Raw genomic sequence first — 111181 nt, 5'->3', positions numbered from 1 at the left:
CGCACCACCATCAGCACCATGAGGAACGACAGCGCCTGGGCGGCGGGCAGCCACCTCTCGCCGTACAGGAAGGGCACGACCAGGGGCGCCAGCACGCCGAAGAGCACCGCGACGGGCAGCACCAGCGTGATCAGCATCGGCACGATCTGCTGGACGCGCGCGGAGAACGCCTCGGGGCGCTCCTCGGCGACCCGCGAGAAGCCGGGCAGCGTGACATGGCGCAGGGCCTCGCCGACCAGGCCCGGCACCCAGCTCGACACGTTCAGCGCGATCATGTAGAAGCCGAGCGTGGTGGCGCCCAGCAGCCGGCCGATGATGATCGCGTCGGCGTTGAGCACCAGCGCCTCGATGGCCAGGCTGACCGCCAGGGGCACGCCGAAGCCGAGCAGCTTGCGGGCGATGGCCCGGTCGAAGCCCAGCCGCAGGGGCATCCTGGCCCAGTAGAACACCAGGATGCCGCTCACCAGGGAGTTGGCCACCGCGCCGATGACGAAGCTGTAGACGCCCGCGCCCGTGGCCGCCAGCGTGATCGCCACCGGCACCTGGACGGCGATGCCGGCCATGTTCGCCTTGGCTATCTTGTCCTGCTGGAAGCCGCGGAGCATGACCGCGCTGCGTACGTTGACGAACCCGTCGATCACGATGATCACGGTGAGCAGCCGCACCACGGGCGTGGCGGAGACGTTGCCCGCCAGGCCGGTGAAGTAGGGCGCCGCCACCCAGAACACGGCGTAGATGGCCACGCTGAGGGTGAGGACCACGGTGGTCGCGGTGACCACCATGTCCTCCAGCTTGCCGCGCCACTGCACGACGGCCGCGACGATGCCGGCGTCGTTGACGTAGAAGAGGAACTGGTTGGCGGCCAGCGCGACCGCGTACAACCCGAAGTCGGCCGGGGCGAGCAGGCGGGCGAGCACGAGGCTCAGGGTGAAGGTGGCCAGTTTCGACCCGCCCCTGGCCAGCAGCCCCCACCGCAGTCCCCTGCTCGCCGACCCGGCCCGGTGATCGCTGGTGCCGGGTTCGCTCGCCGTGGGCTCACTCACCGTCCGCGACCCGTTCCAGCCAGATCTCGCGCCAGAAGGGGAAGAACTCCCGTGGGCAGTTCAGCGAGTGGACGCCCTCGCACACCACGCCCTCCAGCACGATGCAGGGCGTCTTCATCTCCAGCATCCGCCCGCTTGGCTCGTCGATGCAGCGGTCCACCCGGGCGCGCACCCGCGCGGTCCGGCCGCAGTGGCGGGCCAGTTCGGCGTCGAAGTTCATGCCGCGGTTGGACAGGTCCTCGTTGACGGTGTCCAGGATCTCCTGCCTGGACCGTACGCGGACCAGCTCGCCCGGCTGGAGGTTCAACGTCTGGACCGGCGTACGGCCCCTGACGCTGCCCTTCATCTGGCCCCACGGCCGGCCGTCCTTGATCCGTAACGCGCGGGGGATCTTCCTCCTGGCCAAGTGCTGGAACCGGTTGTACAGTCCGATCCCGGTGGCCTGCAGGGTTCTGAGCACGCCGACGTTACGCGTCCGCACATCTGCCACGAACTGCCCCAGATCCGCCATCGGCAGCGGCACGGGAGCCGCTCTCAGCAGCTCGGTCGCCTGGCAGGCGTAGCGTTCCGCGCCGTCCTCGGCCGGCGGTTTGCGGCTGTTGATCTCCAGCAGCGGCAGCAGCCGGGAGTCCGGCACGGCGTGCGAGGGCAGCTCGTCCGCCGCGACCCGCTTGATCCACGCCTGTTTCCAGTACATGGAGCAGGCCGTCTGGCACCCGCCGTGCGCCGAGCCGTCGCACCGCGCGCCGAGCAGGTGCACGGCGCTGTCCATGCGCCGCAGCCCGGTCTTGGTCAGCGTGTCGCACAGCTTGTGCGCCACCTTGTGCACCGTGAGGCGCTGGCCACAGAACTTCAGCATCTCCGGCATGAACGGCAGGCCGTCCAGTTCGCCGCGTTCGTCCAGCGTGGCCAGGATCTCGGCCTCGCTGCGGATCTCCACCAGGTCTCCGACCCGCAAGCTCATGGGTTCCATTCCCTCACCAATCCCGCGTCTTCCAGGCTCTGCGCGGCCTCGGCCACCGCCCGGAACGGAAGGCAGGCCCGTTCCGCGACGTCCAGCAGTGTGCGCGTGCCGTCCGAGAGGTTCAGCACCCAGAGCATGGCCAGCTGGGCCTGCTTGGTGTCGCTCCTGCCGCCCAGCGCCCCGTACAGGCCGCGCCGGCCCAGCTGCGGCTCGCCGTAGGGGCTGAGGTTGAGCACGCGCCGGTCCTCCTCCAGCACCCGCGTCACCTCCCAGCAGGTCTCCAGGGTGTCCTCCAGCGACTCGGGCAGCACGAAAGCCGGGTTGTCCCCCGACGTGTGGTACTCCGGGTAGCCCGCGTACGTCGATCTGGTCAGGCAGCCGACGGGCAGGTCGAACCCGGGCGAGCAGTACTGCCGCTCGTCGTAGCCGTACGGGGAGAAGTCGACCGTGCGGTGCGGGCGCCCGGAGGTGCGCAGCACGTGTCCCACCGCCCGGTCGATCTGCGTGTCGCCGCGCCTGCTCCGTTTGTACGTGAGCCCGCCGCCGTCCCCCGCGCACGCGAGCACCAGCCCGTGCCTGATCCGCTCGACCGTGTCCCTGTTGCGGGCCAGCCAGGTGATCGACCCGATCGTGCCGGGCGCGAACAGGAAGCGGTAGGTGTAGCGCGGCGACGTGGTCGCCAGCCGCCGGGCGAGCTGGGTGGCCACCGCGATGCCCGCCAGGTTGTCGTTGGCCAGGGACGGGTGGCAGGTGTGACAGGAGATCAGCACCTCCTCGCTCGTCCGGCCGGGCACCACGTGCTCGGCGTAGGTGAGGTGGCCGTCCGCCAGTGTGGAGTCCACCACCACCTCGTACTCGCCGTCCCGGAGGCTCTCCAGCGTCTCGTGGCGCAGGCAGAACCCCCAGTCCTCGGCGTAGTAACTCGTCCGGTACGGGATGAGCCCCGGCTGGTCGGGCAGCGTGTGCAGGTGGCCGCGGAGCTCCGCCAGCGGCATCCGGGCCGACACCGGCACGCTGTAGCCGACCACGTGCAGGTTGGACTCGGCGAAGTCGACGACCTTGGCGCCCGTGGGGTCCTTGACGTAGGCGTCGCGGATGTTCCACTCCTTGGGCACGTTCCAGTCGAGCACCTGCGTGCCGGTGGGCACCTCGTGCACGTCCAGCGGGACGAGCTCGCCGATGATCTCCAAGGTCCGCCGGACGCCGTCTCCCGTGATGCTCCGGCACAGCGGGTAGAGCCGCTCGACGAGCTCGTGCATCTGTTTTCCGAGGCTGGTCACGAGGGCATCAGCCGATCGTCGACGGTGCCCGCGGCCCGCCGGTCCGACAGCCGGGCCAAGCGGGTGAAACGGCGCTCGAAGTCCTGTCTGGTCAGCCCGTGGCGCCGGTAGGCGTCGATGAGTTCGAGCGCGCCCTCCTTCACCGAGCGGCGCGCCTCGTAGCCGGGCAGCGCGGCGCGGATCCGCGAGAAGTCGACCCGGTACGAGCGCGGATCGGCCCCCGTCTCCCCCGTGATGGCCAGCGTGGCGCCGGGCACCGCCTCCACCACGGTCGCCGCGATCCCGGCCACGGTGACGTTGTTCTGCTCGGTGCCCACGTTGAACGCCTCACCGTGCACGGCCTCGCGCGGCGCGGTCAGCACGGCGGCGAACGCCTCCGCGATGTCCAGCGCGTGCACCAGGGGCCGCCACGGGGTGCCGTCGGACAGGACGCGTACCTCGCCGGACAGGTGCGCGTGCCCCACCAGGTTGTTGAGCACGATGTCCGCGCGCAGCCGGGGCGAGAAGCCGAAGGCCGTGGCGTTGCGCAGGAAGACCGGCGAGAAGTCGGCGTCGGCCAGCTTCAGCACCTCGTCCTCCACCCGCACCTTGGACTCGGCGTAGGGAGTCACGGGACGCAGCGGCGCCTCCTCCGCGACCAGGTCGTCCCCGCCCGCTGCTCCGTAGACCGAGCAGGTGGAGGCGTACAGGAAGCGCCGCACGCCCGCGTCGCGGGCCAGCCGGGCCAGCCGTACGGACGCGTGGTAGTTGATGTCGTAGGTCAGCTCGGGCGCCAGCGAGCCGAGCGGGTCGTTGGAGAGGGCGGCCAGGTGTACGACCGCGTCGAACCCCGCCAGTGCCTCGGCCGGGACCTCGCGCAGGTCCACGGCGAGCCCCTGCGGGTCGTCCGGCGGGGGCCCCAGGACGCAGTCGGCGAACAGCCCCGAGTCGAGGCCGGTCACCTCGTGCCCCGCCCCGGCGAGTACGGGGGACATGACAGTGCCCAGGTAGCCCTGGTGTCCGGTCAGCAGTACACGCATATCCGGCTAGCCTCCTGCGAGGTCGAGAGTCAGTTTGCGGGTGTGGAAGGCTTCGGCGTACCTGTCGCCGCACTCGATGCCGCGGATGCGGGCGAGGCCGAGGAAGGCTTCGTCGTCGAACCAGGAACGCCGGCGTTGCGAGGGGTAGTGCCGCTTCAGCAGGGCGACCTTCTCCGCCGCCACCTCCGGCCGCAGCGGCTGGTAGGCGGCGGGGCGGCCGAGGTCGCCGTCCCACTTGACGATCTCGTAGCCGAGCGTCAGGTGGTCGCGGAAGGCCGTGGGCACGAGCTCGGCCAGGCCCCGGTGGTCCTGGTGGGCGTCTCCCGGGTGCGGGCCGAGGATCAGGTCGGGGTCGGTCCTGGCCCGGAGCAGCTCCAGCGCCTCCTTGGCCTGCTCCCAGTGCGCGGGCAGCCGGCCGTCGGGCAGCTTGAGCACGGTCAGCCGCAGGTCGGCGCCGGGGCAGAAGGCGGTGAGCGCCGCGTGCTCCTCGTCCTCCCGCTCGGTCCCCCCGCCCGACAGGACCAGCGCGTCGATCTGGAGTCCGGGACGGCCCGCGCACAGGGTGAGCAGCGTGCCGCCCGCCCCGATGGCGATGTCGTCGCAGTGCGCGCCCAGCGCGACGATCCGGTCCATCCGCGCGGCCGTCAGCCGGTTCATGCCTCCCACAGCGCCCAGGGCCTGTCGCCGCGCGAGTACGCCTCGTCCAGCTCGATCCGCTGGTTGACGGTGTCGGTCGGCCGCCAGTAACCGCGGTGCCGGTACGTCAGAAGCCGGCCGCGCTTGGTCAGCTCCATGCAGCCATCCCCCACCAGATCCCCATTTTCAGGAATGTGATCGAAAATTTCCTGACGGAGCACGAAATATCCGCCGTTGACCCACATGGGGAGCTCGGTGACCGGCGCGATGTTCCGTGCCAGCCCGTCGTCGTCGACGTCGACGCAGTGGAAGGTGCCGGGCGGCGGCACGACCATCATGGACGCGCCCACGTCGGCGGCGGTGAAGCGATCGATGATCTCCGGCAGCGGCGCGTCGGTGAGCACGTCCGCGTAGTTGGCCAGGAACATCTCATCCCCCTCCAGATGATCGCGGACCCGGCGTAACCGCTCGCCGATCGGCGACTGGATCCCGGTCTGCACGAAGGAGATCGACCAGTCGGAGATGTCCTGCGCCAGCAGCTCCACCTGGCTGCCGTGCAGCCGGAAGTCGTTGGAGACGGTCTCCTTGTAGTCGAGGAAGAACTCCGTGATGTGCTGCGCGCCATACCCCAGGCACAGGATGAACTCGGTGTGCCCGAAGTGCGCGTAGTAACGCATCACATGCCAGAGAAGCGGCCGGGGGCCGACGAGCTGCATGGGCTTGGGGACCTCGCCCGGAGCGCCGGTACGCATCCGTGTGCCGTACCCACCGCAGAAGAGCACGACCTTCATGGCACGATCTCCAGACTCGGGATGGGAAAGACCAGCTGCCCGCCCCACTCGCGGACGTAGGAGAGCTGTTCGGTGAGCTCCTCCCGCAGGTTCCACGGCAGCACCAGCACGTAGTCCGGCCGGTCCTCGGCGAGGCGCTCGGGCGGCAGGATGGGGATGCGGGTGCCCGGCGTGAACCTGCCGTGCTTGTACGGATTGCGGTCCACCGTGTACGCCAGCAGGTCCTCGCGGATGCCGCAGTGGTTGAGCAGCGTGTTGCCCTTCCCCGGAGCGCCGTAGCCGGCCACGGTCTTGCCCGCCTCGGCCGCGTCGATGAGGAAGCGGAGCAGGTCACGCCGGACCTTGGCCACCCGCGCCGCGAACTCCGCGTACCCGGCCAGCTCGTCGAGACCGGCCCCCTTCTCCCTGGCCAGCACGTCGGCCACCCGCTCCGTGGGCTCGCCGGCCGCCTCCTCGGGCCGGGCCCAGAGCCGGATCGAGCCGCCGTGCGTCGGCAGCAGCTCCACGTCGACCAGCGCCAGGCCGCCCGTGGCCAGCGCCCGCCGCGCGGAGGCGACCGTGTAGTACTGGAAGTGCTCGTGGTAGATCGTGTCGTACTGGTTCAGCTCCACGAGCGTGAGCAGGTGCTGCACCTCGATGGAGACCCAGCCGTCGTCGGCGACGAGCGCCCGCAGCCCCTGGGTGAAGCCGACGACGTCAGGGATGTGCGCGTACACGTTGTTGGCCACGACCAGATCGGCGGGACCGTGCTCGGCACGGACCGCCGCGCCCGTCTCCGGGTCGAGGAACGCGGTACGGGTGGCGATGCCCTTGTCCCTGGCCGCCTGGCCCACGTTGGCCGACGGCTCGATGCCCAGGCAGCGCACTCCCCGGCCGGCCACGTGCTGCAGCAGGTAGCCGTCGTTGCTGGCGACCTCGACCACGAAGCCGGGCGCGAACCGGTCCACGGCCGCGTCCACGAACTCCCGGGCGTGCTCCACCCAGGAGGTGGAGAAGGAGGAGAAGTACGCGTACTCCGTGAACGTCTCCTCCGGCTGGATGAGCGGCGGGATCTGGGCGAGCCAGCAGTTCGTGCAGACCCGCAGGTGCAGCGGGTAGGTGAGTTCGGGCTCGTCGAGCCGCTCCCGGGTGAGGAACAGCTCGCAGGGCGGCGTGGCGCCGAGGTCGACCACGCTCGCCAGTTCGGCCGAGCCGCAGAGCCGGCAACGGGTCACCGGCCTCTACCTCTTCCGCGCTCTTTCCGACGAGACATGATCCCCTCCCGATGAGTGAAACGACCTCTGATCAGTGCGAAATATCGGCTGTCGCGGCGTTGGCTCGCTCCAAATGAGCCCTGGCCTCCTTCTCGTACTCCGCCGACAGCTCCTCCGGCATGCGCTCCAGGTCCTTGGCGCGCATGAAGTCGCGCAGCGTGGTGCCCAGGCACGTCGCGTCCACGTTGGGCGCGCCCTTGCGCGACCTGACGTCGTCGATGTGGACGGTGCGGAAGTCGATGCTGAAGCGCGTCACGCCCGAGGTGTTGCGCACGGTCGAGTGCAGCTGGGCGCCCGAGAAGAGGAGCACCCCGCCCGGCTCCGTGACGATCCTGAGCTCGCCGGACAGGTCGAGGTCCTCTTCCGGCTTCGGCTGCTCGCGCGTGTCGCTGTAGATGTGCTGGGCCGCCGACGGGCGCTCGGTCCTGACCCACGACGCGTAGTCGTAGCGGCCGCTGCCGTTGCGCACGGCTCGGTCGAAGTACTCTGGGTGCAGGGCGAACACGTTCTCCGGCACCACGTCGTAGACGGGGATCCACCAGTTCACCTGGTTGAAGGGCGCCGCGTACCAGCAGTCGCGATGCGCGTGGTAGGCGTAGGAGATGCCCGAGTCGAGGTAGCCGTCGGAGGTCGAGGTCCGCAGGCGCGGCACGTCGAAGTACGTCTCGCCCGGCGCGAACCCCAGCTCGTCCAGCAGGACGGCGATGATCTCCTTGCACCTCGGATGGTGGATGAAGCGCGGCTTGACGTCGGCCAGCAGCGCGGCGAAGCGTTCGACCGGCAGGCTGTGCTGGGCGGTGGTGGGGTCCATGCCGCCGAACGTCTCGGCGACCAGTTCGCGGGCGAAGGACACGAGCTCGCGGGACGCGGGCGAGGCCGCGTAGACGAAGACGTCGCCTTGGAAGATCCTCTCGCGTCGTGCCTCGTCGTTCATCGTGCTGCCGGTGAATACCGTGGTCATCTGGTCTTGCCCCCTACACGTGCATGGTGCGAGTCGAACCGATCTCCCCTCGTAGGTCTTGCGAGGACGTGCGTGGGGCGGGATGGGTTGCTGGCTCCCGGAAACGTACTGATGGGGACGATGTCGACCCTGACCCCGCTCAGGATCACATGCCTCAATCAACTGGCATTTCGCGACTGCCATCTCACGCGTTACACACACTGGTAGGAACGTTCCTGCTATGTCAGGATCCGCTCCATGGATCCCCTCGGTTTCGACGGCGCCTGGCTGTTCAGCCCACGTATCCATACGGATCGGCGTGGGGCGTTCCTCGAATGGTTCAGGAACGACGAGCTCGACCGCCCGCTGGAACTCGCCCAGGCCAACTGCTCGGTCTCGACCAGGGGCGTGCTGCGCGGCCTGCACTACGCGGACGTGCCGCCCGGCCAGGCCAAGTACGTCACGTGCGTCTCCGGCAGCGTCCTCGACGTCGCGGTGGACCTCAGAACCGGCTCGCCCACCTTCGGCCGCTGGGCGGCGGCGCAACTGGACGACGTCTCGCGGCGGGCCGTCTACCTGGCCGAAGGGCTCGGCCACGCGTTCTTCACGCTCAGCGAGTCGGCCACCGTGGTCTATCTCTGCTCCACCTCGTACGCCCCCCAGCGTGAGCACGGCATCCACCCGCTGGACCCGGCACTCGGCATCGTCTGGCCGGAGGGCATCGAGCCGATCCTCGCGGACAAGGACGCCGCCGCGCCCACGCTGGCGGAAGCCGTCGAACACGGGCTACTCCCCTCCTACGCCGACTGCCTGGCTCACTACGCGAGCACTCCAGGAGGTCAGCAGGGCCGGCCAGGCCTCGTGTAGGGCGGTGGACCAGTCGCGCATCGGCGGCAGCCCGGCGGCCCGCCAGTTCCCGTGCGCCAACAGGCTGTTGGCGGGGCGGGGGGCGGGCCGGCACAAAGCCGTGCTCGGGATGGGCTCGACCCGGCCGGGATCGGCCCCGAGCAGGGTGAAGATCTCCCGCGCGTAGTCGTACCAGGTCGTCCGTCCCGCGCTCGTCCCGTGGTAGACGCCGGGCGGGGCGTCCGCCCGGCCTAGCTGGACGATCCGCTCGGCCAGGTCACCGGTCCAGGTGGGCTGGCCGAACTGGTCGTCGACCACGGAGACGGTCTGCCGGGAGCCTTCGAGGCCGACCATCGTGCGGGCGAAGCTGCGGCCGTGGGCGCCGTAGAGCCAGGCCGTACGCACCACGTGATGGCCGTGTTCGAGAGCCGCGCGCTCGCCCGCGAGCTTGGTCCGCCCGTAGGCGTTGATGGGGCCCGTCGGCGCGCTCTCCCGGTACGGGTCGCGCCCGGAGCCGTCGAAGACGTAGTCGGTGGAGAGCTGGATCAGCCGGGCGCCCAGCTCGGCGGCGACCCGGGCGAGGACGGACACGGCCGTCCCGTTGATCGCCAGCGCCTCCTGCTCGCGGTTCTCGGCCTCGTCGACGTTCGTCCACGCGCCGCAGTTGACCACCACGTCGGGCCGGGCCGCGCGGACCGCCCAGGCCACCGCGTCGGCGTCGCGCAGGTCCAGCTCGGAGCGGGCGAACGGGACGACCCACATCCCGGGCGTCACCCGGAGCAGCTCCGTCAGGTCGGTGCCGAGCAGGCCGCCGGCACCGGTGATCATCCACCTCATGCGGCCCGCCTCAGCACCAGGTCCGTGACCGTGGCGCGATGGTCGGTACGCGGGAGGGCGAGCGTCTCGAACGCGCGCACGGCCACCCCCTCGGAGGCCAGCACGTGGTCGATGGCCACTTTGGGGACGAGGGCGGAGCGCCCGTTGTACGGCCAGGTCATGGCGAGCCCCTTTCCGGTGACGGACGCGGCGTCCTGATAGCCGGTGGCGATCAGCTCCCGCAGTACCGCGTGGTCGAGCGTGGAGTTGAAGTCACCGGCCAGCACGCGCGGCCGCTTCGCCGCCTTCGGCATCGCGGGTGGCAGGACCTGGATGCTCTGCGCCCAGCACCCCGCCAGCCAGCCGGCGGCGGGCGCGCAGGCGTGCACGCCGACGACGTCCACCTCCGAACCGTCCGGCAGCGTGAGCACACCGCCGACGTGCTGCCACTGGTCGGTGTCGAAGCCGATTCCCGGACGCAGCGGGAAGCGCGAGTAGATGGCCGTGCCGAGCTGTTCCAGGTGGTAGGGCAGCAGGGTGCCGAGGCCGGCCTCCGCCAGCCGCGCCGTCAGGAAAGGACTGAGCTCCTGCACGGTGAGCACGTCGGGACGGTTCCGCTCGACCGCGCTGATCAGGGCTTCGGCGGGCACCGAGCTCCGGAGCACGTTCGCGGTCATCACACGGAGCGGCTGCCCGTCCGTCTCGGGGACGCCCCGCGGCACCGCGCGGGGCAGCACGACCGAGGCCAGCATCCCGCCCACCACCAGCGCGGCCAGCGTGGCGGGCCGGTTGCGCGCCGCCAGAGCGAACGCCAGCGGCACCAGCGAGCCCGCGGCGGCGTACGGGGTGAACGACACGAGCTGGGACCACCTGAACTTGGGCTCCCAGCCGGTCACCCGGAGCACGGCCCAGCCGGCGAACGGCGACAGCAACGCCCAGAGCGCGGGGGTCACCCAGGTGTTCTGCTTCAACTACCGGCTCGCCCCCCACCACGCCGTGTTGCTCGCGTACCAGCTGACGGTGTCCTTCAGCCCCTGCTCGAACGCGATCTCCGGCCGGTAGCCCAGCCCGCGCAGCTTGCCGTCGTCGAGCGAGTAGCGGCGGTCATGGCCCTTGCGGTCCGCGACGGGCTCGACCATGCTCCAGTCCCGGCCGCACGCCTCCAGCAGCCGGGCGGTCAGCTCCTTGTTGGTCAGCTCGGCGGTGCCCGCGATGTGGTAGACCTCGCCCGGCCCGCCCTTCTCGGCCACCAGGCGGATGCCCGCGCAGTGGTCCTGGACGTGGATCCAGTCGCGGACGTTCCCGCCGTCGCCGTAGAGCGGCACCCGCTTGCCGCGCAGCAGGTTCGTGACGAACAACGGGATGACCTTCTCCGGGTACTGCCTGGGCCCGTAGTTGTTGCCGCACCGGGTGATCGACACGTCGAGGCCGTACGTGATCGCGTACGCGCGGGCGACCAGGTCACCGCCCGCCTTGGCCGCGGCGTACGGCGAGCGCGGCTGGATCGGCGCGGACTCGTCCCACGAGCCGTGGTCGATGGACCCGTAGACCTCGTCGGTCGAGACGTGCACCACCTTCGGGACACCGGCGTCCAGGCACGCCTGCATGAGCGTCTGGGTGCCGAGCACGTTGGTGCGCACGAACTCGGCCGGGCCCTCGATCGACCGGTCGACGTGCGACTCCGCAGCGAAGTTGACCACCAGGTCGTGGCCGGGCACCACCTCGCCGAGCAGCCCGGCGTCGCAGATGTCGCCGTGGACGAACGTGTGCGGCGCCCCTTCGAGGTTGGCCCGGTTGCCCGCGTACGTGAGCTTGTCGAGCACGGTCACGTCCGCGTCGGGCAACCCGTGGACGAAGTGCGAGCCGATGAAGCCCGCCCCGCCTGTCACCAGGATCCTTCTCATGAACTGATCTGCACCTTGCTGTGATCGCCCAGCACGAGACGGTGGGCTTTGGGGGTGTCCGGGGCAGGGGTGACCTCGACGTCGTGGCCGATCAGCGACGACTCGATCCGGCCGACTCCCTGGATGGAGGCTCTGGGCAGCACGATCGAGTACTCGATCTCGCTGCGGACGACCGCGCAGTCGGCGCCGATCGAGGTGAACGGGCCCACGTAGCTGTCCTGGACCCGCGCGCCGGGGCCGATGATCACCGGGCCGACGACGCGCGAGCGCTCGACCACGGCCCCCGGCTCCACCACGACCCGGCCGATCAGCTCGCTGGCCTGGTCCACCAGGCCGCTCACCCGCCGGTCGAGCGACTCCAGCACGAGCCGGTTCACCTCGAGCATGTCGGTGACGTTGCCGGTGTCCTTCCAGTAACCGGAGATCACCGACGACTCGACGCGGAGATTCGCCTCGATCAGCCACTGGATCGCGTCGGTGATCTCCAGCTCGCCCCGCCACGACGGCTTGAGCTCGGCCACGGCGGCGTGAATGGCCTGGCTGAAGAGATAGACGCCGACCAGCGCGAGGTCGCTCTTGGGCCGGACGGGCTTCTCCTCCAGGCCGACCACCCGGCCGGCCGCGTCGAGCTCGGCGACGCCGAACTGGCGCGGATCGCCGACCTTGGTGAGCATGATCTGGGCGGCGGGCCGCTCCCTGACGAACCTGTCCACCAGACCGCTGATGCCGCCCACGATGAAGTTGTCGCCCAGGTACATGACGAAGTCGTCGTCACCCAGGAAGTCGCGGGCGATCAGCACGCCGTGGGCCAGGCCGAGCGGCGCCTCCTGGCGCAGGTAGGTCACCTGCAGGCCGAACGCGGAGCCGTCGCCGACGGCCGCCTCGATCTCGGCGTGCGTGTCGCCGACGACCAGGCCGAGCTCCCTGATCCCCGCCTCGGCGATCGCCTCCAGGCCGTAGAACAGCACCGGTTTGTTGGCGACGGGGACGAGTTGCTTGGCCGAGGTGTGTGTGATGGGCCGTAGCCGGGTGCCCGACCCTCCGGCGAGCACGAGTGCTTTCACCGCTAGTAAGCCCCTTCTCCACGGGTGACGACGGACCAGGTCTTCCAGAGGATCTGCAGGTCGAGGATGAGGGACCAGTTCTCCACGTACCGCAGGTCGAGGCGTACGGACTCTTCCCAGGTCAGGTTCGAGCGGCCGCTGACCTGCCAGAGTCCGGTCATGCCCGGCTTGACGACCAGGCGGCGGCGTACGTCGCTGCCGTACTTGGCGACCTCTTCCGGCAGCGGCGGCCGGGGGCCGACCAGCGACATGTCACCGCGCATGACGTTGAACAGCTGAGGGAGCTCGTCCAGCGAGTATTTGCGGAGGAAAGCGCCTACCGGAGTGATCCTTGGATCGTTCCTAATCTTGAAGAGCACCCCGTCGAGTTCGTTGGCATCGAGGAGGCTGCCTTTGAGCTTCTCGGCGTCCTTCACCATCGTCCGAAATTTCAGGACACGGAATTCTCTGCCGCGTTTGCCGACCCGGGTCTGGGTGAACAGCGCGGGACCCGGGCTGGTCAGGCGGATCAGCAGCACGATCGCCAGCAGCGGCACGGCCATGAGCAGCAACGCGGCCCCCGCTACGAGCCGGTCGAAGACGCTCTTGACGAGCTGCTTGTTGCCGTCGAACTCGGGGTGACCCACGTGCAGCAGCGGCATCCCCGCCACCGGCCTGATGCTGATCCGCGGGCCCGCGACCTCCATGAGCGCGGGCGCGACGAACAGGTCGGTGCGCGCGGTCTCCAGCCTCCAGGCCAGCCGCCGCAGCGCCGACCCGTCGAACTCCGGGCAGGCGGTGACGGCGACCGCGTCGGCTCGCGTCCGCTCCACCACCTCGGCGACGTCGCCGAACGAGCCGAGCACGGGGACGCCGTCGAGGTCGGCGTCCATCCGGTCCGGCGGCAGGCAGGCGCCGACGACCATCATCCCGTGGTACGGCTGGCGGCGGAACTGCATGATCAGGTCAAGGATGGATTCGCGATGGCCGACGGCGATGACCTGGCGCATGTACTCGCCGACGACTCTCCGGCTGTGCAGCCGTTTTCGCATCTTGTAGCGGAAGTACAACGTGGACAGGAGCGCCAGCGGCAGCATCGCCATCACGAAGCTGCGCGCGACGACGGTCTGCGTGGCGTAGGCGCCGATCGCGACGGCGGCCATCAATCCGACGCCGCCGTTGAAGACCGCCCTGAACTCGTCAGTGCCCTCGCCGTGCGCGCGCTGACGGTACGCGCCTCCCATCATCAGCGCGAGGGGCCAGCCGGCGATCAGGCTGACTCCCAGAAGAAACTCGACCAGCGGAACGTACGCGCCGGACAAGAGACGGATACTCAGCACGCAGACGCACGCGATCAGCGCGCACGCCGTGTCGCCTCCTAAAAGAAGCCGTAAGTACGCTCGCGTCCAGATGCTCGACGCATGACGTGATACGGCTTCGAGGAGCACGACGTCGGACTCCCCGGTCCCCACCCTCATAGCACCACCCTGAAGACTCTGTGCACCGCAGTAACATGACGTTCCTTGAACCTCATGGGTTGACAAGTCCCCCATGCACCTTCAAGGGCGGCGGCCCCCACTAAAGAGTAAAGATCCACTCCAGCCTGGGAAATACCGTCAAATGTCCACAATCGGACGGATCCGGGGATGGCCGAGGGGTTGACGGAACGATCCAAAAGTGCCAACCGGCGAGTCGGCAAACGTGAAGTTTATGGCTGTATTTCAGCCGGCTTCCGGAATATGAACGGGCTAGTCATATTCCAGATCCGGCAGAGCGGACGGCGGGTCGGGGCTCCGCCAGACGACCACGACCCCGTCGTGCGCCGACTCGGCGGCGAGATTCAGCCGGTCAAGATCGAAATCAGGTAGGTAGCGGAGGCGGGCGAGAAACGTGGCGTCGGTGGCCGACCTGGGCACTACGCAGCCCTCGCCGTCGCGGTCGAGCAGGATGTAGAGGACATCCTCTCCCGACTCGGTCACCACACGGACCTCGACCACGTCCTCCCACGCAAGGGCTTCGACGCTCCCGTCCGCATAGTGACGGGTTACGCCCTCTTCCGTGACATACACGTAGGAGTCCGGCATCGCGTTGCCGTGCATGGCCGCGATTCTTGCGACATCTGGGGTTCCCCCGCAAGGGTTCGCGATTATGGGTGCGGATCTCCCTCGCGAAAGCGGCTCAGCAGGAGGTCAGGACGGGCCAGGAAGCGGGCTCGGGTGCGGCCTTCAAGAGGGGTGTCGTGTGTCGTCGCCCCACGAGTGGCCCAGGTGGGCGGCCACCGCGGCCTGGGCCGTCTCGGCGGGGCCGGCGGCGATCGCGTCGAGCAGCGCCCGGTGTTCGTTCACGAGCATCTCCCGGTCCTCGTAGACCTCGCGCAGGCGGACCAGGCCGAGCCGGGTCTCGGCGGCGAGCGTGCTGTAGAGCCGTTCTAGCCGCGGGCTGCCCACGGCCTCGATCAGTGCCTGGTGCAGCGCCATGTGCTCGGCCACCGACTCCGACCACGGCGCGTCGGCGGGCAGCGCGCCCATGCGGGCCAGCGCCGCCTCCGCCTCCGGCACCCGCCGTCCCGCCACCGCCGTGGCCATCAGGCCCTCCAGCGGCCTGCGTACGTACATGAGATCGTCGAGGTCCGCGATCGTCACCTCGGGGACATAGGCACTGCGATTGCGCTCGCGCCTGAGCAGCCCTTCGTGCACCAGCACGGCCAGCGCCTCGCGGACCGTGGGCCTGGCCACGCCGTAGGTGGCGGCGAGCTCCTGCTCGGGCAGCGCCGTGCCCGGCCCGATCTCGCCGGAGAGCACCCTGCGGCGCAGCGCGTCGGCGAGCGCGCCGACCGCGGACACGGGTCTGAACGGCAACGTCACGGCTGCGACTCTAACGCCTCCTCGGGGCACACCCTCTCGGACACCGAGCGTTCCCGTCTTTCTGGTACGGCCACCGCGACCAGGCTGATCGCCAGCAGGACGAGACCGGCGACCGACACCGGAGCCAGCCGCTCATCGAGGACCAGCAGCCCGAGCAGCGCGGCGACGGCCGGCTCGGTCAGGGCGAGCGTGGCGGCCGTGGCCACCGGAGTGGTGCGCAGGCCCCGGCCGTACAGGAAGTAGGACAGAGCGGTGGCCCCGAGGCCGAGGTAGAGGGCGGCGAGCAGCCCGCGCGGCTCGGCCAGCCACTCGGTGCCCCGCCAGAGCAGGAACGGCAGCATGATGACGGCGGCACCGCCGAACAGCACCCCCATGACCGCGTTCGACGGCGTGCCCGCGCTGATCGCCCGAGCGGCGGTGACGGCGTAGAACGCGTAGAGCAACCCGCCGAGCAGCGCGAACGCCACCCCGGACACCACCTGCCCACCCGCCTGCGCCCCGCCACCGACGATCAGCGCGGCGCACCCGCCGACCGCGGCGGCGGTGGCCGCGGCCCACCGCCTGCTCGGCCGCTCACCATGCAGCAGCCAGGAGAGCAGCCCGGTGAAGACGGGCCCGCTGCCGATCGCGACGACCGTGCCGATGGCCACACCGGTACGGGCGACCGCGGCGAAGAAGCACAGTTGGTACGCCGCCACGGCGACGGCGGCCAGCAGCAACCCGGGCGTGATCAGCGGGCCGCGCCTCGCCCCCGTCCAGGCGAACAGGGCCAGCGCCGCGCCGCCGATGACCAGCCGGGCGGCGGCCAAGGCGATGGAGTCGGCCGAGACGAGCAGTCCCGCCGTGCCGGCCGTCCCCCAGAGCACGGAGGCACCGACGACGGCGAAGGGTCCGTTCTTCATGCCCACCATTGTCAGACAACTAGACAATTTCGTCCAATTGCTGGTCGATGAACCGCCCGGCCGGGGCGGCCAGCTCGGCCGCGTAGTCGTCGAACACGGCGAGCCCGTCGTGGATGCTGGACGTGGTCTTACGCGGCAGCGCCAGCAGCACGTCGCCCTCGACGCAGACCGCCCCGTCGACGTGGAACGCGCCGTCGACGGCGGCGATGGAGACGGTGAAGCTGAGCTCACGGCCGTCGGGGAGGGTGAACGCGGTCCCGGTCCGGACACCGGCGGGCGGGAAGAAATAGGAGAAGGGCTCGTTCCTGACGAACGGATGGTGTAACTCGGCGAGGATCTCCGCCGCCCGGCTCAGCGCCGCCAGCAGGCCGGCCGCGGCCAGACTCTCGCCGTCCACCCCACGAGCCTAGATCAGCCCGCCCACCCATGACCAGGCGCAAAGCGCTTGGGGGTGCAGGTGGACATCCCAGCTGCCGTCGCACCACTGGCCGGTCGGTCGCGGCCGGTGGTCAGTCGGTGGCGAGGCGGGCGTGGCGTTCGACGTCGTAGCGGCGGCCGTCATAGCGGAGCTTCTGGCGTTCGATGCCCTCCGGGCGGAAGCCCGCCTTCGTGGCCACCCGGCATGAGGCCGGGTTGTTCGTACGGTGTCCCAGCTCCAGCCGGTAAAGGTCGCGTTCGCGGAAGGCCCAGCGGGTCAGCTCGATCATGGCCACCACCGCGACCCCCCTGCCCCTGGCCTCGGGCACCGTCCAGTAGGAGACCCAGCCGTTGCCGTGGCCGTCGATGCCCGTCACCGCGACGTTGCCCACGACCCGCCCGGAGAGCGTGACGGCGAAGGCGTGCCCGACGCCGGCCCAGCTCGCGATCCACCCCGTCGCGTCCTTGAGCGACACAATCGGCCAGGACGCCTGGCTGGCCATGTCGGGTGCCTGGAACGCGCGCAGCACCACAGGAGCGTCGTCCGCGCACCACTCGCGCAACTCGATGTCCGAACCTGTCACACTGCCCGAGACTAACGCCTCTTCCGCCACTTTTACGCCCTATTGCCCGATTTTGTGGGCAGCCTCGAAGGGGGCGACCAGCTCCTTGGGCGCCGTCAAGCACCACGCCTCGGCGACCAGCTCGAACAGCTCGTCGGCGTCGATCCGCTTGAGATGCACCACGACCCACCCGAACCGGCCGGCCGTGAACTGGACCTCGAACACCTCGGGCCGCTCGGTGACCAGCGCGATCTGCTCCTCGATCGTCGCCTTGAGCCCGACGGTCTCGGTCTCCTCCCACAGATAACCGAAGCCCTTGTCGCGCACCTTGAGGCTGACCCAGGTGCCACCGTGATCGCCCAGGCGCGCCTCGGGCAACTCGTCCAGCAGCTTGAGGAACTCGTCGACGCTCACACCCATGGTGTCTTGTGTAGCAAACCGCCCCGACACTTTCCTCCCGGCTGCGGCGACCGGGTCTCACTCGTAATAGCGGGCCTCGATCACGTTCCCGTCGAGGTCGGGGAAGTAGATCACGTCCGGTGCGATGCCCCTGGCGCCGAACGAGTTCGAGCCGGTGCCGGTGACCTCGACACCGTGCCTGGCCAGCCTGGCTTCGAGCGCGTCGAAGTCCGCGCGGCCGAACGCCAGGCAGAAGTGGTTCACCGGGTGACCGGCGCTGCCGCTGACACCGGTGCCCTCGTCGACGCGGTTCGCCGCGTTCTCAGGCATCAGATCGATGATCGTGTCACCGGAGACCCGCACACTGGGGAACGGCGCCTTGCCGTCCCTGAACTCCTCTGCACGTACCCCGGGCAGGCCGATGACCTGCTCGTAGAAGTCGAGCGCGCGAAGCTGGTCCGAGACCCAGCAGACGAGATGATCCAGACGCACGTCCATACAGACCTCCGGTAGCAGGGTGCCGGCCTCGTCCAATATCTGCTGCCCGACTTATCCCTGTCCACTTGTCGGTTTGTGAAGGGGCCGTCCGTCGGTGGGGTAGAAGCGACGAGAAAGAGGAAGTGATCCTGGTGAAGTACCTCCTACTGATCTGTGCAGACCCGTCCGTCGAAGTGAGCGCGGACGAGAGGTGCGCGGAAGCGTGGGTCGAGGAGATGGACCGGCGCCAGGTCCGCCTGGAGGGGTCCGCCCTGCGGCCCGCTTCGGAGGCGCGGGCCGTACGCGTGCGCGATGGGCGGGTGCTGGTCGGCGACGGGCCGTTCGTGGAGACGAAGGAGCAGGTCGGCGGCTTCGACATCGTCGAGTGCGGGAGCCTGGAGGAGGCCGTGGAGGTGGCGGCCAGGCATCCGGTGGCCAGGTTCGGGACCGTGGAGGTGCGGGCGTTCGTGGCTGACCACGCCGTGACCGGGGCCACCACGGAGGTCCTGATCCGGGTCGGCAACTCACCCGAGGAGGTGTGGGAGCTGGTCACGGACGTACTCAAGAACCCCGGTGACGCGACCGCCATCGTCGAGGGCCGGCTGGCCGACCTGCAGGCGAACATGACCAAGACCATCAGGGCGATGACCAAAACCGAGGCCGTTTAGCATCCAGAAAGCCTTCAGCCTGGCCCTATACTCTCGACGGCATGGGACGACCGCCTCGCCACGACGTTGACCGATTGCTTGACGCGGCCGCCGAACTGGTGGCCGCGAGCGGCCCGAGCACCGTCACCGTGGCGGCGGTCGCCCGCGCGGCCCGCGCGCCGAGCGGCTCGATCTACCACCGCTTCCCCAGCCGCTCCTCGATGCTCGCCACTCTGTGGCTGCGTACCGTCGACCGTTTCCAGGACGGCTTCCTGTCCGCGCTCAACACCGAACCCGCCGCACGTGCCGCCCCCGCCGCCGCGCGCCACGTCGTCGCCTGGAGCAGGGCACACCCACACGAAGCCCACATCCTGCTGTACGGCCCGGCCGACTTCGACGAACCCAACTGGCCCCAGGAGGCCCGCGACCGCCTGGAACGCAGCGACCGCCGGGTCCGCAACGCGGTTCGCGCCCTGGCCGAACGGCTGGACCGGCGCGAGCCACGGGAGGTCGAGCAGTTGTTCCTGGCCACGGTCGACCTGCCGTACGCCACGGTCCGCCGCCACCAGAGCCTGGGCCGGCCGATCCCCGCCTACGCGGAGGACCTCGTCACCAGCTGCGCCGCCACACTCATGAGGTCCTAGTGCGCCACGATCTTGCCGAACTGGGTGTTGGACTCCACGCCCTCACCCCGCGACGGGAGCGGTGAGCGTCAGAGCCCGCGGTAGCGCAGGCCGTCCATCAGCAGGTTGAGCATGCGGTCGGTCCTGTCCCGCTGCTCGTGCTCGGCGGCGACCAGCGCCACGCCGCCCAGGCTCGCCAGCACGTCCTCCGGCTCGACGTCCGCCCGCGTCGTCCCCGCGGCGGCACCGGCCGCCAGCAGTGACCCGATGGCGCCGACCAGCCGGTCGCGGCTCTCCGCGAACGGGTCGCCGCCGGAAGCGATGACCGCGCGCAGCGCGTCGGCCATGCCGCGCTTGGTCGTCATGTAGTCGACGAAACGGTCCATCCAGGCGCGGGTGGCCTGGTCGGGCGGCATCGTGCGCAGGAGGCTCGCCGCGGCCTCGCACAGCCTGGTGAGCTCGTTGCGGTACGCGGCCTCGACGAGCGCCTCGCGGGTGGGGAAATGACGATAAAGCGTACCGATGCCGACGCCCGCGTCTTTGGCGATCGCGTCGAGCGTCACCTCGGGGCCGTCGTGGGAGAAGGCGCGCACGGCGGCGTCGAGCAGCCGATCGCGGTTGCGGCGCGCGTCGGCACGCAGCGGTCGGGACCCGGCCTGCACGGCGTCTCCTGTCGAGTTCGGGGGGACAGTTGCTAAACGGAGGAGACTCCGAATACAGTGAAGCTTAGTGGAGGCTCCTCCGCTTCACATCGTACCGTCCGGAGCTCTCCCACCGCATCCCTGACAAGGACTGGGAAATCATGACTGCGAACACCCGCATCACCACCCCGTTCACCGCCCGATCCACCGCGGCCGAGGTGCTGGCCGGCGTCGATCTCACCGGCCGGCGGGCCATCGTCACCGGTGGGGCGTCCGGCATCGGCGTCGAGACCGCCCGCGCGCTCGCCGGGGCGGGCGCGGAGGTGACGCTCGCCGTCCGCAACCTCGACGCGGGCGCGGCGACCGCCGAGGACATCATCGCGACCACCGGCAACAAGCAGATCCACGTGGCCCCGCTGGACCTCGCCGACCGGAGCACGGTCACGTCGTTCGTGGCCGCCTGGGAAGGCCCGCTGCACATGCTGGTCAACAACGCCGGCGTGATGGCCTGCCCCGAGGCGCACACGCCCGACGGCTGGGAGCTCCAGTTCGCCACGAACCATCTGGGCCACTTCGCGCTGGCCACCGGCCTGCACGCCGCACTCGCGGCGGCCGGCGGCGCCCGCGTGGTGTCGGTCAGCTCCAGCGCGCACCTGCGTTCCCCGGTCGTCTTCGAGGACATCAACTTCCGGGACCGCACCTATGAGCCGTGGTCCTCGTACGGGCAGTCCAAGACGGCGAACGTGCTGTTCGCGGTGGAGGCGGCGCGGCGATGGGCGGACGACGGAATCACGGTCAACGCGCTGATGCCGGGCGGCATCCGCACGAACCTCCAGCGTCACATCAGCCAGGAGGAACTCGACCGGCTCATCGCCGCCGCCGTATCCTCCGGCTCCGGCGAGGACATGACGTGGAAGACCACCGAGCAGGGGGCGGCCACGTCGGTGCTCGCCGCCGCGTCACCGCTGCTCAACGGCGTCACCGGCCGTTACTTCGAGGACTGCGACGAGGCTCTGCCGAGCGACACGCCTCAGAGCCGCCGCGGCGTCGCCGCCTACGCGCTCGACCCGGCGTCGGCCGCGCGTCTGTGGGAGCTGTCGGTCAACGCCTGAGTTTTCATTACGGCAGGCATGGGGCACCCCCACCCGCCGTCCATGGCCGGCGTCTGTCCAGGGGAACGCTCCTCCGGTGGGCGGGGCCGGGCGCCGTTACGTGCGCCTGCTTGGCCGGTTCCCGCCTGTTAAGATGACCATTGGATCAGTCGATCCCAGCCGCCGGTGAGCCTCCCCGCGTGCTTCACTCTTCCCCATCGTTTCTGGTAATCCGCTGCAGAGTCTCCTTTATGGATACAAAAGGATTTCCAGCTCAGTTCGCCCGTACCCAGCGGTTCTCGCTCGGAGTGCCCCGTGCCTTCACCCTGTCGCCCGATGGGGGTCGGGTGGTCTTTCTCCGGACTCGTGGGGGTGAGGAGCGGGACAGCGGTCTGTGGGTCGCCGATGAGATGGGCGAGCGGCTGGTCGTGGCGCCGGGGGCGACCGGGGCCGTGCCGGAGGCGGAGCGGGTTCGTAGGGAGCGGGCTCGGGAGCGGGCGACCGGTGTGGTGGCCTATGCGGCCGATGCCGCGGTACGTACCGTCGCCTTCGCCGTCGACGGGCGGCTGTGGGCGGTGCACCTCGACGGTGGTGAGGCGCGGCCCGTCCCCACCGCCGGGCCGGTGGTGGATCCCCGGCCCGATCCCACCGGGAGCCGGGTCGCCTACGTGACCGGCGGCGCCCTGCACGTCGTCGAACTGGCCGATGGGCATGACCGGCGGCTGGCCGTACCCGATGACCCTGAGGTCGTCTGGGGGCTGGCCGAGCATGTGGCGGCGGAGTCCATGGACCGGACGCGCGGCCACTGGTGGTCGCCGGACGGCACCCGGGTGCTGGCCGCCAGGGTGGACAACCGTCGCGTGCGGCGCTGGTGGATCGCCGATCCCGCCGACCCGTCCCGGCCGCCGCGCGAGATCGCCTATCCGGCGGCCGGGACGGACAATGCCGAGGTCACGCTGCACGTGTTCGACCTCGACGGCGGCTGCGTGGAGTTGCGGTGGGACCGGGCCGCGTACGAGTACGTGACCGCCGTGAGCTGGGACGCGCATGGTCCGCTGATCAGCGTGCAGAGCCGGGACCAGCGCACGCTGCGGGTGCTGGCCGCCGATCCGGACACCGGTGAGACGGAGCTCCTGCACGAGCAGCGCGATCCCGCCTGGGTGCAGCTCGTCGCGGGCACGCCCGCGCGGACCGCGTCCGGCGCGCTGGTGCACACCGGCGACCTGGACGGCACCCGGCGGCTGCTCGTGGACGGCCGTCCGGTCACTCCCGAAGGGCTGCAGATCCGCTCGGTCGAGGACGTCTCCGGCGAATCCCTGCTCTTCACCGCGAGTGACGAGCCCACGGAGCAGCACCTGTGGACATACGACGCGGAACGCGGTCCCGTACGGCTGAGCGAGGGGCCCGGGGTGCACACCGGCCGGCGGGCGGGTGGCGCGCTGCTGCTCGCCTCGCACACCAAGGCCGGTCACTCGTTCCGTGTGGTCCGTGACGGACGGCCCGACGCGGAGATCGCCTCGCTCCAGGCGGAGCCGGTGCTCGTCCCGCGGGTCACGTGGCTGCGCGCGGGCGAGCGGGAGATCCGTACCGCGTTGCTGCTGCCGTCCTGGCACGAGCAGGGCTCCGGGCCGCTGCCGGTGCTGATGGCCCCGTACGCGGGACCGGCGATGCAGTTGGTGACCCGGGCCCGGCACTGGTGGCTGGCCGAGGCGCAGTGGTTCGCCGAGCACGGGTTCGCGGTGGTGACGGCGGACGGCCGCGGCACCCCGGGACGCGGCCCCGCCTGGGAGAAGACCGTCCATGGAGACACGCTCACCGCGCCGCTGGAAGACCAGGTCGTGGCGCTGCGGGCGGCCGCCGAGCACTGCCCCGACCTGGACCTGGGCCGGGTGGGCATCCGTGGCTGGAGCTACGGCGGCACGCTCGCGGCGGCGGCGGTGCTGCGCATGCCGGAGGTGTTCCATGCCGCCATCTCCGGGGCGGCGCCGAGCGACCAGCGGTTGTACGACACCCACTGGCGGGAGCGCTTCCTCGGCCACCCGGACGAGCAGCCGGAGAACTACGATCGCTCCTCGCCCATCGGCGACGCGGCCCGGCTGCGCCGCCCGTTGCTGCTGGTGCACGGTCTGGCGGACGACAACGTGGTGGCCGCCCACACCCTGCGGATGTCGGCCGCGCTGCTGGCGGCGGGCCGGCCGCACCAGGTGCTGCCGCTGTCGGGGGCCACGCACATGCCGACCGCCGAGGCGGCCGTGGAGGGGCTGCTGCGGCACCAGCTGGACTTCCTGCGTACGGCGTTGAACGTCACTTCCCGCTGACCCCACCGCCTTGGCCGGTCTCCGCACCCGGAGATCGGCCTCGGCCGGTCCAACAGCGGCTTGACAGGGCGATGGCAGCGGCCTGCCAGCGGGCCGCGCCATCGTGAGCGGACAACCTCCGAAGGGAAAGCTCATGACCTCGACAGACGGCATCCGGTTGGGCGTGGTCCGCGGCCTCCAGTACGGTCTGGTCGCCAAGCCCGGCACCTTCGCCCCACAGGCCCGCGACCTGGGCGCCGGACTGCTGCGGATGTTCTTCTACTGGTCCCAGCTCGAACCCGAGCCGGGCCGCTACGACTGGACCGCGGTGGACGCGGTCCTGGACCAGGTCGACGACGACACCGAGCTGTGGTTCACCCTCAGCGCGGCCTCGACGTGGGGCTCGACCAGGTCGACCGACTTTCTTCCCGGATCACCGCCCGTCGACCCGGCGGCGTACGAGGCGATGCTGCGGGCCCTGGTGACGCACTGCGCGGGCCGCGTGCGCTACTGGCAGTGCGAGAACGAACCGTCCATCCCGCTGTTCTGGGGCGGCACCGCCACCGAGTACCTCGACCTGCTGACCCTCTTCCACCGGGCGGTCAAGGGCGCCGACCCGCGGGCCGACGTCGTGCTCGGCGGCTGCCCGCCCGGCGTCTTCTCCAACCCCGAGACCCCCGACGAGGAGCGGGACTTCTTCCTGCAACTCATCGCCGATGGGGCCTATGACGTGTTCGACATCCATTTGTACGGCGACCCGTACCGGATTCCGGCCACCATCGACGGCATCCGCACCGCGATGCGCTCGCACGGGCACGAGAAGCCCATCATGGCGGGCGAGTACAACGGCCCACTCCTCCTCGACTACCCGGAGGTGCTGGAACACCTGTCCGACGTCTTCAGCTCCGGCGGCATGACCCCCTGGCACACGCTCACGACCGAGGACTTCAGAAAGGGCGGGCTGTCCCCCGCAACCGCCCGGGAGGCCATGAAGCGGCTGTACGCGCGGATGAGCGAGCTGCCGCCCAACCTGCAGATGTTCATGACGGGCTGCCCGCCGGAGCTGGAGGACAGGCGGCACCGGATCAACGCCCGCGAGCTCGTGGTGCGCAATCTGCTGGCGCTGTCCTGCGGCCTGCGGCGTACGGTCTGCTGGCAGCTCGGCCCGGAAACCCCGGAGCCCCCGCTGCCCGAAGACCATCTCGAACTGCTGCAGTTGATGTTCTCGAAGTTCGTGCTGATGGCGTACGACGGCGAGACGCTCGGCATCCGCCACCCGAGCGCGGACGCCTTCGCCGACCTGGCCGCGCGCCTCGACGGCGCCGAGAGCGTCCGCCGGGTCGAACTGCCCGACCACCCGGACACCTACCTGTTCGAGGTGATCCGCCCGGGTCGGCCGCCGCTCCACGTGAGCTGGGTACGCGGTGCGGAACAGGACATCGAGTGGAGCTCTCAAGGAAGCAGCAGCCCCCAGTAGAGGGCCCATGGGACGAACACCGCCCCACCGGCGAGCAGCAGACCGAGCCGTACCCTCTCCCCTCCCGGCACGGACGCGCGGCGCCGGCGCCAGGCCAGCGCCGTGCGGACGGTGGCGAGGACACAGGCCACCGCGAGGAGCTGCAACGCCACCCAGATCACCGGGTGACCCGCCACCATGGGCCCGGGAGCGGCCAGCTTGCCACCGGTCATGACCACGTAGAACAGGTAGCCGAACGCCCCGAGCACCACCCCGAACCCGCCCGCGCTCACCAGCCGGGCGGCCCTGGACACCGGTGCCAGGGAAGCGCGGCGAAGCCGCCGTACCAACGCGACCACCGGATACGCCCCGAACCCGACCAGGAACACCAGCAACGCCACCACCTGCGCCAACGCCGACTCCCACCAGGCCGGAGGATCCATCGGCACGGTGAACGACGCCTGCACGGGAGCCGGTCCGTTCGTCTGAGCCGTGCGCAGCTTGCCGTCCGTCACGTCTTTCACCCAGGACCCGACCAGGTCGGCGTAGCCGGGGGCGAGCGTCTTCAGCCGGGTGACGCCACCGTCAGGGGTCTGGTGGGCGGCGTGGTCGGCGCCCGGGAAGAACTGGAAGGTGTAGTGCCGATTCCCGCCCGCTTCGAGGGCCTTGGCGAACAACGGAGGGGTCTCCTTGGGCGGGGTCAGCAGGTCGTGCACGCCCCAGATGCCGAGAACGGGCTGGCGTACCGCGGCGATGGTCGGCGCGGGATCGTAGTAGGGCTCGGGGAACATCCCGCCGTCGGCGATCGCCGTGTACAGCCTGGGCTCGGCCCGTTCGACGAGCGACCCCGACACCCCCGCCTTACGCAGTCCGGCCGCCACGGCCCAGGTCTGCTGCCGCAGCGGCGCCAGCGCGTTGGCCCCCACGAGCACGATGAACGCGACCTCCGTCGAGCGGGACGCCGCGATCGGCACCACCCAGCCGCCCTCACTGAGTCCCCACAGCCCGACCTTCGCCGGATCTATGCCCGGCTGCGTCCGCAGTTTGGCCACGGCACCGAGCGCGTCGTCGGCCAGCTGCGAGTAGGACCGGTTGAACAGCGAGTACCCCTCGGATCGCTTGTCGTAGATCAGCACGGACAGCCCCCGGCGGGCGAACTCCACCGCCTCACCGAGCAACTGCGTACGAGGCGTTCCGGTACCCGCGCCGTGCACCAGAACGATCCCCGGCCGACCGGCCTTCGCCCCGGGCTGGGCCAGGACCGTGCCATGCATGGCGAGCCCGCCGCTACCCCGGAAGCTCACCTCGGTCGCCTTCAGATCAGCCGGCACGGCGAGCGGGGATGGGTCAGCGGCCGCAGCCGGCGTAAGGAGCGTCAGACACAGGGCAACAGCCACTGCCGCTCCGGAAAGAATCCGTCTCATATGCCGAACCTACTCTGCAGAGACATCTCGGCAAATAACTCTCTGCAGATATCGTTCTGCAGGAGGACTAAGCTGCTCCTCATGAAGGATGACGAGGCGTTCGTACTCGACGACCCGGAGCGGCTCAAAGCCCTCGCCCACCCCATGCGACGACTCATGCTGCGCCACCTCAACGTGCACGGCCCCGCCACCTCGACCACCCTCGGCGAACTGCTGGACGCCAAGACCGGCACGACCAGCTACCACCTGCGCCAGCTCGAGAAGTACGGCTTCATCGAGGAGATCCCCGAACGCTCGACCGGCCGCGAACGCTGGTGGCGCCGCGCCGACGTCCCAAGAGACATCCGCCTCCCCACCCCGGACCAGCTCGCCTCCGAGGACCGCCCCGTGCTCGCCGAATTCCACCGCATCGGCATGGACGAGGACCGCGAACTGTTCGAACGCTTCCCCGCGGCCTACCGCCGCGACCCTGACTGGGCCAAGGGATCGCGCGGCATGGGCCGGATGACCAAGGAGGAGTTCGCTCGGTTCTATGAGGAGTACATAGCGCTGCTGCTGAAATACAGCCACCGCGCCGAGGACGCACCCCCGGACGCCCGCCCCCTGTACATCCGCCTCTTCGCCCTCCCGGCGGACGAGGATTTCGCTTGAGGCCCCGCGCTAGCCCTGCGGCTGAGCCACGGGCGCCGTGGGGCGGATCGGGGTCGAGCGGATCTTCGCCAGCGCCCGGGTGAGGTCCCGGGAGGACAGATAGAGCTTGAACATGATCGCGGCCTCGAAGACCAGCAGGAGAGCGGCCGCGCCGACGGTCACCGGCACGATCCACCCGGTGAGCGGGCCGACGATGAACACCGCCATCTGGAACTCGATGCCGCTGATCAGATGGGTTCGGACGCGGTGGTCGCGCAGCCAGTCGCGGATGCGGATGTACCAGGCGAAGTGCGCACGGAAGTTCTGCTGCAGGTCCACCGAGTCGGCGGAGCGGATCTCGCCTGATTCGAGACCCGCCTCTTCCAGGTCCGGCCTCTCCAAGGAAACGGCCGGGACGCCGGTGACCTCCTCGATCGCCTCGTCCAGTCTGCGGCGCATCTGGCGGCGCACCTTCGCGACCTGGAGCGCGTCAACGTACCGGAGCATGTCGAGGAAGACGACGAGAATGCCGAGGACGAGGTAGAACTCCTCACCGGTGCTCTCGAAGCGCCCCCACATGAGCGCCAGCGCGCAGGTGAGCACCCGGATGCGGTCGAAGACGTAGTCGAGCCAGCCGCCCAGCACGGTGCCGGTGCCCTTGAGCCGGGCGATCTTGCCGTCCACGCAGTCCAGTACGAAGCTCAGGTGATACAGGACGGCGCCGGCGACCAGCCAGGCCCAACCGTCGGCCATCAGGAAGCAGCCCGCCGAGCCGAACCCGAGCAAGAAGGCGCCCCAGGTGATCTGGTTCGGCGTGATGGCGGTACGGTTCGCCAGTCCGACCACCAGACGACCGGCGAGCGGATCGACCAGGAACACCGTCCACCAGGCGTCCCGCGCCTTGTAGGTCAGCGTGCGCACGTCGTCCAAAGTGAATGTTGTCACTGTGCAGGCCCTTCGTCCGTCCATCCGATTTGCTGATATGCGATGAAAGAGCCAATTTCGACGACCCGCCCGTCAGCCCGGCTGACGCTCCTCGTCTCCGTGGCCAGCGGCAGCCCGCTCTCCGCGTCGATGACGAGCCGCTCATCGGTGAGCCGCCCGTCCCTCATCACCTGGTAGCTCAGGGCCTGGCCGGCCCGGCCGAGCGGGTCGGTGACCGCGCCCTCCGGCTTCATGCCGGGCATCGAGGCCAGGATCTGGTACGCCGAGGCGCGCACCTCGGGCGAGACCGGCAGCCCGGTGATGATCTCCAGGCAGCTCTCGCGCAGCTCGGCCTCCATCTTGCGGCCGACATATGCGCCGTTCTCCCGGGCGATGTGGGTCACCAGGAAGGCGCGTAGCGCCGTGGGATCGCTCGGGATCGTACTCAGGGCCCTCCAGCTGACCAGCTGCTTGGTCAGGATGCCGTCCGCGTTCCGCCACCCGACGCGGTGTGGTCCGCCCTGCGGTGGACCGGGCGCCGACTCCACCAGCGCCTCCGGGGAGACGCGGCCCAAGCCGGTCACGTCCGCCGGGTACTGCCAGTAGCGCGGCGACCCGGCGGTTCGCCACGCGGCCTCGTCCTGGGGTGTCGCCGGTTGCGCGCCGAGGTACCGGCCGGTCCAACGATCCCGCTGACTGTCCTTCCTGGTGAGCCACACCTCACGGACGGACTGGCGCTTGATGACGTACTGGCGGTCGGGAGAGAGGATCAACTGCCCGGTCACGACGCGGGTGCGCCAGTAAGCGCCGTCGGACGGCGCCGTGGCCATCGCGACCGCCGCGGCGAGCAGGATCTGCCTGGCGGTCGGCGGGGCGGAGGCTGACACGCTGGGATCAGGCGAGAGGTCGATCAGCGAGTTCGAGGGCACGGCCACGGCGAGCGCCAGTGCGGCCGCCGACACCGCCCCGATCAACCCGTTGCGGACCGGCGCCCACCACCGCGACCGCTCCCTTCGCGACCGCTCCCTTCTCGACCGCTCCCTTCGAACTGCTCGAACCGGTGCGCGTTGAGGGGCCTCCGGTACGCGTTGAGGGGCTTCCGGTGCGCGTTGAGGGGCTTGAGGTGGCGCGGCCAGCGCCGCCAGCAGCCTGGCCCGGCCGGAGTCGACGGCCTCGGAGGAGGGACCGGGCATCGAGAGGAGACCGCGTACGGCGGCCAGCTCGTCCGGGCGATCGTTCAGCTCATCCATCGAACCCTCCGATCATCGGATTGACGCCGCCCAGGGCTCTGCGAAGCTTCTTACGCACCCGGTTGAGCCGAGAGCCGACGGTCCCGAACGGAATGTCGAGTGTCTGCGCGACCTCCTCATAGGTGAGGTCGGCGAGCGCGACGAGGAGGAGCACGTCGCGATCGCCGGCGGAGAGACGTCCAAGCGCTGTCGCGAGCCGCCCCTGTGCGTTCGCGGCGGCGACTCTCGCCGTCACCCTGTCCTCGTGCCCGTCATCTGCCACTTCGCCGGCAGGTGCCCGCTGAAAAGCCTCCAGCCTGCGCGTTTCGCTCCTTCGATGCTGAGCGAGCAGGTTGGTGGCGATCCCGTACAGCCAAGGCCGTACAGCACCACGGGCGGAGTCGAACGTCTGCCGTTTCCTGAACGCCACCAGGAACGTCTCGGCGGCCAGATCATCCGCGATCTGCATGCCGAGCCGTCCGGAGACGTACCGGTGTATCTCTTCGAAGTAGCGGTCGTAGAGCACGGCGAACGCTTCCGGGTGGTGCCATGACCGTTCGATGAGCGCGGCGTCATCGTCAGTCATTGGCACGTCCGGGGGAGCGGCCATTCGCATGGTGTCCCTTCTGTGGGGTACACCTCTATTCCGCCGAAGCCCCGACTCCCCTTCACACTTCTTTCCACATCAGCATGAAGTTTCCCGAAATATCCCTGATCGTCCCCTTAAATGCCCGTATGGCGGGCGCCCCGCTTCGCAGCTCGGACAGAAGCTACTTTTACCCGCACTTGCCGATCGAGCAGTAGGCCGGGCGACATCGCGGTCCTATGGTCGCGTCCATGGCCTCTCCAGAAGACAGCGAGCGGGAGTTGATCCTGCAGGTGGCGACCAAACTGTTTCTCAGTTGAAGATGGAGACGCGGGTGCGGTGGTGCCGTGGTGTGTCGATTTCGTCGATGACCGCCACCGCGAGGTCCGCATAGGACAGATGCGCCGATGTCGACTGCGGCACGGTCTCCCCGCCGACCCGATAGCGGCCGGTCCTGAGACCTCCCTGTTCCAGCAGCGCGGGCGGGGTCAGCATGAGCCAGTCGATCGCCGTGTCCGCCGACGCCCGCAGCCTGTCCAGCCCAGCCGTGTGCGCAACGGCGAACGGCCGGATCTCGGCTGGGAAGACCGAGGGATCGTCCATCACCAGCCGCCCGTGAGCGTCTTTGAGGTTCGCGAACAGACCGACCAGAACGAGCCTGGATACGCGCGCTTCCGCCAGACCATGAAGCAGAGCGTCGGCCGCCTTGACGTAGAACTCCGGGTCGAGATCGGCGAACCCCTGCTCCGGCCCGGAGAACGGGCTCACCGCGTGAACCGCGGCATCATGACCGGACGCGATCGACGCGATCGCCTGTACGTCGGTGACATCGCCCCGCACCAGCCGGACGCCATCCATCTCGATGTCCCGATATTTGCCTGGATCCCGAACCACGGCCGTGACCTCGTGCCCGCGCTCCCGCGCCTCAGCCGTAACCGCTCGTCCTGCCCGGCCACCCGCCCCAAATATGACGATGCTGCTCATTTAGCTCCGATCTGGCCATGTCCCGCCACTGCCAGAAGGGACGGTATCTACGAGATACCGATTACCGCAAAGGTACTGGGATAGCCTCCTGCGCATGACCGAGCCCTTGGACCCGCACATGTTCGACCCCGTCTGCCCGTCCAGCGCCATGCCGATTCAGATCGGTGACAAGTGGACCGCCATGGTCGTGCTCTGTCTCGAAGGCGGCCGGCGGCGGTTCAACGAGCTCCGGGCGCCACTGCGCGGCATCACCCCGAAAGTGCTGACCCAGACCCTGCGGGCGATGCAGCGCGACGGCCTGGTCACACGCACCGCGTACGACGAGAACCCGCCCCGGGTCGAGTACGAACTGACCTCCTTGGGCCGGAGCCTGCTGACCCTGATCGCGGCCGCACGCGCCTGGAGCAAGGACCACCTCCCCGCCCTGCTCGAAGCCCGCAACGCACACGACTCGGTCACACCTCACGAAACCGGTGGGAACACGCAGTGAGCACAACGGCGGAGCAGCGGATCGAGACGGCCATCACGTCAGGCAGCAGCCAGCTTGACCTCTCCAGGCTCGGACTGCGCGAACTTCCGGACTCCCTGGGCAACCTCACCGATGTCACCAAGCTTCAGCTGCAGGACAACGAACTTTCGGCGTTACCGGACTTCCTGGGTGACCTCACGAACCTCGGCCAGCTTTTCCTCGGGGGCAACAGAATCACCGAACTGCCTCACTCACTGGGCAATCTCCGCAATCTCGCGGCGCTGTATCTGGACCGCAATCCGCTCACCGCTGTTCCGGATTCCCTGGGCAATCTCACTGTTCTGGCTCAGCTCGGCATGAGTGGCTGCGGGCTCACAGAGCTACCCGCCGTCCTCGGCGACCTTACGGCTCTCACGCACCTCGATCTTTCGGGCAACCAGCTCACAGCGCTTCCGGAGTCACTGGGCCACCTGACCGCCCTCATCAGGCTCGAACTTCACGGCAACCGGCTCATCAGGCTGCCGGACACCCTTGGGGACCTTGCCAACCTGACCTGGCTGAACCTGCACGACAACCAGCTCGTGGAGCTGCCGTACTCCGTGGGCGAGCTACGCAACCTCCACGAACTCCGATTGGGCGACAACCGGCTCGCCGCGCTACCAGAATCGCTGGGCAACCTCGCCGCCCTCAAGAATCTGAATCTCGGCGGCAACGAACTCGCAGACCTGCCGGGCTCACTGGGCAACCTCACCAACCTCACCCGCCTCAGCCTCGGCGGGAACCGGCTGAAGGTGCTACCCGACGCCTTGGGCAACCTCACCAACCTCACTGAGCTCGACCTGGATCGCAACGAGCTGGAGACGCTGACCGACGCTCTGGGCAACCTCGCGAACCTTGAGGAGCTCGGCCTGCACCGAAACCGTCTCACCGCCCTGCCTGAGACTCTGGGGAACCTCAGCTCGCTCACCTTGCTCTACCTGCACGGCAACCGGCTGACCACACTGCCGGAATCCCTGGGCAACCTCGCCGCACTCGAGGAGCTCAACGTGGCCGACAACCACCTCACCGCGCTGCCGGAAACCCTGGGCAGCCTCACCAACCTGACAATCGTCGGGGGACCGCCGCCAACCGAATAGGGAACGGTCTCGGCCCACCAGATTCGTCCCTGACCGGACCGGGGTGCTTCTCGTACCATGAGTTCGTGCACCCCCTCATCCGCTCGGTGTGGGACGAGCCCCGTCCCCTCAACCCGCCGCCGCGGGTGTGGCGGGACTGGGCACTCGTCGGAGTGCTGGTGCCGCTCGCGTTGCTCGAAGGAGTGCTGCGGCCGGATCTTCCGTGGCGGGCCGTCTCGGTGATCTTCACTGCCGTGCTGGTGCCCACGTTGTTGTGGCGCCGGAGCAGGCCGCTGCTGATGGTCGCGATCGCCTTCGGCACGCTGTCCCTGGCCCCCTTGCTGACGGGCGGCCATTCTCCAGAGACCTACACCATGGTCTATCTGCTGTTCCTGGCGTACTCGTTGTTCCGGTGGGGGTCCGGACGCGAGGCTGTGCTCGGCTTGGCGATCATTCTGGTCAAGGCCGGCTTCTCAGTGGCCACCGACTACCCCGGCCCGGCCGATGCCATCGGCGGATTCGCCGTGGTGTTCCTGGTCGTCGTCCTGGGCCTGGCGTTCCGCTATCGGGCCAAAGCGCGGACACGCGAGCTCGATCAGGTCAAGCTGCGCGAACGCGAGCAGCTGGCCCGCGACCTGCACGACACCGTCGCCCATCATGTCTCGGCGATGGCGATCCGCGCGCAGGCGGGCCTGGCCGTCTCAGCGTCGCGACCGGACGCCGCCACCGACGCGCTGCGGGTGATCGAGGCCGAGGCCGCGCACGCCCTGACCGAGATGAGCGCCATGGTGCGCATCCTGCGCCATGACCAGCCAGCGGACCTCGCGCCCGGCCGGCGCATCGCCGACCTCCGGCAACTCGCCGGCGAAGGCCGCACCGGCCCGGCCGTCAGCCTGGAGATCTCGGGCGGCGTCGACGACTTGTCCCCATCGGTCGAGGCCGCGATCTACCGCCTCGCCCAGGAGTCGGTCACCAACGCCCGACGACATGCCCGTCACGCCACCCGCATCGAGATCCGCGTCACCGCCGACGACACCTCGGTGCACCTGCGCGTCAGCGACGACGGCGACGGCAGCCTCAAACGGCCGGCCAAGTCGCAGGGGTACGGGCTCATCGGCATGATCGAACGCGCCGACCTGCTCGGCGGCACCTGCGTAGCCGGCCCCGACCCCGATCGGGGCTGGACCGTGACCGCCACCCTGCCCCGCACCGGATCGGCCACATGAGCATCAGAGTGATCGTCGCCGATGACCAGGAGATCGTCCGTACCGGGCTCACGATGATCCTCGACGCCCAGCCGGACATCGAGGTCATCGGAGAGGCCGCCGACGGGCGGCGGGCCGTCGAGCTCGCGCGGCGCCTACGCCCCGACGTGTGCTTGTTCGACATCCGCATGCCCGGCCTCGACGGCATCGAAGCCACCCGCTCCCTCGCCGGCCCGGCCGTCGACGACCCCCTCGCCGTCGTCGTCATCACCACGTTCGACCTCGACGAGTACGTCTACGCAGCCCTGAGAGCCGGCGCCCGCGGCTTTCTGCTCAAGAACGCCGGCGCCGGCCTGCTCTCCCAAGCCGTCCACGCCGCCGCCAACGGCGACGCGCTCATCGCCCCGAGCATCACCGCCCGCCTGCTCGGGACCTTCGCCCGCACCGGACCCGCCGCACCGCCGGTGCAACCCATCGAGGCGCTGACGGACCGAGAAGAACAGATCCTGGCCACCGTCGCCCGTGGACGGACCAACAGCGAGATCGCCGACGAGCTGCACATCTCTGTCAGCACCGTCAAGTCCCACCTCACCAGCCTGATGGCCAAGCTGGGCGCCCGCAACCGCGTCGAGATCGCCATGTGGGCGTACGAGACCAACCGCGTCAAGAACTGAGCCTGGCCGGCTGCTTACGGATGAACCATTCGGCCACGGCGAGGTTGATCACCCACGCGGCGGCCATGAGCAGCGCCCTGGGGAACTCACCAGGCATGCCGACGAGCAGAATCCACGGCAGCTGGGTCAACGCCTGCGTTCCCGCCCCCAGCCCGATCGCATAACCGCGCATCATCCACGCCCGATGCCGGGCGATGTCCCGCCGCCGGATCGCCGCCAGGCCGAGGACGATCGACACGAACATTCCCGTACCGAACACCACCCGGATCCCGGCCAGGAGATCCCCGTCCCCCACCGGACGGGGATAGAACAGGGTCATCCACAGACCCGTCAGCGCCACGACAAGCCCACACAAGACCAGCAACCGCCCGGCGACGCGATGCCAGCCCAGCCTCCGGCGACGGAACCCGGAGGCGAACTGGAAGGCCCCCAGGATGCTGTACACGGTGACGCAGATGATGTGCAGCACCACGGGCAGCGGCATCGCGAAGAACCGCGCGTTGTCCGGGGTGATCGCCGCGCCGCCGGTCAGCTCGGTCATACGAACGGCACCGGCGATCACGGGAATGGCGCTGAGTGCGATCAGGCCGGCGGGCACGCGCCACCCTCCCCTCTTGGGGGAGACAGCGGCGAGAGGGACTGGGGGGCGTTCTGTCGTGCTCTCGTGGGTCATGACCTGAGTGTGCTGGCTGAGGCGATGCCGGCTCATCGAGAGAAAGGTCTGTTCTGAACTGGCCGATCGTCCGGCAATCGGGCGTACTTTCGGCCAGATCCGCTGCTGTGAACACCCGCCGGGGTGCGGCGCGTGTCCGCGCCGCACCCCCAATGCCAGCCTGAACAGGCTAGGCGCGGCCCCCGTCGGTAATGGACACGATCGAAGCGGTCTGGAACCTCTTGTGGCCCTTCCCATCGGACTTGACCACCGCCGTGTACTTCTTGGTGGTCCAGCCGAGGCTGTACTTGATGTTCAGCTTGCGCTGGTTGTGGCACCGGTTGTGCCAGTACACCGTCACTGAGCTGTTGCCGTCTCCCCACGACCAGGCGAAGCAGCCGCTCACCCCGCGGTGAACGTCCGCCGACGCCGGAGCCGCGCCAAGGCCCACGCCGAGACCGGCGACGGTAACGGATGCGGCGGCAACGACTGCGACTCGGGTACGCAGGCTCGTCAGAGGAGAGCTGGTGGACATGAATATCTCCTTCGCTCTGGAGTGACGGAACGTGAGTCCGAGGCCATGGGCATCGCGCCCAGGCCGGCGGCGAGGTGTTCGCCGGGGACGTCCACCACGTTGCCAGCGGCCGGGCGGAGACGCCTAGCGATGTTTGTCCAAGTCCGCTCCACGGGGGCAGAGCTGGACATTGGACAAATCATGACCTGCGGTGATCTGAACTGATCCCTGATTTGCGCCGTCAGATAATTTGTGAGGAGCGTGGCCTGGTGCCGGCAGGGTCGCGAGTGAACGGAGGGACGTGGGGTCGAGGTGCAGGCTCAGGATCCGGTGAAGCGTCGAGGACGACAGCCGATACGGCCTGATCCCGATTCGGGGGCGGTGGGCGCCTTCGCCGACCGCCTCCTGCGGCTGAAAGAGGAGGCGGGCGATCCCTCGTACGCGGAGATGTCCTCTCGGCTTGGGGCGGCGGCCTCGAAGTCGTCACTGGCGAGCGCCGCCCAGGGCCGGAAGCTGCCGAGCTGGGAGACCACGTGGGAGTTCGTCCGGGTGCTGGCAGTTCATCGGCTGGGGCATGATCCCGAGGAGACCGAACACGAGTGGCGGCAACTCTGGGAGCGCACGAAGGAGGCCTCTTCTCCTGACGACACCAGCCCTGTCGAACCACCGAATGTCGAGAAAACGCCGGCAGCTCCCGCGCGGCGGCGGAACCACCACCGCACCCTCGTCATGGTCCTGGCCGCGATCATCGTGACCGGCCTGACGGTCTTCTACCTGACGACGAACGCGAACCAGGACGATCCCCCGGCAGCGCCGACAGCCAAGGACAACTCTGCATTCGTGGGTGACGTCACGTACCCGGATGGCTCGGTAGTGCGGCCGGGCGAGTCATTCAGGAAAGTGTGGAGGATCCGCAACACCGGGACGACATTCTGGGAAGGCAGACGTCTGGCTCGCATCAACACCGGGCCCTGCCGATCACCCAAATCGGTGAGCATCCCACCGACGGCGCCCGGCCGAACCGCCGACATCGCGGTAGAGGTCCAGGCCCCGAACAAACCCGGCAACTGCCGCATCTACTGGAAGATGACCGACGCGCAGGGCCGCGAACCGTTCCCGCTCAAGCGCCCGGTGTTTCTGGATGTCCGGGTAGGCGGGCCCTGACCTGTGGGTTTGTTGTCACGGAAGACACAGATCACACTCGGGGAGCACACCCAACGCGGAACACGGTTACGAGGCCGCCGCCTCGTGGTGGCGGGCTGACGGGAGGAGCAGTATGCCGAGCCGCCACGTTCACCTCGTCGGAAGCTATCCGGCAGCCGACTCACGCGAGGCCATGACGATCGTGGCAGGCGTGGCCGGCCCGTACCTCAAGGCACTGGCGGACGGAGAGGTCGGCCCCCGCCGCCGCTGGATCACGCACATCATCGATGGCCTCCGCGAGCATCCGGACGTCGAGCTGCGGACGGACGGAGACTGGTCCGGCTACGACGACCGCCCGGTCTTCAAAGTGCGGCACGGACACCGGCTCGCCCCCAGCTCCCTGAACCTCGGCCACGCGTCCGCCGCCCGGGAAAGCTACGAGGTGTTCAAGGAGATCCGCCAGGAACACCGTCTGGACGGCGTGTCGTTCCAGGTCGGCATCCCCGGCGACCTGGATCTCGCACTCTTCGCCTTCGGACCGGCAAGAGCGTTCAGCCGCCGCGAACCCTTCCGGGACGCGCTCGCCCATGAGATCGAGGAGATCGCCGGGTGGGGCGGCCAGGACGTGCTGTTCCAGCTTGAGGTGCCCGTCGAGCTGGTCATGGTGGCCCGCGCCCCCAGGCCCCTGCGGACGGCGGCGGCGCGCCTGCTGGTCCACGGCATGGTCAAGCAGGTCGCCACAGCGCCGCCGGGCACTCGCTTCGGCGTCCACCTGTGCGTCGGCGACCTCAACAACAAGGCGTTGCGGCGATTACGCACCGTCGCCCCTGTGGTGTCCATGGTCAACGCACTGCTGCGGGCCTGGCCGCAAGGGCGTTCGCTGGAGTACGTGCACGTTCCGCTGGCGGCGGGCGACCAGCCGCCACCCCTGGAACCCGGTTTCTACCGAGCTCTGGCCTCCCTCACCGCGTTACCCCGGGACACCAGGTTCGCCGCCGGCCTGGTCCACGAGGCTCAGGAACCGGGCGACCAGCGGAAGATCCTCCGCACCGTGGAGAGTCTCCTCTCTCGTACGGTGGACGTCTCCCCCGCCTGCGGCCTCGGCAGGCGTTCGCCGCAGGACGCCCGGCATGCCGTGGAAAGAGCGGTCACACTGGCCGAATCATGATCCCTCCTGCGGGATCTCCAGACGAACCAGATCTGTGATCGCGGGTGGCGTTCCGGGAAAGGCGCCGGTGAGCAGAGCGGCGACCGTGTAAAGGTTCCAGGCCAATGCGGGCTGCTTCACGACAGGTTCGGCGAAGAAAGCCCTCAACGCGTCGGCTCGTACGAGGCAAGCCAGGGCGTCGGCCCGCTCGAGCACGAACGCTCCGAGCAGAGCGGACAGACGGGGCCCTGGGCTGGTACGCCAATTCCAGTTGTGGTGGCCACGCTTCGGAGCAGGTGGCGCGGAAATCCTCATGGGCGGCTTCCGCTGCCACCATCTACGCTGTGGTCTCGCCGCATCGGCCTGGAAGCGCCAGGGCTTGCCCTCAAGTTCGATCTCCTGCAGGCCGGGAGCCAGTCGGCTGATCAGCGCGTAGACGACTTCTTCCGAATGCCGCCACCGCTGATCGAGGGACAGCGCCTCGATCACCACGCGATTGTCGAGGAACGGCTGAATCGGATCCCCACGCCGAAGAGACCCCGTTCTCGCCGCGGCGTGCCAACGTCCCACGCGGTACGTGACGTACAGGTGGTCGAGCACTTCCCACGGGTTCTCACCGACTCGTCGCAGCCATGGCTCCGCGAGCCCGCGCGCGTGCTCGTTGGCCTCGTCGGTGAACAGCGGTTCGTTCTTGAGGAAGAAGTCATCGACCCTGCGGCGCATCGCCTTGTCGGTGGTCTGCCCTTGGCTGTAGAGGAAACCGCCCCTGAGGATCTCACCGCTCTGCCCGGACATGGTGGGCATGGTGGAGTACGGCCGGTAGTCAACGATGCTCTCGTACGCCGAGGTCATGCCTTCGCAGGCGCGGATGACCTCAAAGGTGCGCACGCTCGGATGCGGGATGAGCACAGCGTCCTTCGCCTCCGTCCGCACAGGCGAGATGACCGTGTGGTGCGTGCGCAGCCGGGCGGCGACGGCCCCGGCGATGATCACGTCTGGATGGGTGTCGAGACCGTTGGTCGTCACGCGAAAAGGGACACGGGCCGCATGCAGCAGCGCCGCCATCAACCGGCTGTCGCGTCCACCCGTCAGCGCCAGGTTCACCGGTTCAGAGACGGCTCGCAATGGCTCTACGGCGGCGACGAGGGCGTCACTCAACTGCCTGATCGACTGACGTTTTTCTCTGGCCGAGGTCGGCGCCGGTCGGGCCGACGGCAGCGGACGCGTGACGATCCTTCTGCGACCATCCTTGACCGTGATCACGGAGGACGGCCCAAGCGCCAGCACACCTCGGTAAGGGGTCTCATCGGAGAGGAAGTATCCCTGGCGGATCATGCTCTGCAGGGCGACCTCGTTCCAGGAGATCTTCCCTCCATTGGCCACGAGGTGCACGTGCAGGGCACGGGTGCCCACCAGGTGGAGGTCCTCGTCCTCGGCGTAGAAGACGGAAAGAGCCCTGGTGCTTGCGGTAGCGGCCTGAAGTTCTCCCTCCGCCACGCGGACGGCGGAAAGGCAACCAGAAAGGTCAGCCATCACATCACTCAGATCGGACGCTTGGGTGAGGAGCCGCACGTCCCGCTGTGAGGCGAGCGTGCCGCTGATGCCCAGGCCGCCATAGCCCTCCCGCACGATCAGCGGCGGTCGCCCATCGGCCCCTTCCTCATTGGACCAGGCGAGCAACGCAGTATCCCGGCCGGCCCACTCAGCGGAATCGACGGTCTCCCCTGGCACCGGAAACACGTCACTGAGCAGCGAACGGGCCAAGGAGAGAGCTGGACCGATGTCCACTCTCGGATGCTTCGCGGCCATGCCTAAGAACACGCGCATTACGGTTGATCGACGAGACGTGCGACCAGGCCCCTGTCTGAGCTCATGCGTACCTCTCCATCGTCTGGATCTTCATAACTGATTGACGCCAAGCAGCCTTGGAGTTCACTCAGTGGCGGCGTGCGAAGGATGTCCGTGACGAACTCCGCCGCGTCCCCGCACCGGTACTTGGTTGGAAGCGGCCAAAGTGGTACGTGAGGGCAGGGGATATCGCGTCGCACCGGGTGCGGTGGCCGGGATCTTCACCCGGCTTGACCTGCGGAACCGCGGACAAGCGTCCGTCCTCGCCCACCACATGACGGAGCACGGCCCACAATGAGCGATGGATCAAGTACGTTCAGTAGACGATTCGATAATCACGAAGATATATTCGGAACATGCGAAGTGTCAGGCCACCCACGCTTCCCATCTTCCGTACCGAGACTCAAGCACGACTTCTCGCAACCCTGTACCTTCGCCCCGATCGTGGCTGGACACTGGCCGAAATCGCCCGCGAGCTGGGCGTCGGGGCGTCGACCCTGCACCCGGAAGTCCGCCGCCTGGAAGAAGCCGGGCTTCTCACCGCTACGGCAATCGGCCGATCACGAGTGCTGAGCATCGATCAGAGTCACCCTGTCGCGAGACCATTGACGGAAATCCTGAGCTACCTCTACGGCCCACACGTGGTCATTGCTGAAGAATTCGGTTCCATCCCGAAGACCGAACTGTTGCTCATCTTCGGCTCCTGGGCAGCCCGCCACCACGGGCAGACAGGGCCTCCACCACATGACATTGACGTACTGGTGGTCGGTGACGCGGATCGAGCCGAGATCTATGCCGCAGCGGACCGAGCCCAAGAGCGCATCGGCATGCCGGTCAACCCGGTTCTGGCGTCCACCCGACGCTGGGAGGCGGCATCCGACGCATTGATCCGCCAAATCAAGACGAGTCCCTCCATTGACCTCACCCCGTCCAGGGCAGATCGAGAGAAGCCTGATCAATGATGCGGTGGACACGCGGCGAAGCAGATATCGAGCGCATGCTCACCGCCAAGGAACTTCAGCGCATCCAAGGCGACGCCGCACGATTCGCCTGTGCGGGGCTTCTCGCCCAGCAGGGGCTACGGTCCACCACGACCGGCGGCCACTACGCGATCCAGCAGGCAATGGTGCGCCAGTTCGGCTCCGCCTTCGAATCGTTCGGCAGTATGCGCCGCCGTAGAAACGAACTCGAGTACCCCATCTTTCCCGACGAGTCAGTGGACCGGGCGGAGGCAGACCAGGCCGTGACCGCCGCCGAATCCATCATCGAAGCGGCCCACAGGATGATCGGCCATCTGGGCCTCTTCTGAGGTCTACGCCTCGCCCGGATATCGAAAGCCTCGTTCGGCGTCATCGCATTGACGACAACCCGGAAATCTTACTCTGCGCCTCTCGCACGGCACGCACGTTTCCAGCACGCAACGAGACGCTGACCTTGGTAGCAAATGGCGCCGTACTGCGAGATCAGCGTGGCGAACGTTCCTCAGCCGTACGGCCCGCCGGGATGCGGGACGGAACCCGGCCTCGGGGTTCGGAGCGGAAGCCCCGATAAGCGCAGTTAACTCGCCGGCAGGGGGCGATGCCTGGCCTGTTCAGTTGTGGAGGCGGGTGCGACGATGGCCGGATGGACATGGCGTTACGCGCCCTTGAAGTGACGGCGGTCCTGTTCGCCGGGTTCGTGATGCCAAGACTTATGCGCCGCCAGGCCGTCGGCACCAGAGCGAAGGTGGAGGCCGCGCTGGCCATCGGTGCCGAGGTCGGCCCGCTCAGGCTCGTCGTCGCTGTGGCCGTACGGGAGGGGGCCTTGTGGCAGACGGGCACCTTCCGGCACGTTGAGGGCCGCATCACCTGGCGCGGCCCCTACGAGGAGATCGACCTGACCGGCGCGTCCGTCCGATCCTGGCGGGAGCTCGAGAAGTCGGAACGGAAAGAGGTGCGCCCGTACCCGATGTACGTGGCGCTCCTCTGCGTCCATCCCGAGCTCGATGACTTCGAGCTGACGGCGGCGCCGGATGACCTGTACGTCGTGGCCGAACTGCTCGGCCCCGAGAAATGACCGTTCCATCATCCGAGTCGGCGGCCGGCCCGCTGCCTATTTCCGGGTCTCGGTGATCAGTTGGTCGGCGCCCTGGTGGAGCAGGTCGGCGGCGACGCGGGAGCCGAGGGTGGCCGGGTCGCCCGGATCGCCCCACAGGTGGGCGCGGACGAACTGGGAGCCGTCGCCGTTGAACACCATCCCGTACAGCGACAGCTGCCCGTCCGGCGTGGTCGAGGCATGTCCGGCGATGGGGCTGTTGCAGTGGCCGCGCAGCAGGTGCAGCATCGTGCGCTCGGCCAGGATGTGCGCGGCCGTGGCGGGGTGGTTGAGCTCGTCGAGCAGCCGCATGACGGAGTCGTCGGCGGTGCGGGCCTGGATGCCGATCACGCCGGCGCCGACGGCGGGCACCATGGAGACGATCCCGCTGTCCGCCGGGTGGAACTCCAGCGGCAGAACCTCGTAGTGCCGGTCCAGGGCGTCGATCCGGCCGAGGCCGGCGCGGGCGAGGATGAGCGCGGCGTACTTGGTGTCCTCGTCCAGCTTGGCCAGGCGGCTGTTGACGTTGCCTCGGATGGGTTCGGTCCGCAGGTCGGGCCGGTACATGTGGAGTTGGGCATGACGGCGGACGGAACTCGTGCCGATGATGGCGCCCTCGGGAAGTTCCGCGAGGGGTGTGCCGTCGCGGGTAACGACGACGTCGTGGACGTCCTCGCGTTCGAGGTAGGCGCCGAACGCGGTCCCTTGAGGCAGGGGCACGTCGCCGGGGACGTCCTTCATGCAGTGCACGGCGATGTCGATCTGAGCCGACGTCAGGGAGCGGTCGATCTCCTTGGTGAAGTTGCCCTTCCCTCCCAGTTCGGCCAGACTGCCGGGCCACCGGTCGGCGCTGGTGGTCATCGGCACCAGCTCGACGTCCAGGCCCGGCACCCGCTTGTGGATCCGGTCCCGTACGTCATTAGCCTGGTACAGAGCCATGGGTGAGCTGCGTGTGCCGATCCGCAACGGCCGGTCGGAGAACGCGTCACGCAGCAGGTTGATCAAGGCGTCGGTCATGGTGGTCTTCCGGTCGGTCGGGGTAGATGGCGAGCCTACGGCCTTGGGAGAGGGGAAGGGCGGCGAACGGGGAGCCGCCTCAGAGCCTGTGTCCGGACGCCATTGTTGTCGTCAGGCGAGGAACAATGGGAGCCGTTTTCGGAGCGTCGCGTACTGCCCGCCGCATGGCGCTGCTGGCACCGTGCGCCGCCCTGCTGATCGCGAGCTGTACCTTGCCCACAGCGGCATCCCTCTCCGACGCGTCGGCGGCGAGCGCCTCCTCCCCCACTCCGTCGGCACTGAAGCCCATCGATCCGGCCGCGTTCCAGTCCACCGTCGAACGTACGGCGAAGAAACTCATGGTTCCCGGCGCACTGGTCCTGCTCCGCACCCCGCAGGGAACCTTCCGGGCGACCGTCGGCACAACCGAGCTGGGAACGGCCAAACCGCCCACCACAGGTGACCACTTCCGGATCGCCTCCAACACCAAGACCATGACCTCGGCGCTGATCCTGCTCCTCGCCCAGGACGGCGAACTCCGGCTGAGCGACCCCGTGTCCACCTACGTTCCCGGAGTCCCCAACGGCGACCACATCACCCTCGCCGAGCTGCTGAAAATGCGCAGCGGACTCTACAACTACACCGACGCCCCTGAACTCGCAGCGACCATGGACGCCGACCCGGGCAAGGCCGTGACGCCGCAGGCAATGCTGGACATCGCGTTCCGGCGCCCGCCGAACTTCGCGCCCGACAGGTCCTACGAGTACAACAACACCAACTACGCGCTGCTGGGCCTCGTCGCCGAGAAGGCGGGCGGCCACCCGCTGGCCCAGCAGTTCCGGGACCGGCTGTTCGCCCCGCTCGGACTGGCCGGGACCTCACTGCCCGCCACCGACGACCTGTCCCTCCCTGCCCCCTATTCGCACGGCTACATGTACGGCGGATCGGCCTACGCGCTGGTCGACCGGCCCTACCCCGCCGACGTACAGGCGGCGGCCCGGTCCGGAAGGCTCCGGCCGACGGACTACACCCACCAGAACCCCTCCTACGCCACCGCCGCCGGAGGCGTCATCTCCACCGCGGACGACCTGGCCACCTGGATCCGGGCCCTGGTGACGGGCAAGGTCCTCAACCCCGCGTACCAGCAGCAGTGGCTCAGCAGCCCGCAAGCCGAGGACCCGTCCGCGCCGCCCGACGGGAAGAAGTACGGGTACGGCATCGCGTACCAGCGCTTCGGTCCGAACGCCTCGATGTACTACCACGGCGGCGAACTGCCCGGCTTCAACTCCTTCATCGGCCACGACCCGGACAACGAGGTCACGCTCATCATCTGGACGAACCTGACCCTGTCACCCGACGGCAAACCCACGGCCCAAGCCCTGCTGCTCACCGCCCTCAACCAGATCTACGCTGGCCTCTCCCTCCCCACGGTGACCGACTAGACCGGGTCAAATGTGACATCGCCCAGATCAAGCCCATACAGTCGGGCGGTGTTGTACGGCAGAGTCGGCGAAAGCGCCGCCATCGACGACCTCATCGAAGCCGTCGGAGCGGGAGAGGGCCGCGCATTGGTGTTGCGCGGCGCGGCAGGGGTGGGCAAGTCCGCCCTTCTCGACCTGGCCGCGGCCAAATCCACGTCTCCCGTACTGCGGGCGAGCGGCATCGAGGCAGAGACCGGGCTCGCCTACGCCGCGCTGCACGAGTTGCTGCGTCCGGTGACCGGCCTGCTCGACACCCTGCCAGGCCCGCAGCGTGACGCTCTGCGCGGCGCACTCGGCCTGGCGCGGGGCAGCGCGGACCGCTTCCTCGTGTCGGCCGGTGTGTTGTCGCTCCTGGCGGAGGCCGCGGCCGGCGAGGGGCTGCTGGTGCTGGTCGACGACTTCCAGTGGATCGATCAGGCGTCTGCTGACGCGCTCCTGTTCGCGGCCAGGCGGTTGCGCAACGACGGGGTCGGCCTGCTGCTGGCCATACGCGGCGAGATGAGCGTACGCGGCCTGCGGGAGCTGCCCGTCAACGGCCTGGACGCCGACAGCGCCCGCCTCCTGCTGCGGGGTGCGGCGCCGCAGGTCCAGTCCGCGCTCATCGAGCAGACGGGCGGTAACCCGCTGGCGCTCGGCGAGATCGCCAGGCTGCTCACCCCGGAGCAGCTCGCTGGTCGATCTCCCCTGCCCGATCCGCTGCCCGGCGGGGCACTGCTCTTCGGCGAGCAGGTGGCCGCGCTCAGCGACAACGCCAGGCTCGTCGCGTTGATCGCCGCCGTCGAGGGCAGCGGCGATCTCGATGTGATCGTGCGTGCGGCGCGGATCCTGGACGTCGATCCTGCCGCGCTCGTGGAGGCGGAGGCCGCTGGGCTGGTGGTCGGCGAGGGCTCGACGATCACGTTCAGACATCCGCTGGTGCGCTCGGCCGTCCACGACAGCGCGGGTTCGGTACGGCTGCGCGGTGTGCATGCCGCGCTGGCCGAGACGCTCGAGGGCGATCGCCGGGCCTGGCATCTGGCCGCCGCGACCGTTGGCGCGGACGAGCGCGTGGCGTACGAGCTGGCCACCACCGCGCGCAGGTCACGCGAGCGCGGTGGTTACGCCGACGCGGCGACGGCCTTGGTCAGGGCGGCGCAGCTCACGCCGGACACGGACAGGCGGGCCGAGCGGCTCAAGGACGCCGCCACCTCCGCCTGGCTCGGCGGCCGTCCCGGGCTGGCGGAGAGCTGCCTGGCTCAGGCGCGAGAACTGCGGCCCGATCCCCAGCTCGACCAGCTCAGAGGCCGGTTCGAGCTGCACACCGGCGATGCCGGCGAAGCGCTGCGGATCTTCATGGCCGGCAGCAGCCTGGAGGTGCTCGCCGACGCGGCCGAGGCGGCGTCCAATGTCGGCGACACCGAGGCGATCGTCGAGGTCGGGCGCCGAGCCCAGGAGTTTCCCGAGTCGTTCATGCGCGAGGTGCTTGTCGGCATCGGCACGACGCTCAACGGCGACAGGCGGGGCGGAGCCATGGCGCTGCGCTGGGCGCTGCGGCGCACGGACACGCTGACCGACGCCGCCGGCTACATGTGGGCGTCGGCCGCCGCGGCGTACCTGGGCGAGGCGGACGCTGCCACCGCCTACACCATCAGGGCGGGCAGGCTGGCCAGGATGTCCGGCATGGTGGGCCAGCTGCCGATCGTGCTGGAGTTCGTCGCCACGGCGGAGCGGCTCGCCGGCAACCTCGCCGTCAGCGAGGCCATCGCGGAAGAGGGACTCGGCCTGGCCACGGAGGCCGGATACACCAACTCCGTCGCCGCCCACCTGGCCAATCTGGCGGCCGTGGCCGCCTGGCGGGGCGACGAGGCGGCCTGCAGGACGTACGCCGACCGGGCCCTCGCGATCGCGATTCCGCACCGGCTCGGGCTGCGCGTCGGTGTTGCGCAGTACGCGCTGGCCATGCTTGACCTGGGGCTCGGCCGCTTCGACGCGGCGCACGCCAGATTGTCGTCGGTCGCGCAGAAGGGACCGGGCGAAGGGCATCCGACCGTGACCTGGCGTTCGACCCCCGACCGCATCGAGGCGGCGGTGGGCGCGGGTGACCGGGAGGCCGCCAGGCAGGCGCTGGCCGGGCTGGAGCGGTGGGCGGCCAACGCGCACTCGCCCGAGTCGCAGGCGCTGCTGGCCCGTTGCCGGGCGCTGGTCGACGACGGCGGCTTCGATGAGGCGCTGGAGCTGCACACCGAGGCGTTCGAGCGGGCCAGGACGGCGTTGCTGCACGGCGAACGCCTGCGCCGTACACACAGGCCAGGCGAGGCCAGGCCACACCTGCGGGCGGCGATGGAGACCTTCGAACGCGCGGGAGCCGAGCCGTGGGCCAAGCGCGCGCACGAAGAACTACGGGCGGCCGGCGAAAGCACGACCAGGGCCGAGCCCGACGGCCTCGCGATGCTCACCCCGCAGGAACTGCGTATCGCCAGGCTGGTCGCGCAGGGTGCGTCCAGCAAGGAGGTGGCAGCCAAGCTGTTCCTCAGCCCCAGGACGATCGAGTACCACCTCTACAAGATCTATCCCAAGGTCGGCGTCACCTCACGTACTGAGCTCGCGCGGCTAGTAGTTCTACGGATGGCACCAGTAGCCGGAGACGACAAGCTCTGACCATGCAAAACATTGAGCTGTGGAGCGAAGAGTTCGGCAACACGACCGACGAGCCGATCCTGCTGATCATGGGGTCCATGTCGCAGGGCATCCTGTGGCCCGATGAGTTCGTCGGCAGGCTGGCTGCCGGAGGCCGGCGGGTCATCCGCTACGACCACCGCGACACCGGGCGCTCGGCCAACATCGACTTCGAGGCGTCGCCGTACACCTGGAGGGACATCAAGAACGACGTCCTCCGGATCATGGACGCCCACGGGCTGGAGAGCGCTCACCTGGTCGGCCACTCGGCCGGCGGGCTGCTGGCTCAGTGGGTCGCTGTCGAGCACCCCGAGCGGGTCAGGACGCTGACGGTGATCGGCGCATCGCCGCTCGGCGGGTTCGAGGGCGAAGTGGTCATGCGGGCCCTCATGGGACAGCCCCAGCCGGAGGGCAGCCTGCCGCCGCCCACCAAGGAGTTCATCGCCTTCTTCCAGCAGGCCATCGCGGCGCAACCGGCCAAGGACCGCAACGAGCAGATGGATCGGCTCATCGCGGAAGCCAGGCTCTTGCACGGCCAGGGAATGCCGTTCGACGAGGACGCCGAGCGGCGCCTGCAAGAACGGATCTACGAGCGCGCCACGAACCTGGCGTCAGCCGCCAACCACCGGCTCGCGCACGGCGCCGAGCCGAGATTCGAGCCGGTGGACAGCCTCCATCTGGTGAAGGCGCCCACCCTGGTTGTCGAGGGCACTCATGAGCCGGCCAAGCCGGGTCACGGTGCGCTCATCGCCGAGCGGATCCCTGGGGCCGAGCTGCTGATGATCGAGGGAATGGGGCACATGCTGCCTCCCCCGGTGCACGAGCGGCTCGCCACGGTGATCCTCGCTCACACGGCCGGCTAGCGTGCTCCGGCTCCGGCTCCGGCTCCGGCACCTGCGCCGTCGCCGCCGCTCTCCGCCGTGACGCGAATCACCATCACCGCCGCCTCATGGGCGTCACACTCCCGGGCCCTATTCCGTCATATGAGTAGGCAAGGTTAGGGGGCCCGAATGCGTTCGCTATTGGCCAAGAACCGCTCGTTTCAGTTCTCGCACTGGTCGTTCATGTTCGCGGAAATCGCCGTCTGGTCGTTCGTCGTTCTGGCGGCGACCGGGGCGGTGCTGATGGTGTTCTACGACCCCAGCATGTCCCAGGTGACCTATGACGGCTCGTACGGCCCGCTGCGCGGACTCTTCGTCAGCAAGGCCTTCGACTCGACCATGCGTCTGAGCCTGGAGGTGCGCGGCGGCCTGTTCATCCGCCAGGTCCACCACTGGGCGGCGCTCGTCTTCGTGGCGGCCGTCGTGGTGCAGCTGCTGCGCATGTTCCTCACCGGCGCGTTCCGTCGCCCGCGCACCGGGCAGTGGCTGATCTGGGTGACGCTGCTGGCGCTGGGCATGGCCGCGGGCGAGACCGGCAACGCCCTGCCTGACGACATGCTGTCGGGTGGCAGCCTGTGGCTGATCACGTCGGTGGTGCAGTCCATCCCCGTGGTGGGGACCTGGGCGCTGTCGCTGCTGTTCGGCCCGGGCTTTCCCGGTGACAGGGTCATTCCGGTCATGTACGGGGGACACCTGCTGGTCGCGGTCGTCATGGCCGCGCTGCTGATCGCCCGCACCCTGCTGGTGCGGCGGCACGGCCACTCCCGATTCATCGCCTCGCTGCCGGCGCGGCGGAGCGCACGCCCGATGATGGCGCTCGCGACGATCGGCATGCTGATCATTCTCGGGTTCGGCTTCCAGATCGCCCCTATATGGCTGTACGGCCCTGCCAAGCCGACGCAGATCTCGGCGGGCTCGGTTCCCGACTGGTACATGGGGTTCCTCGACGGCGCCCTCCGGATCATGCCCGGGTGGGAGCTCACCGTCGGGGACTACACGCTCAGCCTCGCGGTCCTCGTCCCCACGCTGGTGATACCCGGGGCCTTCTTCACCGCCCTGGCCGCCTACCCGATGGCCGAGCGCTTCCTCGTCTCGCGACACGGCCGCCGTGACGCGCTGGGCCGGCCCAAGACCACGAGCCGCATGGCCCGCGAGACATTCGCGCATGACCTGCTCGATCGCCCACGTGAGACGCCGGTGAAGACGGCCATCGCGGTCGCCGGCGTCACGTTCTACGGCCTGCTGTGGGCAGCCGCGGCCAACGACCAGATCGCCCACCAGTTCCAGATGAACGTCGAGGCTGTGACGATCTTCTTCAGGTTCGCCGTGGTCATCGGCCCCGTCATCGCCTTCGTCATCACCCGGTGGATCTGCCTCGCACTTCAGCAGACGGATCACCACGTGGCCGAGCACGGTGTGGAGACCGGGATCATCACGCGGTCCCCCGACGGCGGATTCCACGAACAGCTGGCGCCCGCGCAGCAGGAGCGCCGGGAGCCGGCGATCACCTCAGGGAGATGACAGCGACACCGAACAGGTCACAGGTCGTGATCGGCGGGTATGTGGTGGCTTCTACCGCCAAGCTGTTCCTAGTCTCGCCGGGCTCCCACGGGCCAGATCACCCGGACGGGCACCTCTCGCCGCCGGGCCTCGGCCACCACGTCGGCAGTGCCGCCATAGCCTCGGGCAGGGTGTCCGTCCCAGACGGCGAACAGAACATCGGCGTCGGCAAGCATGCGTGCGCTGGCCGTCATGTGCGACTCCGAAGTTGACTCCACGAAGTCCAGCCTGAGCGTCCGGGAAGCCCGGCCCAACAACTCGTCGTAAGCCGCATGGCAATCGCTCGGCAGTCCGTCTCGGTATTCCTTGGCCGGAATCACGGCCTCCAGCACTCCACCAAGGTCGAGCACTCCGCGGGCGAAGATCTGATCGGCTCCATCCGCCAGACAGGACAACCCGCTGATTGCGGGGAGGTACTCAGCGAGCGCCTCACGTATTGCCCGATCGATCAGAACGGCAGTCTCTTCCGGCAGACCCCGATGGCCAGAGACGGCGATGCGGACCATGATCCCCCTAGAGCAGAGTTGCGTGAAGCCGTTCGTCGAACGATCGCAGGGCCTTGGACGGCGGGCCGCCATACGTTCGGCGGAAGGTCTTGACCCGGTGCAGGACACGCTCGGAGCCACACGTCGTCCCCACCGTGAGGGCGTTCGACGCCAGATACAGCGCCTCGTCATAGTGCCCCGACATGGCCTCGGCGGCCGCTACCTCGGTCATGAGCACGCCCCGCTGCTTCGGACCGGGTTGGGCCGACAAGAGCGACTCGTTGAAGGCGGCGACGGCTTCGCCCGGCCGCTTGAGCCGTACCATCACCAGGGCGCGATAACCCGCCAGTTTCGCATGATCGAAAGGGAACACCCATGGCCAGGGCGGCGCGGCGGCCCGCTCACTGGCCCGTACCGCCGAATCGGCCATCCTCAACGCCTGAAGCGCTGCAGTCTCGTCTCGTACGGTCGCCTGGCCGAGCGCTTCGATGCTCAACAGCCACGCATGAGCAGTGGCCGGGGGCCGCTCACCGATCTCCCGCCGCGCCCTCGCCAGAAGGTTCAGTCCAGTCAGCGGATCGTCAGCATCGATCTGGAACGCGGCCAGACTGCCGATCATGTACGCCGCCAGCAGCGCATTGTCGGCCTGCCGTGCGCTGTCGATCGCACGACGGTAGTAGAAGCGCGCCGAACCGGTGTCCTGCATGTCGGCGTGTACCCAGGCCGCGAAGCCTGCCGCCTCACTCAGACCAGCCCTGATCTCATCAGCGTGCGGAGATCGCGATGCGCGGCCGAGGACGCGGTTCGCGAAATCGACCTGGGCCACGGCTGGCCGAGCGAGTTCGCGTGCAGGCGTGATGGCCTCCAAGCGGCGCTGGGCACCGGTGATGCTGGTATGCGTGGCGGCCGTGGTCTCGTCCACGTCCGGGCGTTTGGGCATGGCCACGCCCGCGAGAGCGGTCAGCGCCACCGCCTTGCCGAAATCTCTGCGCTTCGTCGGATCGTCATCCCCTCGGGCTCCGAACCGGAGCAAGTGAAGCGGCACTCCGATCCGGATGGATATCTCCCGAACCTGATCCACGGTGAGTGGCTGACGGCCACGAAGCACCTTGGACACCCAGCTCTGGGAGTAGCCGACCGCCTCAGCAAGCTGGGCCTGCGTCCATCCGTGTGCCTGCCGTACCCCTTCGAGGATGGTTGGTAGATCGCACTCGGCGAGAGCGGCGGCAACGACTGGCCCGGACCAGAACTGCGGCGGTATCTGGGTCACAACGCTAGGTTAGGTCGCCAACCCCGACCGTACCGATATTCGCGACGAGAATAGGCGTACCACCAGCAGCACTATGCCGTTCACCTGCAGTTTCGTTGCAGTGACGCTCTGTACATGAGCGCACTTCCATCTCAAGCCGTCGCCGACGCACAACGGCTGGCCGCTGCTCTAGCAGCTCATGGAATCACTACCGATGTCCATCACGACTACGGCATGCCCATGGTGTCGGTCTGGATCGGCCTGATCGTGTGGTGTGAGGAGGGGATGTACTGGTGGCGCACAGGCTGGAACCCCCACAGACAGCGGGCGATCTACGCATGGCACTCCTCCACCGAGCCGGCCCGCACCGCGCACCGGGTTGCTCTTCGCTACGCACACCTACGCATGGCGCATCCACTCTCGTCGCTGATCACCAACGCGCAGCTGCGCCCGTGACCTTGCAGCAGGTGCTCAGCAGTTTCCCTGGCTGGCACATCATCGACATGGCTGGTGGCTGGGTCGCCATCCGAGCCAACTTCGTACCCAAGAACAGCGGTCTCTCCAACATGCGTTGCGGAGAGACCTTGGAGGAACTGGCCGGGAATCTACACGCCGAGATCAGACTCCAGAAGTCGCAGAGAGCTACAGCCGGTGGATAGTTGCGTCATCGCGCGGATAGCCAGATCGATAGACAACCGATCAGCCGTTTGTCGCTCTGATTACCGACCGTGCCCATCCTCTGGTGATGCGCTGCCGAGTAGCAGGTCGGCCATGCGGAGCAGGCGATCGACGTAGGCGCGTCCTTCGACGGTGCGAATCCGCCGCCTGATCGCGCGGACATCGTGAACACTGCTGCTGAGCCGGCTTCGCCGATGCGGGCTGATAGGGCCACCTTGCTGCTTGACATAAGAGTCCACGATCCCTGCGATGCCCATGTCCGCCACCACAAGGTCTCCGAACAGGTCCCCATCCTGGAGACTGGGGAACGGAACCTTTCGGTGCTCAGCCCACAGGATCTCGACCTCGCCAAAGGCTCCGTTCATTCGCCCTCCCGCTCGGTCCTCAAGCAGTCTCAGACAGGGACCACCTGCACTGCCTTCCCGCACAGTTTGCTCATGTCATCCTCATCGGATGTCAGAACGATGGCAGGGCGCACCGAGCGCAGTGCGGTGGCCGCGACCACAGCGTCGATGGCGTACTTGTGACCGTGCAGGCGGGCATCTCGAAGAAGCTCGATCGCCCGCGACGAGATGTCCTCGGTCACAGGCTCGATCTTCAGCCGGGACAGATACCATCTGAGACGATCGCTTTTGACGCGAACGTCTTGTGCCTCGATCGGTGTCATCGCGCTGACCACAACCCGAAAGTCGTTGTCCTGCGCCTCCCGTACGAACGCTGTCACCCGCTGATCGGCCTCGCACCACTTCACGAACCCCTCGCAATCGAGAACGACGGTGCCCGCGCTCAACCGGCTTCGTGCGCGCGCCATCCATCCTCCTCCTGGAGTTCGGGCGCGGACTTGACGCGGCGGAACAACCCCGCCGCCTCATCACGCAAAGACTGCGGGATCGGCCCAGAAGCCGCCTCGTTCGCCTGCAGGGCCTCCTCCAAGAGATCCCGCTCGATCTGGCGCTCCACAGCGGCATCAACGTAGGCGGAAAACCCGCGGGCCCCGACTCGCTCTCGGACAGCGCGAATGTTGCCCGTTCTCAGAGACACACTGACCTTGGCGGCCGGGCCGTCTCCCGGGGCGAAGTCTCGCTCTGGCATGCTCACAGTCTCAGTTTACTACTCGAAGTAGCAAAATGCTGGTCCTCGCTCCGCGCAAGGACCAGCCGCTGCGCATGCCTAGGCGTCGCCAACCTATTGAGGCTCGGATCGGTAATCAAGAGCATCAACGACCGCATGCTGCCTGCGCAGATCCCGCCAGCCCAGGACCCCATACCAGATCATGACGGGCATGTGGAGCGCATACCCGAGCTGCTCCAGTGCCCCGGTAGGGCCGTCGGTCCCGGTCGTCCACGGAAGCACGACCGCGGCCAGGCCCATAAGTGCGGCGATCATGCCGGTGACGCGAAGCCCGGTGGGCATCGGGATGCCCACTGCGCCGGCGGCGGTGGCGGCGACCCACAGCAGCCCGGCCAGATTGACCGCCCATTTGGCGGTGAGCAGGACGGCCAAGACCACTGTGGCGGCCTCCGGGGCGAGCGGACGGGCGGCCAACTGGGTCAGTGCCAGGTTTCCGGCGTCATGGAGCAGGCCGGCCAGCCCGGCGCATGCCAGCAGGCCACCGGCCAGCGTCACCAGATACGGTCTTGACGTCTCGGCCGGGCGAGCAGCCATCACGAGCCCGGCCGCGGTCAGCGCCAGCCAGCCCAGCACGTCGAAGGCCAACTCGGTCAAGTGCAGCCCGACCTGCTCGCTCACTGCGTCCAGCGCGGCGCGGGGATCGGACGGACTCAGGGTCAACCCCGATGGCACCACGATGGCCGTACCGGCGATCATGGCTACCAGCGAGGTCAACAGCAGTACACCGGTGAGCCGGCGCCAAGGGTTCATGGACCGTGACGGTAGAACCCTGACGCAGGGACAAAGTCAACATGCCTGAGGGGGCACCATGTGGCGGATCGGGCAACTGGCGCGCATGGTCGGCGTATCCCAACGGACCCTGCGCCACTACGACAAGATCGGGCTGCTGGTTCCCGCCGCGGTCGACCGCACCACCGGCTACCGCTGGTACGGCGTGGCCGAGCTGGCCCGGCTCGAACGCATCCGCGGACTGCAGCGCCTCGGTCTGCCGTTGCGCCACATCGCCGATCTGCTGGACGCTCCCTAGACACAACTGCGGCAGGCGCTGACCGAGATCGTGGCGAACATCAGGCGTGACATCGCCACGCTGGCCGCGACCGCAGCTCACGCCGAGGACCACCTCGCCGTGCCGATGTCGATCCTGCCGCAGCAGACCGCGGTGGACTCGCGTCGACTACGCGTCCGCCGCATGCGCCTCAATCATCCCGCCGAACTGGCCGCCGTCTGCCCGGCGCCACCGGCGGCCCTGCTGACCTGGCTTCGCGGGCAACCGACGGGCGCCTTCGCCGCCGCAGTGACCACCGACGGCGTCGGCGAGCAGCTTTTCCTGCCTGCCCGCACCGTCGTACGAGCCGTCGTTCCACCCTCAGCAGAGGTAGTCCGCGCCGGGCAGGACCTGTTCGGCTGGCTGCACCGCCACCGCTTGGCTGTCACTGGTCCCACCGTGGAAGAACACCTCATCGACGCCGACGGCGCTCACGCCATCGTCCTTGAGGTACCCGTGAACCCGCGCGGGAGCTGAGGCGCGGGCGCCCACGGCCCATGTCGTATATGGCGGTTACGTCGCAGGCAAGCTCCGCGGCGCCGTACACCTCGACCGAGCCTGCTCATCATCGGTGTCCGGCAGCGCACTCTCCATGGCCTGCCAGTCGAGGTCATCGAATCCGTACCGGACGAGCGACGCGAGGATCTCGCAGAAGATCCTCGCGTTCTCCTCCCTGATCCACCCAGCGTGGATCAAGCCAGGCCGATCACGCCTCACCGGACGTCAGCCCGACCCCGTAAGATCGTTAAGTGACGAGAAGGGCTCTCGAAAAACTCGCGGATCTGATAAAACGCGCCGACGCTTTCGCCAACCTGGCCAAAGAGGTCCAGAACGAAGCCAGAAACGGGCGAGAAGACCTGCTCCGTCAACTCGCCGACGCGTACGGCACATGGTATGCGGAAGCTTTGGCCGCCACCCCACCCGACCATATCGAGGCCTTCCGCAAGGAGTATGAGGGGGGTTTTTCCGAACTACAAGATCAAGCACTTCCTGCAAGCCGGGCTGGAGCTCAATACGATGTTCGCCGAGCTAGCCGCCCAAGGGACGATATCCAAGTGGCTGTATCCGGCCAACAGCGCTTTCCTCGCGCCGCTGTCCGAGCAGAAGCAGATCTTGCGAAACATAGCGGCCGACTCAGGAGGGCGTCCTGGGGTCCTGGCCGCTCTCGTTACCCTCGAAGACATCTTTCGCAGGCTTCCGGTCGCGTTGGCCGTGCTACGCCAGGACGTGCGCGGACGTCCGGGAACCGCAGTCAACGACGAGTACGATTTGCAGCGCATCGTCCACGCTGTTCTGTGTCTGCACTCTCTCGATGTCCGCCCGGAAGAGTATGGCCCGAGCAGGGCAGGCGCCCATCCCCGCCTGGACTTCCTCCTCAAGGATGAGCGGATAGCCGTAGAAACCAAAATGACGCGAAGCAATCTAGGACCACGGCGACTTGGGGATGAGCTGGCGCAGGATATCCTTCGCTACCGAGCACACGACCACGTAGATGCATACTTGGCTCTTGTTCACGATCCGGGAAAGTACATCCTCAACGCGTCCGGCTTCGAGCGAGACTTCCCTGTAGACGCCACTTTCCCGGTCCGGGTAGTGATCATCCAGTAGAGACCCAGACAGCACTACAAGATCTTCCGTCGGTTTCATACGTCGCGGTCTCTTGCCGACGAGTTCACTGGCCGGCAGGCGCGATGCCCACCGGACAGGAGACCCCGGCGCCGCAGAGCCGTTTGAAACCTTGAATGCGCCGGCCCAGAGTCGGACAGACGCAAAAAAGGAAAAGGGACATACAAAACGCGAAATCCGCCCAGTCACAACGCATTCGATATTGCCGCCATACGATGTCGACATGAAATCACTACTAGCGGCCTTAACCGTCGGCACGGTGAGTGCGTTATCCACTACGGTCGCCGCTTCAGCCGACTCCATCGCATTCACCACATCACTGAACGTGGTGGCGATGGGCGATTCCTACGGATCCGGCACCGGCGCCGGTGACTACGAACCGGGCACCGCAGGAGGCTGCTTTCGCAGTGCCAACTCCTACTCCTCGGTCATCGTCGACAAACTTCGCCAGCGCGGCAAGCGAGTAAAATTCACGAACGTCACCTGCAGCGGCTCGGCCATCAGAACCCTACGGGAATCGTTCAAGGGCGAGCCCCCTCAGTTCGACGCGCTGAAGCGTGACACCAAAGTGGTGCTGCTGAGCATCGGCACCGGCGATATCGACTTCGCCGGATTCGGCGGACTGTGCATCCAGGCTGACTGCTCGGGCGCGCCCGCCACGGCGATCAAAGGACTGCTACCAGCCATGGGCGAGAACCTGAAGACCCTCCTGATCGACATCAAGGCTCGCAGCCCCCGCGCCAAGATCGTGCTCACCGGCTACGGCCAGCAGGTCACCCCGAACGAGAACGCCGAGGGCGTGCCACTGGACCCGATCTGCGACAGCCAGGTGTTCAGCGCACAGGAACGGGTGGAAGGCAACCAGGTCGCGAGAGAACTCGACGCAACCCTGCGGAATGCCGCGAAGACCGCCAGGGCACGCGGAGTTGACGTCCTGTTCGCCAGCCCGTATGTGAACTCGGTGGATCTCCGGCCCGAGTTCGAGGGCCATTCCCTGTGCCAGTCCGAGCCGCCCTTCTACCGAGGATTCGACGCGCTCGCTCCGGGCCAGGAGGGCATCGACGCGGTCCTGCACCTCAACCAGCAGGGGCAGGCCGCCATGGCCGACCTCATCCAACGTAAGATCCCTGTCCTCGCCACCCTGGCAAGCCTCTGAAGGTGCCAAGTCCGCCGTCTCTCAGAACCGTAGACCTGCGTTGGCCCCGGAGCTCCAAGCGCTCCGGGGCCTTCACGTGGAGATCCTGTTCGGGCCCAGACGGTACTTCGCAGGCCTATGCCTCGCCGGACGTCAGTCCAACCGGGCGGTAGCACTTCGCTTCAGGCAACAGATGTGCCTTGATCGGCTGAGCGGCGCCACCTGAACCAGTGCCGATGGTTCCGGACGAAGGTCACCACGAAGAGCGCCTGAATGGCACCCTCGATGAGGAGCAGTAGCCCGGAGTCCAGCGCCCGCAGTACCGATCCGCCGTTGAAGCCGTCGACGATGGCACCGACCACCCGGAACAGCGCGGCGATCGCGATCGGAGCGGCGAACAGCGCGAACGCGCTGAGCGAGACTGTGGCGCCGCCGACCAGGAAGACAGAATAGACACGGGTAGCCCGCCGCTCATGAGGTGCGAGCTCACTGGTCGGGTCCTCGATCGGGCAAGGACGTCGGCGCAGGCGGGCGACGGTCCTCGCGCGTAGATAGCGGGCGAAGGCGAGTCCGTCGTCGAAGAGATTGCGCGTACGCAGCAGGTCGCGAAGGACGTAGTACAGGTCCGTACGCATGTAAACCTGGAGCTGGAAGGGGATGGTCATGAGCACTGCCACGACCAGCGCCTGGAACAGGGCCTTCGTCAGTGGCGGCAGGGCCACGTGAGCGACCAGCAAGGTCAGCGACGCCATGAGGAAGAGGTCCCATGCCATCCCCGCCAGGTAGACGCGGTAGCGGGATCGCCTGGGCACGCCCCACACTCCCGTGACGTCGGTCTGCACGACGAGGTTGTGCAGCCGGGTGCCGAACCCGATGCGGCCCGGCACGCCGAGCGACCGGGCCGCCATCAGATGCATCATCTCGTGCGTGCTGAGCGTCAACGACACCATCACGGTGTTGACCAGCACCGTGAGCCCGACGTACTCGCCCCAGAAGAAGTCCGCGTAGTGCGGCAGCAGATCAGGCCTGACCACCAGCGTGGCCAGCGCCGCTCCTACGACCAGCAGCCAGCCCAGCTTCATCGGCCGGCTGAAGATCCAGCTAACGTGCCGGTCGGTCAGCCACTGGAAGTGGCTGCGCGGGACGTCCGCGCCGGGATCCGGCAGCTGGTCCTGGTCAACCGAGTCGACGAAGCCCAGCTCCGTCAGCGCCTCGACGAGCTCAGTGACGTCGATCTCCACGTCCTGCTCGGCCGCCAGCCGCTCCTCCACGGCGCTGACCGGCAGCCCTTCGCGCAGGAGCCGGATCGCCTCGCCGTACACAGCGGGCAGCTCGATGAACTCACCGATCTCCGCCCTGCCCACCACCACGACATCCGGATCGTCGTCGTCCGGGCGGACGATCAGCCGGTGGAAGCCGATGAGACTCTCGGCGGTGATCAGCGCGGCTGTCACGACGGTCCGGTTCCGCAGGCCGGGCAGTCGTCGTAATGCGGGATGTCGATGTAGTAGGAGTGGTCCCACATGCCGTAGTTCCAGTGGAAGACGCGGCCGCGGGCCTGTGTGGGCAGGCCGCCGAGGTGATACATCACCTCGAGGGCGCACAGGTGCCCGCTGATGTTGGCGCTGGCCGCGATCACGGCGTTGGGCCGTTCTTCGGTGAGCGAGCGACCGTGGGCCTTGAACTCGCGCTGGTCCTCCTGGCGCCGCAGGCACATCCAACATCCGGTCTGGCGCGGGAACAGGGATCCGACGACGGCCATCGGCCCGGTGTAGAAGCTGACGAACCACGGCGTACCTGTCTGCAGCGCCGCGTCGTTGGTCCAGAACATAATGTCCGGGTGAGGTTCGTCCGCGCACAGGATGAATACGTCACACTCGTCCATCAGCCGGGCGATATCGTCAGATCCGCCAGCCTTCACGGTACTTCCCGTGACCTTGACCAGGCTGTTCATCTGCTGCAAGCGCGCGACAGCGGTGTCGATCTTTGCGCGGCCGATGTCCGCCTCGGTGTAGAGGAGCTGGCGCGTGAGGTTGGCTTCCTCGATGGTGTCGAAGTCGGCCAGGTGGAGGGCGCCGATACCGCTGGAGACCAGCCCCGCCGCCACCGCCGAGCCCGTGCCGCCGACGCCGAGCAGACAGACCCTGGCATCCTTGATCTTGGACTGGATCTCGTACGGCGAACTCCGCGGAACCGGGTCGATCCAGGCGAAGTAGTTCCTGGCCGGCTCGTAGCGGCTGGCTTCGCGTTCGGTGAGATTCGCCGGCAGCGGCGCGCCGGCCTCCTCGACGAACCCGTTGTCGATCAGCCCTTGGACGACCTCACGTACATCGTGCTCATCGACGTCGGGATGGGTTTCGGCGAAGGCTACGCAAACCTCGTCGACCGTACGAGTGCCGTCCATGAGGACGATCAGCCGGGCTATCGAGCCGTCCTCGTCATCCTGGATCTCGGAGGATATGCCCTGCTGCATGAGGCCGATCATGATGCGATCACCAGGCAGTGCCATGGGCTGATGGACGCGCTTGATACGGGGGACGCGCACGAGAACCTTCCAGGTCACAAGACATAGGAAGCCGGTCAGGTGTGCCCTGACCGGCCGGTGAATCTGTTAGAGATCAGCCACCCTCACGCAGCCCGGTGGTCTCGACCTTCTCAAGCCGCTTGATCTCAAGCTTGATCTTCTTGGTTGCCTTGTTGTCGTCGGTTACCTGATCACGCTTTTCCATGCTGCCTCCCATAAGGGTCGGAGGTCGGCTGTTGGTCGGTGATCTTACCTGCAAGACGATCAAGGCGTAAGGTCATATTTGACATATTTCGAACGCGTTCTGTCACTCGATCTGTGGTCGGCCAGCCCAGCACGTCGAAGGCCGGCTCGGTCAGATGCGGGCCGACCTGCTCGCCTACCGCGGCGAGCGTGGCGGCGGGATCGGACGGATTCAGGGTCAACCCCGATGGCCGCATCCCTTCGGCACTTTGTACAGAACACAGCTGTGGAGCAAGCGCACCTACCTCTCCCACGCCGGTGTCAGGCAGGCCCTGCAGGCACCCATCGGCGTGAATCTCAGCAGGATGCTGGTGACGGCCGGCCTGTTCGGGGACGTCGAGAACACCCCGATGGCCGTGTTGGGGAAGGTGCACCAGCCGTTGCTGGCCGTGTTCGCCGAGCACGACAGGTCGACGCCTCCTGGCGAGAGCATGCGTCTGTTCCGCGAGGCACTCGACCGAGGCGGCAGCACCGCTTACACGCTTCGGGTCATTCGAGGATTCGCGCTCGGTTACCCGGACGCTGTCAGTCGCTGGATCGCCGGACTCGCCGACGGCCCGCCCACTGCCAGTTCCGACCCGCCGCCTGTCCAGACACTGACGAGCGAGCCCGTACGCCCGCCGGCGTGGTACGAGTCGGTCGGCCTGCAGCTCACACTGCTGACGGTGATGCTGCTGGCGTTCGCCGGTTTCCTGATACGCGGGCTCTTTCGCGGGCTTCGCCGCGGTCCGAAGTCGCTCCGTCGTCTGACCGGGCTGATGGCCCTTGGGGGGCTGGTGACCGTACTCGGCACTCTGACGTATCTGTTCTGGATCATCGCCACCGGAGCCACCAGCGTGGGCTCCACCGTGCTCGGCCGGCCATCGCTCTGGCTGCTCCTGCAGGTGGGCGCGGTCGGGGTGATCGCCGCAGGAGCGGTAATCGCCGTCCGCCGGCGCGAGTCAGGCGGCGGCCTCCGGCTCGGTCTGCTCGCGGCAGGCGGAATGGTCTTCGTTCCCTGGGCAGCCTATTGGGGCCTTCTCACCCCGTAGACCTCGGACGCTCCACCGAGCCTTCCCTGGGACCGCATACATGGAAGAGCCCGGCCTGCATGTCAGGCCGGGCTGCTTCGCACGCGAGACACCCTCGGCACTTGGCCCACTTAATGCTCGCCGCTGCCAGTGGATCTCTATGCTCATCGCATGGACGCGGCGGAGACCGTCCCCGATACCTGGCGGCCTGGGCGGGCGGTGGCGATCGTGCCGACGGTCGTCGCGGCCCTGGCGACCGTATGGGCGACGAGCGTTCCAGGTTGGTACCAGATGTGGCTAGCGTTGATCGCCAATGTCTGGGTCTTCATCGGTCTCATATGGCTGCTCACGTTGGGCCGCATGCTGTTCAGGCGTGAACCTTTAGCGCGGTTGCGTCGCGAATGGCCGGTGTGGTCACTGCCGCCCCTGATCGTGCTGCTGGTTTGCGGCCTGCTATACGTGAGTGCGCCGCTGGAGGCGCGCTTCGCCCTGTCACGCCCCGCCCTGGACAGTCGCGCCCGGGCCATCTCACACGGCACACCGCTGCCCGCAGACGACGAATGGATAGGGCTGTTCCCAGTCGAACGGGCCGAGAGGATCCCCGGCGGAGTACGTTTCGCCATCGACGGCACCGGGTTTTTCGGTACCGCCGGATTCGCCTGGAGCCCTGAGGGGGAGCCGCCTGAGCCCGAGGGCGAAGATCTCTACGAACACTGGCACGGCCCCTGGTACCTCTGGAGCGAGTCCGACTAGGGAGCCTTCTATCCCGGGTGGCGATCGCCCTGATCATCTGGCTCCGCACCTGATCCCGGAAACAGTCCTAGTCGGTGTCCTTCGGGTGTCGAGGCGATGGGTAGACCACCCAGACAGTGCGAGAGACGTCATCTATGACATAGCGGACACGTCCGCCGCTGGTGACCTCGAATTCCCACTGCTCCAGGTCCTTGCCATTGTGACGATGAGTCGCGAGATCGCCGCGTAGGCGATGCTGGCGGTCATGGCTCGAGGGTGAACGGGGATCCGCACGCAGGACCTCGAAGCATCGGCGCGTATTGGCCAAGGCATGACGGCACAGTTCTTCCCATCCCCTGACCGCGTCGCTGGTACCGAACCGCACGTCCCACTCGCCATCCGGCGGTGGCACCGTAACGCGATCGCCGCGTTTCGGGCTCACGCTGAAACCTCCACCGGCCCGAAGTCACCTACGGTCGGCTTCCGGGCCTCGGCATGGCGTTCAGGGTCAGCCTTGATCCGAGCGGTTGCCCGCCACCCTGCGATGACCTCTTGAGTGGTGACATCAACGTCCAACTCCGCGGCATCGGAGAGCGCCTCAACCAGTTCCAAAGTAAAGGCGCGAAGCTCTTCCGGAGAAAGGTGACGCACCCAGGGGAAGACCTCAGGCATGGCGAGGACCAAAGCGCGCGCGGTGGGATCGTGTTTGATCAAGGCAAGAAAGAGCCGGGACGCCGTGGCCAGCGTCTGGTCCCGCTCCTCCTCACGGTCTACTGCCGTGAGGTAGAAGTCGGGGGCGTCCCGATGCGTGACTCGGACACGTCCCAGGCGCGCCGCACGCTCGGCAACGGCCCGGGGGTTTCTCGACAGGTCGGAGAACGTGACGGCGTCGGCATGGCTGGTACTCACTCATCCAGGGTAAGTCAGAACACGATCTGAACACAGGCCATCAGGGAACGCCGATGAGTCACGGTGCAGCGCCAGGACTCCATATGCCCCCCTGGACATGCTTGTGGATCTGGAACGCCCCACCGCGAAACCGTGAGACACGGTCAAGGCCGGGGTGTGGGGCCGGAAGGCCCCACCTGGGGGTCTTGGGGGGGCTCGGCCCCCCAATCAGGGGAGCCCCGCGCGAAGCGCGGGACCTTGCCTTTAGGTCAGGCCGACCGGGCAGGAGACCCCGGTACCGCCGATCCCGCAGTATCCGTTCGGAACTTTAAACAAATACTGCTGGTGATACTCCTCCGCGAAGAAGAACGGACCCGCCGGAGCCACCTCCGTGGTGATCTCGCCGTAGCCCGCCGCCTTCAGGACCTCCTGGTACGCGTCCCGCGACGTCTCCGCCGCCTTCTGCTGCTCCGGGGAGTGCCAGTAGATCGCCGAGCGGTACTGGGTGCCGGCGTCGTTGCCCTGCCGCATGCCCTGCGTCGGGTCGTGGGCCTCCCAGAAGACGCGCAGCAGCTCCTCGTACGACACCTTCGTCGGGTCGTAGACCACCCGGACCGCCTCGGTGTGTCCGGTGAGGCCGCTGCAGACCTCCTCGTACGTCGGGTTGGGCGTGTAGCCGCCCTGGTAGCCGACCGCGGTCGAGACGACCCCTGGGGTCTGCCAGAACTTGCGCTCGGCGCCCCAGAAGCAGCCCATGCCGAAGTCGGCGATCTCCGTGCCCGGGGGGTACGGCGGAGCCAGGGGCGCGTCCAGGACCGCGTGTCGCGCCGGGACCGGCATCTCCGCGGAACGCCCGGTCAGAGCGTCCTCGGGACGGACCATCGATGTCTTGTTGCCGCCGAACAGCCAACCCATGGTGGCACCTCCTACGAGCTACGATACAAAACCCGCAACGTTTAGAGGTCCTACATAATTCCGTACAGCAACTCGCATTTGTGTTTAAAGGTGGTAATGCCCGAAAATGGGCTACATGCCTGACTTGAGGCGCGGTGTGCTGTTCGGGGCTGCCGCCTACACGATGTGGGGATTGTTCCCCCTGTACTGGCCGCTGCTCAAGCCGTCAGGAGCCGTCGAGATCCTCGCGCACCGCATGGCCTGGTCGCTGGTCGCCGTCCTCGCGGTGCTGGCCGTGCGGCGCCACTGGTCCTGGGTGAGAGGGCTGCTCAAGGAGCCCAGGAAGCTCGGGCTGCTGACGCTGGCGGCCGTCATCGTCACCGTCAACTGGGGCGTGTACATCTACGCCGTCAACACCGATCACGTGGTCGAGAGTTCCCTGGGGTACTTCATCAACCCGCTGATCAGCGTGCTGTTCGGGGTGGTGCTGCTCAAGGAGCGGTTGCGGCCGCTGCAGTGGGTGGCGGTGGGCTTCGGGACAGTGGCCGTGCTGGTGCTGACCATCGACTACGGCCGGCCGCCGTGGATCGCGATGGCGCTGGCCGTCAGCTTCGGGGTGTACGGACTGGTGAAAAAGCAGGCGAACGTGGGCGCGGCCGAGAGCCTCACCGTCGAGACCCTGGTGCTGCTCGCCCCCGCGCTGGCCTACATCCTCTTTCTCGGGCAGACCGGGCAGTCCACGTTCGGGAGCGAGGGCCTCGGGCATGCGCTGCTCTTGGCTGGAGGAGGAGTGATCACGGCGGTGCCGCTGCTGTGCTTCACCGCCGCCGCGATCAGGGTGCCGCTCAGCACGATCGGCCTGCTGCAGTACATCGCGCCGGTCCTGCAGTTCCTGTGCGGGGTGCTGGTCGCGAAGGAGACCATGCCGGCCAGCCGCTGGATCGGGTTCTCGATCGTGTGGCTGGCCTTGGCCATCTTCACCTACGACAGCATCCGTACGGCTCACGCCGCCCGGATCAGGAAATCACCCAGAACGCTGAGCGACGTAGTCGCATAGCGCCAAAAATGCGCTCTTGGCGGGGATGTCTGGGAGGCTGGAAATGTCGGTACGAGCCCGGTCCACCCAGGCATCCAGCTCCGCCCGTGCCTGGCTCATCGCCGGGTGCGCCCGCAGCAGCGTCAGAGCCTCGTCCAGGTCCGACTCCGCCACCGGCCCGGACAGCAGCTCGGCCAGCCGCGACGACGGCGCCGAGGCCAGCGCGTAGAGCACCGGCAACGTACGGATGCCCTCCCGCAGATCGGTCCCCGGCGTCTTGCCCGACTCCGTCGAGGTGGAGGCCACGTCGAGCAGATCGTCCCCGAGCTGCCAAGCCACCCCGATCGCCTCACAGGCCCGGCTGAGCCGCTCCTCGACATCGCCGGGCGCCCCGGACAGCAGCGCCCCGAACCGGCCGGAGGCCGCGATCAGGGAGCCGGTCTTGTCCGCCAGCACGCTGATGTAGTGCGCCACCGGGTCCTCGTCGCCGCGCGGCCCGACGGTCTCACGGATCTGACCCTGTACGAGGCGGGAGAAGGTCTGGGCCTGGATGCGGATGAGCTCCGGCCCGAGGTCCGCCAGCAGGTCGGACGCCTGGGCGAACAGGTAGTCGCCGGTGAGGATGGCCACGGTGTTGTCCCACCGGGCGTTGGCCGACGGGGAGCCCCGGCGTACCGGAGCCTCGTCCATGACGTCGTCGTGGTAGAGCGACCCGAGATGGGTCAGCTCGATCACCACGGCGCCGGGCACGACGCCCGGCGCCGACGGATCCCCGAACTGGGCCGCGAGCAGCAGCATCAGCGTGCGGAAGCGCTTGCCGCCCGCCTCGATGAGGTGCTTGGACGCCTCCGTGACGAAGGCGTCCTCACTCTCCACCGACGAGCGCAGCAGCTTCTCGACTGCGGCCAGTCCGTTGGCCACGTCCTGCGCCAACCGTTCGTCCTCAATGGGAAGGTCAACCACGGGAGGCGCGGACATACAGATCCCCTATCTGATGAACAGGCCGGATGCAGCCTGGTTGGCGAGGTCGAGCATGGGCTGCGGGAAGAGCCCCACTCCTACCGTAACCAGCAGCGAGATCGCGATGACGGCCACGGTCCCCATACTGGGCACCGCGATGGAGGGGCCGTCGGCCGCCGGTTCGCTGAAGAACATCAGGACGATGACGCGCACGTAGAAGAACGCGGCGATCGCGGAGGCGATGACGCCCACCACGACCAGCCCGGTCATCCAGCCCCCGAGCGAGTCACCGGCCTCGGACCCGCTGGCCAGCGCGGCGGCGAAGACGGCGTACTTGCCGAAGAAGCCGCTGGTCAGCGGGATGCCGGCGAAGGCCAGCAGGAAGAACGCGAAGATGCCGGCCAGGATCGGCGAGCGCTTGCCCAGCCCGGCCCAGCGGGACAGGTGGCCCGCCTCGCCTCCGGGGTCGCGCACCATCGTGACCACCGCGAACGCGCCGACCGTGGTGATGCTGTAGACGAGCAGGTAGAACAGGATCGCCGAGAGCGACTTGGAGTTCTGCAGGCTCTTGTCGAACGTGGCCATGACGCCGATCAGCAGGAAGCCCGCGTGCGCGATCGAGGAGTAGGCCAGCATGCGCTTGATGTCGGTCTGCGTGATCGCCAGGATCGCGCCGACCACCATCGTCAGGGCCGCGACGGCCCACATGACCGGCCGCCAGTCCCAGTCCATGTTGCCCAGCGCCACCCAGAACACCCGCAGCACGGCGCCCACGGCCGCGACCAGCGTGCCGGAGGCCATGAGCGCGGTGATGGGCGTCGGAGCTCCCTGGTAGACGTCCGGCTTCCAGGCCTGGAACGGCGCCGCGCCGATCTTGAACAGCAGGCCGACACCGAGCAGCGAGAGCCCGAGCAGCAGGATCGGGTCGAGCAGCGAGCCGGTGGCCAGAGCCTTGCTGATGCCGGTGAACGACACCGTCCCGGCGTAGCCGTAGATCATGGCCGTGCCGTACAGGAAGAACGCCGAGGAGAACGCGCCCAGCAGGAAGTACTTCATCGACGCCTCCTGCGACAGCAGGCGGCGACGGCGGGCCAGGCCGCACAGCAGGTACAGCGGCAGCGACATGACCTCGAGGCCGACGAACATGGTCAGCAGGTCATGGGAGGCGGGGAACATCAGCATGCCGCCGACCGCGAACAGCACCAGCGGGTAGACCTCGGTGTGCGAGCCACCGGCGGCCTCGGCCTCCTCCTCGTCGGCGCTGCCGGGCACGGCCGCGGCCGAGGCGACGAAGTGACCCTCGTCGTTGATCATCAGCACGCAGACGAACGACAGGACGAGGATGATGCCCCAGATGAACAGCGAGGGCCCGTCGACCGCGATCGCACCCATGGCGACCGGCGCCGTCGGCACGGCGCCCTTGACCACCTGCACGATGACCAGCGCGAACGCACCGGCCAGCGACAGCAGGGTCAGAGGCACGTGGATCGACTTACGCATGTAGCGCGGCGCGAACGCCTCTACGAGCACGCCGACGACGGCCGCGCCGAAGACCAGCAGCATCGGCGCCAGCGTGCCGTATTCGATGGTCGGCGCCACGACAGCGTCGTTCACTGGCCGGCCCCCTTCTCAGCGATAGCCGGGTTGTCCACTTTCACGTTGACCAGCGTCTGGGTGACCGTGGGGTTGATCACGTCGAGCAGCGGCTTGGGGAAGAAGCCGAAGCCGATGATCAGCGCGATGAGCGGCGCGAGCACGACGATCTCGCGCACGTTCAGGTCCTTGAACGCCTTGACCGACTCGGCGGTCGGCCCGTTCATCGCCCGCTGCACCATCCACAGGATGTAGACGGCGGCCAGGATCACGGCGAGCGCGGAGACGATCGCCGCGACCGCGAGCGCACCGGAGCCGAAGGCGCTGCTGGAGTAGGTGCCGATCATCACCATGAACTCGCTGACGAACGACGACAGCCCCGGCAGCGACAGCCCGGCCAGACCGGCGATCAGGAAGAAACCGGCCAGCAGCGGGGTGACCTTCTGCACGCCTCCGTAGTCGGCGATGTGCGGCGAGCCGCGCCGGGCGATGAGGAACCCGGCGGCCAGGAACAGCGCGCCGGTGGCGAAGCCGTGGTTGACCATGTAGAGCGCGGCGCCGGACTGCGACACCTGCGACATGGCGAACACGCCCATCACGATGAAGCCGAAGTGCGAGATCGACGTGTAGGCGATGAGCCGCTTCATGTCGGTCTGCCCGATGGCCACGATCGCGCCGTAGATGATGCTGATGACCGCGAGCACCACGATCGGCATCGTGAACGCCTTGGCCGCGTCGGGGAACAGCTCCAGACAGAACCGGAGCATGCCGAACGTACCCACCTTGTCGAGCACGCCCACGAGCAGGACGGCGGCACCCGCCGGAGCCTGCGCGGCCGCGTCGGGCAGCCAGGTGTGCACCGGCCAGAGCGGCGCCTTGATCGCGAAGGCGATGAAGAACCCGCCGAACAGCCACTTCTGCGTCGTGGGGTCCTGGATGGCGCCGACGAGCTCGGGGAACATGAAGGTGTTCTTGCCCGCGACCACGTACAGCGCGATGACCGCGACCAGCATGAGCAGGCCGCCGAACAGCGAGTACAGCAGGAACTTGACGGCCGCGTACGACCGCTGCGCACCGCCGTACGACCCGATCATGAAGTACATCGGGATCAGCATGGCTTCGAAGAACACGTAGAACAGGAAGATGTCGGTCGCCGCGAAGACGCCGATCATCATCGCTTCGAGCACCAGCAGCAGCGAGAAGTACGTCTTGACCGACCGCTTCGGGGTGATCAGCGTGCCGTCGGCGCTCTGCGTGCCGTCGGCGTCGTGCCAGGAGGCGAGCACCACGATCGGCACCAGCACCGCCGACAGCGCGATCAGGACGAGCGCGATGCCGTCGACACCGACCCCGAACTTCACGCCGAAGCTCGGGATCCAGTCGTAGACCGCCTGGAACTGGAACCTGGGGCCACCGGTCTTGAACTGGACCGCCACCACGAGTGTCAGCGCCAGCACGACCAGGGACACCAGCAGCGTGACCTGCTTGGCCAGCTTGTCACTGCCCTTGGGAAGCAGGGCCACCACGATGGCGCCCAGGACGGGCACCGCCATGAGTATCGGGAGCCAGGGTGACATCAGATGTTCCCAACGAGGAGCAGGGCGCCTGCCAGGAGGGCAGCACCGAACAGGATGGACAGCGCGTAGGTTCTGGCGAAGCCCGTCTGGATCCGCCTGAGACGCCCCGAGGTCCCGCCGATGCCCGCCGCCAGGCCGTTGACCAGCCCGTCGATGCCGCGGTTGTCGAAGTACACCGCGAAGCGGGTCAGCCACTGGCCGGGACGCATGAACAGGGACTCGTTGAGCGCGTCGCCGTACAGGTCGCGGCGGGCGAACGTGGTGAGGAACGAGCCGCGCGGCGCCACAGCGGGCACCTCGGCTCGACCGTACCTGACCCAGGCGAAGCCCGCCCCGACGGCGACCAGCGCCAGCGTGGCGAGACCAGGGACGCTGGCGAAGTGGAACGTCGGCAGCTCCTCGGGCAGACCAACGGCCGGACCCAGGAACTTCATCAGCGTGTTGCTGAGGATCAGGTAGCCGCCCAGGAAGATCGAGCCGATCGAGAGGATGATCAGCGGCCAGGTCATGACGGCCGGCGACTCGTGCGGGTGCGCGTCCTTCGCCCAGCGCTTCTCCCCGAAGAAGGTCATGAAGACCATCCGCGACATGTAGAAGCCCGTGATGCCCGCCCCGAGCACGGCCAGCCAGCCGAGCACCTGGTTGTGCTCCACTGCGGTCTCGATGATGCCGTCCTTCGTGAAATATCCGGACAGCAGGGGGAACCCGATGATCGCCAGGTAACCGATGAAGAACGTCACGAAGGTAACCGGCATGACCTTACGCAGCGCACCATACTTCCGCATGTCCACTTCGTCGTTCATGCCATGCATGACCGAACCGGCACCAAGGAACATGTCGGCCTTGAAGAAGCCGTGCGTGATCAGGTGCCCGATCGCGAAGGCGTACCCCGCCGGCCCAAGGCCCGCGCCGAGCATCATGTACCCGATCTGTGACATCGTCGAGCCCGCCAGGCCCTTCTTGATGTCGTCCTTCGCGCAACCGATGATGGCACCGGCCAGCAGCGTGGCCGCACCGACGATCGAAACGGCGAGCGCCTGAGCCGAGTCCGGAGGGAAGAAGAACGCCCCGGAGCGGACCACCAGGTAGACACCGGCGGTGACCATGGTCGCCGCGTGGATGAGGGCCGAGACCGGAGTCGGGCCCTCCATCGCGTCCAGCAACCACGACTGCAGCGGGAGCTGCGCCGACTTGCCGCAGGCGCCGAGGAGGAGCAGCAGACCGATCGCGGTGACCGCACCGCCGGACGGCGGGCTCTTGGCGATCTGCGCGCCCAGCTCACTGAAGGTCAGCGTGTGGAAGGTGACCAGGATGACGAACATCCCGACCAGCAGCCCGAAGTCACCGACCCGGTTGACGATGAACGCCTTCTTGGCCGCGACCGCCGCCGAGGGCTTGAACTGCCAGAACCCGATGAGCAGGTACGAGGCCAGACCCACGCCCTCCCAGCCGATGAACAGCCCGACGTAGTTGTCGGCCAGCACCAGCAGGAGCATCGCGGCGACGAAGAGGTTCAGGTAGGAGAAGAACCGGCGCCGCTCGGCGTCGTGCGCCATGTAGCCGATCGAGTAGATGTGGATCAGCGACCCGACACCCGTGATCAGCAGCGCGAAGCTGATCGACAGCGGGTCGATCAGCAACCCCATGTCGACCATGCCGGGAATGAACTCATAAAGATGTACGGCCTGGCGGCGCTGATCAGCCGGCAGACCGATGAGCTCCAGGAAGGTCAGCACCGCCACGACGAACGAGGCGAGGGACATGGCCACGCCCAGCAGATGGCCCCACCGGTTCGTCATGCGTCCGAGGATCAGCAGGATCGCCGCACCCAGCAACGGGAAGGCGATCATCAGCCAAGAGGCCCCGATCATGCCGCCGGCGGTGTGCTGGACGATCTCAACAGGAGATTCCACCAGTCACCTCTTAGTACTTCAGCAGGTTGGCGTCGTCTACCGACGCGGACCTGCGGGTTCGGAAGATCGTCACGATGATGGCCAGGCCGACCACAACCTCGGCCGCGGCCACCACCATCACGAAGAACGCGATGATCTGACCTTCGAGGTTGCCGTTCTGCCGGGCGAAGGCGACGAAGGCGAGGTTGCAGGCGTTGAGCATGAGCTCGACGCACATGAACACCACGATCGCGTTGCGCCGGATCAGCACGCCCATCGCGCCGATGGCGAACAGCAGGCCCGACAGGACGAGGTAATGGGTGGTCACTTGGACTCCTCCTCAACCGACTCAACCGACGCGGCCGACGCGGCCGAATCAGCCGACTCGACGGCGGCCCTGTGCTTGATGGCCTCGGCGAGCTTCGGGTCGGCCGGAAGGTGACCCTCCTCGACGTCGTACCGCGCGATGTAGCGGTTGACCGAGCTCTCCGCGACCGAGCCGTCGGGCAGCAGGGCCGGCATGTCGATGGCGTTGTTCCTGGCGTAGGTGCCGGGTCCGGGCAGCGGCGACGGGCGGTCGCCGAGGAACCGGGCGCGGGCCAGGTCCTTCTGCGTGGGCCGTACTGTCAGCCGCTCGCGGTGTGCCAGCACCATCGCGCCCAGCGCGGCGGTGATCAGCAGCGCCGAGGTGATCTCGAAGGCGAAGACGTACTTCGTGAACAGCAGCAGCGCCAGCGCCCGGATGTAGCCGGCCTGCCCGATGGCCGAGGCCAGCCCCGCCTGGTTGGCGAAGACCGCGTTGCCGATGGCCAGGATGACCAGCGCGGCGAACCCGACGGCGGCGAGCGCGGCCCAGACGCGCTGGCCCTTCAGCGTCTCCACCAGCGAGTCGGACGAGTCGACGCCGACCAGCATGAGCACGAACAGGAAGAGCATCATGACGGCGCCGGTGTAGACGATGATCTGCACCGCGGCCAGGAAGGGCGCGTCCTGAACGGCGTAGAGGACCGCCAGGCAGAGCATCACGGTGCCGAGCATCAGCGCCGAGTAGACGGCCTTCCGGTTGAACACCATGCCGAGCGCCGCGCCGACGGATACGACGGCGAGCACCCAGAAGGTAATGGTCTCACCCATTGGTCCGTCCCAGCCGGTAGTAGTCCTCTTCGGTCTCCCCGAGCCGCATGGGGTGCGGAGGCTGCTCCATCCCCTGGGTCAGAGGCGCGAGGAGCATCTCCTTGGTGAAGATGAGGCTCTCGCGGTTGGTGTCGGCCAGCTCGTACTCGTTGGTCATCGTGAGCGCCCTGGTCGGGCACGCCTCGATGCACAAGCCGCAGAGAATGCACCGCAGATAGTTGATCTGGTAGGTGCGGCCGTACCGCTCACCCGGCGAGAAGCGCTCCGCGTCGGTGTTGTCGGCGCCTTCCACGTAGATGGCGTCGGCCGGGCACGCCCATGCGCACAGCTCGCAGCCGACGCACTTCTCCAGCCCGTCCGGCCAGCGGTTGAGCTGGTGCCGCCCGTGGAAGCGAGGCGCTGTCGGCCTCTTCTCCTCCGGGTAGTTGACCGTGACAGGCTTCTTGAACATCGTGTGGAAGGTGACCCCGAAGCCTTTGACGGGGTTCAGCCAATCAGTTAGTCCCACTGGGAATCTCCTTGTGCTGCACCCCGTGGTAGTGCGGCAGGTCGAGCGGCGGCACAGGGAAGCCACCGGCCGTTGGCTCGTCGGACAGCTCCTCGAACTCCGCCTCGACCTCCGCCTTCCGTGCTTCCTTGCGGCGCTGGTTCACGGTGTCGAACCGGGCCCAGATGCCGAGAGCACCGACGATGACGATCACCGCGACCACCATGACGGGTGCCAGGCTGCCCTGGAAACCGGCTTCGCCGTTCTTGACGTACATGACGGTCCGGATCGTGGCGACCAGCATGATCCACGCCAGGTTGACCGGGATGAGAACCTTCCACCCCAGCGACATGAGCTGGTCGTAGCGGACGCGCGGCAGCGAGGCCCGCACCCACACCACGAAGCAGAAGACCAGCACGAACTTGACGAAGAACCAGAGCAGCGGCCACCAGCCCTCGTTCGCCCCGGCCCAGAAGGCCGTGATCGGGAACGGCGCCCGCCACCCACCGAGGAACAGCGTGATGGCCATCGCCGAGGCGACGAAGGTGTGCAGGTATTCGCCCATCATGATCAGCGCGAACTTCAGCGACGAGGAGTACTCGGTCTGGAAGCCACCGACCAGCTCGCCCTCGCCCTCGGGCAGGTCGAACGGGATACGGGCGGCCTCACCGAAAGCGCAGAACACGTAGATCAGGAACGACGGCAGCAGCAGGACGACGTACCAGGAGGGCATCGACAGGCCCCCCAGCATGCCGCCGGACGCCTGCGACTTGACGATCTCCGACGTCGACAGCGTCCCCGCGAACAGGAACACGCCGACGAACGACAGACCCATCGCGATCTCGTACGAGACCACCTGCGCCGCCGACCTCAGCCCGCCCAGCAGCGCGTACGGCGACCGCGACGACCAACCGGCCAGCACCACGCCGTAGACCGAGATGGCACCCATGGCCAGCATGAACAGCACGGCCACCGGCAGGTCGACCAGTTGCAACGGCGTCCGCACGCCGAACAGGTTGACCATCGGCCCGAACGGGGTGATCGAGAAGGCCAGGAAGGCCGGGATCACCATGATGACCGGGGCCATCAGGTAGAGCACCTTGTCGACGGTCCGCGGGAAGAGGTCTTCCTTCAGGCCCATCTTGATGCCGTCGGCCACCGACTGGAGCAGGCCGAACTTGCCCGCCCGGTTGGGGCCGAAGCGGTTCTGCATCCTGGAGATCAGCTTCCGTTCGAACCAGACGCCGAACAGGATGCAGAGCATCAGGAAAGCGAACAGCATCACGGCCTTGATGATCGTGATCCAGAGCGGATCCTTGCCGAAGTCGGCAAGGGTCGGATCAGTCGCGAGAACAGGGATCATGAGGCGCTCCCGATCGTGACGATGTCGCCGGTCGACGCGCCGAGATCGCGCGTGACCGAACAGCCGCCGGAGTTCGCCGGCACCCAGACCACCCGGTCCGGCAGGTCGGCGACGCGTACCGGCAGCGTGACAGCGTTGGGTCCTTGGCCGCCGACGACCAGCTTGTCGCCGTCGACGACGCCGATCTCCGCCGCCGTGCTCTCCGAGACCAGCGCCTCCGCGGCGCGGGCGGTGCCCGCGAGGTACGGCTCGCCGTCCTGCAGGCGGCCTTCGTCGAGCAGCAGGTGCCAGGTCGCCAGCACCGCCTCGCCGGTCCGCGGCGCGGCCTGCGAGCGGGTGGCGGTGTTGGGCGCGGCCACGCGGGTGCCGCGGTAGGCGCCGATCGAGCTCAGCTCGCGCCGTGCGGCCGCGGCGTCGGGCAGGCCCAGGTGGACGTCCATCCGGTCGGCCAGGCTGCCGATCACGGCCAGGTCGCTGCGCAGGCCGGGCACCCGGAGCGGGGCCTCGAACGAGCGGCCCCTGCCCTCCCAGTTGACGAACGTGCCGTCCTTCTCCTGCACGGCGGCGACCGGCAGGACCACGTCGGCCCGGTCGGTGACCGCGCTGGCGCGGATCTCCAGGCTGACGATGAACGGGGTGTGCTCCAGCGCGGCCAGCGCGGCGCCCGGGTCGGCCAGGTCGTAGGGGTCGACGCCCGCCACGACCAGCGCGTCCAGCTGCCCCTCCAGGGCCGCGAGAAGCATGCCCGTGGTGTCGCGACCCGGCGTGTCGGGCAGTGTGGCCACGTTCCACACCCGGGCGATGTCCGCCCTGGCGCTCTCGTCGCCGACCGGGCGGCCGATGGGCAGCAGGTTGGGCAGCGCACCGGCCTCGACCGCGCCCCGCTCGCCGGCCCTGCGCGGGACCCAGGCGAGCTTGGCGCCCGAGGCGGCGCTGAGGCGTACCAGCGCGGACAGAGCGCCGGAGACCGCGGCGAGCCGCTCGCCGGCGAGCACGATCGTGCCCTCGGCGAGCGAGCCGACCAGGTCGCCGATCGCGTCGGCCTCCGCGCCCGGCGCGGTGCGGATGAGCGTGCCGCCCATCTTGGCCAGGCCGTTGGTGGCGAACGGCGCGATCGCCGTGACCTTGAGCCCCTTCTTCATCCACGCCTTGCGCAGGCGCAGGAAGACGATCGGCGACTCGTCCTCGGGCTCGAACCCGACCAGCAGCACGGCCGGGGCGCTCTCAAGGTCGCTGTAGGAGACCTCGATGCCCTTGCCGGCCACCGCGTGCGCCAGGAACTGCGCCTCCTCGACGGAGTGCGGCCTGGCGCGGAAGTCGATGTCGTTGCCGCCGAGGGCGAGCCGGGCGAACTTGGCGTAGGCGTAGGCGTCCTCGACCGTCACCCGGCCGCCGACCAGCACACCGGCCTTGCCGCGCGCGGCGGCCAGGCCCTTGGCGGCGACGCTGAGCGCCTCCGGCCACGAGGTGGGCTCGAGCACGCCCTCCTCGTTGCGGACCAGCGGCATCTTGAGGCGATCGGGCTCTGTGGCGTAGGAGAACGCCCACCGGCCCTTGTCGCAGTTCCACTCCTCGTTGACCTGCGGGTCGTTGCCCGCCAGGCGGCGGGTGACCCGGCCGCGCCGGTGGTCGGTGCGCAGGCTGCACCCGGAGGCGCAGTGCTCGCACGCGCTCGGCGTGGAGACCAGGTCGAACGGCCTGGCCCGGAACCGGTAGGCGGCGCCGGTCAGCGCGCCGACCGGGCAGATCTGCACCGTGTTGCCGGAGAAGTAGGAGTCGAACGGCTTGCCGTCGGCGACGCCCACCTGCTCCTTGGCCCCGCGCTCGAAGAAGTCGATGAACGGGTCGCCGGCGATCTGGTCGGAGAAGCGGATGCAGCGCGCGCACTGGACGCAGCGCTCACGGTCGAGCAGCACCTGGGTGGACAGCGGCAGCGGCTTGGGGAAGGTCCGCTTCTGCTCCTGGAACCTGGACTCGCCCTGTCCGTTGGACATCGCCTGGTTCTGCAGGGGGCACTCGCCGCCCTTGTCGCAGACCGGGCAGTCGAGCGGGTGGTTCATGAGCAGCAGCTCCATGGCCCCGCGCTGCGCCTTCTCGGCGACCGGCGAGGTGAGCTGGGTCTGCACCACCATGCCCTCGGCGACGTCGATCGCGCAGGACGGCTGCGGCTTGGGGAAGCCGCGGCCGTTGCCGGCGTCGGGGATGTCGACCAGGCACTGGCGGCAGTTGGCCGCCGGGTCGAGCAGCGGGTGGTCGCAGAAGCGCGGGATCTGGATGCCCAGCAGCTCTGCCGCCCTGATGATCAGGGTGCCCTTCGGGACGCTGACCTGGAACCCGTCGATGGTGAGGGTCACCAGGTTCGTCTCTACGGCGGTTGTTGTCACTGGTCACCCCAGAGAGTGGACTTCTTCGCGTCGAACGGGCAGCCGCCGACCTCGAAGTGCTTGAGGTACTCGTCGCGGAAGTACTTCACCGAGGAGTGGATCGGGCTCGTCGCGCCGTCACCGAGCGCGCAGAACGAGCGGCCCAGGATGTTGTCCGCGATGTCGGTGATCGTGGACAGGTCCTCCTCGGTGCCCTGGCCCTTCTCCAGGCGCTTGAGCACCTGCTTGAGCCAGTAGGTGCCCTCGCGGCACGGCGTGCACTTGCCGCACGACTCGTGGGCGTAGAACTCCGTCCAGCGCAGCACCGTACGGACCACGCAGGTCGTCTCGTCGAAGATCTGCAGCGCCCGGGTGCCGAGCATGGAGCCCTTGGCGCCGACGGACTCGAAGTCCAGCGGCACGTCCAGGTGCTCGTCGGTGAAGATCGGCGTGGACGAGCCGCCCGGGGTCCAGAACTTGATCTCGTGCCCCTCGCGGATCCCGCCCGCCATGTCGAGCAGCTCGCGCAGCGTGATGCCGAGCGGCGCCTCGTACTGGCCGGGCCGGGTGACGTGGCCGCTCAGCGAGAAGATGCCGAAGCCCTTGGACTTCTCGGTGCCCATCCCGGCGAACCAGTCGGCACCGTTGGTCACGATTGAGGGAACACTGGCCACAGACTCCACGTTGTTCACAACAGTAGGCGAGGCATAAAGGCCCGCCACGGCCGGGAACGGGGGCTTGAGCCGCGGTTGACCTCTGAAGCCTTCGAGCGAGTCGAGCAGTGCCGTCTCCTCGCCGCAGATGTACGCCCCCGCGCCGCTGTGCACGACGAGTTCGAGGTCGTAGCCGGAGCCGAGGATGTCGGTGCCGAGATAGCCCTTCTCGTACGCCTCGCGCACGGCCGCGTGCAGCCGGCGGATGACGTGCAGCACCTCGCCCCGCACGTAGATGAAGGCGTGGTTGGCCCGGATCGCGTACGCGGTGATGATGACGCCCTCGACCAGCGAGTGCGGGTTGGCCATCATCAGCGGGATGTCCTTGCAGGTGCCCGGCTCCGACTCGTCGGCGTTGACGACGAGATAGTGCGGCTTGCCGTCACCCTGCGGGATGAAGCCCCACTTCATGCCGGTCGGGAAGCCCGCGCCGCCGCGGCCGCGCAGGCCCGAGTCCTTGACGGCCTGGATGACCGCGTCGGGGTCCATCCCCAGCGCCTTCTTGGCCGCCTCATACTCGCCGTAGCCGGCGAGGGTGAAGGAGTTGGCCTGGTCCCAGTTCGCGGTCAGGACCGGGGTGAGAGTCGTGCTCATGCCTCTGGGGCCTTCCATCCGTTGGCCTTGGCGACCTTGAGGCCCTCCAGCGAGGGGCCCGCCGCCGACGGGCCGTCGCCCGCCAGGTCGTCGGGCAGGCCCGCGAGCACTCGCGACGCCTCCTTGAAGGTACAGAGCTTCTTCGGCCCCCTGGTCGGGCGTACGTCCTTGCCGTCACGCAGGTCGTCGACGAGCTGCTTGGCCGACTCGGGCGTCTGGTTGTCGAAGAACTCCCAGTTGACCATCATGACCGGGGCGAAGTCGCAGGCCGCGTTGCACTCGAGGCGTTCGAGCGAGACCTTGCCGTCGGCGGTCGTCTCCTCGTGGCCGACGCCGGTGTGCTCCGACAGCTCTTCCCAGATCTGGTCGCCGCCCATGACGGCGCAGAGCGCGTTGATGCAGACGCCGACGTGGTAGTCGCCGGCCGGCTTGCGCTTGTACATGGTGTAGAACGTCGCGACGCCGACGACCTCGGCCTTGCTGATGCCCAGCAGCTCCGCGCAGAACTCCTGCCCGTCGTCGGAGACGTGACCGTCTTCGGACTGCACGAGATGGAGCAGCGGCAGCAGTGCCGACCGCGTCTTCGGGTAGCGCCCGATGATCTCCTTGGCGTCTCGTTCGAGACGCTCTCGGACTTCCGGTGAGTAAGTCACCGGTCCACACCTCCCATGACGGGGTCGATAGATGCCACCGCGGCGATCACGTCGGCGACCTGGCCGCCCTCCGCCATCGCGGGGAAGCCCTGCAGGTTGCAGAAGGACGGTTCGCGGAAGTGGACGCGGTAGGGGCGGGTGCCGCCGTCGCTCACCACGTGCGCGCCGAGCTCGCCCTTGGGCGACTCGATCGACGCGTACGCCTGTCCGGCCGGCACCCGGAATCCCTCGGTCACCAGCTTGAAGTGGTGAATGAGGGCCTCCATGGAGCTGCCCATGATGTGCGCGATGTGGTCGGGCGAGTTGCCGAAACCGTCGGGGCCCAGCGCGAGCTGCGCGGGCCAGCCGATCTTCTTGTCCTCGATCATCACGGGGTCGCCCTTGAGCGGCCCGGCGATGCGGTCGAGGGCCTGCTCGACGATCTTGAGCGACTCCTCCATCTCCCGCATCCGGACCAGGTAGCGGGAGAACACGTCGCAGCCGCGCTCGGTCGCCACCTCGAACTCGTAGGTCTCGTACCCGCAGTAGGGCTGCGACTTGCGCAGGTCCCACGGCAGGCCGGCGGACCGCAGGATCGGCCCGGTGATGCCCAGGGCCATGCAGCCGGTCAGGTCGAGGTAGCCCACGTCCTTGGTGCGGCGCAGGTAGACGGGGTTCTCGTCGAGCAGCTTGCGGATGTCCTTGATCCGCTGCGGCATGATCTTGAGGAACTCGCCGATCTTGTCGACCGCGCCCGCCGGCAGGTCCACGCTCACGCCACCGGGGCGGACATAGGCGTGGTTCATGCGCAGACCGGTGATGTACTCGAACAGGTCCATGATCAGCTCGCGGTCGCGGTAGCCGAACAGGAACGGCGTGGTCGCGCCCAGCTCCATGCCGAACGTGCCCATCGCCACCAGGTGCGAGGAGATCCGGTTGAGCTCCATCATCATCACGCGGATGGCCTGCGCCCGGTCCGGGATGCGGTCCTCGATGCCGAGCAGCTTCTCGACGCCCAGGCAGTAGGCGGTCTCGTTGAAGATCGGCGAGAGGTAGTCCATGCGGGTGACGAACGTGGTGCCCTGGGTCCAGGTGCGGTATTCCAGGTTCTTCTCGATGCCGGTGTGCAGGTAGCCGATGACGCTGCGCGCCTCGGTGACCGTCTCACCGTCGAGGGTCAGCACCAGCCGCAGCACGCCGTGCGTGGACGGGTGCTGCGGGCCCATGTTGACGACCAGCCGCTCGTCCTCGGAGTCGCGGACACCGCTGACGACCTCGTCCCAGTCGGCGCCGGTGACCGAGTAGACCTTGCCCTCGGTCGCCTCGTCATATCCGGTGGTCACGAGTGAACCTCACTTCGTCTGTCAACGCTCAGCTCGATGCTCACGCGTACGACCTCCTCTGGTCGGGCGCGGGGATCGTGGCGCCGCGGTATTCGACCGGGATGCCGCCGAGCGGATAGTCCTTGCGCTGCGGGTGACCGTCCCAGTCGTCCGGCATCATGATGCGGGTCAGGCCGGGGTGGCCGTCGTAGATGATCCCGAAGAAGTCCCACGCTTCGCGCTCGTGCCAGTCGTGGCCCGGGTAGACGCCGACGGTCGAGGGAATGTGCGGGTCCTCGTCGGGGGCGCTCGCCTCGACGCGGACGCGCCGGTTGTGGGTGATCGAGCAGAGGTGGATGACCGAGTGCAGCTCCTCGCCCTTCAGATGCGGGTAGTGCACACCGGAGACGCCGAGCGAGAGCTCGAAGCGCAGGGCGGGCTCGTCGCGGAGCTTCTGGCAGACCTCGACGAGCCGCTCCCGCTTCACGTGCAGGGTCAGCTCGCCCCGGTCGACGACCACTCGCTCGACGGCGTCGTCCATGGCCAGCGTGTCGACCAGCTCGTCGAAGTAGCCGCCGTAGGGGCGGGGTGTGGAGAGCTGGGGTGCGCGCCGTACGACGAGGCCGCCGTAACCGGAGGTGTCACCCGTGCCGGTCGCGCCGAACATGCCGTGCCGGGCCACGGGCGGCTCGGGAACCGCCGGCACCTCGGCGTTGGCAGGGACCTCGGGGAGGTTGTCGGGCGAGGTCACTTCGCGGCCCCCTGGTCGATCAGCGGCAGCGTACGCAGCGCCTGCAGTTCGAGCTCGTCGATCTGCTTGGCGCGGTGGGCGCCGAACTTCATGTTCTGGATCTTGTCGTGCAGCTTCACGATCGCGTCAATCAGCATCTCCGGCCGCGGCGGGCAGCCGGGCAGGTAGATGTCGACCGGGACGATGTGGTCCACGCCCTGCACGATGGCGTAGTTGTTGAACATGCCGCCGCTCGAGGCGCACACGCCCATCGAGATGACCCACTTGGGCTCGGCCATCTGGTCGTAGATCTGCCGCAGGACGGGAGCCATCTTCTGCGACACGCGTCCGGCGACGATCATCAGGTCGGCCTGGCGAGGAGACGCCGAAGCGCGCTCCATGCCGAAGCGCGCCAGGTCGTAGTGGGGGCCGCCGGTGGCCATCAGCTCGATGGCGCAACAGGCGAGGCCGAACGTGGCCGGCCATACGGAGTTCTTGCGCGCCCAGCCCGCGGCCTGCTCGACCGTGCTGAGGATGAACCCGCTGGGGAGTTTCTCTTCAAGTCCCATTTCTAGTCCCAGTCCAGACCCTTGCGGCGCCACACGTACGCGTAGGCGACGAGCACGGTGACGATGAACAGCAGCATCTCGACAAGCGCGAACACCCCGAGGCCCGAGGAGAGCACGCTGCCCGCGTCGTTCTTCAGCGGCGCGAAGGAGACAGCCCAGGGGTAAAGGAAAATGATCTCGATGTCGAACACGATGAAGAGCATCGCGGTGATCATGTATTTCAGCGGGAACCGTCCGCCACCGACCGGCTGGGGCGTCGGCTCGATGCCGCATTCGTATGCGTCAAGCTTGGCGCGGTTCCAGCGCTTGGGACCGGTGAAGGGAGCGATGGCGACCGAGAAGATCGCGAAGCCCCCCGCGAGAACGGCGAGCACCAGGATGGGCACGTAAAGGTCCATCGCTACGCCTCCTCTGGAGTCGCCACGCGCGCGGGCGCGCAGCCTGATCTATGACTTTGCCGGGTGAGTGTGAGGTTCATGCTGGTGGCGCGACCTTCGAGAGTGCGTTTATGATCTTGTCCGACGCATCGCCTCGCCGGTCGGTGAGATTACCAAGGAGTTTGAGCGCGAAGCGCATCAGCCTCGGGTGTGGCAACCCGTGCCGTGTTCCGAAGCTCATCACTCCTGGCTTCCCGATCGCCTCGACGAACAACCTGCCGAGCGTGAAATATCCGCCGTAGGCGTCCTTCAACACTTGAGGATAGGTGCGCAGGATCCGTTCCTGCTGCGCGGGGGTGGTCCCGCGCAGAGCCTTCACGATGGTCTCGGCGGCGATCTCGCCGGTCTCCATGGCGTACGCGATGCCCTCGCCGTTGAACGGGTTGATCGCCCCGCCGGAGTCGCCGACGAGCACGAGACCGCGGGTGTAGTGGGGCTGGCGGTTGAAGGCCATCGGGAGCGCGGCGCCGCGGATCGGGCCCGTCATGTTCTCCTCGGTGAAGCCCCACTCGGCGGGCATCGCCTTGCACCAGCGCTTGAGCAGATCGCGGTAGTCGATGCTCTTGAACTGGTCGCTGGTGTTGAGCAGGCCCAGCCCCACGTTCGCGGTGCCGTCGCCGACGCCGAACACCCAGCCGTAGCCGGGCAGCAGCGTGTCGCCGTCCCACAACTCCAGCCACGTCTCCAGGTAGTCGTCGTCGTGGCGCGGGCTCTCGAAATAGGTCCGTACGGCCACGCCCATCGGGCGGTCCTCGCGCTTGTGCAGCCCCATGCCCAGGGCCAGCCGGGTGCTGTTGCCGTCGGCGGCGACCACCAGACGGCCGCGGTAGGTCACCCCGTCCTTGGTCGTCACCCCGACCACGTGACCGCTGCGGTCGTCGAGCACGGGCCCGGTGACGTTCACGCCTTCCATCAGCCGCACCCCGGCCTTGACGGCGTTGGCGGCGAGGATCTGGTCGAAGTCCTGGCGCGTGCGGACGAGGCCGAAGTCGGGGAAGCGCTCAAGCTTCGGCCAGTCGAGCTCGAACCGGTGCCCGCCACCCACCACCCGCAGGCCCTTGTTCCTGATCCAGCCGGGCGCGTCGATGTCGACACCCATGTTGAGCAACTGCTTGACCGCCCGGGGGGTCAGCCCGTCGCCGCAGACCTTCTCCCGGGGGAACTTCGTCTTCTCCAGGAGCAGCACGTCGAACCCGGCGCGAGCGAGGTAAAAGGCGGTTGCGGAACCGGCGGGACCGGCGCCGACGACGATGACGTCGGCGTCAGCCTGCATGGCTGCTGGCACGGTCACTGGACTGTCCTGTCCTACACGCTCGAAGGCCTTGGGGTGTGGCGCCTTCGTTCTCTTGTGAACCCCTTCACAAACTTGTCGGCCCGCAGTCTAACGCTTTTCCTGGACAAAGTGTCAGCCGGGGGGCGGTCTTCGCACGAACGAAAACCCTCCGTCGGAGACGAAGGGCCCTGGGTGGTCGCCACGGGGAGATCAGACCTCGAACTCGCGGACGTGCACCGGGCGGACTCCTTCGTAGTCACGGATATATCGGAGCCTATCGTGCGGAATGTGACGCCCGTTACAACCACAGCGGCGAACACTGTCACGCTCCGTAGTCAAAACGCTACACCAGCCCGCCCGCAAATTACCGAGAACCATCCCCACCCGGAGCCGCGTCGGCCCGAACAACGGCTAATTCCCGCGATAAGCGCTATCTCCCGGCGGTGATATCCGCAAGGCCGGCCCGAGAAGCATTAATGGCGACTCAGGCGGGCTTGAACCCCCGGTGCACCGCGACGATGCCCATGGTGAGATTGCGCCACGCCACCCGCTCCCAACCGGCTTCCTGAATGGTGCGCGCGAGCGTCGGCTGGTCGGGCCAGTCCCTGATCGACTCGGCCAGATAGGCGTAGGAGTCGTCGTTCGAGCCGAAGACCGTGGCCACCCGCGGCAGCAGCTTCATCAGGTATTCGCGGTAGACCAGGTCGAAGGCGCCGACCGTCACGTGCGAGAACTCCAGGATCACCAGCCGGCCGCCCGGCTTCGTCACGCGCAGCATCTCCCGCAACGCCTGCGAGGTGTCGTGCACGTTGCGCAGCGCCACCGAGATCGTCACCGCGTCGAAGGCGTCGTCGGCGAACGGCAGCCGCAGCGCGTCGCCCGCGATGAACGGGACCCCAGCCCCGCTCAGCGCGTTGCCACCGTGCCGGCGCACGCCCGTGCGCAGCATGCCGAGGGAGAAGTCGGAGGCGATCGCGCGGGCCCCGAGCGTGGTGAACGCGTCGGTGGACGTGCCGGTGCCGGCGCCCAGGTCGAGCACGATCTCGCCGGGCCCGGCGTCGACGGCGGCGGCCACCGCCTTGCGCCAGAACCGCACCTGTCCCAGGGAGATCACATCGTTGACCAAGTCATAGCGCCGGGCCGTGCGATCGAACATCGCGGCGACCTGATCCGGCTGCTTGTCCAGCTGAGCACGCGTCATGGCCCAAGCCTATGACCATCACGACAATCGACGGAAAGTAGCCGCATGATTACCTACCGTCTGCTAGAAATTGCCGAATGCTTGTACGTGTCGCCCTCGCGGCGATCATCGCCACGGCCCCCGTCGCGCACCCGCGCGTCGTGTCGGCCGACCCGGTCGACACCACCCCGCACGTGCTCGACGGGATCGTCAACTCCATCACCCTGGTCGGCGGCACCGTCGTGGTGGGCGGCTCGTTCAGCGAGGTCGCCGACGCCTCACGGACCCACACCTACACCCGCGACAACGTCTTCGCCTACAGCCTCGCCACGGGACACATCCTGCGCTACTTCGCGCCGCAGGTGGAAGGGACCGTCTACAGCCTGGCCCCCGGCGACGGCGACACGGTCTACGTCGGCGGCGACTTCCCCTCGGTCAACGGGACGCGGGCCACGGCGCTGACCAGGCTCAACCTCATCGACGGGTCGGTCATCAAGGACTTCGCGCCCGGCGTCTCCGGCGGGGCGGTGACCACGCTGGCCAGGCGCGGCGCGCAGCTCTACGCGGGCGGCGACTTCACCAGGCCGCGCACGGCCCTGGCCAGGCTCGACACCTCGACCGGCGCGGCCGACCCGAGGTTCACGATCACGCCAGGGGCGCCGCTGGCGTCCAGGGTGAAGGTCTACGCGCTCGCCGTGACCGCCGAACGGCTCGCGGTCGACGGCAACTTCACCACGCTCGACGGGCTGTCGAGACCGCAACTCGGGCTGATCGACATACGCGGCGGAGGGGCCAAGGTGGCCGACTGGCGCACCGAGGCGTACGTCCCCAAATGCATGGAGGCCTTCCCCTCCTACGTACGCGGCCTGGATTTCGCGCCCGACGGCAGCTATTTCGCCGTCGTCACCACAGGCGGCCCGATTGGCGGCAAGCGGCTGTGCGACAGCACGGCCAGATTCGAGACGTACGGCAGCGGCGAGCGAATCACACCCACCTGGATCAACAAGACCGGCGGCGACTCGCTCTACGCGGTGGCGGTGACCGGTGCGGCGATCTACGTCGGCGGACACCAGCGGTGGCTGAACAATCCACTGGGCCACGACTCAGCCGGGCCGGGAGCGGTGCCCCGCGAGGGCATCGGCGCCATTCATCCAGGCACCGGAATGGCGCTGACTTGGAATCCTGGCAGGGAGCGCGGCATCGGGGTCAAGGCATTTCTGGTGTACAGCGGTGGACTACTCGTTGGTAGTGACACAACTCGACTCGGACGGGAGTACCATGCCCGGATTGGCATGTTCCCCCTGCCCTAGTCGCTCTGTGGCTTGGGTCGGTCGATCTTGTCGCTGATGCGTGTGCTTACAGCGTCACGCTGCTTCGACAGCAAGACGTAGCTGGCTATGCCACTGATCAAGAAAGTCACGATGATCAGCACCAGTGGGTTTTGCAGGCCAAGCAGGCGCAGGACACCTAGCGTCACGACGAACAGACCGATCCGCGACGCGGTGTAAACGAGAACGGGATGCACAGGATCGAGGTTACTCGCCCTGTGTGGACGGTCGCTCTTCGCATCGGGCGCGGGCACTGCTAGTGTTCCCAGTTAGGGAGTTTCGTAAAGAAACACCCACGAGAGCCCCAAAGAGGCTCTATCATATAACAATCGGGCAGTCAGCTGATAACAACCCGTGATCTTTGTCGAAAACCACGGATAAATCAGGCTTCGCTCGACACACTGGTTACCTGTCCGCCCGCTGGCAGGAAGCGGGATGCGAGGGGGAGAGATTGGTGGAGAGTAGCAGCGAGCGTCTGCTGACCCCAGGAGAGGTTGCCGCCCTCTTCCGGGTAGACCCAAAGACGGTTACACGCTGGGCCGCGGCAGGCCGCATCAGCAGTATCCGCACCCCCGGAGGGCACCGGCGGTTCCGCGAGTCGGAAGTGCATGCCCTTCTTAGAGGCGAGGACGTTCTAACGGCCGAGCGGTCGGCCGAGTCCCCGCGTTTTTGACGTTCCATCAGACGGTGGTCCTGCACGCAGGATCGCCGTCTCCCCCTGCCCAGGGAACGCCGGCTGAGCGTCGGCCCTCCGACTGGCACGGGGTCACTAGGCGTCTTCCTGTTCCGCCTTGAAAGCCAGGAACTCCTGCTCCAGGTCGTCGTTGTCCGTCAGCCAGCGCTCCCGGCGTTCTGCCGCCTCCTCCTCCGTCAGGGACTCCGGTAGCCACGTGTCGTAGTCGGGATCGCCGGGTTCGAGTTCCACGTACGCGTTGCCGATGAGACGCCCGTCTTCGCTGGTCAGGCTCTGCGGCACGCGCAGGGTCCCGTCAGCGAGCCGGATGACGTACATGGCTGATCACCTAGATTCCGTAGCGCCGGTTGAAGAACAGCATGACGTTGAGCGCGGCGCGGGTGTCGCCGCCCAGCATGTCGACGAGCGCCGGTCGCTGGCGCGAGGCGATCGCGGCGAACGCGTCGGCGAAGAACTCCTTGCATCCCAGCCCGCCCCCCTGGCGATGGAAGGCGGAGACCAGGAGCGGCGTGATCTCCTCGTACAGCGTCGCGAACTCCCGGGAGTCGGACACCCAATCCCCGTAAGCCGAGTCGACGTCGTCGATGGCGTGCCCGACCTCGTGCATCATCACGTCGGGCGTGGGTGAGGGGCGGTCGCCCACCACGATCTTCCCGTCGCCGTACGCCCCGGCGCAGATGTCCCACGAGGCCCGCCCGGACGGCAGCGGGGCACCGCGCAGGTAGCCCATGTCGTCCAGGTCCGGCACGCCGCCCGGGCCGACGTAGATGCCTTCGAGGCCCTCGGCCAGCTTCTCCTTCAGCAGGTCGGGCAGCCTGGCCAGGCTCTCCACGGCCCGTACGATCTCCGGCGGCGGCGGGCCCTCCCGGGCGTCCCACTGGCGGTGCAGGATGGTCTCCAGCTTGCCGCAGTGCTGCAGGCCGTCGCCGAGCGAGGGCGCGTCGGGGCGGTGGGGCCGCGCTCTGGGCGCCACGTCGTCGAGCTCGAAGTCCTGCCAGGTGTACTGCGGCCGGTCCACGACCGCCGCCGACAGCCGCTGCTCCCCCGCCTCCCACCGCCGCGGCTCCCCGGCCTCGGCGGCGTCCCACTGCTGGAACTCCCCGCCCTCCTGCCGGCGGCGTCGATCGCGCCCACCCCTGGACCACCTGTCGGAATCACCGCCGCCGGCCTGGCGCCGCTCCCGGCCCACCCAGCCGAACAACGCGAAGCTCCCCTCGCTCCCGATCGAGTCCCGCCCGGCGGGCTCCCGTCCCGGCCACCCGCGTCCCAGGTGCCCGTACCGTTCGGACACCGGACGGCCGTTGGCAGCCGCGTCCTTGGCACCGTCTTTGGCACCGGCCCGCCATGGCCACACCGGACGCCCGGCGCCGTCCTCACGTGCCCGGTCCCGCCCGTTGGCCGGCCGTCCGGCCCGGCCGGGGAACGCGTGCCGGTCGTTCGTCCAGAAGGAACGGTCCGCGTCGGGGGGCGCCTCACCGCGACGGGAGAAGAGATACGAGCCGCGCCGCCACCAACGACCCCGCCGATGGCGGCCCTTGTCGTTAGAAAAGGCCATCGCACCTCTCAACGCCGTCGAGCGCCCGCGCGCGAGGCACCCGGTCGCCCCGATCGGCGGTCCCAGCGGGCGGACGCCGCTGAATCGTGTCCACCGTACGACGTAGGTCTCTCTTGAGTCATCCGAAATGGGACAACGGAAAAACACGATCACGACGCGAATGGCTTACAGTTCGGACATGGTAGGTGTCGTTATCGGCTTGGCCCTGTTGGCCTTCTGGCTCTACTCGTTGTTCGACGTCATCACCACGCCGGAGGAAGAGGTCAGGAACGTACCAAAACCGCTCTGGGTGCTCGTCGTCACGCTGGTGCCGCTGGTGGGCGGCATCGTCTGGATGCTCCGCGGGCGCCCCCAGCCGGACCGAGAGGCCTGGCCGGTGCCCCCGCAACCGGGCACCCGCCGACATTCGGCCCCCAAGGGCCCGGACGACGACCCCGAGTTCCTGCGCGACCTCGACCGCCGCATGCGCGGCGAGGACGGTTAGCTCACAGCCCCGAGTAGCTGTGCAGACCTGAGATGAACATGTTGACGCCCACCAGGTTGAACAGCAGGCAGCCGAACGCCACCAGTTGCACGATCGTCGCCGCGCGGCCGCGCCATCCCGCGGTGACCCGGGCGTGCAGGTAGGCCGCGTAGGCCACCCAGGTGATGAAGGCCCAGACCTCCTTGGGGTCCCAGCCCCAGTAGCGGCCCCATGCCTTGTCGGCCCAGAGGGCGCCGGCGATGACGGCGAAGGTCCAGACCGGGAAGGCGAAGACGATCGCGCGGTGGGCCACCCGCTCCAGGTCGGCTCGTGACGGCAGCCGGGACACCCCGTCGCCGCGAATCAGGTAGAGGATGCCCGAGACCCCGGCCAGGACGAACAGGCCGCTCGCCAGGATCGCCGCCGTCACGTGGATGGCGACCCAGTACGAGTTGAGCGCCGGCACGACCGGCCCCGCCGCCGTGTAGAGGACCTTGACCGCGAAGCCGAGCCCCAGGGCGGCCGTCACCATGACGAAGGCGCCGAGGAAGCGGACGTTCTGCCGGAGCTGGGTGCCGAGGAAGGCGGTGACCGCGGCGAAGCAGATGGCCACCACGAACTCGTACATGTTGCCCCATGGCCACCTGTCCACGGCCAGGCCGCGGGTGACGATGGCGCCGAGGTTCGCGGCCCAGCCGAGCCAGCCGAGCGCCATGGCCAGCCAGCCGGCCCTGGGCACCCAGTTCGGCGGCTCGACGGCCACCGGGGCCGCGGGGGCGTCCACGGGACCGCCCGACGAGCCGACTCCGGCTCCCACGGGCTGTCTGGCGGGGACGGCGGCCGAGCCGGCCTGGGAACGCCCGAAGGCCAGCTCCAGCGCGAACCCGATCATGGCGGCCAGGTAGAGCAGGACGGCGGCGACGATGAAGAGGTCGCTCACCCCGGCCAGTTGCTGTTCAGCGGGCATCCTTGCCTCCGGCTGATAGGACCTTGACGATGTCGGCGAACTCCTCGGTGAAGCCCGCCGCGGACCCTTCGGTACGGGTCAGGCCGCCTACTTCGGCCACGCCGTCCTTGACCCGCACCCACACCCGGCGGCGGCGGATCATCAGCGAGCACACGATGGCGGCGACGGCCGTGGCCGCGGCGATCAGGGCGGGCAGCCGCCCCGGGTCGTAGGCGATCTGGAGCGTCATCCACTCCTTCACCCCGGTGAACTCCAGCTTCCCCGCGCCCTTGGGCAGGTCGAGGGATCCCCCGACCGAGAGGGGCGCGTGGCCGGTGCCCATGACCAGCGGTGTGAGCTTCCGCATCACCTCTGGCGGCGCGAGCTCGTAGACGGACTGCGGCTGCCCGGAACGTACGCCCAGGTCACCGGAGAAGGCCCCGAGGAGCTGGACCTGGGGGTTGAGCGCGCCGGGGAAGAGCGAGGCCCCGGCACCGTCGCTGGTGGGCAGGAAGCGCAGCAGGAAGCCGAGCTGCGACGGCTGGGCGTCGGGCACCTTGACCACGCAGCCCGAGGTGAGCGTGGGCTTGTCCTCGATCAGGCACGGCACGGGCCCTTCGAAGGCGACCTGCCCCTTGCCGTCGGTGACCTTGAAGACGGGCGCGTAGCCGTGGCCGATGAGGTAGGTCTGGGTGCCGTTGATCTCCAGCGGCTCGTTGACCTTGAGCGTGTAGTCGTGCGCGGGCGACCCGGGCGCGTCGTTGACGCTCAGGAAGGCGGAGTAGTCGAGCTCCTGCCCCCTCTTCTCGCCTTCGACCTGGTAGCTCGCCTGGAAGTCCTTGAGCGTGAACGAGAACGGCTCCAGCGACTCCGCCGACACCTGGGTGCCCGGGATGAACCGGTCGTAGGCGGCGACCGTGTTGGCGAAGCCGTCGCCCTCGGCCACCAGGACGTTGCCGCGGTAGCCGTACAGGGAGCCGACCCCGACCGCGACGAGCAGCCCCAGCAGGGAGACGTGGAAGAGCAGGTTGCCCGTCTCGCGCAGGTAGCCCTTCTCCGCGGCCACCCAGCCGTCGCCGACGTCGACGCGGAAGCGGAGCCGGCGCAGCCGGCTGGCGGCCTCCTCGACGGTCAGCGGGTCGTCCAGGCGCGAGAAGTAGGGCAGACGCGACAGGTTGCGCGGCGCGGCCGGTGGACGGCGGCGCAGCTCGCGCACGTAGGTGGCGGTGCGCGGCAGGACGCAGCCGATCAGCGAGATGAACAGCAGCAGGTAGATCGCGGCGAACCAGACCGAGGTGAAGACGTCGAAGAGCTGGAAGCGGTCATACCACTCGGCGAGCGTCGGGTCGCTCTGGAAGAGCTTGGCCACCTTGTCGGGATCGACGCTGCGCTGCGGCACCAGCGAGCCGGGCACGGACGCCAGCGCGAACAGGAAGAGCAGGATCAGCGCCGTCTTCATCGCGGTGAGCGTGCGCCAGGCCCATCGCAGCCAGCCCACCGGTCCCATGCCGGCGGGTCGCGGCGCCCGCTCCTTCTCGAGCTCGTCGACGGTCATCAGATCACCGGCCGGAAAGCGCCGATCAGGCCCTGCATGGTGGCGATCATCTCACCCCAGAGACCGGTGACCAGCAGGATGCCGACGGCCACCATCATGCCGCCGCCGATCCTGGTGATCAGCCGTGAGTGCTTGCGGATCGCGCGGAAGGTACGCAGCGCCTTGCTGTAGGCGAGGGCTGCGGCCACGAAGGGCAGCCCGAGCCCCAGCGCGTACGCGACGGCGAGCAGCGCGCCGCGCCCGGCGCTGCCCTCGTTCAGCCCGAGCGCGAGCACCACGGCCAGCGTGGGCCCGATGCACGGCGTCCAGCCCAGCCCGAACACCACGCCGAGCAGCGGCGCCCCGGCCAGCCCCGCCGCGGGCAGCTTGTGGATGCGGACGTCGCGCATCAGACCGGGCAGCACGCCCAGAAAGGCCAGCCCGAGCAGGATCGTCAGCACGCCGAGCACCCGCGTGATCTTCTCCGAGTTGTCCAGCATGATCGAGCCGAGCCCGCCGAACAGCGCGCCGCTGAGCACGAACACCAGCCCGAACCCGGCCACGAACAGCACCGTGCCGAGCACCAGCCGCCCGCGCTTGGGGTCCTCGCTCATGCCCGTCACATAGGACAGGTAGCCCGGCACGAGCGGCAGCACGCACGGCGACAGGAAGGACACCACCCCGGCCAGCACCGCGATGGGCACGGCCAGGAGCAGCGAGCCCGAGGCGACGACGTCATTCATCGCGCACCTTGGTCACCGCGTTCATCAGGTCGGTGTACTTGACCGCGCCCAGCGCCCTGGCGGCGATCCTGCCCTGCTCGTCGATGATCAGCGTGGACGGGATGGCCGCGGGCGGCACCGTGCCCTGGAAGGCCAGCGCGACCTTGCCCGGCTGGTCGAAGATGCTCGGGTAGCCGGTCTGCTCGGTGCGTTCGAACGCCTGCGCGTCGGCCTTGCGGTCCTTGAAGTCGACGCCGAGGAACTCCACGCCGCCCTTGGTCTTGGCGGCGACCTCCTTCAGCACCGGCGCCTCCGCCCGGCACGGCCCGCACCACGACGCCCAGAAGTTGAGCACCACGACCTTGCCCTTGTGCGCGGCGAGCGACGCGGTCGCGCCGTCGAGGGTCTCCCCGCTGATCTCGGGAGCGGCCTTGCGGTCGGCCGCACCGAACACCTGCATCTTCCCGTCGCCCGCGACGAAACGGGTGTCGCCGGCCTGTGGCTGGCCCGACTGGCTGGTGCCCGCGCAGCCCGCGACCAGCACGGCCAACAACAGGAGGGTGGTGGACTTGGCGCGCACGGAGGAAGATCTCCTTGTACTACAACCGGTAGAGCTTGCAACTCTACCGGCGAGGTCAGGCGCCCGGGACGGTGGGGCCGGTCGCCAGTGATCCGGCGGGCTCGCTGTAGCCGACGCTGACGAGGCGGTCGCCGTCGAAGGTGAGCGTGGTGACGCTGGCCAGTTGGCACTGCCTGCGCCGTGGGTCGTGCCAGAGCCGGCGGCCTTCGGCGGCCATCCTGATCGACCAGATCGGCAGCTGGTGGCTGACCAGCAGCGCCTCGTGCCCGCGTGCCGCGCCCCTGGCCTCATCGATGATCGAGCGCATCCGCTTGACGATCACCGGATAGGGCTCACCCCAGGAGGGGCGGAGCGGGTTCCAGAAGTAGCGGTAGTTCTTCGGGTCGCGCAGGATCGCCATCCCCTGGCCGACCTTGCGGCCCTGGAGCATGTTGGCGGCCTCGATCAGCCGGTCGTCGGTGCGTACCGGCAGCTCCAGCAGCGCGGCCAGGGGGGCGACGGTCTCCTGGGCGCGTTCGAGCGGCGAGCTGTAGAGGGTGACGATGTCGCGGCCGGCCACCGACTTGGCGACCGTCTCGGCCATCAATCGGCCGTTGTCGGACAGGTGGTAGCCGGGTAGCCGGCCGTACAGGACGCCTTCGGGGTTGTGCACCTCACCGTGGCGCATCAGGTGAACTACGGTGGTTTCAGCCATGGTGTGCCACAGCCTATCCGTTCCTCCTGGTCCGAGATCTAGGGCGGGCCCGTTGGCCGTGTTCCCGCTGGTCATCGCTGTGGCTCAGGCGAGCGCCCAGGCGTTCTCCTGTGTACGGCTGGCGTCGGCGAGCGCCTCGACCGCGGCCCTGATCGCGGGGCGGCGGGCCGCGTCGGTCCGCCAGATCACATAGATGCGGCGTGACTGCCGGGGCCTGAGCGGCACCACGGCCACCCCGTCGGGCACGCAGTCGCGCCCCAGCCGGGGGATGATCGCGCAGCCGAGCCCGGCGGCCACCAGCGCCATCTGGGTCGGGTATTCGTCGGCCATGCAGGAGATCTCGGGCTCCAGTTGCGCGCTGCGCAGCGTGTAGACGAGCCAGTCGTGGCAGACGGTGCCGGGCGAGGAGCTGATCCACCGCTCGTTGGCCGGTAGATCGGACAGCGAGATCTCCCGGCTGCCGGCCAGCGGATGGTCCGCGGGGAGCACGACGTCGGCGATGTCGTCGAGCAGTGTCGTCCTGGACAGCCCCTCGGGCAGGGCCATCGGCCGGTTCAGCCAGTCCTGGATGATGCCCAGGTCGAGCTCGCCCCTGGCCACGTCGCGCACGATGCGTTCCGGCTCGCGCTCGTGGAGCTGGATGTGCAGGTCGGGATGGCGGCGCTTGAGCGCGGTCAGGGCGGCGGGCATCAGGCCGCGGGTCGCCGTCGGGAACGCGGACATGTTCAGCCGCCCCACGACCTCGCCGCGCAGCGCCTCGAAGTCCGCCTCCGCGGTCTCCACCAGGGCCAGGATCCGCTCGGCGTGGTCGGCGAGCAGCCCGGCCGCGTCGGTAAGCCGCACGCCGCGCCCGTTGCGCTCCATGAGCCGGGCGCCGGTCTCGCGCTCCAGCTTGGCGATCTGCTGTGACACGGCCGACGGCGTGACCATCAGCGCGTCGGCCGCGGCGCCCACCGATCCGTAGATGTGCACAGCGTGAAGGGCCTTGAGGCGGTTCAAGTCCAACATGTAAGCCAGTCTAAAGGGTTTAGCGTAGAAAGTCTCGCTTGTGCTTGACTCTTTAGCAGGAGAAAATACATGCATGAGAAACAACAAGGCGCAGAAGCAGCAGCAGACCAGCATCTCCTACCTCAAGACCCTGGCCGAGCAGGCCCGTGACCTGCGCGTCCGCTACCAGAAGCCGGCCGCCAAGTAAGTAGCTAGAGGACCGCCGCGGCAGCCTTGGCGGCTGCCGGCAGCGCGTCGGCGACCTGGCCGAGTGCCTCGTCGTCGTGAGAGGCCGAGAGGAACCAGGCCTCGTACGCGGAGGGCGGCAGGTAGACCCCGTGATCCAGCATCGCGTGGAAGAAGGCGGTGTAGGCGGAGGTGTTCTGGGCCCGGGCGTCGTCGAAGTTCGTCACCGGCGCATCCGTGAAGAACACCGAGAACAGGCTCCCCGCCCGCTGCAACCGGTGTGGCACTCCCGCCGCGGTCAGCGCGTCGGAGGCGGCCTGGCCGACCGCGAGCGCCGCCGCGTCCACCTTGGCGTAGGACTCGGCGTCGAGCGCGCGCAACGTGGCCAGGCCCGCGGCGCAGGCGAGCGGGTTACCCGACAGCGTGCCCGCCTGGTAGACCGGGCCTTCCGGCGCCAGGCAGGACATCACGTCGGCCCGCCCGCCGAAGGCCGCCGCCGGCAACCCGCCGCCCATGACCTTGCCGAACGTCATCAGGTCGGCGTCGACCGGGTCGAGGCCGTACCAGCCGGCGGGCGAGACGCGGAACCCGGTCAGCACCTCATCCATGATCAGCAGCGCGCCGCTGGCCGTGCAGAGCTCGCGCAGACGGGCGTTGAAGCCGTCGAGCGGCGGCACCACACCCATGTTGGCCGGGCAGGCTTCGGTGATGACGCAGGCGATCTCGGCTGACGCGAAGGCCTGCTCCACAGCGCTGATGTCGTTGTACGGCAGCACGATGGTGTCGGCCGCCGACGCCCCCGTCACGCCCGGCGTGTCGGGCAGCCCGAACGTGACCACGCCCGACCCCGCCGAGGCCAGCAGCGCGTCGACATGACCGTGGTAGCACCCGGCGAACTTGACCACCTTGGACCGCCCGGTGAACCCGCGGGCCAGCCGCACCGCGCTCATCGTCGCCTCGGTGCCCGAGCTGACCAGACGCAGCTTCTCCACGGGCGCCACCCTGGCGACGATCTCCTCGGCCAGCTCGACCTCGCCCGGCGTGGCGGTGCCGTAGGAGAGGCTGTGGGAGAGCGCCGACGAAACGGCGTCGACGACGGCGGGATGGCGGTGGCCGAGGATCATCGGTCCCCACGAGCAGACCAGGTCGACGTAACGGTTGCCGTCGACGTCGGTGAGGTAGGGGCCCTGTCCTGAGGCCATGAAACGCGGGGTGCCGCCGACCGCGCCGAACGCGCGGACCGGGGAGTTGACGCCACCCGGCACGATGGCGCGGGCGCGGGCGAACAGGTCCTCGGAGTTCTGTGTACGGCTCACGCGAACCAGGTTAGTCCTGGATTATGCCGGTCTAGTCGGCGAGCCAGTCGAGGATACGCAGCGGGTCTGGCAGCGGGCGGCCGTCGGGCGGGCGCAGCCACGAGACGGGCTGACCAGTGGGGAGCGTGGAGGGCGGCGCCAGGACGTAGCTGTCGCGGCAGTGCCAGCGCAGGCCCGGATTGTCCTCGATGGTGCCGGGGTCGCAGTCGAGCTGGCAGGACCACCACTCGTCCTCGTCATCGGGATTGCCGCGAGTGGCCACATAAAACAGAACCCGGTCGCCATTTGCGGCGACCGGGCCTGAATGCGCTGCGGCGCCGTCGATCCGGGTGAGGGCCGACAGGCCGGTGTCGAGCGGTACGTCGAAGACATCGAACACACGGCCGGTGGGCAGGATCACGTTGGCGTCGGGATCGGCCTGCCACCAGCGCGTGAGCTGGGTGGCGTCCGTCGTGGCCTGTACGTTCCAGGCGGGGGACAAGGGGTGCGCGCCCGGGTCTGGACACCCGAGGCGGTCACAGGAGCAGGAGCGGGCGCCTTCGCGCAGCGGGTGGGCACCCGGCACACTCGGCCATCCGAGAGCGGCATAGCCCAGCACGGAGTCGATCCGTGTCGGGCGCGACCGTTTTCTGGTACGCCGAGCGAGTGGTACCCCCACCATGGTGTCTCCCGTCGAGTCCAAGTGCCTGAAGAGGTCCCGGCTCCTGGCTGCAAGCACACGCGGGACACACCAACACTTGTCAGCCCAGTCTAACGCACGGGTCCCAGGGGCGACGGGAAACCCTCTGGTTCACAGCCGTCGTGCCACCTCAGTGGCCCAGTAGGTGAGGATCAGGTCGGCGCCCGCGCGCTTGATCGAGACCAGCGACTCCATGATCATCCGGTCGCGGTCGATCCAGCCGTTGGCCGCCGCGGCCTCGATCATCGCGTACTCGCCGCTCACCTGGTAGGCCGCCACCGGCACGTCGACCTCGTCGCGGAAGCGCCTGATGACGTCGAGGTAGGCCAGCGCCGGCTTGACCATCACCGCGTCAGCGCCCTCGGCGAGGTCGAGCCGAACCTCGCGCAGCGCCTCCTCCAGCGGCCCGGCCGGGTCCTGCTGGTGGGTGCTGCGGTCGCCGAACTGCGGCGCGCACTCGGCGGCGTCGCGGAACGGGCCGAACAAGGCGGAGGCGTATTTGGCGGTGTAGGCGAGGATCGGCACGTCACGGAAGCCGTCGGCGTCGAGGGCCGCCCTGATGGCCCCGACCTGGCCGTCCATCATGCCGCTCGGCGCGATCATCTGGGATCCGGCCCTGGCCTGGGCGACCGCGATCGACGCGTAACGCTCCAGCGTCGCGTCGTTGTCGACGTCGCCGGAGGCGGTCAGCACGCCGCAGTGACCGTGGTCGGTGAACTCGTCGAGGCAGGTGTCGGCCATGACCACCACCGCGTCACCCACCTCCTCGTTCACCTCACGGAGCGCGACCTGCAGGATGCCCTCGGGGTCGTCGGCCGCCGAGCCACGCGCGTCCTTCACGGCGGGGATGCCGAACAGGATCAGCCCCGACACCCCGGCGTCGGCCGCCTCGTGGGCGGCCTTGCGCAGCGAGTCGATGGTGTGCTGGACCACGCCGGGCATCGAGGCGACCGGCTGCGGCTGGTCGATGCCCTCCTTGACGAACATCGGCAGGATCAGGTCCGCGGGATGCAGCCTGGTGCCCGCCACCATGCGCCGGAACGCGGGACTGCGGCGGAGCCTGCGCGGGCGGGCGGCAGGGTACTCGGCACTCACTTGGCTCTCCTTCTGGCGCCTCTGCGGTTCTGCGACGGCCGACGCGGGCTGTCGCCGGCGGCGAGGGCCGCCTGGCGTTGCTTGGCGCCGTACGCGGCCACCGCGGCGGCCAGGGCGGACGCCGACGGCCTGTCGGCCATGACGTCGACTCGCAGCCCGAACTCCTCGGCGGTCTTCGCGGTCTGCGGCCCGATGACCGCGATCACGGTGACGTTGTGCGGCTTGCCGGCGATGCCCACAAGGTTGCGCACGGTCGAGGAGGAGGTGAAGAGCACCGCGTCGAACCCGCCGCCCTTGATCGCCTCGCGGGTCGCGGCGGGGGGCGGTGCGGCTCGTACGGTGCGGTAGGCCGTGACGTCGTCGCACTCCCAGCCTAGCTCGGTGAGTCCGGCGACGAGGGTGTCTGTGGAAATGTCGGCCCGCGGCAGGAGCACCCGGTTGATCGGGTCGAGCATCGAGTCGTACGGCGGCCACTCGGCCACCAGGCCCTCCGACGACTGCTCACCCGAGGGCAGCAGGTCGGGCTTGACGCCGAACTCGACCAGGGCCCGCGCGGTGGCGTCGCCCACGGCGGCCACCTTCAGCCCGGCGAAGGCGCGGGCGTCGAGGCCGTACTCCTCGAACTTCTCGCGTACGGCCTTGACCGCGTTGGAGCTGGTGAACGCCACCCACTCGTAGCGTCCGGTGACCAGGCCCTTGATCGCTCGGTCCATCTGCTGCGGCGTGCGCGGCGGCTCGACCGAGATGGTCGGCACCTCTTCCGGCACGGCGCCGTAGGAGGCCAACTGCTCGGACAGGCTCTTGGACTGCTCCTTGGTGCGCGGCACCAGCACCCGCCAGCCGAACAGCGGCTTGGTCTCGAACCACGACAGCTTGTCGCGTTGCCCGACCGCGTCGCCGACGACGATCAGCGCGGGCTCGGTGAAGCCGGCGTGCTTGAGGTCGGCCTGCAGCCTGGCCAGCGTCGAGACGACGGTGTACTGCTCGGTCGTGGTGCCGCTGCTGCTGACCGCGACGGGCGTGCTGTCGGGCTTGCCGCCCGCCACCAGCGCCTTGCCGATCGAGACGGCCCCGGCGATGCCGTTGTAGATGACCAGCGTGCCCTTGCAGGCGGCGTGGGCGGCCCAGTCCTGCTCGTGCGCGGCGTCGACGATCCGGAACTCCGGAGTGTCCAGCGCCGGCGGGATGCCCGCATAGGTGAGTACGGCGGTGGCGGGCGGCACGCCGGGCACGATCTCGAAGTCCACCTCCGCCGCGGCGGCCGCCGCGACCTCCTCGGTGATCGAGCGAGCGATCGAGGAGAACAGCATCGGGTCGCCCTCGCACAGGCGTACGACGAACTGCCCGGCCTTGGCGCGCTTGACGAGGTCGCCGGAGGTGACCTCCACGCCTTCGCGGCAATGGCGCAGGTAGGAGCCGAACAGCTCCTCGTCGAGCGCGACCGCGTCGGCCTTGGCGAGCAGTTCGGCGCCGCGGAGCGTGAGAAGGTTCGGGTCGCCGGGGCCCGCGCCCACGAACGCGAGGAACCCGGAGGTTGGACTATCGGAGCTCAACGGGATTGCTCCCCCATCAATCTGTCGGCCCCTTCGGAGATCATCTCGGCCGCGAGGAGCTGGCCGAGATTCACGGACTCGGAAGGAGAGCCGGCGGCGGACTTGCGCACCGCCTCCTGGCCGTCGAGAGAGACGACCATGGCGGTGAGGTTCAGAGTCTGCCCGTCATCGACGGCGAAAGCACCCACGGGGGCCGAGCAGCCGGCCTCGAGAGCGGACAGGACGGCGCGCTCGGCCGTCACCGCGGAGCGCGTCCGCGGGTCGTCGAGCACGCCGAGGAAGGAGATCAGGTCGGCGCGGTCGGAGAGACACTCCACGGCCAGGGCGCCCTGCCCCGGCGCGGGCAGCAGCTCCTCGACCTCGAAGATCTGCGCGATCTCCGCGTCCCTGCCGATCCTGGTCAGGCCCGCCGAGGCGAGCACGACCGCGTCGAGCTCGCCGGCGGTGACCTTGCCGATCCGGGTGTCGGCGTTGCCGCGGATCGGGACGTACTCGAGATCGGACCGCAGCGCCCTGAGCATGGCGATCCGGCGCGGCGATCCGGTGCCGACCCTGGCCCCGGCGGGCAGGTCGGCGAACTTGGCATGGCCGACCAGCGCGTCGCGGTGGTCGTGCCGGGCCGGGATGGCGGCCAGCGTCACCTGCGGGTCGGGCTTGGTCGGCAGGTCCTTCAGCGAGTGGACGGCGAAGTCGATCTCACCCTCGATCAGCTTGTCACGCAGCGCGCTGACGAACACGCCCGTGCCGCCGAGCTGCGCCAGCTGAGCCTTGGTCACGTCACCGAACGTGGTGACGCCGACCAGCTCGACCGCCCGCCCGGTGCGTTCGGTGTAGGAGTCGGCGACCATCTGCGACTGGGTGGTCGCCATCAGGCTGCGCCGGGTGCCCAAGCGCAGTGTCACAACTCCACCTCCCTGACGGCATCGGGCATCTTCGGATCGAGGTCGAACAGCTCACGCAGCGCTTCGGCATAATGATCGCCTCCCGGGCTGGTGGCGAGCTGTTTGACACGCACAGTGGGCTCGTGAAGCAGCTTGTCGACCACCCGCTGCACGGTCTGCGCCACCTCGTCCCTGGCCTTGCGGTCGAGGTGGGGCATGCGCATGAGGAGCCTGCCCAGCTCGGCCTCGACCACGGTCGCCGCCTTGCTGCGCAGCGCCACCACGGTCGGAGTGACCCTGGCGGCCCGCTCAGCGGTGAGGAACGCGGCCAGCTCCTCGGTGACGAGCCTGCGCACCGAGTCGACCGTGTCGCCCTCCCGCCAGCCTATGCCCGATTCCTGGATGGTCTCCAAGTCGACCAGCGTGACTCCGGGCACCTCGCGTACGGCGGGGTCGATGTCGTGCGGCAGCGCCAGGTCCAGCAGGAACACGCCCCTGCCCGTCATGTGGGCGGCCACGATGTCGGGGGTGATGACGTGCCGCCCGCCGCCCGTGCAGGTGATGACGATGTCGGCCGCCGACAGTTCTCGGGGAACCGCGGAGAACTCCACCGCCCGGCCGCCGACCGAGGTCGCCAGCCGTACGCCGCGCTCGAAGGTGCGGTTGGCCACCACGATGTCGGTCACGCCCGCGCGGGCCAGCGTGGTGGCGGCGAGCGAGCTCATCGAGCCCGCGCCGACCACCAGCGCCCGGCGCCCGGCAAGGTCGCCCGCCAGCGCCAGGCCGGCCGTGACGAGCGAGGCGCCCGCCTGGTCGATGTCGGTGTCGGCGTGGGCGCGCTTGCCGACCCGCAGCGCCTGCTGCACCAGCTCATTGAGGGTGGCGCCGACCGTGCCCTGCTTCTGCGCCAGTGTGAGCGCCCTGCGGACCTGGCCGAGGATCTGGCCCTCGCCGACGACCATGGAGTCGAGGCCGCAGGCCATCGAGAACAGGTGCTCGACGGCCTGGTCTTCGTAGTGGACGTACAGGTGCGGTGACAGCTCCTCCACGGGAACGCCCGAGTGGACGCTCAGCAGCCGGCTGATCCCGGTGAGTGCGCCGTGGAAGCGGTCGACGGCCGCGTAGATCTCGACCCTGTTGCAGGTCGAGACCACCATGGCCTCAGAGACGCACGCGTCCTGCTGAACGTCGTGCAAAAGCTTGACGAGCGCCTCGCCGGATACGGACACGCGCTCGAGCATGGACACCGGAGCTGTCCGGTGGCTGATTCCTACGGACAGAACACTCATTGACTGTCCACGGCCATAAGTGGCCCCCCTGCTTTGCGCTGCTCGTGGAACGCAAGGATCTGCAGTTCTATTGATAGGTCAACTTTACGGACATCCACGCCATCTGGTACAGAAAGCACTACCGGCGCGAAGTTCAGGATGCTGGTCACTCCAGCCGCCACCACACGATCGCAGAGTTCCTGCGCCGCCAACGCGGGTGTCGCCAGAACCACGATCGAGACTCCACGCCGTTCGATGACGGTTTCCAGGACGTCGATGTGCTCAACATTCAACCCCGCTATGTCGTCGCCCACGACTTCGGGGTCGGCGTCGAGCAGCCCGGCGACGCGGAAGCCCCGGGACACGAAACCGCCGTAGTTGGCCAGCGCCCGGCCCAGGTTGCCGACTCCGACGATGGCGACCGCCCAGTCCTGGGTCAGGCCCAGCTCGCGGGAGATCTGGTAGACGAGGTATTCGACGTCGTAGCCGACGCCGCGCGTGCCGTACGACCCGAGATGGGAAAGGTCCTTACGGAGCTTGGCGGAGTTGACTCCGGCGGCCATGGCCAGATCCTCGGAGCTGACGGTCGCGACGCCGCGTTCGGCCATCCCGTTCAACGCCCGCAAGTACAACGGGAGCCGGGCGACCGTTGCCTCGGGGATCCCGCGGTCACGGGATTGGGACGGGCTCTTCACGTGCCGGAGCTCCAGGGGACGAGCGGCCTCCCGGCCGCGTGAATGGGATCGAACCGCCTTTCAGGTTAATCCCTTTGTGAAGCGATGCACAAAGTCGGAGCGATACGGTTGCGTACATGCACCGCATCACGCTGCTCGGCAGGCCGGGCTGCCACCTCTGCGACGACGCGCGTCAGGTGATCTCACGCGTGGCGGGAGACCTTGGCGTGCCGTGGGAGGAGGTCGACATCGACTCCTCCGAGGAGCTGCGGGAGAAATACTGGGAGATGATCCCGGTCACACTTGTCGACGGGGTCCAGCACGACTTCTGGCGGGTCTCCGAAGACCGGCTGCGCGCCGCGCTGAGCGGCTAGGACGCGGCTAGTACATCGCGGTCGGGAGCGGCACGACCTTGGCGGCGTTGACGTTCAGCTCGATGATGTTGGTGGCCAGCACCATGGCCTGCCGCTCGTTGACGAACCGCTCGACGTGCGGCTGGCGCTGGTGGTCGCGGTAGGCCACCTCGTCGCGGTAGAGCTCGTAGACGATGCGCTGGAGCGGGGCCGACTTGACCGCGTGGCAGGCGTAGATGAGCGTGTCGGGCTCGCCCCTGCGTACGGCCTCGACGGTGAGCTCGGCCAGGCGGTCGAACGCCTCGCCCGAGCCGTCCATGAGCGTGAAGACGGTCAGCATGCCGTAGATGCTGGGTGAGGGCCTGCTGGAGGCCGCCTGCTGCTGGGGCTGGGCCTGCGGCGCCGGTGAGGCGTGCTGGGCCTGAGGGGGCTGCTGCTGAGCCTGTGGCGGCTGCTGGGGCGCGCGGGAGCCCGGGGCGAACACATCGGCGCCCGGGTACATCGCGCCGGTGGCCGGCATCCCGAAGTCCTGCGGGCCCGTCTGCGGGCCGCCGCCGTGCCTGCCGTTCATGATGTAGCCGGTCGAGGGGCCCTGGTCGGGCGGCGCCATCCGGGCGGCGTAGTCGACCGGCTGGTCGCCCGCCCGGTATTCGGCCACCAGGTCGCCCAGACCCGACCTGCGGGGCTGGCCGGGGGGCAGCGGCTGCTGCTGGGGCGGCGCCTGCATCGGCGACTCGGCGGCGGGCGGGAGGAAGGGATCCTGCTCCCGCATGGCCCGGCGGCCGTGGGCGGACCGCTCGCCGGCGCGCTCGGCGGATCGCTCGCCGCGGTGGCTCTCCGGCGCGTCGTCCTCGTCGTCGTCCTCGTACGGCGCCAGCGGGCGGAGCACTGTGTACCAGATGCCCGCGGCGGCCACCACGAACAGCGCGGTGGCGAAGATGCCCGGCACCGCGAACCGCATCGCGCCGATGATCGCGATGCCCGAGGGCGCGATGACCATGACGGCGTGCAGGTTGTCGGTGTCGAGTTCGTCACCGTTGCGCCAGCGCAGCCCCGCGATCACCACGGCCGCCAGCATGATCAGCCCGGCGATGGAATGCGCGCCGACCAGCAGGTAGCGGGGGATGATGTCCCAGTGCCCCTCGGCCACGGGGAGCACCTTGCCCATCTCGTCGGCCTTGCTGACCGGGTCGAAGATGAGCACCACCGTGGAGACGACGGTGAAGGCGATCCCGAACAGCCAGCCGACGAATTTCGGCGGCACCTTCTCCGACAGGAGTTGGACCAGCCCGATGCTCAGCCAGAGGGGCGCGAGGAGGGATCCGGTCAGTTGGTAGACCTTGAAGGTGACGACCCCGAACCCCATCAGGTAGCCGACACCGATCACGCCGAGCGTCAGGCAGAGCGCGACGGCTGAAACGGTCCAGGCGATCAACCACCCCTCCACCTCCTCGCGCAACCGGCGGACCAGGGCGACTGCGGCGATCGCGGCGAGGAGGGCACCGACAAAGGCTAGGACAGCAACGAGGATCTCCATGGTGACTCCAATGCTGCCGGACTATGCCTCCCAGCCGGTAGCCGAAGAGGGAACGGGTCGGTCCACACGGTATCGGCCGATTACGGCTAGTCATGCCTTCGGGAAGCGGATTGTGGAATTTCCGGTTGATTTCTAGAGTGTTCGAGCACGCCGCACCCCTTACCCCTAGGGATACCGGATGCCTGACTCGTGGCCGTTCGCCGGGCTACTCACACCAGCGGTCGCTGGTCCCGCCCGGACGAGCGAGCTTGCCGTGCGCGAAGAGATTCCCGATGACCTCCGCATGCTCGTGTTACATGCCAAGACCGGAGACACGGATGCCTTTGGCACGCTCTATGACCGCTATGTGGATCTCGTCTATCGCTACATCTACTTCCGCGTCGGCTCCCACCCGCTGGCCGAGGATCTCACCAGCGAGACCTTCTTACGCGCGCTTCGCCGGATCACCGACTTCACTTGGCAGGGCCGTGACTTCGGCGCCTGGCTGGTGACCATCGCCAGGAACCTGGTCGCCGATCACTTCAAGTCCGGCCGCTATCGCCTGGAGATTCCGACCGGGGAGGTGATCGACGTCCCGCTCGACGGGCCGCACATTCCGGAGAACGCCGTCGTCACGGCCATCATCAACGACCGGATGCTGCGCGCCGTCCAGGATCTGAATCCCGAGCAGCAGGAATGCGTGGTTCTGCGGTTCCTGCATGGCCTGTCGCTCGCCGAGACCGCGTTGATCATGGGGAAGAAGAGTGGAGCGATCAAAGCGCTGCAATTCCGCGCGATCCGCGCATTGGCCAGGGCACTCAAACACGATCTGGCGTAACCTCCGGCGGCCAGGCGTCGTTAGGCAGGTGTCACGACCGGGTCTTTTCCCGGGGGCGTCAGGGAGCTGTCATGGGTAGGGGCCGCAGATCGCGCGAGCGCGTGCTCGGTCACCTCGCGGAGCTGCGCAGGCTCCCGCTCGGCGAGGGTCCGGCCGCCGCCTTCCGGGAACGTCTCCGCGCCGAGCTCCTGTCCGCGCACCCCGGCCTCCTCTCCACGCACTCCGCCGCCGATCCCGTACGGCCGGCCCGCCGTTCCCGCCGCCGCCGGGCGCGGCGGCTCTCCTGGGTCTCCCAGATCGCCACGTTCGGCCTGACGGCGGCCATGATGCTGTCGGCGTTCGCCACCTACCAGGCGCTCCCCGGCGACACGCTCTACCCACTCAAGCGCGCCGCGGAGAGCACGCTGGTCCGGCTCAGCGCCGACGACGTGCAGCGGGCCGAGCGCGAGCTGATCTCGGCCAAGACCCGGGCGTCCGAGGTCGCCCGGCTGCTCGGCTCGTCCGGCGACGGCCCGCTGGTCACCAGGACGCTCACCGAGATGGAGGAGTCGACCCGCTCGGGCATCAGCAGGCTGGAGCGGGCCGAACCGCGTTCACCGAAGATCAACCGGTTCGCGCGCGACCAGAAGAACATGGTCGAGCCGATGCTCGAACGCATGGACGGCGATCAGCAGGACAAGGCCACCGGATACCTCGACTACATCGACGGGCTCGTGGCACCGGGATAGGTAAGCTGAGGCCCATGTGGCGGCTAATGCGACGACGGCACGAGGTGGAGGCGGAGCTCGCCGGCGAGGCCGCAGCGGCGGCCGCGGTGGCGGTGACCCCTACGGAGCCCGACCAGCAGGCGGCCGCCTTCTTCGACGTCGACAACACGATGATGCGCGGCGCCTCCATCTACCACTTCGCCAGGGGCCTGGCGACCCGTGGCCTGTTCACCACCTCCGACCTGTTCAAGTTCGCCGTCGGTCAGGCGGTCTTCCGGCTGCGCGGCAACGAGAACCCCGAGCACATCGCGGTGGCCCGCGAGACCGCGCTGGCGTTCGTGGCGGGCGCGAAGGTCGACGACGTGATCCGGCTGGGCGAGGAGATCTACGACGAGGTCATGTCCGACCGCATCTGGGGCGGCACCAGGGCGCTCGCGCAGAGCCACCTCGACCGCGGCCAGCGGGTCTGGCTGGTCACGGCCACGCCGGTCGAGCTCGCCCGGGTCATCGCCCAGCGCCTCGGCCTGACCGGCGCGCTCGGCACCGTGGCCGAGACCAGCAACGGCGTCTACACCGGGCGGCTGGTCGGCGACCTGCTGCACGGCCCGGCCAAGGCCGAGGCGATGCGGGCACTGGCCCGCAGGGAGGGCCTCGACCTCACCCGGTGCACCGCCTACAGCGACTCGGCCAACGACCTGCCCATGCTGTCGCTGGTCGGGCAGCCGGTGGCCATCAACCCCGACAGCGAGCTGCGCGAGCACGCCAGGAAGCACAACTGGCCGATCAAGGACTTCCGCACCGGCAGAAAGGCGACGCTGACCGCCCTGCCGATCGCCGCGGGCGTCGGAGCGGTGGCCGGCGGCATCGCCGCCGGCATCGCCCTGCGCAGGCACTACCGCTCGACACAGGGCTAGCTAACGCAAGGTGGCGAAGAGCCGCTCCGCGTCCGGTTGCTTCCACACGATCCGGTTCTGGTCATCCGGATCGGGCCGCCAGGGCACCATGGTGAAGCGCACCTTGCTCTTGTCCAGCGTGCCGGCGATGCCGATCATGGTGTCGAGGTCGAACTCCGCGTCCGTCTTGATCGACTTGCTGGCCGTGGTGAGGAAGTCGCGCATGGCCGCCGGATCCTTCAGCCGCTGCTTGGCCTTCTTCAGCATCGACGTCATGAGCACCTGCTGGCGCTTGATGCGCTGGATGTCGGACCCGTCGCCGTAGCGACGCAGCCGGAGGTAGCCCAGCGCCTGCTCGCCATTGAGCACGTGCTTGCCCGCGCTGAGCTTCAGCTTCGTGTTCTTGTCGTCCACCGCCTGGGGCAGCGTGACCTCGACACCACCGAGAGCGTCCACGACGGGCGCGACCCCGGAGAACTCGAGCTCCATCATGTGGTCGACGCGCACCTTCGTCAGAGACTCGATCGTCTTCACCGAACAGGCGAGACCGCCGACGTTGAACGCCGAGTTGATCATGGCCCTCCTGGGCGGCTGCGACCCGCACGCGGGGATTTGCACCATCGAGTCTCTCTGGAAGGCGACCACCGTGACGTTCTTCCTGTCGGCCGGCAGGTGCAGCAGCAGGAGAGTGTCGGAGCGGGCCCCGTTATCGAACCTCTCCGAACCCGCCTGGCTGTCGCTGCCGACCAGGAGCACGTTCAGCGCGCCGCTCACGTTGGCCGGGCGGGCGCCCGTCGGCGGAGAGACGGTCTGGCGGCCGCTCAGCAGCAGCGTGGGCACGGCGACCGCGGCCATCGTGGCCACCGCGACGAGCCCCGTCATCAGCCACGTCACGCGCCCGCGCCTCGGCCTGGCCTGGAGCAGGCGCTGCCGCTGGCGCACCAGCGTCGGCGGAGGCTGGTGTTCGAGCTCCCGGCCGAGGTCCCGGAGCATCTTCAGGTCGTCCATCGTCACTCCTCCTCCAGCATCGGGTTGGTGTCGCCGAGCGACGCGCGTACCTTCCGCCTGCCCCTGTTGAGGCGGGAGCGCACAGTGCCGATCGGGATGCCGAGAGCCCGCGCGACCTCGTCGTACGTCAGATCGCCCCACGCGATCAGCAGGAGCACGTCGCGGTCCTTGGCGGGCAGGGCGGCCAGCGCGCTGGCCAGTTCGGGGCGCGAGGCCTGCGCGGTCACCCCGGCGGCCACGCGGTCGGCCGGAGATTCCACGTGGGCGTCGACAGGGGCGCGCTGCAGGGCGCGATATCGGGCCGCCTCGGTGCGGTGGTGGCGGGAGACGAGTTTGGTCAGGATGCCGAAGAGCCACGGCCTGGCGTCTGGGTAGCTCGGGTCGTAGCTCCTCCTGCGGGAGAAGGCGACCAGGAACGTCTCGCCGACGATGTCCTCGGCCGGTTCGGGGCCCAGGCGCTTGGAGACGTACCTGTAGAGCATGGCGGAGTAGCGGTCGAAGAGCTCGGCGAACGCTTCAGGATCGGTTAAGGAAGCGCTCACCAGCTCGGCATCCGCACCCCTGGTGGCGGGTTGCGTGATCATCTCCGCCCTTCTGCGGGGAAGTCGGTCACGGATGTATCACCACAACCCGCCATAGAGGTTCACGGCGGGATCACAGCTCCTTGAGACAGCCTCCGTCGATCACCAGGTCGGCGCCCGCCGTGCTGCCGGAGCGCGGCGAGACGAGGAGGGCGATCGCGTCGGCGACCTCCTGCGGGGCGACCAGGCGGCCGGTCGTCAGCTTCATCATCTCAGGGGCCACCTGGGTGATGACGCTGTCCCTGTCGGAGCCGACCATGCCCGCGAAGACGTCCGCGGCGCCGCCCTCGTCGGTCCACCACGGGGTGAGCACGGGTCCGGGAGAGACCGTGTTCACCCGGATGCCCTGCGGGCCGTACTCCTCGTCGACCGCCTTGCTGACGTAGGTCAGGGCCGACTTGGCCGCGCCGTAATCCATGTTCACCACCGCCGGCTGCCTGGCGCTGACCGAGGAGACGTTGACGATCGAGCCGCCGCCGCCCTCCAGCATGACCGGTACGGCCGAGCGGATCATCCGGATGACGGAGAACAGGTTGAACTCGAACATCGCCTGCCAGGTGGCGTCGTCCGAGTTCATGAAGCCGGCGTGCGGCAGCGTCACGCCGGGCGGCGGCCCACCGGCGTTGTTGACCAGGATGTCGAGCCGCCCGAACTCCTCGACCGCGCGGGCCACCACCTCGGCGGGCGCCTGCGGGTCCATCAGGTCGACCGGCACGTGCACCGCCTTGTCGGGCAGTTCGGGGGTGCGGGTCCTGGAGGCCGCGACGACGTGCGCGCCTTCCTCGATCAGCGTGGTGGTCACGGCCAGGCCGATGCCCTTGGACGCCCCGGTGACGATGGCGACGCGGCCGGCAAGTTGCAGATCCATGGTGTTCCTTCGGTTCCGGTGTTCTTTCACAGGGAGAACACCGCGAACGCGCCACCGGTTGCAGGGAGGTCCGCTGAGGTCAGAAGAGAGGCGGGAAGGCGGGGCCGCGGCGCAGTCTCAGCTCGTTCAGCATCTGCTGGATGACCTCGCGGACATGATCCGTGAGGTTGAACACCAGCACCGGGTCGTCGGCGTCCGACGCGTCGTACTCGTCGGTCCGGATGGGCTCCCCGAACTGGATCATCCACTTCGACGGCAGCGGCACCAGGCCGAGCGGGCCGAGCAGCGGGAAGAGCGGCGTGATCGGCAGGTAAGGCAGGCCGAGCAGCCTGGCCAGCGTCGGCAGGTCGCCGATCTTGGGGTAGATCTCCTCGGCGCCGACGATGGCGGTGGGCAGGATCGGCACCCCGGCGCGGATCGCCGACGCGACGAACCCGCCGCGGCCGAAGCGCTGCAGCCGGTAGCGCTCGGAGAACGGCTTGCCGACGCCCTTGAAGCCCTCGGGGAACACCCCGACCAGCTCGCCCTTGCGCAGCAGCCGGTCGGCGTCCTCGCGGCAGGCCAGCGTGTGGCCGGTCTTGCGGGACAGGTGGGCGAGCAGCGGAAGCTGGTAGACCAGGTCGGCGCCGAGCAGCCGCAGCGGCCGCTCCGCCTCGTCGTGCAGCGCCACCTGCATCATCAGCGCGTCGACCGGCAGCGTGCCCGAGTGGTTGGCCACGACCAGCGCGCCGCCCTCGTCGGGAACGTTCTTCAGGCCGACGGTCTCCACCCTGAACCAGCGGTGGTAGAGGGGCCTGATCAGCTCCAGCAGCACCTTGTCCGTCAGCTCGGCGTCATAGCCGAACTCGTCGACCTCGTAGTCGCCGGTGATGCGCCTGCGGATGAAGGCCAGCAGCCTGGCGAGGGGCTCCGGCTCCTCGAAGGACGGTGCCGCGCTGATGGGAATCACGCGGGCCTCTTCGTCTGGGACGGTCAATGCCGCACACCTCCGAGCGGGTGCAGCCCCCGCGAGAGCAGAAAGTCGTCGAAAGCCGCTCCGGTGGTGAACTTCGGCTTCCAGCCCAGCTCGGCCTCCAGCCTGGAGCAGTCGACCACCCGGCCGTAGCTCATCAACCGGACCTGCTCGGGCGAGTAGTCGACCAGGCCGGCCCGGCGCGCGGAATCGCCCAGCAGGCGGAAGGCGGGCGCGAACAGCGGCAGTGTCGGCCGCCCCGCCCGGCGCGCGCACTGCGACAGCAGCAACACGCCTGCCCCGGCCACGTTGAACGTGCCGGGGTGGTCTTCGGTCGCCATCCGGCGCAGCACCTCGACGGCGTCGTCCTCATGGACGAACTGCAGCCGCGGGTCGAAGCCGAACACGGTCGGCAGCACCGGCTGGGTGAAGTAACGGGTCAGCGGCGAGTCGACACCCGGACCCATGAAGTTGGCGAACCGCAGCAGCGACACCGCCATGTCGGGTCGACGGCGCGCGAACCCACGCACGTAGCCCTCGACCTCGACCGCGTCCTTGGCGTAGCCGTGGCTGGGGCCCTCGTGCGACTCCAGGTCCTCGGTGAACACCGCCGGATCCCGTGGCGACGAACCGTAGACGGCGGTGGTCGAACGGACCACCACACGCCGCACGGTCGTCGACCGCTGGCAGGCACCGAGCAACTGCATGGTGCCGATGACGTTGTGCTCCTTCATCACGGCCCTGCCCGCGCCCCTCGACGGAGCGCTGACCAGGCTCATGTGCACAACGGTGTCGATGTCGGCAGCCGCGATCACCTGAGCGATGTCCGGGCTGCGTAGATCGACCCGGACGAACTCCGTCCGGCCGAGGGAGATGCCGCCATCTCGCGTCAGCGAGGGCGGCGGCACGGTGTCTACTCCGATGACGCGACTGATGTCCGGGTCTGCGGCGAGAACGCTCGCCAGCCGGGCGCCCACGTGGCGCGAGACCCCGGTGACGAGCACGGTGTGGGTCATCAGCGCCTCGCAGCTGCGTCTGTTACTTCTTGTTGCGCCGCTGGATGCGCGTCTTCTTGAGCAGCTTGCGGTGCTTCTTCTTGGCCATCCGCTTGCGGCGCTTCTTGATCACAGAGCCCACGGGACCCCCAGGTACTGATAGCAAGTCTGATCGATGCGCGAGCGCACACCGGCTCACAGACTACCGGCGATCGCCTGTGGATCGCGCCCTGGGGGGTGAGCCCGGCCGCTCGGTGGCGGCCGGGCATCTCCCACGACGGCATTCACGGCGTGTGGCATACGCCGCTACCTCAGTCTTAGCCTGCCTCGATGTAGGCCTCCCGCAGATAGTCGTGGACCGCCTGCTCGGGCACCCTGAACGACCGGCCGACACGGATGGCCGGCAGCTCGCCAGAGTGCACCAGGCGGTACACCGTCATCTTGGACACCCGCATGACCGTGGCCACTTCCGCCACGGTCAGGAACTTCACCTCGCTGAGAGGTCTTTCGCCTGCACCCATCGGACGCCTCTTCCGCACGTGTTTACGGGTTATCCCCACTGGTGCCATTGCTCACGCACGTGTACTGCCGTCAGCGTAAGTCGGGACTCCGATAGCGCAAACCCCCTATTTTCTCAGTTGACGGAGCCACCTGTCAGCCGAACCAGCAAAGATGCTGGTTAACCACTGGCTTGAGCACCTCGCCTAGACGTTGGAACTGTCCAACTTGTCACACATAAGAGTCGCCCAGGGTGCCTCAAAAGTTGGCAAAGGGACTGCGAGCCTCTTGGAATGCAGGCGCGAAAAGACCGTATGGGTATGACCGAATCGGACTCATGGGGTCCGTGAGGCTCGTGTGACCAGATGAGCGGTCAACGGAGCGTAGTGGCGCGGTAGCACATTGTCGTCGAGTGGAACGACGACGTCGATCTTGCCCTCCGCCTCACCCAGGAAGAGTCCAGGGTCGTTGCTGTCGGCGAACGCCACCGTCGGCACGCCCGCCTCTCCGGCCGCCCCCGCCCACCCGTGGTCGGCGATGACGAGGTCCGGCGAGGCGTCTCCCAGCACGGTGAGCATCCGCTCCATCGGGGCCGAGTCGTGGGTGTGCACGAACCCGCCCTTGTCATCGAGCATCGCGATGTCCTGGAGATAGCGGATCTTGCGCGCGCGTCCGAAGCCCGACCCCGAGTAGGTCCATCCCTCGGCCGGCGTCAGCAGCGTCGCCCCGCGCTCGACGGCGAACCGGGCGAGCGGCAGGTGGACGGCGAGCAGGCCCGTGGGGTGCCCGGTGGCGAACAGCAGCCGCGGGTTCTCCCGCGACAGCACGCCGGCGATCCGGTCGGCCATGGCGTCGAGCGCGTCGATCGTCAGGTCGGGGTCGATGGTGTCCTGGCCCCAGCGGTGCCCCGGATCGGCCTTCACCCCCGCCGACTTGGCCATCTGCGCGAGGACGTCCCGGAACGACCACGGCTGTTCGAGGGTCAGCCCCAGCAGGTAGTACGGGTCGCGGTTGGCCGCCGAACTGTAGTGGTCGAGGTTGTTCTCGCGCGAAGTCGCGACCTCGCCGGCGATCCGGGTCCGGATCAGGTGTTCACGGAGTTGGTCGCGGCTGAGCACAGCTCTCCCTAGGGCATCGGGTCGAGGCCGTGCAGGGGGAAGACCGCCTGTCGGGTCGCCATGACCGCACGGTCGATGGGGTCTGCTGGGTCATAACCACCCGACAGGTCGCGAAATTCCGGATTTCTGCCGTCGGTCATGGTCAGCGGGGCCGTCTCCCCCGTCCGCTCCCGTACGAAAGCCCGCCACGCCGGGGGTGTCTGGGTGGCCGGATCGAGCGGATGCCCGGACAGCTCGGCGATCAGGTGCGTCCAGGCCCGCGGCACCACCTGGACCAGTTCGTAGCCGCCGCCGCCCGTCGCGATCCACCGGCCGCCGGCCGTCTCGTGGGCCAGCCGGTGCAGGTACGCGTAGGCGGCACGCTGTCCGTCGACGCTGAGCATCAGGTTGGCGAGCGGGTCGAGCGCGTGGCTGTCGCAGCCGTGCTGGGTCACCAGGATGTCCGGCCGGAACTCACGCAGCAGCGGCGGCGCGATCGCCTCGAAGGCCCGCAGCCAGCCCGCGTCGCCGCAGCCCGCGGGCAGCGCCACGTTGACCGCCGAGCCGTCGGCGCCGGTCTCCCCGGGGAACCCGGTGCCGGGGAACAGCGTGCGCGGGCTCTCGTGCAGGCTGATCGTCAGCACCCGGGGATCGTCGTAGAACAGTGCCTGCACGCCGTCGCCGTGGTGCACGTCGACGTCCACGTACGCGATGCGGCCGACCCCCTGCGCGAGCAGCCAGGCGATGGCCAGCGCCGGATCGTTGTAGACGCAGAAGCCGCTGGCGCAGCCGGCCATCGCGTGGTGCAGGCCGCCGGCGATGTTGACCGCGTGCTCGGCCGTGCCCTCCCAGACCGCGCGGGCGGCGGCCAGGGTGGCGCCCGCGATGAGCGCGGAGGCGTCGTGCACGCCCTTGAACGCGGGATTGTCAGACGTGCCGAGCCCCGCGGACAGGTCGGGGCCGCCCGAGGCCGAGACGCGCTTGACCGCCTCGATGTAGTCGCGCTTGTGCACCATGGCCAGCTCGTCGTCGGTGGCGGGCACGCAGCCGACCACCTCGATCTTGTCGAGCACGCCGAGCTCGCGGGCCAGCGCCATCGTCAGCTCCACCCTGACGGGCGCCA

The 111181-nt window shown here is 68.5% G+C and carries 118 protein-coding genes (2 of these 118 cut by a window edge); 35 read left to right on the top strand and 83 right to left on the bottom strand.

The annotated features are described in order from the left end of the window. The 8 genes from KME78_RS13720 to KME78_RS13685 form a co-directional block, all read right to left on the bottom strand. Positions 1-1043 carry the 5' portion of an oligosaccharide flippase family protein gene (locus tag KME78_RS13720; protein WP_219529241.1) on the bottom strand. Its footprint begins 424 nt before the window's first position, so 1043 of the gene's 1467 nt are visible here — the first part of the coding sequence; its start codon is at positions 1041-1043; the stop codon falls past the left edge of the window. Continuing rightward, on the bottom strand, positions 1036-2007 hold the full coding sequence (locus tag KME78_RS13715) for a hypothetical protein (protein WP_219529240.1): 972 nt from the start codon (positions 2005-2007) through the stop codon (positions 1036-1038). Before KME78_RS13715 ends, KME78_RS13720 begins: the two co-directional genes overlap by 8 nt. Beyond that, on the bottom strand, positions 2004-3266 hold the full coding sequence (locus KME78_RS13710; RefSeq protein ID WP_219529239.1) for a DUF4910 domain-containing protein: 1263 nt from the start codon (positions 3264-3266) through the stop codon (positions 2004-2006). Before KME78_RS13710 ends, KME78_RS13715 begins: the two co-directional genes overlap by 4 nt. A gap of 17 nt (positions 3267-3283) precedes the next feature. Beyond that, a complete protein-coding gene (locus KME78_RS13705; RefSeq protein ID WP_219529238.1) occupies positions 3284-4306 on the bottom strand; it encodes an NAD-dependent epimerase/dehydratase family protein in 1023 nt (340 codons plus the stop codon). A 6-nt stretch (positions 4307-4312) separates the two neighbouring features. Beyond that, a complete protein-coding gene (locus tag KME78_RS13700; RefSeq protein WP_219529237.1) occupies positions 4313-4963 on the bottom strand; it encodes a PIG-L deacetylase family protein in 651 nt (216 codons plus the stop codon). After that, on the bottom strand, positions 4960-5733 hold the full coding sequence (locus tag KME78_RS13695; RefSeq protein ID WP_219529236.1) for a sugar phosphate nucleotidyltransferase: 774 nt from the start codon (positions 5731-5733) through the stop codon (positions 4960-4962). The genes KME78_RS13700 and KME78_RS13695 overlap by 4 nt, the downstream gene beginning before the upstream one ends. Beyond that, positions 5730-6947, bottom strand: a complete 1218-nt coding sequence (locus tag KME78_RS67140; protein WP_219529235.1) for a class I SAM-dependent methyltransferase — start codon at positions 6945-6947, stop codon at positions 5730-5732. The genes KME78_RS13695 and KME78_RS67140 overlap by 4 nt, the downstream gene beginning before the upstream one ends. A gap of 70 nt (positions 6948-7017) precedes the next feature. Beyond that, positions 7018-7947 carry a phytanoyl-CoA dioxygenase family protein gene (locus KME78_RS13685; protein WP_219529234.1) on the bottom strand — a complete coding sequence of 310 codons (930 nt, stop codon included), beginning with the start codon at positions 7945-7947 and terminating at the stop codon, positions 7018-7020. Positions 7948-8184: 237 nt separating this feature from the next. Between KME78_RS13685 and KME78_RS13680 the strand changes: the two genes are divergently transcribed. Next, a complete protein-coding gene (locus KME78_RS13680) occupies positions 8185-8793 on the top strand; it encodes a dTDP-4-dehydrorhamnose 3,5-epimerase family protein (protein ID WP_219529233.1) in 609 nt (202 codons plus the stop codon). Here the strand turns inward: KME78_RS13680 and rfbD are convergent. The 12 genes from rfbD to KME78_RS13620 all read right to left on the bottom strand — a co-directional run bounded on the left by rfbD (position 8713) and on the right by KME78_RS13620 (position 18178). Beyond that, positions 8713-9609, bottom strand: a complete 897-nt coding sequence (rfbD, locus tag KME78_RS13675; protein ID WP_219529232.1) for a dTDP-4-dehydrorhamnose reductase — start codon at positions 9607-9609, stop codon at positions 8713-8715. The genes KME78_RS13680 and rfbD overlap by 81 nt on opposite strands. Beyond that, positions 9606-10559: an endonuclease/exonuclease/phosphatase family protein gene (locus KME78_RS13670; RefSeq protein ID WP_219529231.1), complete on the bottom strand. Its 954-nt coding sequence runs from the start codon at positions 10557-10559 to the stop codon at positions 9606-9608. Before KME78_RS13670 ends, rfbD begins: the two co-directional genes overlap by 4 nt. After that, a complete protein-coding gene (rfbB, locus tag KME78_RS13665; protein ID WP_219529230.1) occupies positions 10560-11492 on the bottom strand; it encodes a dTDP-glucose 4,6-dehydratase in 933 nt (310 codons plus the stop codon). After that, the gene (locus KME78_RS13660) at positions 11489-12556 is read right to left on the bottom strand and encodes a glucose-1-phosphate thymidylyltransferase (RefSeq protein ID WP_219529229.1); all 1068 of its coding nucleotides are present in this window, start codon (positions 12554-12556) and stop codon (positions 11489-11491) included. Before KME78_RS13660 ends, rfbB begins: the two co-directional genes overlap by 4 nt. 2 nt (positions 12557-12558) lie before the next feature. Next, complete coding sequence (locus KME78_RS13655; RefSeq protein WP_219529228.1) at positions 12559-14013, bottom strand: sugar transferase; 1455 nt, start codon at positions 14011-14013, stop codon at positions 12559-12561. 270 nt (positions 14014-14283) lie between these two features. After that, positions 14284-14634, bottom strand: a complete 351-nt coding sequence (locus KME78_RS13650; protein ID WP_214640566.1) for a hypothetical protein — start codon at positions 14632-14634, stop codon at positions 14284-14286. 126 nt (positions 14635-14760) lie between these two features. Then, on the bottom strand, positions 14761-15399 hold the full coding sequence (locus KME78_RS13645) for a GntR family transcriptional regulator (RefSeq protein ID WP_219529227.1): 639 nt from the start codon (positions 15397-15399) through the stop codon (positions 14761-14763). Next, positions 15396-16301 carry a DMT family transporter gene (locus tag KME78_RS13640; protein WP_219529226.1) on the bottom strand — a complete coding sequence of 302 codons (906 nt, stop codon included), beginning with the start codon at positions 16299-16301 and terminating at the stop codon, positions 15396-15398. Before KME78_RS13640 ends, KME78_RS13645 begins: the two co-directional genes overlap by 4 nt. Positions 16302-16320: 19 nt before the next feature. Then, entirely contained in the window at positions 16321-16698 is a 378-nt protein-coding gene (locus tag KME78_RS13635) for a hypothetical protein (RefSeq protein ID WP_219529225.1), read from the bottom strand. Between the two features lie 112 nt (positions 16699-16810). Beyond that, entirely contained in the window at positions 16811-17302 is a 492-nt protein-coding gene (locus KME78_RS13630; protein ID WP_219529224.1) for a GNAT family N-acetyltransferase, read from the bottom strand. A gap of 39 nt (positions 17303-17341) precedes the next feature. Beyond that, a complete protein-coding gene (locus tag KME78_RS13625) occupies positions 17342-17701 on the bottom strand; it encodes an MmcQ/YjbR family DNA-binding protein (protein ID WP_219529223.1) in 360 nt (119 codons plus the stop codon). Positions 17702-17758: 57 nt separating this feature from the next. Then, the gene (locus tag KME78_RS13620; protein ID WP_219529222.1) at positions 17759-18178 is read right to left on the bottom strand and encodes a VOC family protein; all 420 of its coding nucleotides are present in this window, start codon (positions 18176-18178) and stop codon (positions 17759-17761) included. Between the two features lie 131 nt (positions 18179-18309). Between KME78_RS13620 and KME78_RS13615 the strand changes: the two genes are divergently transcribed. Then, positions 18310-18825, top strand: a complete 516-nt coding sequence (locus tag KME78_RS13615) for a YciI family protein (RefSeq protein ID WP_219529221.1) — start codon at positions 18310-18312, stop codon at positions 18823-18825. 41 nt (positions 18826-18866) lie between these two features. Further along, entirely contained in the window at positions 18867-19448 is a 582-nt protein-coding gene (locus KME78_RS13610; protein WP_219529220.1) for a TetR/AcrR family transcriptional regulator, read from the top strand. Between the two features lie 68 nt (positions 19449-19516). On the opposite strand, the gene KME78_RS13605 is transcribed toward KME78_RS13610, so the two are convergent. Further along, positions 19517-20089: a TetR/AcrR family transcriptional regulator gene (locus KME78_RS13605; protein WP_219529219.1), complete on the bottom strand. Its 573-nt coding sequence runs from the start codon at positions 20087-20089 to the stop codon at positions 19517-19519. 140 nt (positions 20090-20229) lie between these two features. On the opposite strand from KME78_RS13605, the gene KME78_RS13600 reads away from it, so the two are divergent. From KME78_RS13600 to KME78_RS13590, 3 genes are all read left to right on the top strand, one after another. Continuing rightward, positions 20230-21180: an SDR family NAD(P)-dependent oxidoreductase gene (locus KME78_RS13600; protein WP_219529218.1), complete on the top strand. Its 951-nt coding sequence runs from the start codon at positions 20230-20232 to the stop codon at positions 21178-21180. Between the two features lie 326 nt (positions 21181-21506). Then, positions 21507-23477 carry a S9 family peptidase gene (locus KME78_RS13595; protein WP_308126934.1) on the top strand — a complete coding sequence of 657 codons (1971 nt, stop codon included), beginning with the start codon at positions 21507-21509 and terminating at the stop codon, positions 23475-23477. 133 nt (positions 23478-23610) lie between these two features. Beyond that, the gene (locus KME78_RS13590) at positions 23611-24933 is read left to right on the top strand and encodes a glycoside hydrolase family protein (RefSeq protein ID WP_219529216.1); all 1323 of its coding nucleotides are present in this window, start codon (positions 23611-23613) and stop codon (positions 24931-24933) included. Here the strand turns inward: KME78_RS13590 and KME78_RS13585 are convergent. Continuing rightward, complete coding sequence (locus tag KME78_RS13585) at positions 24909-26243, bottom strand: alpha/beta hydrolase family protein (RefSeq protein ID WP_219529215.1); 1335 nt, start codon at positions 26241-26243, stop codon at positions 24909-24911. The genes KME78_RS13590 and KME78_RS13585 overlap by 25 nt on opposite strands. Before the next feature lie 174 nt (positions 26244-26417). On the opposite strand from KME78_RS13585, the gene KME78_RS13580 reads away from it, so the two are divergent. Continuing rightward, positions 26418-26987, top strand: coding sequence for an ArsR/SmtB family transcription factor (locus tag KME78_RS13580; protein ID WP_219529214.1), 570 nt, complete (start codon positions 26418-26420; stop codon positions 26985-26987). Positions 26988-26996: 9 nt separating this feature from the next. On the opposite strand, the gene KME78_RS13575 is transcribed toward KME78_RS13580, so the two are convergent. The 4 genes from KME78_RS13575 to KME78_RS13560 form a co-directional block, all read right to left on the bottom strand. Next, positions 26997-27911, bottom strand: coding sequence for a CDP-alcohol phosphatidyltransferase family protein (locus KME78_RS13575; RefSeq protein WP_219529213.1), 915 nt, complete (start codon positions 27909-27911; stop codon positions 26997-26999). Next, a complete protein-coding gene (locus KME78_RS13570; RefSeq protein ID WP_219529212.1) occupies positions 27908-29140 on the bottom strand; it encodes a hypothetical protein in 1233 nt (410 codons plus the stop codon). Before KME78_RS13570 ends, KME78_RS13575 begins: the two co-directional genes overlap by 4 nt. Further along, the gene (locus KME78_RS13565) at positions 29133-29705 is read right to left on the bottom strand and encodes an RNA polymerase sigma factor (protein ID WP_246651031.1); all 573 of its coding nucleotides are present in this window, start codon (positions 29703-29705) and stop codon (positions 29133-29135) included. Before KME78_RS13565 ends, KME78_RS13570 begins: the two co-directional genes overlap by 8 nt. A 312-nt stretch (positions 29706-30017) precedes the next feature. Continuing rightward, the gene (locus tag KME78_RS13560; RefSeq protein WP_219529210.1) at positions 30018-30689 is read right to left on the bottom strand and encodes an NAD(P)-dependent oxidoreductase; all 672 of its coding nucleotides are present in this window, start codon (positions 30687-30689) and stop codon (positions 30018-30020) included. A gap of 94 nt (positions 30690-30783) precedes the next feature. Here KME78_RS13560 and KME78_RS13555 point away from each other — a divergent pair, with 94 nt between their 5' ends. The 4 genes from KME78_RS13555 (at position 30784) to KME78_RS13540 (ending at position 34152) form a co-directional block, all read left to right on the top strand. Next, on the top strand, positions 30784-31179 hold the full coding sequence (locus tag KME78_RS13555) for a winged helix-turn-helix transcriptional regulator (RefSeq protein ID WP_219529209.1): 396 nt from the start codon (positions 30784-30786) through the stop codon (positions 31177-31179). Continuing rightward, the gene (locus tag KME78_RS13550) at positions 31176-32294 is read left to right on the top strand and encodes a leucine-rich repeat domain-containing protein (RefSeq protein ID WP_219529208.1); all 1119 of its coding nucleotides are present in this window, start codon (positions 31176-31178) and stop codon (positions 32292-32294) included. Before KME78_RS13555 ends, KME78_RS13550 begins: the two co-directional genes overlap by 4 nt. 65 nt (positions 32295-32359) lie before the next feature. Then, entirely contained in the window at positions 32360-33499 is a 1140-nt protein-coding gene (locus KME78_RS13545; protein WP_308126933.1) for a sensor histidine kinase, read from the top strand. Then, a complete protein-coding gene (locus KME78_RS13540) occupies positions 33496-34152 on the top strand; it encodes a response regulator (RefSeq protein ID WP_219529207.1) in 657 nt (218 codons plus the stop codon). Before KME78_RS13545 ends, KME78_RS13540 begins: the two co-directional genes overlap by 4 nt. Here the strand turns inward: KME78_RS13540 and KME78_RS13535 are convergent. Continuing rightward, positions 34142-34750 carry a DUF2306 domain-containing protein gene (locus KME78_RS13535; protein WP_308126932.1) on the bottom strand — a complete coding sequence of 203 codons (609 nt, stop codon included), beginning with the start codon at positions 34748-34750 and terminating at the stop codon, positions 34142-34144. The two genes, KME78_RS13540 and KME78_RS13535, sit on opposite strands and share 11 nt — an antisense overlap. Before the next feature lie 244 nt (positions 34751-34994). Then, entirely contained in the window at positions 34995-35339 is a 345-nt protein-coding gene (locus tag KME78_RS13530) for a hypothetical protein (RefSeq protein WP_219529205.1), read from the bottom strand. A gap of 360 nt (positions 35340-35699) precedes the next feature. Here KME78_RS13530 and KME78_RS67135 point away from each other — a divergent pair, with 360 nt between their 5' ends. Then, on the top strand, positions 35700-36482 hold the full coding sequence (locus KME78_RS67135; protein ID WP_219529204.1) for an NBR1-Ig-like domain-containing protein: 783 nt from the start codon (positions 35700-35702) through the stop codon (positions 36480-36482). A 112-nt stretch (positions 36483-36594) separates the two neighbouring features. After that, positions 36595-37629, top strand: a complete 1035-nt coding sequence (locus KME78_RS13520; protein WP_219529203.1) for a uroporphyrinogen decarboxylase/cobalamine-independent methonine synthase family protein — start codon at positions 36595-36597, stop codon at positions 37627-37629. Here KME78_RS13520 and KME78_RS13515 read toward each other — a convergent pair. Beyond that, positions 37624-39435 carry an asparagine synthase-related protein gene (locus KME78_RS13515; protein WP_219529202.1) on the bottom strand — a complete coding sequence of 604 codons (1812 nt, stop codon included), beginning with the start codon at positions 39433-39435 and terminating at the stop codon, positions 37624-37626. The genes KME78_RS13520 and KME78_RS13515 overlap by 6 nt on opposite strands. Positions 39436-39812: 377 nt before the next feature. On the opposite strand from KME78_RS13515, the gene KME78_RS13510 reads away from it, so the two are divergent. The 3 genes from KME78_RS13510 to KME78_RS13500 all read left to right on the top strand — a co-directional run bounded on the left by KME78_RS13510 (position 39813) and on the right by KME78_RS13500 (position 41511). After that, entirely contained in the window at positions 39813-40418 is a 606-nt protein-coding gene (locus KME78_RS13510; protein ID WP_219529201.1) for a winged helix-turn-helix domain-containing protein, read from the top strand. Positions 40419-40453: 35 nt separating this feature from the next. Next, positions 40454-40765, top strand: coding sequence for a hypothetical protein (locus KME78_RS13505; RefSeq protein ID WP_219529200.1), 312 nt, complete (start codon positions 40454-40456; stop codon positions 40763-40765). A 314-nt stretch (positions 40766-41079) separates the two neighbouring features. Continuing rightward, positions 41080-41511, top strand: a complete 432-nt coding sequence (locus KME78_RS13500) for a hypothetical protein (protein WP_219529199.1) — start codon at positions 41080-41082, stop codon at positions 41509-41511. A 36-nt stretch (positions 41512-41547) separates the two neighbouring features. Here the strand turns inward: KME78_RS13500 and hemC (KME78_RS13495) are convergent, their stop codons facing one another. Then, positions 41548-42546 (bottom strand): hydroxymethylbilane synthase, encoded by a 999-nt coding sequence (gene hemC / locus KME78_RS13495; protein WP_219529198.1) that lies wholly within the window; start codon positions 42544-42546, stop codon positions 41548-41550. A 164-nt stretch (positions 42547-42710) separates the two neighbouring features. Here hemC (KME78_RS13495) and KME78_RS13490 point away from each other — a divergent pair, with 164 nt between their 5' ends. The 4 genes from KME78_RS13490 (at position 42711) to KME78_RS13475 (ending at position 49063) form a co-directional block, all read left to right on the top strand. Continuing rightward, positions 42711-43967 carry a serine hydrolase domain-containing protein gene (locus tag KME78_RS13490; protein WP_246651030.1) on the top strand — a complete coding sequence of 419 codons (1257 nt, stop codon included), beginning with the start codon at positions 42711-42713 and terminating at the stop codon, positions 43965-43967. 48 nt (positions 43968-44015) lie between these two features. Then, positions 44016-46643, top strand: coding sequence for an ATP-binding protein (locus KME78_RS13485; RefSeq protein ID WP_219529196.1), 2628 nt, complete (start codon positions 44016-44018; stop codon positions 46641-46643). Between the two features lie 2 nt (positions 46644-46645). Beyond that, the gene (locus tag KME78_RS13480) at positions 46646-47524 is read left to right on the top strand and encodes an alpha/beta fold hydrolase (RefSeq protein ID WP_219529195.1); all 879 of its coding nucleotides are present in this window, start codon (positions 46646-46648) and stop codon (positions 47522-47524) included. Positions 47525-47671: 147 nt separating this feature from the next. After that, on the top strand, positions 47672-49063 hold the full coding sequence (locus KME78_RS13475) for a cytochrome b (protein WP_219529194.1): 1392 nt from the start codon (positions 47672-47674) through the stop codon (positions 49061-49063). Between the two features lie 68 nt (positions 49064-49131). On the opposite strand, the gene KME78_RS13470 is transcribed toward KME78_RS13475, so the two are convergent. Together KME78_RS13470 and KME78_RS13465 are read right to left on the bottom strand one after the other, a co-directional pair. Next, entirely contained in the window at positions 49132-49608 is a 477-nt protein-coding gene (locus tag KME78_RS13470; RefSeq protein ID WP_219529193.1) for a hypothetical protein, read from the bottom strand. A 7-nt stretch (positions 49609-49615) separates the two neighbouring features. Beyond that, positions 49616-50857, bottom strand: coding sequence for a helix-turn-helix domain-containing protein (locus tag KME78_RS13465; RefSeq protein ID WP_308126931.1), 1242 nt, complete (start codon positions 50855-50857; stop codon positions 49616-49618). A 114-nt stretch (positions 50858-50971) separates the two neighbouring features. On the opposite strand from KME78_RS13465, the gene KME78_RS13460 reads away from it, so the two are divergent. Further along, the gene (locus KME78_RS13460) at positions 50972-51292 is read left to right on the top strand and encodes a hypothetical protein (protein WP_219529192.1); all 321 of its coding nucleotides are present in this window, start codon (positions 50972-50974) and stop codon (positions 51290-51292) included. A 263-nt stretch (positions 51293-51555) separates the two neighbouring features. Here KME78_RS13460 and KME78_RS13455 read toward each other — a convergent pair whose 3' ends face one another. The 4 genes from KME78_RS13455 to KME78_RS13440 all read right to left on the bottom strand — a co-directional run bounded on the left by KME78_RS13455 (position 51556) and on the right by KME78_RS13440 (position 53395). Beyond that, on the bottom strand, positions 51556-51879 hold the full coding sequence (locus KME78_RS13455; RefSeq protein ID WP_219529191.1) for a hypothetical protein: 324 nt from the start codon (positions 51877-51879) through the stop codon (positions 51556-51558). Between the two features lie 29 nt (positions 51880-51908). Beyond that, positions 51909-52325, bottom strand: coding sequence for a type II toxin-antitoxin system VapC family toxin (locus KME78_RS13450; RefSeq protein ID WP_219529190.1), 417 nt, complete (start codon positions 52323-52325; stop codon positions 51909-51911). Next, on the bottom strand, positions 52301-52612 hold the full coding sequence (locus tag KME78_RS13445) for a hypothetical protein (RefSeq protein WP_219529189.1): 312 nt from the start codon (positions 52610-52612) through the stop codon (positions 52301-52303). Before KME78_RS13445 ends, KME78_RS13450 begins: the two co-directional genes overlap by 25 nt. Positions 52613-52699: 87 nt before the next feature. Continuing rightward, positions 52700-53395 carry a hypothetical protein gene (locus KME78_RS13440; protein ID WP_219529188.1) on the bottom strand — a complete coding sequence of 232 codons (696 nt, stop codon included), beginning with the start codon at positions 53393-53395 and terminating at the stop codon, positions 52700-52702. A 58-nt stretch (positions 53396-53453) separates the two neighbouring features. On the opposite strand from KME78_RS13440, the gene KME78_RS13435 reads away from it, so the two are divergent. From KME78_RS13435 to KME78_RS13420, 4 genes are all read left to right on the top strand, one after another. Further along, positions 53454-53672 carry a MerR family transcriptional regulator gene (locus tag KME78_RS13435; RefSeq protein ID WP_219529187.1) on the top strand — a complete coding sequence of 73 codons (219 nt, stop codon included), beginning with the start codon at positions 53454-53456 and terminating at the stop codon, positions 53670-53672. Positions 53673-53702: 30 nt separating this feature from the next. Further along, positions 53703-54167 (top strand): hypothetical protein, encoded by a 465-nt coding sequence (locus KME78_RS13430; protein WP_219529186.1) that lies wholly within the window; start codon positions 53703-53705, stop codon positions 54165-54167. 474 nt (positions 54168-54641) lie between these two features. Continuing rightward, positions 54642-55298 carry a PD-(D/E)XK nuclease domain-containing protein gene (locus tag KME78_RS13425; protein WP_219529185.1) on the top strand — a complete coding sequence of 219 codons (657 nt, stop codon included), beginning with the start codon at positions 54642-54644 and terminating at the stop codon, positions 55296-55298. Positions 55299-55539: 241 nt separating this feature from the next. After that, positions 55540-56472: an SGNH/GDSL hydrolase family protein gene (locus KME78_RS13420; protein WP_219529184.1), complete on the top strand. Its 933-nt coding sequence runs from the start codon at positions 55540-55542 to the stop codon at positions 56470-56472. A 161-nt stretch (positions 56473-56633) separates the two neighbouring features. On the opposite strand, the gene KME78_RS13415 is transcribed toward KME78_RS13420, so the two are convergent. Both KME78_RS13415 and KME78_RS13410 read right to left on the bottom strand, forming a co-directional pair. Further along, positions 56634-57905: a hypothetical protein gene (locus tag KME78_RS13415; RefSeq protein ID WP_219529183.1), complete on the bottom strand. Its 1272-nt coding sequence runs from the start codon at positions 57903-57905 to the stop codon at positions 56634-56636. After that, positions 57902-59014: a ThiF family adenylyltransferase gene (locus KME78_RS13410; protein ID WP_219529182.1), complete on the bottom strand. Its 1113-nt coding sequence runs from the start codon at positions 59012-59014 to the stop codon at positions 57902-57904. Before KME78_RS13410 ends, KME78_RS13415 begins: the two co-directional genes overlap by 4 nt. Before the next feature lie 320 nt (positions 59015-59334). On the opposite strand from KME78_RS13410, the gene KME78_RS13405 reads away from it, so the two are divergent. Further along, positions 59335-60249 carry a hypothetical protein gene (locus KME78_RS13405; RefSeq protein WP_219529181.1) on the top strand — a complete coding sequence of 305 codons (915 nt, stop codon included), beginning with the start codon at positions 59335-59337 and terminating at the stop codon, positions 60247-60249. Positions 60250-60399: 150 nt separating this feature from the next. Next, on the top strand, positions 60400-60981 hold the full coding sequence (locus KME78_RS13400; protein ID WP_219529180.1) for a hypothetical protein: 582 nt from the start codon (positions 60400-60402) through the stop codon (positions 60979-60981). 417 nt (positions 60982-61398) lie between these two features. Here KME78_RS13400 and KME78_RS13395 read toward each other — a convergent pair whose 3' ends face one another. Both KME78_RS13395 and msrA read right to left on the bottom strand, forming a co-directional pair. After that, complete coding sequence (locus KME78_RS13395) at positions 61399-61869, bottom strand: hypothetical protein (protein WP_219529179.1); 471 nt, start codon at positions 61867-61869, stop codon at positions 61399-61401. Between the two features lie 243 nt (positions 61870-62112). Further along, positions 62113-62763 (bottom strand): peptide-methionine (S)-S-oxide reductase MsrA, encoded by a 651-nt coding sequence (gene msrA / locus KME78_RS13390; RefSeq protein WP_219529178.1) that lies wholly within the window; start codon positions 62761-62763, stop codon positions 62113-62115. Positions 62764-62878: 115 nt separating this feature from the next. Here msrA and rarD point away from each other — a divergent pair, with 115 nt between their 5' ends. After that, positions 62879-63799, top strand: coding sequence for an EamA family transporter RarD (gene rarD, locus KME78_RS13385; RefSeq protein WP_219529177.1), 921 nt, complete (start codon positions 62879-62881; stop codon positions 63797-63799). On the opposite strand, the gene KME78_RS13380 is transcribed toward rarD, so the two are convergent. From KME78_RS13380 to KME78_RS13300, 17 genes are all read right to left on the bottom strand, one after another. Further along, positions 63767-64756, bottom strand: a complete 990-nt coding sequence (locus KME78_RS13380; protein WP_219529176.1) for a polyprenyl synthetase family protein — start codon at positions 64754-64756, stop codon at positions 63767-63769. The two genes, rarD and KME78_RS13380, sit on opposite strands and share 33 nt — an antisense overlap. Positions 64757-64765: 9 nt before the next feature. Next, positions 64766-66301, bottom strand: coding sequence for an NADH-quinone oxidoreductase subunit NuoN (nuoN, locus tag KME78_RS13375; RefSeq protein ID WP_246651074.1), 1536 nt, complete (start codon positions 66299-66301; stop codon positions 64766-64768). 47 nt (positions 66302-66348) lie between these two features. Then, a complete protein-coding gene (locus KME78_RS13370) occupies positions 66349-67908 on the bottom strand; it encodes an NADH-quinone oxidoreductase subunit M (RefSeq protein ID WP_219529174.1) in 1560 nt (519 codons plus the stop codon). Then, a complete protein-coding gene (gene nuoL / locus KME78_RS13365) occupies positions 67908-69779 on the bottom strand; it encodes an NADH-quinone oxidoreductase subunit L (protein ID WP_219529515.1) in 1872 nt (623 codons plus the stop codon). Before nuoL ends, KME78_RS13370 begins: the two co-directional genes overlap by 1 nt. A 52-nt stretch (positions 69780-69831) precedes the next feature. Beyond that, positions 69832-70128: an NADH-quinone oxidoreductase subunit NuoK gene (gene nuoK / locus KME78_RS13360; RefSeq protein ID WP_214640635.1), complete on the bottom strand. Its 297-nt coding sequence runs from the start codon at positions 70126-70128 to the stop codon at positions 69832-69834. Beyond that, the gene (locus KME78_RS13355) at positions 70125-70934 is read right to left on the bottom strand and encodes an NADH-quinone oxidoreductase subunit J (RefSeq protein WP_219529173.1); all 810 of its coding nucleotides are present in this window, start codon (positions 70932-70934) and stop codon (positions 70125-70127) included. The genes nuoK and KME78_RS13355 overlap by 4 nt, the downstream gene beginning before the upstream one ends. After that, a complete protein-coding gene (nuoI, locus tag KME78_RS13350; RefSeq protein ID WP_214640637.1) occupies positions 70927-71442 on the bottom strand; it encodes an NADH-quinone oxidoreductase subunit NuoI in 516 nt (171 codons plus the stop codon). Before nuoI ends, KME78_RS13355 begins: the two co-directional genes overlap by 8 nt. After that, positions 71429-72784, bottom strand: coding sequence for an NADH-quinone oxidoreductase subunit NuoH (gene nuoH / locus KME78_RS13345; RefSeq protein ID WP_219529172.1), 1356 nt, complete (start codon positions 72782-72784; stop codon positions 71429-71431). The genes nuoI and nuoH overlap by 14 nt, the downstream gene beginning before the upstream one ends. Continuing rightward, a complete protein-coding gene (locus tag KME78_RS13340; protein WP_219529171.1) occupies positions 72781-75168 on the bottom strand; it encodes an NADH-quinone oxidoreductase subunit G in 2388 nt (795 codons plus the stop codon). The genes nuoH and KME78_RS13340 overlap by 4 nt, the downstream gene beginning before the upstream one ends. Then, a complete protein-coding gene (nuoF, locus tag KME78_RS13335) occupies positions 75165-76454 on the bottom strand; it encodes an NADH-quinone oxidoreductase subunit NuoF (protein WP_219529170.1) in 1290 nt (429 codons plus the stop codon). The genes KME78_RS13340 and nuoF overlap by 4 nt, the downstream gene beginning before the upstream one ends. Continuing rightward, the gene (gene nuoE / locus KME78_RS13330; RefSeq protein WP_219529169.1) at positions 76451-77107 is read right to left on the bottom strand and encodes an NADH-quinone oxidoreductase subunit NuoE; all 657 of its coding nucleotides are present in this window, start codon (positions 77105-77107) and stop codon (positions 76451-76453) included. Before nuoE ends, nuoF begins: the two co-directional genes overlap by 4 nt. Beyond that, positions 77104-78429 (bottom strand): NADH-quinone oxidoreductase subunit D, encoded by a 1326-nt coding sequence (locus tag KME78_RS13325; protein WP_219529168.1) that lies wholly within the window; start codon positions 78427-78429, stop codon positions 77104-77106. The genes nuoE and KME78_RS13325 overlap by 4 nt, the downstream gene beginning before the upstream one ends. A 40-nt stretch (positions 78430-78469) precedes the next feature. Continuing rightward, positions 78470-79159, bottom strand: a complete 690-nt coding sequence (locus tag KME78_RS13320; protein WP_219529167.1) for an NADH-quinone oxidoreductase subunit C — start codon at positions 79157-79159, stop codon at positions 78470-78472. Next, positions 79156-79707: a NuoB/complex I 20 kDa subunit family protein gene (locus tag KME78_RS13315; RefSeq protein ID WP_219529166.1), complete on the bottom strand. Its 552-nt coding sequence runs from the start codon at positions 79705-79707 to the stop codon at positions 79156-79158. Before KME78_RS13315 ends, KME78_RS13320 begins: the two co-directional genes overlap by 4 nt. 2 nt (positions 79708-79709) lie before the next feature. After that, the gene (locus tag KME78_RS13310) at positions 79710-80105 is read right to left on the bottom strand and encodes an NADH-quinone oxidoreductase subunit A (RefSeq protein WP_214640645.1); all 396 of its coding nucleotides are present in this window, start codon (positions 80103-80105) and stop codon (positions 79710-79712) included. Positions 80106-80181: 76 nt separating this feature from the next. Further along, entirely contained in the window at positions 80182-81417 is a 1236-nt protein-coding gene (locus tag KME78_RS13305) for a geranylgeranyl reductase family protein (RefSeq protein ID WP_219529514.1), read from the bottom strand. Between the two features lie 484 nt (positions 81418-81901). Continuing rightward, entirely contained in the window at positions 81902-82618 is a 717-nt protein-coding gene (locus tag KME78_RS13300) for a demethylmenaquinone methyltransferase (protein WP_219529165.1), read from the bottom strand. A 77-nt stretch (positions 82619-82695) separates the two neighbouring features. Between KME78_RS13300 and KME78_RS13295 the strand changes: the two genes are divergently transcribed. After that, complete coding sequence (locus tag KME78_RS13295) at positions 82696-83907, top strand: hypothetical protein (protein WP_219529164.1); 1212 nt, start codon at positions 82696-82698, stop codon at positions 83905-83907. Here the strand turns inward: KME78_RS13295 and KME78_RS66110 are convergent. Further along, complete coding sequence (locus KME78_RS66110; RefSeq protein WP_219529163.1) at positions 83904-84122, bottom strand: DUF4229 domain-containing protein; 219 nt, start codon at positions 84120-84122, stop codon at positions 83904-83906. The two genes, KME78_RS13295 and KME78_RS66110, sit on opposite strands and share 4 nt — an antisense overlap. A 257-nt stretch (positions 84123-84379) precedes the next feature. Here KME78_RS66110 and KME78_RS13285 point away from each other — a divergent pair, with 257 nt between their 5' ends. Further along, a complete protein-coding gene (locus tag KME78_RS13285; protein ID WP_219529162.1) occupies positions 84380-84598 on the top strand; it encodes a BldC family transcriptional regulator in 219 nt (72 codons plus the stop codon). Between the two features lie 96 nt (positions 84599-84694). On the opposite strand, the gene KME78_RS13280 is transcribed toward KME78_RS13285, so the two are convergent. Both KME78_RS13280 and KME78_RS64220 read right to left on the bottom strand, forming a co-directional pair. After that, positions 84695-84937 (bottom strand): hypothetical protein, encoded by a 243-nt coding sequence (locus KME78_RS13280; RefSeq protein WP_219529161.1) that lies wholly within the window; start codon positions 84935-84937, stop codon positions 84695-84697. A 10-nt stretch (positions 84938-84947) separates the two neighbouring features. After that, positions 84948-86174, bottom strand: coding sequence for a hypothetical protein (locus KME78_RS64220; protein WP_246651028.1), 1227 nt, complete (start codon positions 86172-86174; stop codon positions 84948-84950). 178 nt (positions 86175-86352) lie between these two features. On the opposite strand from KME78_RS64220, the gene KME78_RS13270 reads away from it, so the two are divergent. Continuing rightward, positions 86353-86658, top strand: coding sequence for a PLDc N-terminal domain-containing protein (locus KME78_RS13270; protein WP_219529160.1), 306 nt, complete (start codon positions 86353-86355; stop codon positions 86656-86658). Position 86659: 1 nt separating this feature from the next. On the opposite strand, the gene ccsB is transcribed toward KME78_RS13270, so the two are convergent. From ccsB to KME78_RS13205, 13 genes are all read right to left on the bottom strand, one after another. After that, positions 86660-87604: a c-type cytochrome biogenesis protein CcsB gene (ccsB, locus tag KME78_RS13265; RefSeq protein WP_219529159.1), complete on the bottom strand. Its 945-nt coding sequence runs from the start codon at positions 87602-87604 to the stop codon at positions 86660-86662. After that, the gene (resB, locus tag KME78_RS13260; RefSeq protein WP_219529158.1) at positions 87594-89138 is read right to left on the bottom strand and encodes a cytochrome c biogenesis protein ResB; all 1545 of its coding nucleotides are present in this window, start codon (positions 89136-89138) and stop codon (positions 87594-87596) included. Before resB ends, ccsB begins: the two co-directional genes overlap by 11 nt. Further along, the gene (locus tag KME78_RS13255; protein ID WP_219529157.1) at positions 89138-89860 is read right to left on the bottom strand and encodes a cytochrome c biogenesis CcdA family protein; all 723 of its coding nucleotides are present in this window, start codon (positions 89858-89860) and stop codon (positions 89138-89140) included. Before KME78_RS13255 ends, resB begins: the two co-directional genes overlap by 1 nt. After that, positions 89853-90419, bottom strand: coding sequence for a TlpA family protein disulfide reductase (locus tag KME78_RS13250; RefSeq protein WP_219529156.1), 567 nt, complete (start codon positions 90417-90419; stop codon positions 89853-89855). The genes KME78_RS13255 and KME78_RS13250 overlap by 8 nt, the downstream gene beginning before the upstream one ends. 55 nt (positions 90420-90474) lie before the next feature. Beyond that, positions 90475-91113 carry a histidine phosphatase family protein gene (locus tag KME78_RS13245; protein ID WP_219529155.1) on the bottom strand — a complete coding sequence of 213 codons (639 nt, stop codon included), beginning with the start codon at positions 91111-91113 and terminating at the stop codon, positions 90475-90477. A gap of 84 nt (positions 91114-91197) precedes the next feature. Then, the gene (locus KME78_RS13240; RefSeq protein ID WP_219529154.1) at positions 91198-92121 is read right to left on the bottom strand and encodes a LysR family transcriptional regulator; all 924 of its coding nucleotides are present in this window, start codon (positions 92119-92121) and stop codon (positions 91198-91200) included. Between the two features lie 191 nt (positions 92122-92312). Continuing rightward, positions 92313-93602 carry a glutamate-1-semialdehyde 2,1-aminomutase gene (gene hemL, locus KME78_RS13235; RefSeq protein ID WP_219529153.1) on the bottom strand — a complete coding sequence of 430 codons (1290 nt, stop codon included), beginning with the start codon at positions 93600-93602 and terminating at the stop codon, positions 92313-92315. 31 nt (positions 93603-93633) lie between these two features. Beyond that, complete coding sequence (locus KME78_RS13230; RefSeq protein ID WP_219529152.1) at positions 93634-94263, bottom strand: bifunctional DNA primase/polymerase; 630 nt, start codon at positions 94261-94263, stop codon at positions 93634-93636. 129 nt (positions 94264-94392) lie between these two features. Beyond that, on the bottom strand, positions 94393-95376 hold the full coding sequence (gene hemB / locus KME78_RS13225) for a porphobilinogen synthase (RefSeq protein ID WP_219529151.1): 984 nt from the start codon (positions 95374-95376) through the stop codon (positions 94393-94395). Beyond that, on the bottom strand, positions 95373-96929 hold the full coding sequence (locus tag KME78_RS13220) for a bifunctional uroporphyrinogen-III C-methyltransferase/uroporphyrinogen-III synthase (RefSeq protein WP_246651027.1): 1557 nt from the start codon (positions 96927-96929) through the stop codon (positions 95373-95375). Before KME78_RS13220 ends, hemB begins: the two co-directional genes overlap by 4 nt. Beyond that, positions 96926-97831, bottom strand: coding sequence for a hydroxymethylbilane synthase (gene hemC / locus KME78_RS13215; protein WP_308126930.1), 906 nt, complete (start codon positions 97829-97831; stop codon positions 96926-96928). Before hemC (KME78_RS13215) ends, KME78_RS13220 begins: the two co-directional genes overlap by 4 nt. Continuing rightward, positions 97828-99099: a glutamyl-tRNA reductase gene (locus tag KME78_RS13210; protein ID WP_219529150.1), complete on the bottom strand. Its 1272-nt coding sequence runs from the start codon at positions 99097-99099 to the stop codon at positions 97828-97830. Before KME78_RS13210 ends, hemC (KME78_RS13215) begins: the two co-directional genes overlap by 4 nt. Beyond that, complete coding sequence (locus KME78_RS13205) at positions 99096-99773, bottom strand: redox-sensing transcriptional repressor Rex (protein ID WP_219529149.1); 678 nt, start codon at positions 99771-99773, stop codon at positions 99096-99098. Before KME78_RS13205 ends, KME78_RS13210 begins: the two co-directional genes overlap by 4 nt. A gap of 116 nt (positions 99774-99889) precedes the next feature. Between KME78_RS13205 and KME78_RS13200 the strand changes: the two genes are divergently transcribed. Continuing rightward, on the top strand, positions 99890-100126 hold the full coding sequence (locus KME78_RS13200; protein WP_219529148.1) for a glutaredoxin family protein: 237 nt from the start codon (positions 99890-99892) through the stop codon (positions 100124-100126). Between the two features lie 7 nt (positions 100127-100133). Here the strand turns inward: KME78_RS13200 and KME78_RS13195 are convergent, their stop codons facing one another. Next, a complete protein-coding gene (locus KME78_RS13195; RefSeq protein ID WP_219529147.1) occupies positions 100134-101642 on the bottom strand; it encodes a putative quinol monooxygenase in 1509 nt (502 codons plus the stop codon). A 178-nt stretch (positions 101643-101820) separates the two neighbouring features. On the opposite strand from KME78_RS13195, the gene KME78_RS13190 reads away from it, so the two are divergent. From KME78_RS13190 to KME78_RS13180, 3 genes are all read left to right on the top strand, one after another. Next, complete coding sequence (locus KME78_RS13190) at positions 101821-102459, top strand: sigma-70 family RNA polymerase sigma factor (protein ID WP_214640665.1); 639 nt, start codon at positions 101821-101823, stop codon at positions 102457-102459. A 71-nt stretch (positions 102460-102530) separates the two neighbouring features. After that, positions 102531-103187: a DUF5667 domain-containing protein gene (locus tag KME78_RS13185; protein WP_219529146.1), complete on the top strand. Its 657-nt coding sequence runs from the start codon at positions 102531-102533 to the stop codon at positions 103185-103187. A gap of 14 nt (positions 103188-103201) precedes the next feature. Continuing rightward, positions 103202-104080 carry an HAD family hydrolase gene (locus tag KME78_RS13180; protein ID WP_219529145.1) on the top strand — a complete coding sequence of 293 codons (879 nt, stop codon included), beginning with the start codon at positions 103202-103204 and terminating at the stop codon, positions 104078-104080. Here the strand turns inward: KME78_RS13180 and KME78_RS13175 are convergent, their stop codons facing one another. From KME78_RS13175 to KME78_RS13135, 9 genes are all read right to left on the bottom strand, one after another. After that, positions 104081-105067 (bottom strand): LCP family protein, encoded by a 987-nt coding sequence (locus KME78_RS13175; protein ID WP_219529144.1) that lies wholly within the window; start codon positions 105065-105067, stop codon positions 104081-104083. A 2-nt stretch (positions 105068-105069) separates the two neighbouring features. Beyond that, positions 105070-105651, bottom strand: a complete 582-nt coding sequence (locus KME78_RS13170; protein WP_219529143.1) for an RNA polymerase sigma factor — start codon at positions 105649-105651, stop codon at positions 105070-105072. Positions 105652-105721: 70 nt separating this feature from the next. Beyond that, positions 105722-106516 (bottom strand): SDR family NAD(P)-dependent oxidoreductase, encoded by a 795-nt coding sequence (locus KME78_RS13165; protein ID WP_219529142.1) that lies wholly within the window; start codon positions 106514-106516, stop codon positions 105722-105724. A gap of 79 nt (positions 106517-106595) precedes the next feature. After that, positions 106596-107465: a lysophospholipid acyltransferase family protein gene (locus KME78_RS13160; protein WP_219529141.1), complete on the bottom strand. Its 870-nt coding sequence runs from the start codon at positions 107463-107465 to the stop codon at positions 106596-106598. A gap of 23 nt (positions 107466-107488) precedes the next feature. Beyond that, on the bottom strand, positions 107489-108484 hold the full coding sequence (locus tag KME78_RS13155) for an NAD-dependent epimerase/dehydratase family protein (RefSeq protein ID WP_219529140.1): 996 nt from the start codon (positions 108482-108484) through the stop codon (positions 107489-107491). Positions 108485-108506: 22 nt separating this feature from the next. Continuing rightward, a complete protein-coding gene (locus KME78_RS13150; protein WP_018654693.1) occupies positions 108507-108605 on the bottom strand; it encodes a 30S ribosomal protein bS22 in 99 nt (32 codons plus the stop codon). A gap of 175 nt (positions 108606-108780) precedes the next feature. Next, positions 108781-108984 carry a helix-turn-helix domain-containing protein gene (locus KME78_RS13145; protein WP_026214222.1) on the bottom strand — a complete coding sequence of 68 codons (204 nt, stop codon included), beginning with the start codon at positions 108982-108984 and terminating at the stop codon, positions 108781-108783. Between the two features lie 312 nt (positions 108985-109296). Then, entirely contained in the window at positions 109297-110079 is a 783-nt protein-coding gene (locus tag KME78_RS13140) for a phosphatase (protein WP_219529139.1), read from the bottom strand. Between the two features lie 8 nt (positions 110080-110087). Continuing rightward, positions 110088-111181, bottom strand: partial view of an acetoin utilization protein AcuC gene (locus KME78_RS13135; RefSeq protein WP_219529138.1) — the 3' portion only. 70 nt of this gene lie beyond the right edge of the window; only the last 1094 of its 1164 coding nucleotides appear in the window; its start codon lies off the right edge, out of view; it ends in the stop codon at positions 110088-110090.

Origin of the sequence: Nonomuraea guangzhouensis, assembly GCF_019396345.1 — a bacterium.
Classification (GTDB): Bacteria; Actinomycetota; Actinomycetes; order Streptosporangiales; family Streptosporangiaceae; genus Nonomuraea; species Nonomuraea guangzhouensis.
This window is presented reverse-complemented; position numbering and strand designations above follow the sequence as displayed.

What these genes read in the sequence shown, in the direction of transcription:
- rfbB (WP_219529230.1), bottom strand. Translation starts at nt 11,492, where the DNA reads ATGAGAAGGATCCTGGTGACAGGCGGGGCGGGCTTCATCGGCTCGCAC.
- KME78_RS13505 (WP_219529200.1), top strand. Translation starts at nt 40,454, where the DNA reads ATGCTCACCGCCAAGGAACTTCAGCGCATCCAAGGCGACGCCGCACGA.
- KME78_RS13530 (WP_219529205.1), bottom strand. Translation starts at nt 35,339, where the DNA reads ATGTCCACCAGCTCTCCTCTGACGAGCCTGCGTACCCGAGTCGCAGTC.
- KME78_RS13380 (WP_219529176.1), bottom strand. Translation starts at nt 64,756, where the DNA reads ATGTCCGCGCCTCCCGTGGTTGACCTTCCCATTGAGGACGAACGGTTG.
- KME78_RS13295 (WP_219529164.1), top strand. Translation starts at nt 82,696, where the DNA reads ATGCTTGTACGTGTCGCCCTCGCGGCGATCATCGCCACGGCCCCCGTC.
- KME78_RS13705 (WP_219529238.1), bottom strand. Translation starts at nt 4,306, where the DNA reads ATGCGTGTACTGCTGACCGGACACCAGGGCTACCTGGGCACTGTCATG.
- KME78_RS13695 (WP_219529236.1), bottom strand. Translation starts at nt 5,733, where the DNA reads ATGAAGGTCGTGCTCTTCTGCGGTGGGTACGGCACACGGATGCGTACC.
- KME78_RS13680 (WP_219529233.1), top strand. Translation starts at nt 8,185, where the DNA reads ATGGATCCCCTCGGTTTCGACGGCGCCTGGCTGTTCAGCCCACGTATC.
- KME78_RS13370 (WP_219529174.1), bottom strand. Translation starts at nt 67,908, where the DNA reads ATGTCACCCTGGCTCCCGATACTCATGGCGGTGCCCGTCCTGGGCGCC.
- KME78_RS13520 (WP_219529203.1), top strand. Translation starts at nt 36,595, where the DNA reads ATGCCGAGCCGCCACGTTCACCTCGTCGGAAGCTATCCGGCAGCCGAC.
- KME78_RS13490 (WP_246651030.1), top strand. Translation starts at nt 42,711, where the DNA reads ATGGCGCTGCTGGCACCGTGCGCCGCCCTGCTGATCGCGAGCTGTACC.
- KME78_RS13175 (WP_219529144.1), bottom strand. Translation starts at nt 105,067, where the DNA reads ATGGACGACCTGAAGATGCTCCGGGACCTCGGCCGGGAGCTCGAACAC.
- KME78_RS13190 (WP_214640665.1), top strand. Translation starts at nt 101,821, where the DNA reads ATGCCTGACTCGTGGCCGTTCGCCGGGCTACTCACACCAGCGGTCGCT.
- KME78_RS13305 (WP_219529514.1), bottom strand. Translation starts at nt 81,417, where the DNA reads ATGCAGGCTGACGCCGACGTCATCGTCGTCGGCGCCGGTCCCGCCGGT.
- KME78_RS13425 (WP_219529185.1), top strand. Translation starts at nt 54,642, where the DNA reads ATGAGGGGGGTTTTTCCGAACTACAAGATCAAGCACTTCCTGCAAGCC.
- KME78_RS13620 (WP_219529222.1), bottom strand. Translation starts at nt 18,178, where the DNA reads ATGGACGTGCGTCTGGATCATCTCGTCTGCTGGGTCTCGGACCAGCTT.
- KME78_RS13715 (WP_219529240.1), bottom strand. Translation starts at nt 2,007, where the DNA reads ATGAGCTTGCGGGTCGGAGACCTGGTGGAGATCCGCAGCGAGGCCGAG.
- rfbD (WP_219529232.1), bottom strand. Translation starts at nt 9,609, where the DNA reads ATGAGGTGGATGATCACCGGTGCCGGCGGCCTGCTCGGCACCGACCTG.
- KME78_RS13230 (WP_219529152.1), bottom strand. Translation starts at nt 94,263, where the DNA reads ATGGTGGGGGTACCACTCGCTCGGCGTACCAGAAAACGGTCGCGCCCG.
- KME78_RS13685 (WP_219529234.1), bottom strand. Translation starts at nt 7,947, where the DNA reads ATGACCACGGTATTCACCGGCAGCACGATGAACGACGAGGCACGACGC.
- KME78_RS13555 (WP_219529209.1), top strand. Translation starts at nt 30,784, where the DNA reads ATGACCGAGCCCTTGGACCCGCACATGTTCGACCCCGTCTGCCCGTCC.
- msrA (WP_219529178.1), bottom strand. Translation starts at nt 62,763, where the DNA reads ATGGGTTGGCTGTTCGGCGGCAACAAGACATCGATGGTCCGTCCCGAG.
- KME78_RS13540 (WP_219529207.1), top strand. Translation starts at nt 33,496, where the DNA reads ATGAGCATCAGAGTGATCGTCGCCGATGACCAGGAGATCGTCCGTACC.
- KME78_RS13460 (WP_219529192.1), top strand. Translation starts at nt 50,972, where the DNA reads ATGAGCGCACTTCCATCTCAAGCCGTCGCCGACGCACAACGGCTGGCC.
- nuoH (WP_219529172.1), bottom strand. Translation starts at nt 72,784, where the DNA reads ATGATCCCTGTTCTCGCGACTGATCCGACCCTTGCCGACTTCGGCAAG.
- KME78_RS13440 (WP_219529188.1), bottom strand. Translation starts at nt 53,395, where the DNA reads ATGAACCCTTGGCGCCGGCTCACCGGTGTACTGCTGTTGACCTCGCTG.
- nuoN (WP_246651074.1), bottom strand. Translation starts at nt 66,301, where the DNA reads ATGCTGCTGGTCTTCGGCGCGGCCGTCGTCGGCGTGCTCGTAGAGGCG.
- KME78_RS13210 (WP_219529150.1), bottom strand. Translation starts at nt 99,099, where the DNA reads ATGAGTGTTCTGTCCGTAGGAATCAGCCACCGGACAGCTCCGGTGTCC.
- resB (WP_219529158.1), bottom strand. Translation starts at nt 89,138, where the DNA reads ATGACCGTCGACGAGCTCGAGAAGGAGCGGGCGCCGCGACCCGCCGGC.
- KME78_RS13310 (WP_214640645.1), bottom strand. Translation starts at nt 80,105, where the DNA reads ATGGACCTTTACGTGCCCATCCTGGTGCTCGCCGTTCTCGCGGGGGGC.
- KME78_RS13590 (WP_219529216.1), top strand. Translation starts at nt 23,611, where the DNA reads ATGACCTCGACAGACGGCATCCGGTTGGGCGTGGTCCGCGGCCTCCAG.
- KME78_RS13640 (WP_219529226.1), bottom strand. Translation starts at nt 16,301, where the DNA reads ATGAAGAACGGACCCTTCGCCGTCGTCGGTGCCTCCGTGCTCTGGGGG.
- KME78_RS13405 (WP_219529181.1), top strand. Translation starts at nt 59,335, where the DNA reads ATGCGGGCCGACCTGCTCGCCTACCGCGGCGAGCGTGGCGGCGGGATC.
- KME78_RS13610 (WP_219529220.1), top strand. Translation starts at nt 18,867, where the DNA reads ATGGGACGACCGCCTCGCCACGACGTTGACCGATTGCTTGACGCGGCC.
- KME78_RS13180 (WP_219529145.1), top strand. Translation starts at nt 103,202, where the DNA reads ATGTGGCGGCTAATGCGACGACGGCACGAGGTGGAGGCGGAGCTCGCC.
- KME78_RS13580 (WP_219529214.1), top strand. Translation starts at nt 26,418, where the DNA reads ATGAAGGATGACGAGGCGTTCGTACTCGACGACCCGGAGCGGCTCAAA.
- KME78_RS13625 (WP_219529223.1), bottom strand. Translation starts at nt 17,701, where the DNA reads ATGGGTGTGAGCGTCGACGAGTTCCTCAAGCTGCTGGACGAGTTGCCC.
- KME78_RS13515 (WP_219529202.1), bottom strand. Translation starts at nt 39,435, where the DNA reads ATGCGCGTGTTCTTAGGCATGGCCGCGAAGCATCCGAGAGTGGACATC.
- KME78_RS13475 (WP_219529194.1), top strand. Translation starts at nt 47,672, where the DNA reads ATGCGTTCGCTATTGGCCAAGAACCGCTCGTTTCAGTTCTCGCACTGG.
- KME78_RS13155 (WP_219529140.1), bottom strand. Translation starts at nt 108,484, where the DNA reads ATGACCCACACCGTGCTCGTCACCGGGGTCTCGCGCCACGTGGGCGCC.
- KME78_RS13655 (WP_219529228.1), bottom strand. Translation starts at nt 14,013, where the DNA reads ATGAGGGTGGGGACCGGGGAGTCCGACGTCGTGCTCCTCGAAGCCGTA.
- KME78_RS13270 (WP_219529160.1), top strand. Translation starts at nt 86,353, where the DNA reads ATGGTAGGTGTCGTTATCGGCTTGGCCCTGTTGGCCTTCTGGCTCTAC.
- KME78_RS13185 (WP_219529146.1), top strand. Translation starts at nt 102,531, where the DNA reads ATGGGTAGGGGCCGCAGATCGCGCGAGCGCGTGCTCGGTCACCTCGCG.
- KME78_RS13400 (WP_219529180.1), top strand. Translation starts at nt 60,400, where the DNA reads ATGGACGCGGCGGAGACCGTCCCCGATACCTGGCGGCCTGGGCGGGCG.
- KME78_RS13255 (WP_219529157.1), bottom strand. Translation starts at nt 89,860, where the DNA reads ATGAATGACGTCGTCGCCTCGGGCTCGCTGCTCCTGGCCGTGCCCATC.
- KME78_RS13355 (WP_219529173.1), bottom strand. Translation starts at nt 70,934, where the DNA reads ATGGGTGAGACCATTACCTTCTGGGTGCTCGCCGTCGTATCCGTCGGC.
- nuoF (WP_219529170.1), bottom strand. Translation starts at nt 76,454, where the DNA reads ATGAGCACGACTCTCACCCCGGTCCTGACCGCGAACTGGGACCAGGCC.
- KME78_RS13570 (WP_219529212.1), bottom strand. Translation starts at nt 29,140, where the DNA reads ATGGATGAGCTGAACGATCGCCCGGACGAGCTGGCCGCCGTACGCGGT.
- KME78_RS13240 (WP_219529154.1), bottom strand. Translation starts at nt 92,121, where the DNA reads ATGTTGGACTTGAACCGCCTCAAGGCCCTTCACGCTGTGCACATCTAC.
- KME78_RS13195 (WP_219529147.1), bottom strand. Translation starts at nt 101,642, where the DNA reads ATGGAGATCCTCGTTGCTGTCCTAGCCTTTGTCGGTGCCCTCCTCGCC.
- KME78_RS13650 (WP_214640566.1), bottom strand. Translation starts at nt 14,634, where the DNA reads ATGCACGGCAACGCGATGCCGGACTCCTACGTGTATGTCACGGAAGAG.
- KME78_RS13435 (WP_219529187.1), top strand. Translation starts at nt 53,454, where the DNA reads ATGTGGCGGATCGGGCAACTGGCGCGCATGGTCGGCGTATCCCAACGG.
- nuoL (WP_219529515.1), bottom strand. Translation starts at nt 69,779, where the DNA reads ATGATCGGGGCCTCTTGGCTGATGATCGCCTTCCCGTTGCTGGGTGCG.
- KME78_RS13165 (WP_219529142.1), bottom strand. Translation starts at nt 106,516, where the DNA reads ATGGATCTGCAACTTGCCGGCCGCGTCGCCATCGTCACCGGGGCGTCC.
- rarD (WP_219529177.1), top strand. Translation starts at nt 62,879, where the DNA reads ATGCCTGACTTGAGGCGCGGTGTGCTGTTCGGGGCTGCCGCCTACACG.
- KME78_RS13700 (WP_219529237.1), bottom strand. Translation starts at nt 4,963, where the DNA reads ATGAACCGGCTGACGGCCGCGCGGATGGACCGGATCGTCGCGCTGGGC.
- KME78_RS13450 (WP_219529190.1), bottom strand. Translation starts at nt 52,325, where the DNA reads ATGGCGCGCGCACGAAGCCGGTTGAGCGCGGGCACCGTCGTTCTCGAT.
- KME78_RS13710 (WP_219529239.1), bottom strand. Translation starts at nt 3,266, where the DNA reads ATGCACGAGCTCGTCGAGCGGCTCTACCCGCTGTGCCGGAGCATCACG.
- KME78_RS13510 (WP_219529201.1), top strand. Translation starts at nt 39,813, where the DNA reads ATGCGAAGTGTCAGGCCACCCACGCTTCCCATCTTCCGTACCGAGACT.
- KME78_RS13500 (WP_219529199.1), top strand. Translation starts at nt 41,080, where the DNA reads ATGGACATGGCGTTACGCGCCCTTGAAGTGACGGCGGTCCTGTTCGCC.
- KME78_RS13455 (WP_219529191.1), bottom strand. Translation starts at nt 51,879, where the DNA reads ATGAACGGAGCCTTTGGCGAGGTCGAGATCCTGTGGGCTGAGCACCGA.
- KME78_RS13600 (WP_219529218.1), top strand. Translation starts at nt 20,230, where the DNA reads ATGACTGCGAACACCCGCATCACCACCCCGTTCACCGCCCGATCCACC.
- KME78_RS13480 (WP_219529195.1), top strand. Translation starts at nt 46,646, where the DNA reads ATGCAAAACATTGAGCTGTGGAGCGAAGAGTTCGGCAACACGACCGAC.
- hemC (WP_219529198.1), bottom strand. Translation starts at nt 42,546, where the DNA reads ATGACCGACGCCTTGATCAACCTGCTGCGTGACGCGTTCTCCGACCGG.
- KME78_RS64220 (WP_246651028.1), bottom strand. Translation starts at nt 86,174, where the DNA reads ATGGCCTTTTCTAACGACAAGGGCCGCCATCGGCGGGGTCGTTGGTGG.
- KME78_RS13145 (WP_026214222.1), bottom strand. Translation starts at nt 108,984, where the DNA reads ATGGGTGCAGGCGAAAGACCTCTCAGCGAGGTGAAGTTCCTGACCGTG.
- KME78_RS13300 (WP_219529165.1), bottom strand. Translation starts at nt 82,618, where the DNA reads ATGACGCGTGCTCAGCTGGACAAGCAGCCGGATCAGGTCGCCGCGATG.
- ccsB (WP_219529159.1), bottom strand. Translation starts at nt 87,604, where the DNA reads ATGCCCGCTGAACAGCAACTGGCCGGGGTGAGCGACCTCTTCATCGTC.
- KME78_RS13280 (WP_219529161.1), bottom strand. Translation starts at nt 84,937, where the DNA reads ATGTACGTCATCCGGCTCGCTGACGGGACCCTGCGCGTGCCGCAGAGC.
- KME78_RS13170 (WP_219529143.1), bottom strand. Translation starts at nt 105,651, where the DNA reads ATGATCACGCAACCCGCCACCAGGGGTGCGGATGCCGAGCTGGTGAGC.
- KME78_RS13200 (WP_219529148.1), top strand. Translation starts at nt 99,890, where the DNA reads ATGCACCGCATCACGCTGCTCGGCAGGCCGGGCTGCCACCTCTGCGAC.
- KME78_RS13565 (WP_246651031.1), bottom strand. Translation starts at nt 29,705, where the DNA reads ATGACTGACGATGACGCCGCGCTCATCGAACGGTCATGGCACCACCCG.
- KME78_RS13420 (WP_219529184.1), top strand. Translation starts at nt 55,540, where the DNA reads ATGAAATCACTACTAGCGGCCTTAACCGTCGGCACGGTGAGTGCGTTA.
- KME78_RS13470 (WP_219529193.1), bottom strand. Translation starts at nt 49,608, where the DNA reads ATGGTCCGCATCGCCGTCTCTGGCCATCGGGGTCTGCCGGAAGAGACT.
- KME78_RS13245 (WP_219529155.1), bottom strand. Translation starts at nt 91,113, where the DNA reads ATGGCTGAAACCACCGTAGTTCACCTGATGCGCCACGGTGAGGTGCAC.
- KME78_RS13560 (WP_219529210.1), bottom strand. Translation starts at nt 30,689, where the DNA reads ATGAGCAGCATCGTCATATTTGGGGCGGGTGGCCGGGCAGGACGAGCG.
- KME78_RS13315 (WP_219529166.1), bottom strand. Translation starts at nt 79,707, where the DNA reads ATGGGACTTGAAGAGAAACTCCCCAGCGGGTTCATCCTCAGCACGGTC.